The sequence below is a fragment of the Paenibacillus sp. P13VS genome (assembly GCF_015143645.1).
GTDB lineage: Bacteria > Bacillota > Bacilli > Paenibacillales > Paenibacillaceae > Paenibacillus > Paenibacillus xylanilyticus_A.
Genome location: NZ_WYEV01000006.1, coordinates 1 through 113,224, shown reverse-complemented (window position 1 = coordinate 113,224; position 113,224 = coordinate 1). Strand labels below are relative to the sequence as shown.

The following is a 113,224-nucleotide window of genomic DNA, read 5'->3' as shown; positions in this document are numbered from 1 at the left end:
GAGATTATTCCTAATCCTACGCCTTCGTTCCCGGATCAGATCCGATTGTATACCAAATCACAGTTTGAAGTGATTACCACGATCTCCAAGCTGCCAGATAAGGTGGAGTACCTGAATCAGGTTATTGAGACGGAACGGCCAGGGAAAATCACGATGCTTGAGGCAGACACGTACGTGCCTTTTATCGCGGATGACCCTGAAGATGGTGAAGAGCCAGGTGCAACGCCCTGATCCTCTTGCCAATCACGTATGACAGTTAATGAAAAGTCCAAGCAGGGTCGGGGTTTGACCCTGTTTCATCCGTGAAAGTTGTTCTTTCTGAGACGGAGAAAAAATGATACACTTGAACTTATGGCACATAAGTTGTCTCCTTCTTTTTTCTTCAAGGTTTTATGTCTCGCAACCAGATCTTGGCACCCAAAAAAATTGTAGAAAAAAGAGGGAAAGCCTAACGTGTGTTGAATATGTTTTAAGAGTGTTTAAACCCGAACGTATTTTACTATTGGAGTCAGGAGGTGCCACAGACTTGAGCAACAATGACATCATTGTTAGTTTGGACATCGGTACATCCAAAATTCGCGCTATTATTGGGGAAATTAATAATGGAACCTTTAATATTATTGGAGTTGGATCTGCCGACTCGGAGGGAATTCGCAAAGGTGTAATCGTAGATATCGATCAGACGGTGCAGTCGATCCGCAATGCAGTGGATCATGCTGAACGTATGGTAGGTATTCAAATATCCGAAGTATATGTTGGAATCTCAGGAAATCATATCGGACTGATGAGCAGTCACGGCGTCGTGGCAGTGTCTAACGAGGATCGTGAAATCGGAGAAGAAGACATGGAACGGGTGTTGAAAGCAGCCGAGGTGATTGCGGTTCCGCCGGAACGGGAAATTATTGATGTTGTCGCCAAGCAGTACGTTGTAGACGGCTTGGAGGGCATACAGGATCCCCGGGGTATGATTGGAGTTCGACTGGAAGTTGAGGCAACAATCATAACGGGTGCAAAAACCGCGATACATAATCTTTTGCGCTGCGTGGAAAAAGCGGGTCTGAAGGTAAGCGATCTGGTGCTCATGTCACTTGGAGCAGGCCAGCTTGCTTTATCTAAGGACGAAAAAACGATGGGATCTGTTCTTGTTGATATCGGAGCAGGTGCAACAACCATCGCTGTCTTTGAAGAAGACAGTCTTGTTGCAACGTCAACCCTGCCAATCGGTGGAGAATTTGTTACCAACGATATTGCGTATGGATTGCGTACCTTAACAGATCAAGCCGAAAAGGTGAAGCTGAAATATGGCTGCGCATGGCTTGATGATGCTGCGGCTGACGTCATGTTCAAAGTCACGCGAATCGGCAGCAATGTGGACAAGGAATTCTCGCAGGAGGACCTTGCTGCGATTATCGAACCGCGTGTTCAGGAAATATTCCAGATGATTTCCCAAGAAGTGAAGCGCCTCGGTTACACGGAGCTTCCCGGAGGTTATATACTAACGGGAGGAACCGTCTCGATGCCAGGGGTTCTGCAAGTAGCTCAGCATGAGCTTGCTGCATCGGTACGAATTGCGGTTCCGGATTACATCGGTGTTCGCGACCCGGGCTACACAAGCGGGGTTGGCATTTTGCACAGTGTAATTCGCAGTTTGCGCATTCGTCCATCGGTAAGCAGCGGCGGTGGCAGCAACAATAATAATAACAACAACAAGAAACCGACCAACCGTGTTAAGCCGAGTGCGTCTCCGGAATCGGAGCAAAAACCGGGTTTGTTCGAACGGCTGAAAAATATGTTCAGCGAATTTATATAACAGGTTGAATCTATTTCATACTTCTAGAAGCCGTCTGAATGCGCTGGTATTAATATATACGCCTTCGTTCGTCGATATATGAAATTGATTCGGTTCAATCAAAAATTGGACGGGCCATCCATGCACATTGAGGGGGAGATGGAATAATATGTTGGAATTTGATTTCGAGATGGAGAGCTTGGCTCAAATAAAAGTCATCGGTGTAGGCGGCGGCGGAAGCAATGCAGTCAACCGTATGATCGAAAATGGTGTACAAGGTGTAGAATTTATAACGGTGAACACGGATGCTCAAGCATTGCATCTGGCGAAATCCGAACATAAATTGCAAATCGGTGATAAACTGACCCGTGGTCTTGGTGCAGGTGCCAACCCGGATGTAGGTAAAAAAGCAGCCGAAGAATCCCGCGACTTGATCATGAACACATTGAAAGGTGCGGACATGGTATTTGTAACTGCTGGTATGGGCGGTGGTACAGGTACAGGTGCAGCTCCAGTCATCGCTGAGATTGCCAAAGAGTGCGGTGCGCTCACCGTGGGTGTGGTTACACGTCCATTTACCTTCGAAGGACGCAAACGTTCCAGCCATGCAGAGCAAGGGATTGAAGCTCTCAAGGAAAAAGTGGATACGCTGATTGTCATTCCGAACGACCGCTTGCTTGAAATCGTTGATAAAAAGACGCCGATGCTTGAAGCGTTCCGCCAAGCAGATAACGTACTGCGTCAAGCGGTACAAGGCATCTCGGATCTGATCGCTGTACCGGGTCTAATCAACCTTGACTTTGCAGACGTAAAAACCATTATGACTGAACGCGGATCTGCTTTGATGGGAATCGGAGAAGCAACAGGTGAAAATCGTGCGGCTGAGGCTGCTCGCAAAGCGATTATGAGCCCATTGCTGGAAACATCCATCGAAGGTGCTCGCGGGGTTATCATGAACATCACAGGTGGCATCAACCTGTCACTTTATGAAGTGAATGAAGCAGCCGAGATTGTTACATCTGCATCCGATCCGGAAGTGAACATGATCTTCGGTGCCATCATTGATGAAAATCTGAAAGAAGAGATCAAGGTTACGGTTATTGCTACTGGTTTTGAAGACAAGCCTGTCTCACCACCACCAGGACGCAAACCGACACCAGCGAGTGAGCCCGCTGAGAATCGCTCGCCTAATCTTCGCCCGTTCGGAAACCAGCCGAGCAGTGATCAGCTGGATATTCCGACATTTTTGCGCAATCGCTCACGCAATAACAATAACGATTAAGCAGCACTCCTATTTAATTTCAAACCCGGTTCTCCTTATGGAGAAACCGGGTTTTTCTGTTTTCTATTTACAGCATATCAAACAGAAATGAACAAATTCTGAACAAGAGTCACGAGGAAATACGACAAAAAAAGTTGAGACGACACCCCCATGATTAGACAGACTTTGAACAGGAAGCTCCTTATACTTGTGTGTATGCTCATAGAATATCGGAACAACGCTACACCGATATTTGGTACGAGGCAGGTGAAGAGTTGGTCGTTTATGTTGATCTTATTTTTTTGACAAACCTGTGTATTGACGGTGCACTCATCGGACTCACAGCCTGGATGCGTAAAACGAAGCTGGTTTGGTGGAGATGGTTACTGTCTTCCATTGTGGGCGCCCTCTATGTCGTTATGATGTTTGTGCCGGAGTTTGATTTTATGTTTACCTTTTTGATCAAGTTTGGTTTGTCACTCGTGATGTTGTTTATCGCTTTTGGTTTTAAGGGCCTCCAGGTGTTTATGAGGAATCTGGGTACCTTCTATGTCATTAACTTCGTCGCTGCCGGAGGCATTTTAGGTATACACTACATGCTTCAGAGTTCGGGCGAGCTGTTTAACGGAATTTGGTATACAGCTTCGGGCGGAATGTCCTTTGATCTGAAGATCGCCTTCTGGTTTACTTTTATCGTATTCTTTGCAGTGCTGTTTTTATTCAAAGCCGTGCAAAGTTCCAAGCGAAAATCAGACCGTATGACAACCTATCTTGGAGAAGTGCAGGTTTATATCGATGATGTAACTATTTCTTGTACAGGCCTTGTCGATACCGGCAATCAACTCACGGACCCTCTTTCCCGTCTGCCGGTAATGGTGATGGAGGTTTCACTGTGGCAAGACATGCTGCCAGCTTCCTGGAAAGGCCGGTTGAAGGATGAAGCACCGGACAACCTCATTATGGAGCTGGACCAGGAGGATTTTCGCTGGCAGGGTCGACTAAGACTGGTACCCTATCGTGGTATCAACAAAGGGACGGCATTTATGCTGGCAATCAAGCCTGATCTGGTGAGAGTGACATTGGATCAAACGAGTTATGAGACAACTAAAGTACTAATCGGGCTGGATGGCGGAGTGTTGTCGTCAGAAGGAAAGTACCGCGCGGTCATTCACCCTGAGCTTGTGCAAGACGCTGCCTCTGCGCAGTCTACGGCTCTCTCTGCGGGAGCAACAGAAAAGCCGCTGAATGTGGTATAGGAGGAACGTACATGCTTGTGAAATGGAAACTGGTGGCGCAGCTGCAGTATTACCGTCTGTTATTTTTGCTTGGTTTGAAAAGTGAGGAGATCTATTATATTGGAGGCAGTGAAGCCCTGCCGCCTCCACTGACGCGGGAAGAAGAGGAATTTTTGCTGCAAAAGCTCTCTTCCGGGGATGCTGCAATTCGCGCCATGCTGATTGAACGAAACCTTCGCCTGGTCGTGTACATCGCTCGCAAGTTCGAAAACACAGGTATTAACATTGAGGATCTGGTTTCCATTGGAGCCATCGGGCTCATCAAGGCTGTCAATACGTTTGATCCGGAAAAGAAAATCAAGCTGGCAACCTATGCCTCGCGATGCATTGAAAATGAAATATTGATGTACCTGCGGCGTAACAGCAAAATTCGGACAGAAGTTTCTTTTGATGAGCCACTCAACATTGATTGGGATGGAAATGAGCTATTATTATCGGATGTTCTGGGTACCGAGAACGATACAATCTATCGAAATATTGAAGAGCAGGTAGATCGGAAGCTTCTGCACAAGGCCTTGGAAAAATTGACTGAACGTGAGCGGATGATTATGGAGCTTCGCTTTGGCCTGACGGACGGGGAGGAAAAGACACAGAAAGATGTTGCAGATTTGCTTGGAATCTCCCAATCCTACATCTCTCGTCTGGAAAAAAGAATCATTAAAAGACTCCGCAAGGAGTTTAATAAGATGGTCTGATCCTGTGCTTTTAATATAATGGGTATTAATGGCAAGGATGCCAGGGACGAATAAAAAAGCCTGCCCCGGAGATAATGTACATTAATGTTTCTCCTTGGGAGGTAAATCACGATGACCCGAAACAAAGTCGAGATTTGTGGCGTGGACACCGCAAAATTGCCTGTCCTCACCAACACAGAAATGCGGGAATTGTTCCATTCCCTACAGCAGCACCATGATCGCTCAGCAAGAGAGAAATTAGTGAATGGCAACCTGCGGCTTGTACTCAGTGTCATTCAGCGCTTTAACAATCGGGGGGAGTTTGTCGATGATCTGTTCCAGGTTGGTTGTATCGGCCTGATGAAAGCCATTGATAATTTTGATTTATCCCAGAATGTCAAATTTTCAACGTACGCAGTACCGATGATTATCGGTGAGATCCGTCGTTATCTGCGTGACAATAACCCGATCCGGGTATCCCGATCATTACGGGACATCGCATATAAGGCGCTGCAGGTTCGCGACAGTTTGACCAACAAAAATTCTCGTGAACCGACCATATTTGAAATTTCCGAAGCATTGAACGTGCCCAAGGAAGATGTAGTTTTTGCACTGGATGCCATTCAAGATCCGGTATCACTATTCGAACCCATCTATCATGACGGTGGAGATCCCATCTATGTGATGGATCAGATCAGTGATGACAAAAACAAGGATGTGTCGTGGATTGAGGAAATTGCACTGCGCGAGGCTATGCATCGTCTCGGACAGCGGGAGAAAATGATTCTGTCCATGCGGTTTTTTGAAGGCAAAACACAGATGGAAGTTGCCGACGAGATTGGAATTTCCCAAGCTCAGGTATCCCGTCTGGAAAAATCGGCTATTCAGCAGATGCAGAAACATGTGAAGACGTAGCATTACTTCATTCACAAGGACGATCTAACGGTTGTAATCCGTTGGTCGTCTTTTTCTATTTTTAAAGACATACGATTTGGTCTGGAGAGAACTGAGATCGAATGAGCGGCTTTAAAGAGAATGCCCAGTTACGGATCAAGCTGTACTAATTTCAGGAAAACAGGACATTTTTCGCCTATAAAACATATATTGTATAGAAGCGTTGAACGGTATAAGCGGACTAGGCGGGGGGCGAGCGACAGATGAAAGTAAGCGCAAGTGAGTCGGCACAAAGAGGGATGAAGATCTCGGATTTTCAGACAAAGGATGTCATTAACATCACGGATGGCAAACGTCTGGGGCAGATTAGTGATCTGGAACTGGATCTCAAGCAGGGACGAATCGAAGCCATCGTGGTACCCGGTTACAGCCGGTTCATGGGATTGTTCGGGGGTGGAACGGATCTGGTTATTCCCTGGAGGAACATTGTTAAGATCGGTTCGGACGTTATTTTGGTTAAACTGGATGAAGTCAGGGAAACGAGCTACGATGAGCGAGATCGCGAAGCAAAGATGTACGATGAACAGCAAAGCAGCCGTATGGAGCGGGTTGAACGCCTGGAACGATTGGACCGAAGCCAGCGTCGAACGATATAATCAAGACAGAACGTGGCTCATTTGGTACACTGGAAGCTGTGAGGTGATAAGATGGAACCCTTTGTTCTGAATAAACAACTTTTCGAACGGACTGAAGATCAAGTGGTGAATGGAAGCCCAGATCCGTTGTTATTATATGTGGAGCCGTGGAGAGAACAGTTCAGCCGAATGACGGCAGGTTTTACCACAAGACAGGGCGGAGTGGGCAGTAAACCCTATGCCACTCTAAACTGCGCTTATCATGTTGGCGATGATCCTTCAGACGTTTTGAAGAATCGTCGTCTGGTGGCCGAAAAGCTTGGTTTCTCGGTGAGCGCCTGGACGTGTGGTGAACAGGTCCATGGCAAACAAGTGGCTGTTGTAAAAGCTGAGGATCGAGGCAGAGGTCTGATGGATCGACAGTCAGCGCTGCAGGACACGGATGGTTTGGTCACCAATGTACCTGGTGTGCTGCTTACTTCCTTTTATGCGGATTGTGTTCCGCTGTATTTCTACGACCCGGTGCAACAAGCCGTGGGGCTTGCTCATGCGGGGTGGAAAGGGACTGTTGCCGGCATTGCCCAGTCAATGGTTGAAACGATGGAACGGGAATATGGAAGCCGGGCACAGGATATCCGGACAGCTATAGGCCCTTCCATTGGGGATTGCTGTTATGAAGTGGATGAGGCAGTTATGCAGCATGTACGGGTTTGGTTTGAATCTGCTCCGGGTAATGATGAATACAACAACTCTGTGCAGGGCCGAGCATATCACTCGTCTGGAAATGGAAAGACGATGTTAAACTTGAAAGAATGTAATCGACACATTATGATGAAAGCAGGAATATTGCCGGATCATATCGAATGTACAACGTGGTGTACAAGCTGCCACCCGGAACTGTTTTTCTCGTATCGCAAGGAAAATGGAACGACCGGAAGAATGGCGAGCTGGATTGGGCTGGAAGAGAGGTGACCCTCTGTGTCATTGGAGGAGCGAATTCAACAGGTAAATCAGAAGATCGAAGCTGCATGCCAGCGCAGTGGCCGTCAGCGCGAAGACGTAAATGTGATTGCGGTCACGAAGTACGTCTCCCTTGAAACGACAGGCGCTGTGATGGAAAGTGGCCTTGAGCATATTGGAGAGAACCGCTGGCAGGATGCACAAGCCAAGTGGGAAGCATTTGGTCAGCAAGGAACATGGCATTTTATCGGTCACTTGCAGACCAACAAAGTGAAAGACGTCATAGGCAAATTCCGCTACATACATTCACTGGATCGTTTGTCTCTGGCCAAGGAGCTGGACAAAAAGGCAGCTGCTCTGGGGACACAAGTGGAAACATTTTTGCAGGTGAATATTTCGGGTGAAGAGAGCAAATACGGATTGCAGCCTGAACAGGCGAGTTCATTTTTGCGTGAGATCAGCAGCTTCAGCAACCTGAAGGTCGTCGGTCTGATGACCATGGCTCCCCATGAGGAGGATCCGCAGCTTACGCGTCCCGTATTTCGTGGACTGCGTGAGCTCAGAGACCATTTGAATGGACAAGCCCTGACATCGGAACCATTGACTCAGCTATCGATGGGAATGTCCAATGATTTTGAAGTGGCGATTGAAGAAGGGGCAACATGGGTACGGCTGGGATCAATTCTCGTAGGAAAAGAGGAGGGTTCACGATGGGCGTAATGAATAAATTCATGAATTTCCTTGGTCTTCAAGAAGAGGAAGAGATTGTGGAACGCGAACGTTTGGCTGCACAAGAGGAGGCTGAATCTGAACAGCAGGAAGCTGAAACCTCCAGTCTAGATAAACGTAGAAACCAAAGGGGGAATAATGTTGTGAGCATTCATTCCCAGAAAAATGTTAAAGTTGTCCTTTATGAACCACGTTCCTATGACGAAGCTCAAGAAATTGCCGACCACCTACGTTCACATCGTACCGTGGTTGTGAACCTGCAGCGGGTGCGCCAAGATCAGGCACTGCGCGTCATTGATTTTTTGAGTGGGACCGTTTACGCACTGGGCGGGGGCATTTCTAAAATTGGCGGCAACATTTTTCTCTGTACGCCGGATACCGTTGAAATTCAAGGCGCAATTACGGAAATACTGGCTGACAGCGAGCAAGATTACAACAGAATGAGGTGAGCCGCTTTTGTATCAACTTCAAGTCGTCGTGTTTTACCTGTTTGAGATTTATTTCTACATGATTATTGGATATGTATTGATGTCGTGGCTTCCGAACGCGCGGGAGAGCGTCATTGGTGAGTGGCTTGCCAAATTGGTGGAACCCTATCTGAGCCCTTTCAGACGTTTCATTCCGCCTTTGTTCGGCATGCTGGACATCTCACCAATCGTTGCGTTAATTACTCTTCAACTGGCGAGATCAGGTTTGCTCTCGATCATCAGCTACTTCTGATAGGGTAGGGTGAACATAGATGAGTGGTGAAATTTACGAACATTTTAGCCATGATGAGCGTGACTTCGTGGATAAAGCCTCGGATTGGGTGGAACGCGCTGGCAAGCTTCATGATATGAAGCTAACGGACTTTCTTGACCCAAGACAGGCCTTTATATTGCAAACGCTTGTCAATCGTCGCAATGACGTCCAGATTCGTCTGGACGGAGGCTACGAGGCAGCTGAACGCAAACGTGCGCTGATTGCACCAGATTATCGGTATCTCGCTGATGAAGATATGGGTATGCAGGTGCTTAGCATTACGTCAGATGATCAGAAAATTACAGAGCTGGAGCACGGGGACTACATGGGAGCCTTGCTCGGGCTTGGACTGAAACGCGGCAAGATCGGAGATATCCAAGTGCTGGATGACGGATGCCACACCGTGGTGGCAGCGGAGACCGGCGCTTTTTTATCGCTTCAATTGAACCAGGTTCATCGGGTTCATGTGTTTACAGAGCTGCTTCCTCTGCATGAGATGAAGTGGTCGGAGAGCAAACTGGATACGATGGATATCACTGTTGCATCCTTGCGTCTGGACGGAATTTGTGCGGATGTGTACCGACTGAGTCGCAGTAAAGTTCTAGTTCCCATCAAAGCGGGCCGATGCCGGGTAAATTGGAAAGTCGAGGAAGATCCGTCCAAAGCTCTGAAAGCCGGGGACGTGGTCTCCATTCAAGGTTTTGGCCGTTTCAAGGTGCTGGAACAGGATGGGATGACCAAAAAGGGACGTTGTCGTGTAAAAATCGGCAAATTTGCTTAGCGGCATTGCAGGAAAACCCGTTTTCTTGTCGAAATGTTTAAGATAAAGGTGTAAAAAACATTCGCTGTTTCCGATATACATTGAAGTGCAAAGTCGATATAACTGTATTGGAATCAGAACGTCGATTCTGCAAGTGCAAGTCGTTCATGCTGTTATATGACTTCTTGCATACGACCCTTTGGGTGATACCCATGTGCTGCAAACCTTCTCGGAACGGGAAGGAACTTTAACAGGAGGTGGACAGCATGCCATTAACGCCGCTGGACATACATAACAAGGAATTTTCCCGACGCTTGCGCGGGTATGACGAGGATGAAGTCAATGAATTCCTGGATCAAGTCATCAAAGATTACGAAGGCGTCATTCGCGAGAACAAAGAGCTGAGCAATCAGTTGCTGTCCGTTCAGGAGAAACTGGATCATTTTGCCACAATTGAAGAAACGCTCAGCAAAACGATTATCATAGCGCAGGAAGCAGCCGACGATGTGAAGAACAATGCGAAGAAGGAAGCACAGCTCATTGTGAAGGAAGCAGAGAAAAATGCTGACCGGATCGTGAACGAGTCCTTGGCGAAATCCCGCAAGATTGCTTTGGAAGTGGAGGAACTGAAGAAGCAGGCTTCGATCTACCGGGCCCGTTTCCGTACGCTTGTTGAAGCACAGCTCGAACTGCTGTCTCAGGATGGATGGGAAGCATTGGAGAGTCGCGAACAGGAAGTCCGTGATCGTGAACGGGAAATGAAGGAAATTTATTAGTCTGCCTGCCCGGTTGACTTTTGACTCTAAAGAGGCTATAACTATATTCATAATGAATAATGATTCCATGACGGGTTCAAGTACGTTATGATCTCATCCCTCAGAGAGTTGGCGTTTGGTGCAAGCCAATGGATGAGTTATAGCCGAATATCTCCCCGGAGAAGTGACGCTGAAGCGGTGATGCATGGCCGTGCGTAAGCGAAACCGTAAGCCGAACGTTATATCGGCACCCTGCTGTAGTGAAGCGGGGCACAAGTGCTGTTAATGACAAAGCATACCCATTGGATTGGATATGGTTTGTGATGAACAGAATTAGGGTGGTAACGCGAGCACAACCTCGTCCCTTTCCAGGGATGGGGTTTTTTTGTGTCCAAAAATGTGAATTGTGGACGGCCCACAATCCAATTATTGAAAGGAAGATCATGATGCAAAGAGTGGATGTCAAAGAAAAAGCACGCGCTAGAGAACTACGCATGCTAAACAAGTGGAAAACTGAGAATACGTTTAAGAAATCAATCGAGAACCGCGAAGGCAAACCGAATTTCGTGTTTTACGAAGGACCACCGACGGCAAACGGTAAGCCGCATATCGGTCACGTGCTGGGACGCGTTATTAAGGACTTTGTAGGACGTTACAATACGATGAAAGGTTACCGTGTCGTTCGTAAAGCTGGCTGGGATACCCATGGATTGCCTGTTGAGCTTGGTGTACAGAAGAAGCTCGGCATTTCCCATAAGTGGGAGATCGAAGATTACGGCGTGGAAAAATTCATCAACGAATGTAAAGCGAGCGTGTTTGAATATGAACAGCAATGGCGTGATCTGACAGAAGGTATTGCGTACTGGACAGATATGGATAACCCGTACATCACGCTGGACAACAATTACATTGAGAGTGTATGGAATATCCTTGCTACGATTCATGAAAAAGGACTTCTCTACCGCGGGCATCGTGTGAGTCCGTACTGTCCATCTTGTCAGACTACCCTGAGTTCCCATGAAGTTGCCCAAGGGTACAAGGATGTCAAAGACCTTAGTGCCACTGCTAAATTTAAGCTGGATGACAGCGGCGAATTTGTGCTTGCCTGGACGACTACACCTTGGACACTGCCTTCACACGTTGCACTCGCGGTTAATCCGGACATGGATTATTCTCGTGTACGCCAAGGCGAAGAAGTGTATATCATGGCAACCAATCTCGTGGAAAAAGTCATGAAAGACTCGAAAGGCGAGTATGAAGTTATCGGTGCACTGAAAGGCTCGGATTTAGTTGGTAAAACGTATGATCCGCCATTCAACTTCGTGCAGGCTGAAAAAACGAACGTTATTCTGGGTGCGAGCTTTGTAACGGATGCAAGTGGTACAGGGATTGTACACATGGCTCCGGCACATGGTGAGGACGATTACCGCGTATGCCGTGAGCATGGCATCAGCTTTGTTAACATGGTGGACCTTGAAGGTAAATTTGTGGCACAGGTTACGGATTTTGCGGGACGCTTCGTTAAGGATTGCGATATTGACATCGTGAGAAGTCTGTCCGAGAAAGGCCGCCTGTTCAGCAAAGAGAAATATGAGCACAGCTACCCATTCTGCTGGCGTTGTGATACACCGCTTCTCTACTATGCAATGGACAGCTGGTTTATCCAAACCACAGCGATCAAGGATCAACTGATTGCAAACAACAGTGAAGTGGAGTGGTACCCAGGCCACGTTCGTGAAGGACGTTTCGGAAAATTCCTGGAGGATCTGGTGGATTGGAACATCAGCCGTGATCGCTACTGGGGAACACCGCTGAACATCTGGGTATGTGAAGAAACTGGCGAACAGTTCGCTCCGCACAGCATCGCTGAGCTGCGTGCACGTGCCGTCGGAGATGTACCAGAGAACCTGGAACTGCATAAACCATACGTAGACGAAGTCAAAGTACTCAGCTCCTGTGGCAAATATGAAATGAAACGTACTCCGGAAGTGATTGATGTCTGGTTTGACAGTGGTTCCATGCCATTTGCCCAGCAGCACTATCCGTTTGAAAATAAAGAAACGTTTGAACAGCAATACCCTGCGGATATGATCTGCGAAGGGATTGACCAAACACGTGGCTGGTTCTACAGCTTGCTGGCTGTATCTACTCTTTTGACTGGCAAAGCACCTTACAAGGCGGTTATGGCAACAGGCCACGTATTGGATGAGAACGGACAGAAGATGTCGAAATCCAAAGGCAATGTTATTGATCCATGGGAAGTCATTGAAGAATATGGTACAGATGCGTTCCGTTGGGCCCTGTTGTCTGACAGTGCACCGTGGAACAGCAAACGTTTCTCCAAAGGCATTGTGGGCGAAGCAAAATCCAAAATGGTGGATACATTGGTTAACACGCATGCCTTCCTGACGTTGTATGCGACGATTGATGGTTTTGATCCACAGGAACATCCGTTTAAACCTTCAGCGCATAAGCTGGATCGCTGGATCCTGTCCAGACTGAACAGTCTGATCATCGTTGTGGAGAAGGCGCTGTCCGTCAATGACTATCTGAATTCTTCCAAAGCGATTGAAGCCTTCGTCGATGAGCTGAGCAACTGGTACATCCGTCGTTCCCGTGACCGTTTCTGGGGAAGTGGCTTGACCGAAGATAAACTGGATGCATATCGCACACTTACCGAGGTGCTTGTGACCACAGCCAAGCTGGTTGCGCCATTCACACCGATGCTTGCGGAAGATATCTATCTGAACCTGACTGCAGGTGAAAGTGTTCATATGGAAGACTACCCGGCAGCAAATGAAGCGTTAATCGATCTGGATCTGGAACAGGATATGGAGACAGCTCGCCGAGTGGTCGAACTCGCTCGTAACGTGCGTAACGAAACAGGTATCAAGAATCGCCAGCCGCTGTCCGAGTTAATCGTTTCGCTTGATAAAGGATTTGATCTGGCGAGCTATGAAGAGATCATCAAGGATGAGATCAATGTCAAAGGTATCCGTACGGAGCATAACGATGCCGAATTCGTTGATTTCACATTGAAACTCAATCTGAAAGTAGCGGGTAAAAAATACGGCAAGAACGTAGGCTTCCTGCAAAACTTCTTCAAAGGCATGTCAGCAGAGGAGACACGCAAAGTAGTGACAGAGGGTGTGCTGAATGTGGTTTCTCCAGAAGGAGAAGAGCTGCAAGTGACAAGTGAGGAACTGCTGGTAGAGAAACAAGCCAAGTCCGGTTTTGCTTCGGCATCCGGGTACGGGTTGACGGTAGCGCTCAACACCGAAATCACAACTGCTTTGGAACAGGAAGGCTGGGTACGTGAAGTTGTACGTTCCGTACAAGACACACGTAAAAAATTGGATCTGCCGATTGAGAAAAGAGTACGCCTGACACTGGATGTTGATCCTGAGCTCCAGGCGGCAATCGAGGCATTTGATGAGGTCCTGCGTGAGAATGTACTCGTTACTGAAGTCACATTTGGTACCCATGAAGGTATGGAACGCATTGAAGCTGGCGGTAAAGCAATGGGCGTTTATATCGAGGTGTAACACCATTCTTTTTCGATACAGATGAATCGATTGAACTTAAGTTACAAATGGATCCTAAATGAAGTAGAGTATCTCTATTCCATTTAGGAAAGGATATAGAGTATAGACAAACGAGCCTTAGACTCAGGGAACAATCCCTGTATCTTGGCTCGTTTGGTTTTTATGCAAATGGGCAATGATTTCTATTGTGCAGTTACTCTATGATACCAAAGGAACTGAGCGAACACATGAATGAAGACAAGCAGGCATCGTCCGCTTCACCATCCAATCCACCACGCAGCGATAATGACAAAATTGAGGAACTCCATACCCTGACGAACCGACTCGCTAACGAGCTTGAGCGTTCACGTATTGCACAATATACGGAATTGTTGAATCGGCCGTGGAAACTGATTGGGCTCAACCTGTTATCAGGCGCAGCACGGGGTGTAGGGATCGCCATTGGTTTTACTTTTTTTGCGGCCACCATCATTTATGTGTTACAGGTGCTGGGAGCCCTCAATCTGCCAATCGTAGGAGATTATATTGCAGATATCGTCCGTATCGTACAGCGTCAGCTTGAATTGAACACCTATTAGAGGTGCAGCATGTCTAGTACATGTCATATGGATCAGAATCGTTGTCAATCTCGAGCAAGCCTTCACCCTCACGATTCTCCAAATACTGCCGGTACTGTCTGTTGCGAACAATGGATACGTCATGACCATAAATATCGGTTGCAACGAAGCTCTCATAGGCTTCTACGCAGCCCTCAACCTCATCTGTAGCTTCAATGGCCATCACATCGTAACTGTCAATATCGCGACCTTCAGCCATGGCTGGTGAGTTCGAGGTGCCCCAACTTTCAACGATCTGCCATGCATCTTCACCATCGAAGCCGTTCTGATCATCGCGCTCATCGAGACTCGTGCGACCAAAAGCCGGAGCGAGGAACTCTTCTTCCACTGGGCGGTTATCGGATACTACAGTTTCAGGCTGATGTTTTTTGCAATACTTGGTGTAAGGAACGGCTTGCATACGCTCGTAAGGGATGGGCTGCTGACAAACTGCACAAGTGCCGTAATGGCCTTCTTCGATGGAATGCAGGGCAGAATCGATACGTTCTAATTGGAATTCGTCATGCTCCAAAAAGGAAATATCTTTCTCCCGGTCATACATTTCGGTAGCTACATCACCGGGATGATTATCGATAGGAGATAATTCACCCGTTTGAAATCTCATGGACCCGCTGAGGCCGTAATGGTCATTTTGCTCAAGCCGATGTTCAATACCACGTTTTTCAGCCATCAATTGGGAACGCAAGGATTGGATTTGTTCTGAAGTAAGATGTGCCATCGTTTTCCCCTTTCTGTTCGTCTGGAATCCGAATTTGGTCTCTGGTCTAGGATGTGCCAATCTGCCCTTGATTACAGAAGGGAAATGTTATCGATTTTGCCATTAACAAAGCGAAAACGCCCGTCGTGGACGACTTCCAAACAGCTGTGCTACAATGAACAAGTCTGGCGTAAAGCCTGGTATGGTTTGGAAAAGACAAGAACGGAGTGACGAACAAACGTGGTGTATTATATCCTCGCTTTTATCGTATTTTTGGTGGATCAGGGAACAAAGTATTTAATTGCGACTCAAATGGAGCTTCGGGAAGAAATTCCGGTTATAGGCAATTTCTTTATTATCACTTCACATCGCAACTCAGGCGCAGCTTTTGGTATTTTGCAGGACCAACGCTGGTTCTTTATCGTTGTTACCGTGATCGTGGTGATTGCTTTGGTCTGGTACTTGCAAAAAGTGAAAAACTCCCCGCATAAATTGCTGCCAGTAGCACTTAGTCTGGTGCTTGGTGGAGCTATCGGGAATTTCCTGGATCGCGCTTTGACGGGTGAAGTCGTGGATTTCGTGCAGCTTAATTTTGGCAGTTATACGTTTCCGATTTTCAATATCGCCGATTCAGCCATCTGTATCGGGGTTGCACTGATTATTGTGGAGACGTTTCTTGAGGGGCGGCGCGAGAAGGCAGCCGCGAAGATTGAAGGGAATGAACATCATGAGTAAAATGCACAATGAAGAACAAACTACTGGGGATACGTCTGTACAAGACGATGACCTGATGACCAATGAACGATTGGAATGGACTGTTTCTGCTGAACATAAGAAGGAACGCGTTGACAAATATATTACTGAAGCAATGGATAATGTCTCCCGCTCTCAGGTCCAACTATGGATCGGAGATGGTCTGGTTACCGTAAACGGAGCTGGTGTAAAGTCTAATGCCAAATTGGCTGAGGGTGATCGAATTGAACTTCAGATTCCTGAACCGACAGCTGTAGAGATCATTGCCGAAGATATTCCACTTGAAGTGGTATATGAGGACAGCGATGTGATCGTCATTAACAAACCACGTGGTCTTGTAGTGCATCCGGCACCGGGACATACATCAGGTACACTTGTGAATGCGCTCATGTATCATTGTAAAGATCTTTCAGGCATTAACGGAGAGCTGCGTCCTGGAATCGTGCACCGGATTGATAAGGATACGTCAGGCCTGCTGATGGCTGCCAAAAACGATCGTGCTCACGCCTCACTGGCTGCCCAGTTGAAGGATCACAGTGTAAACCGCCGGTATATCGCACTTGTTCATGGTCATTTGAGTCATGATCAGGGGACGATCGATGCGCCTATTGGGCGCGATACGAATGATCGTAAAATGTATACCGTGACCGAACGTAACAGCAAACATGCTGTCACGCATTTTAATGTTACGGAGAGAATTAACGATTATACGCTGCTTGAACTGAAACTGGAGACAGGTCGAACGCATCAGATCCGTGTGCATATGAAGTTTATTGGTCATCCTCTTGTGGGAGATCCAATCTATGGACGTAACAAGGGGATCAAAATGAATGGACAGGCATTGCATGCCGCGGTTCTTGGTTTTGTTCATCCGGCAACAGGCGAGTACATGGAATTCTCAGCTCCGCTTCCACAAGACATGGAAGATGTCCTTGCTTCACTGCGCAGCCGCTGACCCCTCGGGAAAGTACAAATGTTCGGATACTTTGTCCATGGCTAAACATGGGCAAATGCTTCATATTAGATTGTAGAAATTTGCGTCAAATGAGGAGATGAACATGAGTATGAGTATCGATAAATATCAAGAAACATACATTCAAACCAATTTTGCCGACCGTATTGGCGGCTCCAACTATGGTAAAGACACCAACATCTATAAATTCGAGAAAATCAAACGCGCCAAAGCTTCGGCAAAGAAAGATTTTCCCAATGTTGAACTGATCGACCTTGGTGTAGGTGAACCGGATGAGATGGCTGATGCAGGCATCGTAGCTGCACTCGCGCAAGAAGCTTCCAAACCGGAGAACCGTGGTTATGCCGACAACGGGATCCCTGAATTCAAGGAAGCGGCAGCCGCTTACCTGAAAAATGTATTCAATGTTGAAGGCATTGATCCGGCAACGGAAATTGTGCACTCCATTGGGTCCAAGCCAGCTCTGGCAATGATGCCTTCGTGCTTCATTAATCCAGGTGATGTAACGATTATGACGGTTCCTGGTTATCCGGTTATGGGTACACATACCAAATACCTGGGCGGAGAAGTCTACAACATCCAGCTGACGAAGGAAAACAATTTCCTGCCTGATCTGGCAACCATCCCTGAGGATATTGCAAAACGTGCAAAATTGCTGTATTTGAACTATCCAAACAACCCGACAGGTGCTGGCGCTACGGTTGAATTCTTCACGAAAGTGATTGAATGGGCGAAAAAGTACAGCGTAGTTGTTGTTCACGATGCTCCATATGCTGCACTGACGTATGACGGCAATAAACCATTCAGCTTCCTGTCCGTACCTGGAGCGAAGGATGTAGGCGTTGAGCTGCACTCCTTGTCTAAGTCTTACAACATGACAGGATGGAGAATTGGCTTTGTTGCAGGGAATCCGCTCGTGGTTAAAGCTTTCAGTGATGTGAAGGACAACAATGATTCGGGTCAATTCATCGCGATTCAGAAGGCTGCTGCCTACGGTCTGAACCATCCGGAAATTACGGAGAAAATCGCAGAGAAATATTCCCGTCGTCATGACCTGCTGGTTGCTGCGCTGAACGAACTGGGCTTCCAGGCGGAGAAACCGAAAGGTTCCTTCTTCCTGTATGTTGAAGCTCCAAAAGGTGTAGTAGGCGGACGTCGTTTCGAGTCCGGGGAAGACTTCTCCCAATTCCTGATTCGTGAAAAGTTGATTTCTTCTGTACCTTGGGATGATGCAGGTAACTTTGTTCGTTTCTCCGTTACCTTTGAAGCTAAAGGGGAAGATGAAGAGAAACGCGTTATTGCTGAAATCAAACGTCGTCTGAGTGACGTACAATTCGAATTCTAATGGAATTCACCAATACAAGTGAATGAAATAAATTGAGAGACCGGAGACGGTCTCTTTTTTTTATGTCCGTAATTTTATAATAAATTCCGTTTTATCCCTTTACAAAATTACCCAACAAACTTATGATTAAGTCTTTACGTTATTTTTATATACATAAGTAGGTTTGGAAGGGAGTTATGGAAATTGTTGTCTTCAAGAACAAATACGGTGTCCTCACATACAGCAGGAACGGGTAATACCATGACAGGGTTGTTCAAGCTGCTGCGACCGAAACAGTGGACCAAAAATTTGTTGTTATTTGCTGCGTTATTGTTTTCCTTTGAGGAAATTCGCACAGAGACTATTTTAACGACACTGCTAGGTTTTATTTTGTTTAGCCTTGTTGCAGGCTGTGTGTATATTTTAAATGATTACGTGGATCGGGACAGAGATCGACAGCATCCGGTGAAGCAGTTCCGGCCAATTGCCTCTGGACAGGTTCAACCTGTCTATGCTCTGCTGTTTGGCATAATCCTGTTGATTCTTTCTATAGGCATTGCTTTTGTGATAAACCCGCTTTTTGGTGGACTATGCATCGTTTATTTCCTGTTGAACGTATCCTACTCCTTTGTGCTTAAACATCTCGTTATTGTGGACATGATGACCATTGCTGCCGGATTCGTTCTTCGTGCCATAGCGGGCGGTGTATTGATTCACGTACCTTTTACACCCTGGTTCCTGATCTGCACCATGCTGCTGTCCCTATTTCTGGCGATTGGCAAACGGAGAAATGAGCTTACTCTGCTTGAGGGAAATACCGGTTCACATCGTAAGGTGCTGGATAACTACTCTGTCACACTGCTGGATCAATTTAATACCATCGTGACGACAGCAACGATTATTAGCTATTCTTTGTTCACCTTCACCTCTGACCGTACAATTCACCTGATGTGGACTATTCCGCTTGTGATCTACGGCATGTTCCGATATCTGTATCTCATTCATATGAAAAACCAGGGGGGCTCACCGGATCGTGTTTTGTTTGAGGACAAGCCCATTTTGATTACCGTCATTCTGTACGTGGTTAGTGTTGTGGTCATCTTTGCAATTTTTGAATGAGGAACATATCGATTAGAAAGTTTGAGGGGGATCTGGGTGAGAAGCAGTAAAATTGCCATTTTTGATATTGATAAAACGATTATACGCCGGGATTCGATGTTTCAGTTTGTGCATTACGGCGTTCGCCGTTACCCTGGGCAGGTATGGAGGCTTCCGCTTATTGCCTTTCATACCGCGATGTTCAAGGCAGGGCTAATGAGTGTGGAACAAGTCAAGCGTTCGTACTTTAAGAGTATTGAGCGCATGACGGAACAGGATCTGGAGCATTTTTTTGAAACCCGATTGCGTACGGCCATCTTTGCAGAGGCCAGTGTAGAAATGCAGCATCGCAAGGAAGCGGGTTATCATGTGTTGCTGGTGACTGCATCTCCACATGCGTATATGAAATATTTTAAAAACTTCCCTTGGGTCGACCATGTCATTGGAACCGAACTCGTTCGCCATGAGAAGGGCTATACCTGTACGATCGAGGGCGTTAATTGCAAAGGAGAAGAGAAGGTACGCCGAATACAAGCTTACCTGCGTGAGAAAAACATGGTTATTGATTACGAACAGTCCTGCTCTTACTCTGATTCGCTGTCCGACCTGCCGGTGATGCAGCTTGTGGCACAGCGCTATTTTATTAACAGAAGGGTTCCGGATATGGAGGCATTATCGTGGGGGAAATGAAGGGACGTCATACGGGCAAGGGGTTAATGCTTGTCTCCGCTTTCCTCACGGCCACCGGACAGTTGTTCTGGAAATGGGGGCTGACGGAGTGGATCTACCTAGGCATCGGATTTGTGTGCTATGGGCTGGGAGCCATCTTGATGATTAAGGCTTTTGCTCTGGAAAAGTTGTCTGTGGCTTATCCGTTGATGTGTGCAAGCTATGTTTTTGCGCTCATTTATGGTCACTTTCTGCTGGGAGAAGAGCTCACGATACAGAAGTTTGCAGCCGTTGTACTGCTCGGAATCGGGGTGACATTAACCAGTGTTGATCGATAGCTGGATGGTAGTTGTACTGATTGTAATGACATTATGCGGTGCAATGGGTGGTGCTGGTTTGAAAGCCTATGCCACAAGTCGCAAAAAGCTGTATGTCCTCATGGGCCTCGGTTTTTATGGTATGGGCGCGCTTCTGAACATTGTGCTGCTGAAGTACCTTCCCTTAACCGTGGTCCTGCCTGCCAATGCGCTGACGTATGTCTGGACCCTTTTCATTGCTAAGTTTGCATTCAAGGAGAAGGTGGGCCCGCTTCGCTGGCTGGGTGTGGTTTGTATTATGGGCGGTTTGTGTTTCTTGGTTTGGTAATACGGATAGGAAGTGTACAGCGAATTTTGAAAAATGACATATTGGATGTGAATGCATGAAATTTCTGGACTACATATGGTATGATCGCAAAACGAATTGGACGGCACTATGCCTGTTCGCGGGATTTGCTCTTTTTTACGCTCTGATGAACGTGCCTTATGTTCTGTACATGGCGGATCAGTCACAGGTACTTGTAGCATATACCCCGTTTAATACACAACATTTTCCACTGAATTTATTTAACTTTGATCCGTCCATGTACTATGGGGCCAACAGTTCTTCGGTTATTCATCCGTTAATATCATTTCTTGTCGTCACGCTTGGTGCAGTATCGCAGTTGCTGGGAGGGAATTGGTTCTTCCTCATTCTGCAATCCCTGATCAATGCCGGATCTGTAGTGCTGGTCTTTATTTTTCTCAACCAAAAGGATAGACAGATCGCAGTACCACTGCTCTTCGCGGTGCTGTTCGGATTCAGTTCATATTTGATGTTTACAGCACTTATTCCGGATTCTTATCCGTATGTGCAGTTCTTTATCCTGTGGTCCGTTCTTTATTTGCAATATACACGTGAACGGGATGAAGTGCGCTATGTACCAAATGCCCTGATTGCAACGATTAATTTTGGACTGACCTCAACGAACATTGTTCCTTTGGCTGCTGCTATGTTTTTCAATTGGCGTACCTGGCGTAAGGCTTCCTCGTGGAAAAAGTATATTGGAATCATGGCACTGGCGGTCGCCTTCATTATCGTATTGACAGGTATTCAGTATATCGCATTTGGGGGAAGAAGCTGGGTTAGCAATTGGCTGCTCGGAATTCAGAATGGAGGTACCAGCTATGCTACGCCTTTCCAGTTTGCAGCGCATTGGAAGGCACTGACTCTGCTGACGATTAATCCGATGCTTTCTCCCAAAGTTCATTTGCTGGATCCGGGGCTGGTCGCTTTTGTAACGGATTTGTCCCGCTCCAACCCGATTCATGTTCAGCTTGTCGGTATCTTGATTTTGCTGCTGGCGCTGATTGGGTTCATCAAGGGAATTCGTGAACGGGAAGTGTGGACTCTTGCACCCTATATTTTGTTTGCATTTCTGCTGCATATCGTAGTTGGATTCGGGCTGGCTGTGTTCCAATATGATATGTACCTGTATGCTGGTCACTATCTGTTTGCTTTTTTCCTGCTCGGTGGAGGGTGGGTGATTGGTCTTCGTCCAGGGATCGGCAAAAAAATAGTGCTCGGATTACTTTTAATTAGCGTACTGGTGATGGCATCGAATAATATCTACCGTCATGTAGAAACACTGACCACGATCAAACAGTCATACGAACAATTGCAGCAGGCTCAGACTGCGAATTGATGCGAATAGTAAAAGAGAGGCAAGCAATATGGATATGATATCCACTCGGCTTGTCTCTCTTTCTTTGAATTCAATGTGTAATTCAATGGGTGAATCCTGGGCAAAGCAAAAACCGTCTGCAGCACGATGCAGGGGGTTCTTTCAGTTGAATCAGGCGATGATTTTGGTCTTCTTTGCATTCTCGGCTGAACGCTTGGTGAGACTGCTAAGCGGACGTTTCAGCACCAGTGCCAGAATAAGACTAAGTGCTATAAATATACACAGCCATAGAATATCCATTAGAGCAGTCTGCCACAAAATGCCACCCACGGATTCACGAAGTAGGCTGATCGCATACGTGAAGGGCATAAACGGGTTCAATGCCTGGAAGAAGGGAGACGTCATGCTGATTGGGAAGGTTCCTCCCGAGCTTGAGAACTGAAACACCATGAATATAATCGCAATTCCTTTTCCAATGTTTCCGAAGACGGACAACAGGGTGTAAGTAATGGTGACAAACACGGCGCTTACCAACATGGCAAACAGGACAAACCATATTTTATCTGCCACATATGTTCCGAGAATCAGCATATCTCCCACCGTTACGCACACCGCCTGAAGCAACCCTATAGTCAGGAACGTACCCAAACGTCCAAGGTACAATTGGTACCCTCGGAACTTGCCTTCCGGATTTTCTGCCTCAGCCCGAAGCAGGGAAATCAGGAGCGTGGAGCCGACCCACAGGGACAGTACGCCGTAGAATGGCGACATGGCCGATCCGTAGTTAGGAATCGGGTACAATTGATTTTCCTTGATCTGAACGGGACTCGCAAGAAAGGCACTCTCTTCCTCAATATCCCCGCGCAGCAGTTTGGCAAGTTCGGCAAATTGATTATTGCCTTCGACCTCTCTGAGTTTATCTGCCGCCTTGCTGATGGCACTTTCCAGGTCCGGCAGGTCCTCTCGCACAAGTGTGGCAACGCGGTGCACGCCTTTTTCAACCTCTGGCAATTGATGTTGTACAAAGTCGGATGCTCTGCCAATCTGCTTTTCCGCCTGAGGCAGATCGTTGCGGACAAAATCGGCTGCTTCGTTCAGCTTTGACCCGACTTTGGGCAGGTCATTCTGAATGAAAGGCGCTACGGTGTTCAGTGCCTGAATGAAAGCTTCACTTTTACTTTGCAATGTCTGGGCGATTTCATGAATCTTGTTCTGTATTTGGGGCAGATCGCTTTGGATTTTTCTTAATTCCGTCTGTCCAAAAGTAATTCCTTCCTTGGTAGCTGACAGGATGTCCGCTACATCCGGTAATTTGTCTTGGGCACCTTGTAATGTATCTGCTGATGCCGAGAGAATAGATCTTAGTTTATCTGCTCCGGTAGTAAGAGCAGGCTCAATTTCAGCATCATACGCTCCAAGGATTTGGTTCACACCGCTGTTGATCTCCTCTGATAACGTGCTCAGCTGAGCAACAATATCAGCTGGTGGAGTGGTATTGCGACGTAATGCATCGCTGATGATACCAGCAAGCTTCATTTGCAGCTGTAACTTGTCTGATAGGGTATTCAATCTGGTGATTTTATCGGCTAACGGATGGTTTGGAAGAAGATTGTCCATCTTGCCCAATAGGTCCGCCATACCGTCAACCAATTTTACGGCAACGGCAAGCCGAACAGCTATGCGGTCCAGTTCGTCTGCTGTAGGGAGTGCGCTAAGGTCCGTACCTTGAAGTCGATCAAACAGTTCTCCGCCAGCACTTGCAATCTGCTGCACCAGCAATAGATTTTGCCGGATCACGGGTCCGATGGTCTGAAATGCTTCTTCACTGGCATCCACGAAACGATTCATGCCTTCAGTGAGTTCTACTCCTTTTTCGGTGATGCCTGAGACAGTGACGAGTTTATCTTGAGCAGCGGTTACGATAGTAAGAGCCTTATCCGTTTTGGTTAAAGCTGTATCAATGACACCGGATACTTCACCAAAATGTTCGTCCACTTCTTGGATACGTTCGACTGCTTTTCGAATATCCGGAATTCGCTCCTGTATGGCTAGCACCTCAGCAGAAGCATTCATAATCTGTGGCCAGTATTGTTGAACCTTAAGGATATACTGTGCCGCTTCATTAATTTCAGGCAATCGTTTCTCGACTTCAACAATCTTTTGGGCTTCTTTGACGATTTCCGGCATTGCCTTTTCGACTTCCAGCACTTTTTGTCCCGCAGACTGTATGGCAGGCAGATTCTTTTCCAAGGTAAAGATTCCATTTTCCATCTTGCGCAGGGTAGGTAGCTGTGCATCGATCTCCACACCAGCTTCTTTTAATTTGGTTAATACGGCCTCGCTGACCGCTTCGGTAAAACTTTCATTAATTTGCGTTGTAATAGAAGAGACGCCTGATCCCGTGATTTTGGGAGCGATGGCATTGACTTTCTCATTCACGGTATAGACGACTTCAGGACGTTCCAGTTTCCCATCGACAATACCGGTGATTTTGGATGAAAAGTCACTTGGGATAAGCAGACTTGCATAATACTCACCCGTCTGCACACCACGGCTGGCCTTCGTCTGATCCACAAATGTCCAACCCAGCTTATGATTCTGCTTCAGGCTGGTCACTAATTCGTCTCCTATATTAACCGTCGTTCCAGCGACGGTTGCTCCCTGATCCTCCGTGGTCACCGCGATTTTGATTCCTTGAGTGTTACTGTACGGGTCCCACACCGATTTAACGTTGACCCAGTCATACACCCCGGGCAGTAAAATAATGGCTACAATTAAGAATATGCCGGTGGGTACTTTTAAAATGTGAAGCCAGTCCGTTTTGTAAATTTGCCATATGTTACGCATGATGTCCTCCTAATTCAAATCGAATTCCAGGTTTTATATCATTCCCATCTCAGGAAGATACAAATCTTTATGTATATCGGTTCCTATGTACGGAATGTGAAGGGGCTTGCATTAAAGTTGTTTACCCCGTTTTTGCGTAAATAATCGATATTTCCTGTAATATAAGCAGCTATAAAACAGAAGGGTTATATTGGATCGATTCAAGTTTGCAAATACCTATGGATAAATATACAGAAATATTGTATAATTATGAGTAATGAATGAAATGTGATGTGCATGGATGTTTTTCAGCCGACCTGTTGATTCTAAAGGGAATACAGCAGGGGAGTTCGCCTGCTAAGGTGAGGTGTTGACAGGGGGTTGTCTTTCTGTCATAATTCATGAAGATAAACGAGCATATTGATCAATAGCGCCCTGTGAGGCACTTCAGTATGTTCGACATGAATAGCACCTTTAAATCAGTCCCGTGAGACTGGCAAGGTAACGTGAACGATACATCGTTTTTTGCTGCGGCAATATAACGGTGCATCCCGAGAGTAAACTTTCTTCAGAGCGGTCTGAAGTTCGGAGACTCCTTGCCAATAAACACGGCAAGGAGTCTTTTTTGTTCTCCTGTCACGGGGCCATGATCTGGAGGGAAATCCTGAGGAGGCTGAACGCATGAGCACAGAAACACATGTCATTATGGATGAAACGGCGATCCGCCGCGCATTAACACGGATTGCCCATGAGATTTTGGAAAAAAACAAAGGAATCGACGGTTGTGTGCTGGTCGGTATCCGTACGCGGGGCGTTTATCTCGCAGAACGGATCGCCGCGAAGATTGAAGAAATCGAAGGCGCCAAAGTCCCCTGGGGAGAACTGGATGTAACTCCTTATCGCGATGACCGCTTGGACGAGAACAAAGCGAATCGCAAGGAACTGTTGACGATGACACCTGAATCACTTTCGATTCATGACAAGAAAGTGATTTTGTTCGATGATGTGCTTTATACCGGTCGTACCATTCGTGCAGCGATGGATGCCCTGATGGACTGTGGAAGACCGCAGAACATTCAGCTGGCCGTACTCGCGGATCGCGGACACCGGGAACTTCCGATCAGACCTGATTTTATCGGCAAAAACGTGCCGACTTCCAAATCAGAGGAGATTGAAGTGGCACTGATGGAAACGGACGGACAGGACGAAGTCAAAATCATTCAGAACCGGGGGGAGCAAGCATGATGATTACACAGACAGCATTGAAGGACCGGAGCTTGCTTGGACTGAAAGAACTTAGTCGCAGTGAGATTGAAGCGATTCTGAACAGAGCAGCCCACTGGGAAGCTCAGAAGGATAAATTGGTACCTGTACTTGAATCACGCTTTGTAGCCAACATGTTCTTCGAGAACAGTACGCGTACTCGCTTCTCATTCGAGATGGCTGAGAAACGACTGGGTGCACAAGTACTGAACTTCACCGCAGCAGCTTCAAGTGTAGAGAAGGGCGAGTCCATCTATGATACAGTACGAACACTTGAATCCATGGGCATTGATGCAGGAGTCATTCGGCTGAAACCAGCAGGTGTTCTGCAGCAGCTGGCACAGAAGGTGAATGTTCCACTGGTCAATGCGGGAGATGGAAATAACGAACATCCTACCCAGGCATTGCTGGACCTGTACACTATGCGAAAAGCCTTTGGTGAGCTGAAAGGCTTGCGTGTATCGATCATTGGTGACATCATGCACAGCCGGGTTGCACGCTCGAACCTGTGGGCGCTGCAAAAGTTCGGAGCAGATGTACGCTTCTGTGCTCCGCAAACGATGCAAGCACCGGAACTGGCAGAGCACGCTCCTTATGTAGGTCTGGATGAAGCACTGAATGCGGATGTAGTCATGATGCTGCGGGTTCAACTGGAACGCCACAAGCATGGTCTCATTACCTCGGCAGAGGATTATCGGGAACACTACGGATTGACGGAAGAACGGGCGGCACGCCTGAATCCAAACACCATTATCATGCACCCGGCTCCTGTTAACCGGAACGTTGAAATTGACGACGCGGTTGTAGAGAGTACAGCATCGCGAATTTTCCCGCAGATGGCGAACGGAGTTCCGATTCGCATGGCGGTCATGGAACGCGCATTAAAGCTGTAACAGGGTCTGGCTATGGGTCATAGGCTGACAGGGCGGATCTTCTATAGAACGGTAAAGTAAACGATTAATCCAAATCATTCGGATCCTCTTGGAATCCGGGTGAGAACCGAAGCGGAGGGCAATTATGCTACAGATTATTAAAAATGCGAATGTTTTGAATGCTCAAGGGGAACTCGAACGGAAAACGATCATGATAAATGAAGGCAAGATCCAAAAGATCGTCGGTGTGGAAGACGAAGCGGTCCTGCAAGCAGAACAATCTGCGCACAGCGTTACGGATGCTTCAGGCAAATTGGTAATTCCGGGCTTGATCGACATGCACGTGCATTTACGTGAACCTGGTTTCGAACACAAAGAGACCATCGAGACAGGTGCCAAGTCAGCGGCCCAAGGTGGTTTTACAACAATCGCCTGCATGCCAAACACAAGACCCGTAACCGATAGTCCGGATGTAGTAAAGCTGGTTCTGAATAAAGCCAAGGAAGCTGATTTGGTAAAAGTTCTGCCGTATGCGGCCATTACCAAAAACGAGCTTGGTCGCGAACTGACTGATTTTGCGGCTTTGAAAGAAGCAGGCGCCATCGGATTCACGGATGACGGCGTAGGCGTGCAGAATGCGCAGATGATGAAAGACGCCATGAGCCTCGCGGCAAGCATGGATATGCCAGTCATCGCTCACTGCGAAGACGACTCTCTGGTTGTAGGTGGATACGTGACTGAAGGAGAATTCTCCAAGCGCCATGGTATCAAAGGCATTCCGAATGAATCCGAAGCGATTCACGTTGGCCGTGATATCCTTCTTGCGGAAGCAACAGGGGTGCACTACCATGTCTGCCACGTAAGTACGGAACAATCCGTTCGCCTGATTCGTCTGGCCAAATCGATCGGCATCAAGGTTACGGCTGAGGTGTGTCCGCATCATCTGGTTCTGTCCGACGAGGACATCCCGGGCATGGATGCCAACTGGAAAATGAACCCGCCACTTCGCTCACCGCGTGATGTGCAGGCTTGCATTGAAGGCTTGCAGGACGGAACGCTGGATATGATCGTAACGGATCATGCGCCGCATAGTGAAGAGGAGAAAGCCAAAGGCATGGAACTGGCACCATTCGGAATCGTTGGATTCGAAACAGCTTTCCCGCTGCTGTACACCAAGTTTGTAGAAACAGGAATTTGGAGCCTGGACTTCCTGGTTAAACGCATGACATCCGATCCGGCACGGGTATTCCGACTGGATACAGGCAGGATGGAAGAGGGAGCACCTGCAGACTTGACCATGATTGATTTGAATCAGGAACAGGCAGTTGACCCTGCGACGTTTGCTACCAAAGGAAGAAACACACCGTTTACAGGCTGGAAGCTGAAAGGCTGGCCGGTACAGACGTGGGTGGATGGCAAGAGCGTATGGGATAACACGGTACAACAGTAAATCAGTAAACAGATGAATGATTAACTCTTTATTTTAACAAATCTTACAACGAACTTGAGGCTGCTTATGCCGAAAGTGTAAACATACGAAACAAGCAACATTGAATGTCATGCTTTTGAACTTGGGAGCCACAGTAGCACACGCAGTGGACAGAAAAGACCCGAAGAAGCGAAGCGTTCGCCTTTATCCCCGGATTACATCCATTTAAAAAATGGATAAAGAGTAATCTGGGGATAACAGCGATCGAAGGGCTTTCTGTCCACGAAGTCACCGCTACCGTGACGTGCACCCCACGTTCAACGAAATGCATTCAACGTTGATAAACACAGAGGAGTGAAATGGGATGCAGGCACAGGCAAGATTATTGTTGGAAGACGGCACACTGTTCACCGGGAAAGCGTTCGGTGCTGAAGGTGAAACAACAGGTGAGGTCGTTTTTAATACGGGAATTACAGGCTATCAAGAGGTGCTTTCGGATCCTTCTTATTGCGGTCAAATCGTAACCATGACGTATCCGCTGATCGGTAACTACGGCATTACACGTGACGACTTCGAGTCCATCCGTCCATTCGTACATGGTTTCGTAGTTCGCCGTCATGAGACTGTACCGAGCAACTGGCGCGCTGAATACAGCCTGGATGATCTGCTGAAAGAGTACGGCATCGTTGGCATCAGCGAAATTGATACACGCATGTTGACTCGCCGGATTCGTCATCACGGCACAATGAAGGGAATTCTCACAACAGGATCGAAGCCTGTGGAAGAGCTGCTGGAGATGATGGGAGACACAAGCATCGCCGAGCTGCGCAACCAGGTACCTCTGACGTCTACGCAGCATGTGTACAACAGCCCGGGAACGGCTGAGCGTATCGTTCTTGTAGACTACGGTGCAAAAACAGGAATTCTGCGTGAACTGAGCAAGCGCAACTGTGACGTTGTTGTCGTGCCGCATGATGTAACTGCCGAAGAGATTCGCCGTCTTAACCCGGACGGAATTCAGCTGTCCAACGGTCCTGGGGATCCAAAAGATGTACCGCATGCCGTTAAAATGATCAGTGAACTGCTTGGCGAGTATCCGATCTTCGGTATTTGCCTCGGTCATCAACTCTTTGCACTGGCAGCGGGCGCGGATACAGAGAAGCTTAAGTTCGGACACCGCGGTGGTAATCACCCAGTCAAAGAACTGGAGAGCGGACGCTGCTTCATCACATCCCAGAATCACGGTTACACGGTTAACGAAGAGTCAGTGAAAAACACTGAATTGGAAGTTACACACATCAATAATAATGACAAGACCATTGAAGGTCTGAAACATAAAACATTCCCAGCGTTTTCGGTACAATACCACCCGGAAGCAGCGCCAGGTCCTTATGATAACAGCTATCTGTTCGACCGTTTCATCGAAATGATTCGTGAGCACAAAATCACTAACCCGCAAAAGCCGCGTCAAGCCGTATTGGCAGCCGCAGTGAAAGGAGCGCAATAACATGCCGATTAACAAAGACCTCAAAAAAATCCTGGTGATTGGTTCCGGTCCAATCGTCATCGGTCAAGCGGCCGAGTTCGACTATGCCGGTACACAGGCTTGCCAGGCACTGAAAGAAGAAGGCGTGGAAGTTGTACTCATTAACAGCAACCCGGCAACCATCATGACCGATACCAACATGGCTGACAAAGTCTACATCGAGCCAATTACACTTGATTTCGTCACTCAAATCATTCGTCAGGAACGCCCAGACGGATTGCTGCCTACGCTTGGCGGTCAAACCGGTTTGAACATGGCCGTGGAACTGGCTCGTGCCGGTGTCCTGGAACGTGAAAATGTGAAATTGCTCGGAACACAGCTGACATCCATCGAGAAAGCGGAAGATCGTGACCTGTTCCGTGATCTGATGCGTGAACTGGAACAGCCTGTACCAGAAAGTGTTATCGTAACGACACTTGAAGAATCCCTTGAGTTTGCAGGAGAGATTGGTTATCCGATTATCGTACGTCCAGCTTATACGCTCGGCGGAACAGGCGGCGGGATCTGTGCGAATGAAGAAGAACTGCGCGAGACCGTCGCAGCGGGACTTCGCTACAGCCCGATTGGGCAATGTCTGGTCGAGAAGAGTATTGCAGGCATGAAAGAAGTCGAGTACGAAGTTATGCGTGACAAAAACGATAACTGTATCGTAGTCTGCAACATGGAAAACTTCGATCCGGTCGGCGTTCACACAGGTGACAGTATCGTTGTGGCCCCAAGCCAGACGCTGTCTGACCGTGAATATCAGATGCTGCGTTCAGCATCCCTGAAAATCATTCGCGCCCTTAACATTGAAGGTGGATGTAACGTACAGTTCGCCCTGGATCCGCACAGCTTCCAGTACTATGTTATCGAAGTGAATCCGCGGGTAAGCCGCTCCTCGGCGCTGGCTTCCAAAGCAACCGGTTATCCGATTGCAAAAATGGCTGCCAAAATCGCCATGGGTTATACGCTTGATGAGATTGTCAACCCGGTAACAGGCCAAACCTATGCTTGCTTTGAGCCAACACTGGATTATATCGTGAGCAAAATCCCTCGCTGGCCGTTCGACAAGTTCACTTCCGCGAACCGCAAGCTGGGTACACAAATGAAAGCAACCGGCGAGGTTATGGCTATCGGCCGTACCTTTGAAGAGTCGATTCACAAGGCAGTTCGCTCACTCGAGATCGGTGTGCACCGTCTGTACTTGAAAGATGCAGAAACTCTGGACGAAGCTACGCTTAACGAACGTCTGGTCAAAGCCGATGATGAGCGCATGTTCCTGGTGGCTGAAGCATTCCGCAGAGGTTATACATTACAACAACTGCAGGATCTGACGAAGATTGACTGGTGGTTCCTGGACAAAATTGAAGGTCTGGTCGGCTTCGAGGATCGTATCCGCGAGGAATCCGAGCTGTCTTCCGAAACGCTGTATCAAGCGAAGCGTCTTGGATTCACGGACCGTGCAATTGCTGAACTGCGTGCTCAAGGTCAACCTGGAAGCACACTGACAACGGAAGCAGAGGTTAGAGCGCGTCGTGACCAGGAGAACCTTCGCCCGGTTTACAAAATGGTTGATACATGTGCAGCAGAGTTTGAAGCAACAACACCATACTACTACTCGACGTACGAAACGGAGAATGAAGTTATCCCTTCGGACAAGAAAAAAGTCGTAGTGCTGGGTTCGGGTCCAATTCGGATCGGTCAAGGGATTGAGTTCGACTACTCCACAGTACACGCAGTATGGGCTTTGCAAAAGGCTGGCTATGAAGCGGTTATTATCAACAATAACCCTGAAACAGTATCCACAGACTTCAATACATCCGATCGTCTGTACTTCGAGCCACTGTTCTTCGAGGATGTCATGAACGTGATTGAGCAGGAACAGCCGGTAGGGGTTATCGTACAATTCGGTGGTCAAACAGCCATCAACTTGGCAGCACCACTGCGTAATGCAGGTGTAACGATACTCGGAACGGATCTGGAGAGCATTGATGAGGCAGAGGATCGCAAGAAATTTGAACGCCTTCTGTCCCGTTTGGAAATTGCACAGCCGAAAGGTAAAACAGTTACATCCGTGGATGATGCGGTAGAGACGGCACAAAGCCTGGGTTACCCTGTGCTGGTTCGTCCTTCCTATGTACTCGGCGGTCGTGCCATGGAGATTGTATACTCCGATGCGGAATTGCTGACATATATGGAACAGGCGGTTAAAATCAATCCGGAGCACCCGGTACTGATCGACCGTTACATGCTGGGTAAAGAGGTTGAGGTAGACGCCATCTGTGATGGTGAAACGGTACTGGTTCCAGGTATTATGGAACATATCGAACGCGCAGGGGTGCACTCCGGTGACTCCATCGCGGTATATCCGCCACAGCACCTGTCCCAGGATTTGAAAGAAAAAATCGTCGAGATCACAATCAAAATTGCAAAAGAACTCAAAACAGTTGGTCTCGTCAACATCCAGTTCGTTATCCATGATGGCCAAGTGTATGTCATCGAGGTGAACCCGCGTTCATCCCGTACAGTACCTTTCCTGAGCAAAGTAACGAACATTCCAATGGCAAATCTGGCAACACAGGCAATCCTGGGTGTGAAGCTGAAAGACCTGGGGTATGTGGACGGTTTGTGGCCTGAGACGGATCATGTTTCGGTTAAAGTACCGGTATTCTCCTTCGCGAAGCTGCGCCGTGTAGAGCCGACCCTTGGACCAGAGATGAAATCGACAGGCGAAGTTATGGGACGTGACCCGAATTACGCCAAAGCATTGTTCAAAGGTCTCATCGGAGCAGGCATGAAAATTCCGGCTACAGGAGCGATCGTGGTTACAGTTGCCGATAAAGACAAAGAAGAAGCGGTACCATTGCTTGAAGGATTCTACCGACTCGGTTACAAAATCATGGCTACCGGAGGTACGGCAGCTGCACTTGAGGCAGCAAACATTCCGGTAACGACGGTGAAAAAACTGAGCGAAGGTTCGCCGAACATCCTCGATATGATCCGCAGCGGAGAAGCGAACTTCGTGTTCAACACACTAACCAAAGGTAAAACACCGCAGCGTGACGGGTTCCGGATTCGTCGTGAAGCGGTAGAGAACGGCATTGTATGTATGACTTCACTGGATACGATTCGTGCCCTGCTGAGAATGCTGGAAACGATCAATTTCTCCTCCGAAGCCATGCCGGCCTTTGTTGAATAAGTAATCTCTGATGAAGGACATCAGTCAGCCCTTGGGCTGACGGGATGTCCTTTATATCGGGCAAAAACGGAAAAAACAAGCATGTGGAAGGAGCGAACTGGATGAATCACCCTGATTTCAACGAAATGGCTGGCCGTTTAATGGTCGCACTCGATTATCCTGATGCAGAACAAGCGCAGGCACTGGTACAGGCGCTTGAAGGCATTCCATGTTATCTGAAGGTAGGAATGCAGCTGTTCTACGCAGCAGGTCCGGACTTTATCCGGGAGCTGAAAGCGAAAGGGTATTCGGTGTTCCTCGATGTGAAGATGCATGATATTCCCAATACTGTTCGCGGTGGTGCCGAGAGTATCACCCGCCTCGGTGTAGACATGTTCAACGTACACGCAGCAGGCGGTACAAGCATGATGCGTGCTGCACGCGAAGGAGCGGAAGCAGCGCTGGCTGCAGATTCTTCTCTGAACAGGCCGGAAATCATCGCAGTTACCCAGCTCACGAGCACCAGTCAGGAAACAATGAACAGCGAGATTGGCATTGAGGGAAGTGTGGAAGCGGCAGTGGTTCGTTATGCTGGACTGGCTCATGAAGCAGGCCTGGATGGCGTTGTGGCTTCTCCACTTGAGGTGCCGGCAATCCGGGCAGCATGCGGCAGTGATTTTCACACCGTTACTCCGGGAATTCGCCCGGCTGGCAGTGGTCTTGGTGACCAGACACGTGTCCTCACGCCAGGGGAAGCCATCGCCAGAGGCAGCCACTACATTGTTGTAGGCAGACCGATTACAGGTGCGCCCAATCCACGAGAAGCAGCAGAAACCATTTTGAAGGAGATGTTGAACGCATGATCGCACTGAACGAAATTCCTAACCATATTGCTTCCCAACTTCTAAAGATTAACGCCGTGGCACTGCGCCCGCAGCAGCCTTTTACCTGGACGTCGGGAATCAAGTCCCCAATCTATTGTGACAACCGTCTGACGATGTCCTATCCAGAGATCCGCAATGACATTGCCGAAGCCTTCGCTGCCATTATTCGTGAGCAGTACCCGGATGCAGAAGTCATTGCAGGAACAGCAACCGCAGGTATTCCGCATGCAGCATGGGTAGCTCAGAAGCTGAATCTGCCAATGGCCTACATTCGTGACAAGGCGAAAGGACATGGTAAGGAAAACCTGATTGAAGGCATCATTACCGAAGGCCAAAAGGTGGTTGTTATTGAGGATCTGATTTCTACAGGAGGCAGCTCAATCAAAGCTGCAGAAGCAGTGCGTGCAGCAGGGGCAACACCGCTCGCCGTGCTGGCGATTTTCAGCTATCAGCTGGATAAAGGGGTAAAAGCATTTGAAGAAGCCGGCATTCAGCTGCAAACTCTCTCCAACTATACGGCCCTAATGGATGTGGCATTGGCTCAGGGAACCATCCAGGAGAGTGATTTCGAGCTGCTCAAATCCTGGCGTGAAGATCCTTCTTCATTTGGTAAATAATATCATCTGTGCATCTTGTGCTGTTTGACTTATGAACAGTATCAAAATTGTAATGATTGGCGCTATAGAGGCAAATTCATAGATTTGGCAAGAAGCATCCCACACTCTGGGGTGCTTTTTTCGTTTGTTCATCAAAATATTAACTTTTTCCCGGCTACGTTGTAAAAAGCTTGTAACTTTTAGTTGGGAGCGGTCGTTTATAATGCAGTGTAGTATGGAATAGATTTCTAATTTTAGTACCCTTAATGAAATGATTGGGATGATGTTAAGAAAGGATGAGCGTGATTGCTGGCATGAAGAAATTATTATCCAGGATGAAATCTGCCAAAAGCCAGTCAGGCGGGAAGCATGCAAAAGGGCACACCGAGCAGCAGAATACCGCCGGGCAGGAAGCCTCGGCATACATAAGTGACCCCGACAGTCCGTCCGCCGACTCGCAATCCATAGGTGATGGAATGATCCAGGATGAGGTAGCCGTTGCCGCTGCTGAACCGGAAGCGAAGTCCAAGCCCAAGGCAAAAGCCAGCTTGCTGCCTCCGTACGACGGACCTGTGCTGGAAGTTCGTAATGTACATCGCAGCTTTCAGACGGGCAGCCGGATTATCCATGTACTCAAGGGCATCGATATGGAAGTCAACCCGCAGCAGCTGGTGATGCTGAAAGGCCGATCAGGCTCGGGTAAAACGACACTGCTCAATATGCTGGGCGGACTGGATCAGCCTTCCAGTGGGGACATACTGTTTTCTGGACAGCCTTTGCAGGATTGGGGTGACCGGAAGCGGACCTCTCTGCGGCGCAAGGAAATCGGTTTTATTTTTCAGGCCTATGCACTGATGCCCTTGCTGTCAGCATGGGAAAATGTAGAGCTGTCATTGCGAATGGCAGATGTGCCTCGCTCGGAATGGAAGGATCGGGTTGGCCATTGTCTGGATCTGGTCGGACTGTCCAAGCGGGTGAAGCACCGGCCGTTCGAGATGTCCGGGGGGGAGCAGCAGCGGGTGGCGATCGCCAAGGCCATTGCGCATAGACCCAGACTGCTGCTTGCGGATGAGCCGACAGCTGAGCTGGATTCCAAGATGGGAGCACAGGTTATGTCCGTATTTCGCAATATTATTGAAGTAGAACAAGTAACCATATGTATGACTACACACGATCCTACGATTTTGGAGGTTGCGGACCATGTTTATGAAATGGCGGACGGCAGATTTATCAAGTAAAGAGGCCGCTCCGAAAAGGGGGAAACGTGCAGCGCTGATTGTAATTGGTGCAATCATGGCTGTAACGATGTCAGGCTGCTCTTTGCTGCCGGCAGAAACAGAGGAAGAAGTGCTTCCACCGATCACGCCGCCTACGATTTCCAAAAAGCCGGAATATGAAGTCCGGACAGAAACGCTGGAAAAAAAGGTTAGCGGCAGCGGTAAAATGATGAGTCAGCGGGAAGAGAAGGTGTATTTCACACTGGACGGTATGCACATCAAGGAACTGAACGTGAAACCGGGGGATAAAGTGAAGAAAGGCCAGCTCCTCGCAGAGCTCGACGTGGAGAGTGTAGAAAAGGAAATTCGGGCCAAAAAGCTGCAGATTCGCAAATCGGAAGTACAAATGAAAGAAACACTTCGTAAACGAGATGAGATGGATCCGGTGGAGTTCGAAGAGGCAACCATTGCATTTGAAGAATTGCGCCAGGAACTGGCTGATCTGGAGGAGCAGTTAGGTAAAGCAACGCTGACCGCTCCGTTCGGCGGAACGATTATTGCGGTTCAGGTGGAGAAAGGTGCAGCAGTCAAAGCCTATGATCCGATTGCAACGATCGCGGATACGTCAAATCTGGTTGTCGCAGCTACATTTGCCAAGGAAGATCTGGAGAAATTCTCGGCTGGCATGAAGGCGGATGTCGACATCAATGGAGCGGGCAAGGTATCCGGCAGAGTTAAAGTGATGCCTGTTGCTGAGGCTGCTGGAAGTGGAAGTGGAAACGGTGGAGGTTCTAGCGAAGGTGGCACCCCGCCAGTCAAAGAAACCCTCGACCAGTATGTTATCGTCTCCCTGACGAAAATGCCCAAGGGTGTGGAACGCGGAACCCCTCTGACAGTATCCATTGTGACCCAGCGTACGGAGGATGCCATAGTCATTCCTGTATCGGCGCTGCGCTCCATCGGTTCAAGAACATACGTGCAGGTCGTTGAAAGTGATGGCAGCAAGCGCGAAGTGGACGTTGAAGTGGGGCAGCAGACATCCACGGATGTTGAAATTCTGAAGGGTCTGACGGTTGGACAGAAAGTGGTGGGCCGCTAATGGGGCTGCCATTGCTCAGACTGTTGTTCCGGAAAATGTGGAACACCCGCTGGATGACATTCAGTACACTGATCGGACTGATTGTGGCGGTAGCATTTACTGTCAGTATACCGATGTATGCCGACGGTGCACTGAAACGGGTGGTGGCACAGACCCTGCAGGATAACAGTGAGGGGCTGCCTGCAGGTTCGTTGCTTATGAGTTATCAGGCTCCAGGCGGGGTTAAGACAGACACGCGCGGATTAGAAGAAGTGGATCGCTATATTCGGGAGGATGTGCCTCGCGATATTGGTTTTCCATTTCATACGTATGTAAATTCCAGATCTATTCGGAGCACCGAGGTGAATCCGGAGGATCCCACCAAGGTGGATGCCAGCCGGGTACGGAGCATGACGCTCGGAACGATGAGCGGGCTGGATGCACAGGTGAATTATTCGGCTGGCGTGAAGCCAGGCAATCAAGTGAAGGACGACATTATTGAAGCGGTTATGCTGGAGGAAGGCATGTACCGGAACGACCTGCACGTCGGTGATATTCTGGAATACCCCGTGTACAGCGGGCTTGATATCACCTTACGTGTCAAAATCACAGGTTCCTTCAAGGCAGATGATCTGAATAGTCCGTACTGGGTTCAGGGATTCGATGGCATGATGAATGGGCTGTATGTGGATGAGTCCGTGTTCAATGATGTGCTGCTGAAGGAAAAAGGAATTCCGCTTCAGAATTCGCGTTGGTATTATGCGTTTGATCTGAAGGAAATTCAAACCAGTCAGCTGCCGGGTCTGACATCCATGCTGGAACGTTTGGATATCGATCTGTACCAGCGGCTCAAGGATACGAAGGTGGATATCACCTTTGGTGATCTGTTGAAGCAGTTCCGCACTCAGAGTCTGCAGCTGCAGACAATGCTGTTTACACTGGCAGCACCGATGATTGCGATGGTATTTTATTTTATTGCAATGAATGCCAGACAGTCCCTGCAGAAGCAGGAAAGTGACATTGCGGTACTGCGAAGTCGCGGAGCTTCAGCACGGCAGATTTTCTCCCTGTACCTGCTGGAGGGTATCTTTCTGGGGGCAATCGCGCTCGTGATTGGTCCAATGCTTGGCTGGTTTATGGCCAAAAGCATCGGATCAGCCAGTGGGTTCCTGTCGTTCGTGGATCGCAAGTCGATTCCAATCGGTGTGTCCAAAGAAGCCATCCTGCTGGGCCTTGTTGCCGTACTCGTAGCCATTATTGCTTCACTTATTCCGGCAATAACCTATGCACGAGCGACGATTGTTTCGGCCAAGCGACGTCAGGCACGCACGGATCGTGCTCCCGTATGGCAGCGTTGGTTCCTCGATATTCTGCTGCTGGGTCTTGCGGGATATGGATACTACCTGTTCTATGAACGTCAGATGCTGACGTTCCAGACGGGGATGACGACAGATCAGCTGCAGGTTCAGCCGTTTCTATTCTTTGTACCTGCGCTTGCGATCTTTGCCTTGGGTCTGTTCTTCCTGCGGTTGTTCCCATGGATTCTGAAGCTCATTCAGTGGATTGGGCGCAAATTCCTGCCGGTTCCACTCTACTTGACCCTGACACAGCTATCGCGGTCATCATCGTCGTATTACCCGTTGATGATCCTGCTGGTTTTGACACTCGGGCTTGGTGTGTACAACTCGGCTGCAGCTCGGACCATTGATCTCAACTCCACTGAGCGTACGTTGTACCGATATGGTTCTGACGTCATTATGCAAACGGTATGGGAAGGAACACCTGAGGTTAAGCCTGGTGGTTCCGGTCAGAACAGCGGTTCAGGCGGAGGACAGCAAGGTGGTGGAAACGGTGGCGGAAATTCTGGTGGCGGTGGTGCTGCCGGAGGCGGCAATGGCGGTGGAGGTGCTCCAGGTGGGGGCGGTGGAAACTCACAACCATCCAAAGTCATTTACTCCGAACCTCCATTTGAAGTATTTCGCAGACTGGACGGTGTGGAACATGCAGCGAGAGTGCTGCAGACGAAAGGAAATATCATTGTATCCGGCAAATCGGGCGGCCAAGGCATGCTGGTCGGGATTGATAATGTGGACTTTGCTAAGGTGGCATGGTTCCGAAACGACCTGTTCCCGGCACATCCATATAAGTATCTTGATTTGTTAGGCAAGTATGAAGGGGCTGTGTTAATCTCATCCAAATTTGCGGATAAGTTCAAGCTCAAAACTGGAGATTTGCTCTCTATTGGCGTTCAGGGCCAGGCTATTGAATTCGTGGTTTTCGGCATTATCCCATACTGGCCTGCACAGTATCCGGACCAGACGCCATTCTTCGTGGCCAATCTGGACTATATCTATGATCAGGTACCGCTGATTCCGTACGAGGTCTGGCTGAAAATGGAACCTGATGCCAAGGTGGCTCCATTAATGGAGAAGCTTGCAGCAGAGGGCATTGAGCTATCCTCCGTACGCGATGTACGTACTGAATTGGTATCCCAGGGCAAACATCCGTCGCGTGGCGGTGTGTTCGGCATCCTGAGTCTGGGCTTCCTGGTCTCGGTCATCATATCCCTGATTGGGTACATCCTGTATTGGTTCTTTAACCTGTCAGGTCGTGTTGTCCAGTTCGGTGTATTAAGAGCCATGGGATTATCACGGGCACAGCTGAGCGGAATGCTGCTCCTGGAACAAGTATTCACAGCAGGTCTTTCCATTTTGCTTGGGATCGGAATCGGTCAGGTATCCAGTCGTCTGTTCCTGCCATTCCTGCAAACGACAGATAATGTATCTGCACAGGTACCCCCGTTCCGCATCGTATTTGAGCAACAAGATATGCTGCAGCTGTACGGTGTAACGGTGGTCATGCTGATTGTGGGAGCAACGATGCTGCTGTGGCAGATTCGCAGATTGCGGGTTCACCAAGCGGTCAAAATGGGAGAGGAGAGGTAAACGTGATCCAATGCGAAGGACTCGTGAAAATTTTTAAATCCAGCGATGTGGAAGTCGTTGCCCTTCAAGGTCTCAACCTGACTGTCAATCAAGGTGAAATGATGGCGATCATCGGCAACAGCGGTAGCGGTAAATCCACATTGCTCAACATTCTGGGAGGACTGGACCGTCCAACGGCTGGTACTGCGGTTGTTGGAGACTGGGATTTGCTGAAAATGACAGACGCCCAGCTAGTAGAGTACAAACGTCATACCGTAGGCTTTATCTGGCAAAATAACGGGCGTAACCTGCTGCCTTATCTAACGGCACTGGAGAATGTGGAAACACCCATGATTCTTGGCGGCAAACGTGATCGCGCATACGCGATGCAGCTGCTGGAATGGGTTGGGCTGAAGGATCGGATGCACAACAAGCTGCATCAATTATCCGGAGGGGAGCAGCAGCGGGTGGCTATAGCCATCTCGCTCTCCAATCGTCCCAAGATTCTGCTTGCTGATGAGCCAACAGGCTCGGTCGATTCCGAGACTTGTGATACGATCATGAACATTTTTCGCAAAATGAACAAGGAACTGGGCGTCACGATCGTTATTGTTACCCATGATCTGACGCTTGCCGGCAAAGTGGACCGTATTGTAGCAATACGTGATGGCTTGACGAGCACCGAGTTTGTGAAACGGAATCCGAACCTGGATGACGAACATGGATTATCTGAAGCGGGAGCACCGGATATCCATGAGGCCTTTGTCATCATTGACCGGGCGGGACGCCTTCAGGTACCCAAAGAGTATTTGGAGGCCTTGGCTATTGACAACAGGGCAACATTGGAATTTGACGGTGAGCGTATTGTGATTACACCGCCAAGATAAATTTGAGGGGGAATTGGGAGATGAAGAACAGGTTTTGGGGAAAACGTGTGCTTGCTGTGCTGGCTACAGCCAGTCTGGCATTGCCGCTGATTGCAGGCTGTACAGCTAGTGAGGCCAAGGATACAGAGCAGCGTGTATTGCGTGTGGCTACATTGTGGGGAAGCCAGGATGACAGCTATTTCCGTCAGCAGTTTACAGATGCATTTGAATTGACACACCCGAATATAACGATTGAAGTGGTGGCTGCAGTAGATCAGGGCAGCATGTATGGCTATGGAACTCAGGAAGAACAACAGGAAATGCCGGATAGTCTGGAAAACATGAAGAAAATCATGACTGGCGATAATCCTGTGGATGTCGTTGTGGCTGACACGGCTACGCTTAAATCGCTCATCCAGGAGAATATGGTGAAACAGCTGGACCCACTGATTCAGGAGGATAAATTCGATACCAGCGATATTGTGCCAAGTGTTATTGAAGGCATCAAGGATCTGGGAGATCAGAGCATCTATGCGCTGACACCGACCTTCTCCTCGTCAGCACTGTTCTATAACAAGGCAATGTTCCAAAAAGCAGGCGTAGAGCCACCTACAGATAACATGACGTGGGATGATATTTTCAACCTGGCAACACGTCTGACCAAAGGTGAAGGAAAAGATCACGAATTCGGGTTCTCATTCTCCACGTACCAGGGTGGTTCGCCTTACTACACCATGCAGCAATATTACAGCGCTCTGCAATTGAAGATCTTTGATGACAAAGCAGAGAAAATGACCGTAGATTCGCCGCAATGGGAGAAAGTATGGAGTACCATCAGCAAGCTTGCTATCGATAAAGTGATCCCTAAAGGAGACGAACCTCAGGATCAGGATCCGAACGGACGTTATAATCCGCTTCAAGGTGATCTGTTCCTGAGCAGCAAGGCTGCTATGGTTATTGGGGATTACAGCTACATCAACCAATTAATTGACGCAAACAAAAATGCAGATAAAATGGAAGGCTTCACCAAGGTGGACTGGGACGTGGTAACCCCTCCAGTACATCCGGAAGCGCCTGAAATTGGTGGTAATATCTATCTCAGCAGCCTGATGGCGATCAATAGTTCCGCTCAAAATCCGGATGATGCCTGGGAATTGATCAAATATATGAACAGTGAAGATTGGGCTAAGATTAAGGCACGCAGCAGCTATGAGATGGTATCCCGCAAAAGCTTCATTAAACCGAAGGACGGTTTGGATTACAATATCCAGGCGTTCTATACGTTGAAGCCTGTGCCTCCTACCAATACCAATCTGGATAATCTGTATCAAAAAATGCCTAGCCTCTGGCAAGTGAGCGAGAAAGGCATGGAATACTTCACTCAGGTGCTTGAGAACAAGAAGACGCCAAAAGAAGCACTTGGTGAGTGGGCAGCCAAAGGGAATGAAATGTTAGAGAAGTTAAAGAAAGATCCCAAGGCCACGTTTTAAGCCTTAACAAGGAAGTAGGCAGTTCCGATATTGGCATAGACCAAATAGTCGCTGGAGTTTTTAACCTCTGGCGGCTATTTTTTTGGGAAATGGGGTATTCTACAATCAGCAGAGATGAATCATAACTCCGGAAAGGAAGAGAAGGATGCGCTGGGTATATTTCAGCAAGCTATATGCAACTAAATTTCAAGCAGGGTGTCTTGCCAAACGTATGGAGCAGGACGGGTGGATTTACGGTCATAATGAGCCAGCAGAAGTGGAAGTATATCGTTCAAAAAGAGGAAGATATGGCGTTCGTTTTATTCCCTGACATTACCCCTTGACTTATTAGGTTGGGATAGTGTATATTAATTAAGTCGCTGTTTTAATATTTTACTGACGCGGGGTGGAGCAGCCCGGTAGCTCGTCGGGCTCATAACCCGAAGGCCGCAGGTTCAAATCCTGCCCCCGCAATTTAGTTTTACTTGGATGATTCACAGCCATCATCTGCACGTTATACATTATGTCTAGGGCCCTTAGCTCAGTTGGTTAGAGCGGTCGGCTCATAACCGATTGGTCGGGGGTTCGAGTCCCTCAGGGCCCATTCTCTTAAAACCCTTGCGCAGCAAGGGTTTTTTTCTGTCCTATTTTGCAAGTATTGTTTTTCATGTGGCGATTAACTTATAGAAAAGGGTGGCTATTGCTAGTCAACTTCCTTCAACAGTTCTTCCGAATTGTTTTTGACATTCCCCACATCTCTGGACACCTTATAGGCCCTCATTTCGGAAGCCTTATACGGTTTCAGAAGCGCGAGCAGGGAAGGAACGTCGTTATGATTTCGGTTGAGCCATTCTTCTTCATCCTGTGGGTGCAGAATAACAGGCATCCGATTGTGTATGTCTGCCATCAGTTCGTTTGGTTCAGTAGTAATAATGGTGCATGTGCTCAATTTGTTGCCTTCGGAATCTTCCCAAGTGTCGTATAATCCAGCGAGCGAGAAGATCTGTTCGTCCTTCATCAGAATACGGAGAGGCTGATTATGCGTCCCTTCCTTCTTCCACTCATAAAAGCCATTCGTGGGAATAATGCAGCGTCTGGAGCTGATGAGGCGTTTAAATGAAGGCTTCGTGTCCAATGTCTCTGCCCGTGCGTTGATCATTTTATTTCCGATCTTGTCGTCTTTGGCCCACGTAGGGACGAGGCCCCAGCGGAGGGAGCCCAGACGGTTTCCTTGTTTGCTTCCAATGATGGCTGGGATATACTGCATGGGTGCAGCATTATAATTGGGTTGATATTCGTAGTCATCACTTATGGATGCCATATACCTGTCCATTAATTCCTCTAAAGGGTCCGTTATGGTAAATCTGCCGCACATAAGAGTCACCTCCTAAACTGTCATTATCATATTTAATCATACTATCGAGGGATTAAACACGGTAAAAATTAGATGAGCCGGACGGCTGTCTGGTCTTCGCTCAAAACGATCATGGACATCCTCCTGAACCGTTTCAAATGTGGGTCTGATCAAGGTGGAAGCAGTACATGATGAGGTGCCTTTTTTTTCAGAAATCCTTGTCTGTCCATGCCATTTCTATCATCTCGCATATACTATCCTATTCCAACCATAGGAGGTAGATTTCATGAGTCAATTTATTGATGCGAGAACCTCGCAGAATGCCAGCTTGGCTAACTCCATAGCTGTTCCTATTCTTGTGGTAAATACGCCGCAATTGTTTGGACAGATTGGTTTGGTGACGACAGCCGGCATGGGAGCGAATCCGCGTGTGCAGATGAAAGGTACGGTATCCGTGCAGCTTCCCTTGGCACTCGTTGGAATCACAATTACGGTAGTGCGTGGTACCGCACCAACGGATCCGATTGTTTACTCCGCAACGTCCACGTTCAACTTGAGCGTTCTGGCACCTCAGGTTATTACGTTCTCCGCGGATGATTACAACCCGCCAGTTCTTCCGCAACTGACGTACACCGCTTTTATCAGCTCGAACTTGCTGGGTACCATTCGTGTAGGTCCAGAGAACTTTGATGGAGCATTGTACTCCGACTAATCGTGTACCTGCTTGCTGAAGTTCAATAGAGCTTTTAAATGATGACCGAGACTGAAGAAGTTTGGGGTCATCACTGCCTGCCTGATAAGGTAGGCTTTTTTTATAAATGGGCAAGTACTGAATTTCTCGGGTTGTGTCAGGCTTATGATATAATGAAAACTAATGAATTTATGGACAGAAAGCGGGTTTTAGATGACATGATTGAAAATGATGGACAGCGCTTCCGTTTCAGTGAGGCTCCGGTATGGGAATGGCAGCGAGCGTATTATGAGCAGCAAGGGCTGCAGGCCTGGACGGATAATCAGGTTCCGCAATACATTACAAGCAACCCCATGATTGCGACTGCATATGCGGAAATGATCTTTGGTTTCCTTCAAGACTTGGCTGCCAAGGGACAGACATCAGAGACGGTAACCATTCTTGAGCTAGGTGCTGGCGTAGGACGCTTGGCTTTTCAAATTGTGACCAGACTATGCGAGCTCAGGGACTATGCTGCAACAACGCTGCCATCCTTTCGTTATGTAATGACGGATCTTGCTGCTGACAATGTTACGGGGTGGAGGAATCATCTGTCCATGCAACCACTGATCGAGCAGGGATTGCTTGATTTTGCACAATTTGATGCCATGCAGGACACGGAATTAAATTTGACGGTAGCGGGTACGGTTATTCGCCAGGGTGAGCTGGGTCAGCCCATACTGATTATTGCCAACTACTTCTTTGATAGTATTCCTCAAGAATTGATATATGTTGGTGAAGGGCAGATCTTCGAATGTGATGTTATGATATCGAATGCCGGCGTTTCAACAAATCTTCAGCCTGATGAAATGTTGAAAAACATGGAGCTGAGTTATGCGTATCGTCCGGCACCAGAGTACAGTAAACCAGACTTTCCGTATCGAGATGTCATATCGCTATATCAGGAAGAACTGGAAGACTCCCATATTTTGTTCCCGGCCGCGGGACTTGCTTGCCTGGAACGGCTGGAGACATTATCCCAATCCGGGTTTGTACTAATTACAGCTGATAAAGGGGATCATCGACTGGATCATTGGAAGTTTGCGGAGCCGCCTGAATTTGTTCTTCATGGCAGCTTCTCGTTGACGGCGAACTATCATGCCATTCAACATGTTTTTGAGCAGCGCGGAGCACATGTTCGTTTTACATCACATCATTACAAAGATCTGAATATCGGATGTATGTTGATGGTAGAAGAGCCAATGAGCTACGTAAATATAAGACTGGCCTATCTGCGAGAGGTTGAGCGTTTTGGACCAGACGACTTTTTCAGTATAAAAGAATGGTTCGACCATCAGCTAAGCAGAATGGAACTCAAGCAGCTGTTGCCCTTTTGGCGTTTGGGCAGGTATGATGCCGAATTTTTGATACATAGTGCCCAGAGAATCTCTGATCTTCTTCCTGAGGCAAGTGATGAGGAGATGTTGGATATCCAGCAAGGAATTCAGATCATGTGGTCCTCCTATTACACAATGGACCATATGGGGGACATTGCATTTCTAGCAGGGCAATTGCTGAATGAAATGGGAATGTATGAAGACGCGAAACATTTTCTTGAGCTTGCTCTGGAAGCAGATGGAGTGAAGGGCAGTTCGGCAGTATTATACGATTTGGCCGTGTGCTGTTATGAGCTGGAGCTCGAAAACGAAGCCCTGAACTACACCCGAGAAGTACTTGTGATGGAGCCTGATCATGAAGAAGCACGTTCGCTGCTTCAAAGTTTGGAAAGCTGATCGTTATTCTTTTATTCATGAATGGGGGACACGTGAAATGAAAATCCTGATTGGACAACCGAAACTGGAGCCAGCCCTTGACCAATTGGAAAGGGAACTTAGATCCAATCCTGATGTGGATATTGTGCTGTATCCAGAGGGTTATCTGAATCAGAATGTGGAAGAAGCCTGTAGGTTGGCTGCAACGTATGAAACGATGATTGTGTCCGGACACCGCAGATTGGATGAGAAACCCAAGGATCGAGCCATCATTATGAATAAGGCAGGAGACATCGTGCTTGAAAAGGCTAAATACACACCTGCCACTACGGTTGAGGAGGATGGCTGGGTTATCGGTACTCTGTTGTGTGACGAATTGGTGCGGCAGGGTTTTCGTAAGGAGTCTGATGGGCAGATTCATCTGATCATGCATTCCATCGGTGTTGGGATGTTCAGTGAGGAGCAATATGCGGAATGGCTGGAGGAGGCGCGGCAGATTGCGATCGCAGAGAAGTGCGTGATCATGGGGACAAGCCATGCTGATGGAGCTTATCGGGACTCGGACATCAGTATTCCAATAGCCTACTGCATCGCTCCGAGTGGCGATATTTTGATCGAATCGAGAGACGATACTCGGACCCGAATTGTTGACCTGAAGTCAGTGAGGACGGGGCAGGACTGGATGGCAGCTGACTTGAATATCAGTGTATTTTGCCTGGAATAGTTAATTCGGATTGGGCGCAGCGGATTGGGGATATGCCCGGTCAATCGTGCTGAATTGGCATATGTTATGGCATACCTTGAAATTCAAAGGAGGCCAATCAAATGAGTCAAGTTGGATACGGTTGTAACAATGTTGGTGGAGTAGGATACGGTATGTGTACTTCTACTGCTGCAATTCTGGTACTCTTCATTCTGCTCGTCATCATCACGAAATCGTTCTGGTGTTAATTCGTACCTTGTAACAGAATGGAAGGATCATTCAAGGCCCTGCTGAGATCTCAGCGGGGCCTTTCCTAAGTATATAAGAGAAGTCAGCAGTATCAGCGAGCCATGCATTTGACAAGCGAAAACAATGTGCTTAAAATCACATAAGAGACTAAATTTAGAGATTGAAGGGATCGTAATGCCGTTTATTCGCTTTAGAGGATTCACAGGTCATCAATTGGAGGAAACTGTCCCCCGGATTACGGAGCAGATGGCTCTCATTTGTAATATTCCCCGAGAAAGATTGAAGGCAGAGCGTTATGATGTACAAGCTCTCACCCCATCTCCAGCCTCGATTGAGATCCTGATGTTCCAGCGTGATCAGGAAATTCACAATCGCATTGCATCTTCCATCCATGGTATTCTGGCAGACGAAGGCCTTTCTGATGCTCATATTTTCTTCAACATCCTGTCCCCGACTTTATATTACAAGCAAGGCAAGCCGCTCACCGATTACCCGTTAGATTAGATAATGAACCGACCAGTGCATATGGTTAAAAAGTAGGCTGTTCCGCCAATGTTCGGAACAGCCTGGGACGAGCAGAGATCTGCTCGTCTTTTAATTTATTCCCAAATGCTTACGCTCGGATCGAGCGGCGCTGCTGGCGTGCTTGAATTACTCCGGAAGAAAATATAAATGAAAGAACTAGCACGGCTCCTCCGATGAGATAGACCAGCCAGATTCCCGACTCATCCGCAACCCATTCAAACAAGAGGGCAGACACGCCGAAGGCTCCAGTCAATAACAGACCATCCCGGAGGACATTTCGTTTAGGACGTTCAAGATGTCTGAGGTCTTCCTTTTTAGCAGTGTCGTCCAATAGTAAACCGATGGCGACCATAAGCGTCAAGCTGCCCCATGACATGGCTGCAGCCGTCCAGAATGTCGTTAAAGCTCCCCAGTGACTGACAACCAAACCGGCTATCGCATATCCAACAATGGCTGCAGTTTGGCAGGAGAAGGATATCAGGCGTTTCGTTTTTACGAGCTCTTCGTCTAGTACAACAAGGCGAGGGGTAATGGTATCAAGCACCAGAGACTCCCAGCCCTCCAGTAAGGAAAGAACGGCGATAACGGCCAGTAAGACCGGGATATGTAAAGTCAGGTAAGTAAGTGATATGGCAATGCCGGTGAATATTAGCGTCTTTGCTGCAGGAATGCCAATAAGCAGTTTGGTCACCGCGAAACGTCCCACAAGCCAGGGAGAGCTTAAGGCGGATGCAATTCGTGCCATCATCTGAATGAAAGGAAATAGTGCAGCATAGAGCACAGATCCAGTCTGTCCATAGACCAGTAATGTGATCACCATGATATATAATACATCAATAAAGGATAGGAATGTCTTTGCAGCCCAGTATGGGTAGAATATGATGTTCATGCATAGATGCCCTTTCTAGGTTCATATATATTCAGTACTTGGCTGAATAACAATACTAATAGTAAAGGGATGGAGGGCAATGCACCACAAATAAAATTATCATTTTTTGTTCATTGATAGCCCAAAAAGCAGTGATCCAGATGGACAACTGCTTCATAAGTATATGCTCTTCAAGCTGATGCGAGTGTAAAAGCAATAATCAGCATAACCAAACTAGTCAAGCGGGTGAACGTCATATAAGGCTTACTGGGTTCGGACTCTCCTCTGGAAATCCATCCATAACGGAGATACCATCCGAATTTGGGAAAACAGAGATTGATAATGCAAAGTGTCATGAAAATAAAAAAGAGGGTTCTCATGCCCGATCTTCCTTCCTTGTTTGCATGACCCGGATTGAAATTAACGACGTCTGCGTCTAGTGAAGAAATATAATACCAGAATAACAATAATAACAATCAACAGAAATTTCATGATGTGTTCCTCCTGACGGATTGGTGTGAGTTAAGCGTATTTTACCCACAAACCACATCATTTGAATAATGTGTTACAATTAAATATATTGATTTCGATTGATCCAAGACCCATTTGTTATCATTCTAATTATATATTTATTTGATGCAACGGACCACAAGAAAACAGGAGGGGAAGCATGAGCATCCAAAATAAGCACTCCATACCCATTCAGTGGGAGTTTTTAATATCCAAGCTTAAATCTTCCGTAACTGTGGTCGATGCAACTTCATCAGAGCAGCCATTGATATATGTCAATGAACAGTTCACTGCTCTGACAGGATATACCTTTGAAGAAGTCGTTGGACAGAACTGCCGATTCCTTCAGGGCAGGGACACGGATCCCGAAACTGTAAGCCAAATTCGTAAGGCGCTTAATCGGCAGGAGTCCATTAAAGTTGATATTTTGAACTATACCAAAAGTGGTCAACCATTCTGGAACGAATTGAACATTGATCCTATATTTGATGATGAGGGACAGTGTCTCTTCTTTGTTGGCATCCAATATGACATCTCTGAACGGAAATATGCCGAAGAGCAGCTTCGCAGGGCGGCCAGGATGGCGGAGATGAACAGCAGGGGACACCTGGAGTTTATCGGAAAATTAAATCATGAACTGCGCACACCGCTCAATGGAATTATGGGCATGATCGAGTTAACGAGCATGGGTGAAATCAGTGAGGAGCAGGAAGAATACTTGGACCTTGCCCGTCAGTCTGGTGAAGCCCTGCTCAATATTGTGAATAACAGTCTCGACATGGCGAAGCTCGGGCGCGGCAAGATGCAAGTTGAACAGATCGAATTTCAGCCCCTCAAGCTCATTCAACAGATCGTTAGAACGCACGAGCCTGCGGCTGAACAGAAGAAGGTTCAATTGCGCTGTCAGGCCGATATGCAGGTACCGGATGTTTTGGTCGGGGATCCGCTGCGTCTGCGTCAGGTACTGGATAACCTGTTGAGCAATGCGATCAAGTTCACAGAGCAAGGTGAAGTGTTACTGCAGCTTGATGTGAAGGAGCAGCACGGCGACTCCATTACCTTGTTATTTACCGTAAGTGATACGGGAATCGGGATTCCTGAGGAGAAGTTACATCAATTATTTGAGGCATTCACCCAGACAGATGTGTCTCATGCCCGCAGATTTGGTGGCAGTGGACTGGGATTGGCCATCTGTAAGGAACTGCTTGAATTGATGCAGGGGGACATTGCTGTAGAGAGTGTACCAGGGCAGGGAACGCATTTCCATGTGACACTACCCCTGTTAAGGCAGCAGGTTATCCCGCATGTGGGATAACAAGCGGTTCATAAGAATAAACGGGAAGAAGACAGTTCGTGGTATTACGGACTGTCTTTTTGGTATTGTTTCACGAACGAACGTTCTGGTATAATGCAAGAGGGAACGGGGGAGACAGCATGAAGAGGAAGCGCACAAGGAAGAAGAAAAACAAAGGCTGGAGCAATCTGAAGAAATCGTTTATTACGCTGGTAACGCTGGTGGTTCTGGCTGTCTTTGCCTGGTATGAGGGAGAATTGCCGCTGGATCTGCCATCCCCGTTTAAAGGGAGCAGTCAGGGTGTGGATCACACCATCACCTTTCCCTCTGATCGGTATCCGGAGACGGCGAAGCATATCAAGGACGCCATCAAGGCAGGACACTCGGATGTATGCACGATTGATCGTGAGGGCGCAGAAGCCAATCGTGACCTGTCACTCAAGGGTGTACCCGTGAAGAAAGGGAAGGATCGGGATGAGTGGCCCATGGCCATGTGTGCTGAAGGCGGGTCAAATGCAGATATCGAGTACATTACGCCCAAGGACAACCGCGGAGCGGGTTCATGGGTTGGCAATCAGCTGAGTACATATCCGGATGGAACACGGGTAAAGTTTGTTGTGAAGTAGCTTAAAAATTTAGACCCATAGAACAAACCAAAAACCAGACCCGAGAGGGTCTGGTTTTTGGTTTTAATCAGCGATAGAGCTATAGATCTGCAATACTCAACTGCAGGCCCTTCATATGATGGGAACGGATACTCAGTAGGCGGGTAACCTGCTCAACCTCATCAAAAGGAATCCAAAGGTTTCCCTGGACCGTACGCAGGGTAAGAATGGATGAGTCAGCAGAACGCTCGGGAAATCCGGTCACCGTCTGACCGCTGTTATTGCGAACAACAATTTGTTGATTACGACGAATGGCAATTTCTACCTCTTTTTTCATAAGACATTGCTCCTGGTTATGAGATGGTTGCTTAATATGTCAATAATTTCAATGGTTAATTTGGCTTCTTTATCTAGTCTATCAGAACTAGGTATGGATTTCCAGAAAAGAAATAAATCTTTCAGGTTTAGGTGAATTGACTTATGAAATAGATAGTTTGATTAAAGCCTTGATGCCAAGACGGATTAACGTTTTGGGTTATAACATGTCCTAATAGGGAGGGAACGGAATGACACAATTATTGGTTGGACTGGTTCAAACGGAGAACGAAGCGATTATCATGCTTAATAAGCTCAAGGAAGCAGGGTTAGAAGCGGAAGCGATGGGGGTTGTGGCGAAGGAGCATTTGGATCTTGATTTGATCAGCGAAAAGGCAGGTCTGGACAAACCGTTGAAGGGTGCTGGTACAAATGGTGCATTCGGCGTCTTCAAGGGTGTACTCGCAGCATTGGGAAAACGCATGGATCAGACGATCTCTGCAGGCAAAGCGGTTCGCCGACTGGCTGGTAATGAAATTGGAGGAGAAACGGATGATCTCGTTCTTACTCTGGCAGAAGCCGGCATTGCTGAAGAGGATGCTCAGTATTATGAGCAGTGGCTTCTTGAGGATCACTTCCTTATCGTGGTGGAATGCAGTGAGGAGGATGCTGCCCGCATTGCACCGATTGTGAAGGGGGAAGATGCGTAGAACAAGGTTCTTGCAACTTTTTAGTTTAATTTAAGCCTGATTTTAGGTTTCTTTAATGTTGGGGCGGTATTATGATCTCACACCTCCCTTAATATAGATGGTTTATAGAAAGTCCGGGACCGCAACTCGGACTTTCTAGGCACTGCCAGCTGACGCTGGTAGTGCCTTTTCACTTTTTTTATGGTCGTATTAAAAAAAATAAATTATATGTTGCATAATGTTCAATCCTATGATAAGATATTTCTTGTCGCCTCAAGTGATGAAGTAATACATACATATGCCGGGGTGGCGGAATTGGCAGACGCACAGGACTTAAAATCCTGCGGTAGGTGACTACCGTACCGGTTCGATCCCGGTCCTCGGCATTATACAAACCCTGAAAATCCCTTACTGCATAAGGGGTTTTTCTTTTTTTATAGTTAAAAAAAGGGCTGCCTAAATTAGAGTGAACGAGTGGATTTTTCCTCTCTGGGGACGGATTGGGGACGAACTTTTGGATCGAATACGTCTAGGTGTGCCGTTGTTTTTCGGCTTAACTTCTTGGTGACATGGGCATATGTGTCTGTAGTTACCTGTGATGTAGAGTGTCGCAACCGATGCTGGATCTCCTTTATGGATGCTCCCTGACCGAGTAAGTAGGTTGCATTTGTATGACGCAGCCCATGTAGGGACACATTCCGGAATCCATTGCGTTCACACCAAATTTTCCATTGCTGGGATGGCGATGTATGGTAATAAGGTTTTCCCGAACCTGAGTGGAATACGAAGTTCCGATCGCCGCCTTTCCATTTTCCTTGTGCCTTTGCTTCAAATCGTAATTTGCGCATTGCCTTAATATGGGCTGCTAGCTGCTCCATATACCATTGGGGCATGTCTACATAATCGTCAGATGCTTCATTTTTGGTGTCTGTGATGTCGGCCTGTCCATTTTGCGTATGTGAAATACTTTCGTCGATACGCAATCGGTTATTTACAAAATCACAGTCATCTTCATCCAGCGCGATTAATTCCCCTCGTCTGAAGCCTCCAATTATGGCTCCTAGAAAGTAAAGCTTCCAGTGAGAATCGCTTTTGATTAATGTGTCGATAACCTCTGTAGCTTCTTCTTCTTCGAAAAAGTTCTTTCTATCCTTTCGAGCTTTCTTATCCTCCTTGCTGATCTGAGGGCGCTGAATACCGTCTAATGGATTCTCATTTAGAACTTTCCATTCAACAGCACGTTTGAAGATACTCATGGTCACATCATAAATATATTGAATTGTACGAGAGCTGATTGTCTCTTTACCGCCCCTTTTGTCAATTCGGGCACCAGGCTTCCGTAAATCGTTAAAAAGCGTTACAAGCCTCATTGTGGTGATCTCATCAAGCCTCAAATGCCCAATGACCGGTAATACATGATTATCAATCTTAGAACAGTGTGATAAGAACGTCGTCCGCTTTAATCGTGGTTCGGCGTCTTTGGGCTTCCATTCATTTTCGTAAAATTCTTTAAACGTGAGTTTGGAGGGAGCGATGTAACTGCCGCTAAGAACTTCCTGCTTAAACTTGGCCAGCTCATCATCTAAAAAATCTTTAAGCTTTTTTGTCGTCTTCAGCAGCGCCTTATCTTCGACAGTTATAGTTTTCCGTGGGCGGTTACGACTACCGTCATTGTTTAACCCCAAGTCTACTGTGAGTCGCCACTTGTTTTCCCCTCGTTTTTCTATACTTCCTTTTGCCACTTCTTTTCCTCCGTTCCGAACATCAGTTCTATTTTTATGTATGGTAAACAGCCTTGCGGCTGGAAAGCGCAAAGTTACATTTCGAGATGATGCAGTTGCCTCGGTACTCCACAACGTAATAGGTAGGCTTCTTGGGTTTCCCCAGGAATTCGTTCTGTGGAGTGGGTTAAAAGTTTAACGGCAAAAAGATTTGCCTGTCTTTCATATTTGCCCATGTTGAAAAATGTATGTTCATCTATCCAGAATTGGCTTAAACCTGAATGAAGTCGATCATGCCCAAGCTCATGGGCGCATACTACACGCTGCCACTCTTCAGACAATCCATTGTGAATGACAATAAATCTCCTTCGTAACCGCCTATAGTAAAACCCCCTAGTTCCAGGATCCAACTCCGCGTGACGAATTAATATGTTCAGACCTTTGGCTATTTCAAAAGGATCGTTTGTTTTGAATCTACGAACAAGCTTCTGAATGATGTCATCCAATGGGTTCACCTACTCTTTGTCTTTAGGGTTTGCCTTTTTTTTACGTCCGTAAGTTTCTTTGTTCAGTTCTTTGGCTTCCCAGAGTAGACCAGTAAGGATATCCATGGCTCTTTGTCGTTTTTCGTCTGTGATCGGCACTCCATCAAACAAGACGGGTTGATCTTCTTCAAGAATTTTCTTAATGTCTGCTAGATCTTTGGGAGTAGCCCAATCAGGAGACGGCTTTTCTTCTTCCTGATCCATAAAGTAATCGAGTGGTTTACTGAAAAAATTTGCAATTGCCTGAAGCGAATCAACTTGAGGGTGCTTTGTTTGTCCAGAAAGAATCTTAGTAAGACCTGTATAGGAGACACCAGTTTCTTTAGAGAGTCGGTATTTAGTGATACCTTGTTCATCCATTAGTTCTAATATCTTTTCTGCTAAATCCACCTAAATGGCCTCCTATATATGACTCTAATGTGTTATAACTCTATGAAGTTATAATAAAACAGAAAAGAGAGATAAGTCAAGCGAATCAAAGTAAACGGGAGATAATGTCGGATTTTGTAACTCTTTTGGGTTATAACGCTTATTGTATATAACACCATAGAGTTATAATATGTGTTCAGGAGGTGATCACATGGGGTTGGAAATCGAAGCAAATATTAAAAGGTTGATTGATAAGAAGGAATGGACAATTTACCGCCTATCCAAAGAAAGCGGAGTTGCCGTATCAGCCCTTTACAGCATCGGAAAGAAAAAACAAGGTCCATACGCGGAGACTTTAGTAAAACTGTCTAATGCTCTTGGATGTACCGTTGATGATCTGGTAAGAGGCCATATCTAAAGTGCATTATAGCACAGTTGGAAAGGAGAATTGGTATGGATAAAATGTTAACCGCTCTTGAAGATGCGATCAGGTCTATCGTGAATGAGCAAGTGGCCATAGTTGAGAAAAGGCTTAAAGCAGAGTTTTCTGGGCTAATAGACAAAACGCTTGACGTGATTGAAGCAGCAAAGCACATAGGTGTTTCAGAAAAACTGATTTACCGTATGTGCCAGGAAGGAAGAATCCCCCATGAACGATACGGGGCAACCGGTTCAAGAAGACCAACAATAAAGTTCCGTCTTGCTGATTTGGAAGCTTGGAGAGCTGAACAGAGAGCGGCGAATTACTACAGGAAAGAAGAAAGAGCCCAATAGCAGCATAAGAAACGATGTATTGTGCCGGTAACAATGTGTTGGAACGCGTATGAACTGAAGAAAGGGGTCTACTGAATGGAATCGATTAATTGGTTCGCCTGGGTTCATCTACAAAGTCTTGTAAAGTTTCGGCAAAGTAGAGACCTGAGTTCGAAAAGTATTGCATGGCTTGATAAGGAAATTGCTGAATTGAAGCAGGATCTCGGAATACAGGAGAGTGGACAACATGCCAATACATCAGCAGTTGCAGCAGCGTATTAAAATCCTTCAGCAGATGCAATTTGATTATCCAGAAACAGCGAATTGGTTTGATGAATCTCTTGAGTACCTAATTAACGAGGATTGCAACAAAGAGACTGAATAAGGGGGAGATAGTAGTCGCCCTGAAGTCGTATCAAGACAGAACCCCCCGGGCTAAGTATAAATCAGGTTCTGCCTAACAGGTAATCTCCAGAAACATCAAGAGCGTCGGCTAATCGGGCCAAGTTCTTGTGTCTGGGTTCGAATTTTCCGTTCAGCCAGCGTTTTACCGTGTGGGGTGACACGTTGGCAGTCATAGCTAAGGCGACATGGTCAAAATCACGTTCTTCCATAGCGGCCGTTAACCGTATGGAGAAATCAGAGTTGTTAAAGAAGAAAAAGAAGAAGACACATCACGCTCAATTCGCCCGGAGGGTTCTGCCTTGATACGACGACGATAGGACACCAACATTTTAGCATATTTCAGGAAATGAAATTCAAAGCAACGGGGTACTGGAAAGCGTAACGAAGTGATGGAACAGAGGAATGTAGAACTTGGATATAGGGAGGTAAAGAGTTGAAGGACAAACGTCGAGATTTACGCAACAAGCATAATGAGCTTTGCAGAAACATTCTGGATGCAACAGACGAAAAGCTCTTTAAACAGCTTCATGCAGACAGGAAGAAGATTGAAGAGGAAATTCGAAAAACAGAAGTCGGTCCAGTTGTATCAAACACCAAGAAGAAACCCAAAAGTCATATTGGAAACTGTCCTTTATGCTTTCGTCGCATTGAGTATGGAGAATGTTACGTCCAAGCAGGAAAGCTGACATTTTGTAACGAGCGTCATCGTAAAGAGTACATTGCCCTTATCAACGAAAAAATGACCACGCCTGATCCGCGTAGTCATTAAGTAACTCACTTTTTAAAAAAATTCTACGGCAATCATATCAAAATTCAATTAACAACACAAGGAGGTAATGCGGTGGGCATAAACGATTATCTCCGTGAATTGAACACGTCGAGAACCAAAGCAGATGAAATCGATGAATATGTAAGGCAGATTAAGCGGCTACGGAAACAGGCTGATCAGTACGACGAAGACTCTCCAGGCGGAATGATTGAGAAGGTCCGTCTTCTAACTGATGCCCATATGCTCATGGGACGTGTATCGGCACAGAAAACCGGGGATCACGCAAAGATTCACGTACTAAGGGACAATTTGGATGCTGAGGCCAGAGCAAGAGCCAAGCGCGGTGAGAAAGAAGTGGCTGCAGCACAGGCCACAGCGGAACTACGCATGATTGAGGCAGACGCTTTGGAACAAAAGATGTATTGGAAGAACGAACTTGACTCGGTAAAAGAGAAGATATACGAGCTGCGCCTTCGGGTACGGGTCGAGATGCATATAACAGGAGGCGGAGTACATGGCTGAGTTCGAATTTCTCCCTACGCCTAAACCCAACCACAGGCGATTCAAGTCAACTCAGAGACAACACACTTCAATAAGCAAGAAGGTTGATACGGAGGCTTATAGACGAGCTGGCGAGGCGGGCTACACGCGTTGTGAACGTTGCGGGTGCAGTAGACCCAAACACTGGTTCGAACGTTGCCATATGACCAATGCAAGTCAGTATGGGTCTGGTAAATCCCCTTGGAATATTGTTATTTTGTGCGGCCCTAGGACAGCAACAGGAACATGCCACAACTGGGCAGATGAAACGAGAGAAGGCCGAGCTTGGAAAGTGGATAAGCAAGCGAAGCTTTACATTTACTACATAGTCGGAGAGGGTCAAGAACATTGGAAATAGGGCGCACCTTGTCCCTTGGATGTCCCTAGGATGTCCCCGGGGACAAGCAGGGGACAGTGTGGGGACGTATCTGGGATGTCGCATGTCTGTCCTGAGTGAGTCCATTTGCAGGAGGCGGTGAACAGCATAGATGTTATGGATTAAGAGTTATCAGGCAACTGATAGGGACCCCCAGACAAAGAAATTCTGTCGTTTGACAGGGTTGGATATACCCCGGGCAGTGGGGTCACTACACATGATTTGGTGGTGGGCAATGGATTGGGCCCCCGATGGGAACATAAGCAATTTTGAGCCAATTGATTTGGCAGACGCTGCTCATTTTGAAGGTGATCCCGAAGTGTTTTTTAATGCACTTGTCGAGGCTAACTATATAGGGAAAACCCTTGATGGGTATGAGGTTTTGAATTGGCATAACATTGGCGGACAGGTACTTGAAAGCCGGAAAAAGGCTGCTGCTAAAAAGGCAAAACAGCGTGAAATGGCTGCTGCTAAAAAGGCAGCTGAAGCAGCGGGAAAGACTGATGTCCCCGGGGACATACCTAGGGACATCCCGGGGACAGACGAAGGACGTCCACCCCCTGTCCCGGTATATAAAGAATTAGATAAAGAGTTAGATAAAGAATTAATTAAAGAAGATATACCCCAAGACCAACAACAAAACCAAAATCAAGATCAAAACCCGAAATCCGAACCGAACGCCGAAAATCCAGCCAAGCCGAAAGATTCAGGCCAAAAAACGGGGAAAAATGTAAAAGGGAAAACCGGGAAAAAAGGGTCTCGAAAAAAGCCGGAATACGACGAAAACAGCCCGTTTCTAAAAATGGCGAATTACCTGAAAGGAAAAATTGATGGATTCGCGCAAGCTGAAGGAATCGCGCATTTGACGAAACGGTCGAACATGCAGACATGGGCGGATGATTTCCGGCTGCTGGTCGAAGTTGACGGGCAGCAGGATAAGAATCTCATTCGTGATGTGATGGATTGGCTACCAACAAGCGTGTTTTGGAGGAAAAATGTGCTTTCTGGCGGAAAGTTCAGGGAAAAATTCGGTACTTTGGTTTTAGAGATGCGTTCGGATAAGGCAAAACGCGGAAAGGGTTCCGGCGGCGGGGGCGGAAAAACTGAAATCCCGATTGTTCAAAATGATACAAACCCTGATTCTGGTCCAAGTGATGAAGAGTTTGCAGAAATGATGCGTAATGCCGCAGCTACGCAGGCGGCAAAGGCGGGTGAACGCTAATGAATCCACTACACCGATGGTTGAACAAGCAAGAAGTGGCGAATCGCGGTATACCGATATTCGTTCCCCGGCAGGTAGAAGTCAACGGTGAATGGGTTCCGGGCGGGCGCTGGCATATGGAACGGCCCATAGGTGACATTTTATTGGGGCTTAAACGCTGCGGGGAGCTGGGGGCTAGTGTGGCGGACGATGAACCTCCTGCCGGATACGTTTATTCAGCCAAGGTGAAGGATCAATTCCGATACGTCCCCTTGTTCTCGCGTGCTGTTGAACAACTTGATGCGGACAAGCTCACCCAATTGGAACGAATGGCCATTGAGGTACGCCAATCATACGCCGGTTATGGGATGAGAGCACGCATAGATAGGGCCGTTGCTTCACTGGTAAATCAAGGGTACAAGTTGGATCGGTTAAAGCTGGTCATCTCTCCCTTGGATCCGGTAGCAGCAGATACGGAAGTTCGAACAGATTACGGCATGTTAGCTGTGGCACCAGATAGGATGGTTCCAGAAGGCGTGTCTTATGTGATACAAGATTCGGGCAGTGAACGTGCGTTTGCCTGGGTCAAAAAGAAAAATTGAACGGAGGTTGAAGCATGGAAGCTGCAATAACAAAGCTGAAAGCTGAAATGGACGGTAAAGGGACGAACACATATATCAAGCTGATTGGGGAATTTCTGATTAAACACATTCAGGCGAATCCTGGTTCTGTTGATCAGATCCTGTCCGCTGACAAGACGATTGCGAAGAGCTTGCTTGCTATGCAGGCAGAGGCTAAGAAAAAAGCTGTTGGCGGGATGGCTATGCTGACCGATGAGGAAGGATTTGCGATTGTGCTGAATTACTTTGGACTGAGCGGGGGAGTAACGTCAGCACCCCCCGCACCTGAAGAGCAAAAGACCGTGCGCTTTGATGTCAAGCTAGATGATTTCTTGTAGGGGGAGGGGTAAAGCATGTTGCGTGTAGAGTTTGAAAAACATTTTCCTGAGAAAATTTCCACAGCACTTGTCAAGTACGTTACTGATACGGTTCTACTGAAAAGCCGCTATTTATTTTACAAGACGGCCGGAGGTATCCAAGTCGCATATTGCACTCATTGCCAAAAGCAACACTGCCCTGAAGCCAAGCTGAAACACAAACAGAAAGAACTTGCTACTTGCCCAAAATGTGGGTCTGAATGTGAAGTTCGTTCTCATGGAATGAGTCGGAAATATCTATTCGATTCTGCTGTATTGATCTGGTATGAGAAGTCAATTATCAACAAAGAAGCAATCACAGCAAGAGTAATTACAGTAAGCAGAGATTACAGTGGGGATTACACAAAGGTTGAGACACATTACAACGTTGTTCATATGTATTTGTTTGAACCCCGAAAATCAACTGCTTATGTGTATGGAAAGGAAAAAAGCAAGGTTAAATCTCCTTTTGAGAAGCATTATGGTTATGGATCGTGGAGGAAATTTCGTGATCTTGATAATATCCGAAAAGCTGTCAAAGATACTCCTTTTCAGTATTCAACATGGGAAAAGTACACGGACTCCGGTGGTTATTACAGCATAAATGACATGGTGGAATTTTTCGACCATTATACCCGCTATCCCTGCATTGAATATCTGACCAAGGCTGGATTTAGTAATCTTGTACGGGCAAAACTTTCTGGAAGTGGCACTTATGGTGCTGTCCACTGGCGAGGAAAAACCTTACCCGCCGTGCTAAGGCTGACAAAAAGTGAGCTAAGAGAGATCAAAAATGCAGGGATTGGGATAGAACCTAAAGCACTTCGTTACTACCAGAAGTTAAAATCACGGGGCGAAAAGATGAACATACTGGATGCTTTATTCTTGGGAGAAATAGAGGACACATTTTATCAGACCTATTACAGAGAGGTATTATCGTTAGCTCCTGAAGAAACTGTGAAAAAATACATCTTAAAGCAAAATAAGAAACCGCAATACGCCAAACGATCAGCTGGAAGTATATTGTCTGATTGGCGAGATTATCGTAATCAATGCAAGGAACTTGGAATGAGTCTGGAAGAGGAACGTTATTTGTTTCCAAACGATCTCCACGAAGCACACATGAAATTAACGGAACGTATCAAAATCAAAAAAGACAAGGCAGTGAACAAGAGGATTAAAGCACGCCTTCCTGAACTTGAACATTATTATTTTGAAGCAAACGGCTATCTAATAAGAGCAGCCCAATCATCATTTGAGTTGTTCAGAGAAGGAAAGAGTCTCAGTCATTGTGTTGGGGGTTATTCCGCTCAATATGGATCTGGACAATGTGACATTCTGTTCATTCGCAAGATTGAACAACCTGACGAACCACTTTGCACGGTGGAAATCAGATCAGGTTTCATTGCTCAAGTCAGAGGATTTAAAAATTATGATCCTGATCCAGCCATCTTGGAGTTTGTGGAGAAGTTCAAGAGAGCTAGATTAGGCAAGAAACCAAAGAAAACTAACACTAAGAAACCACAGGGGGTAGCCGTATGAGCCAGTTAGCCATTCGTACCATTGAGACAATCGCAATCGAAATCAACAGCATCAAGGATCAAACGAAAAAGATTATGCTTCACGGATCAATTGAGATCGGACGCCGATTAACCGAAGCAAAAGAGATGATGCAGCATGGGGACTGGATGAACTGGCTGGCTGACTCTGTTGATTACTCTCAAAGCACTGCTAATAACTTGATGAAGTTGTTTAAGGAATACGGATCTGATCAACTCACACTGTTTGGAGATAACGCCGATTCCCAAGCGCTTGGAAGTTTAAGCTATACGCAGGCAGTGGCCTTACTTGGGATCCCGGCTGAGGAAAGAGAAGCCTTCGTACAGGAAAATGATGTGGATAGTATGTCCACTCGTGAGCTACAGGAGGCTGTCAAGGCCCGTAAGGATGCAGAAAAGGCCCTTAAAGCTGCACAGGCGGAGGCTGAGAAGGCCAAGAAGGCTATGGAGAAGGAGCAGAAGCTTCGAGAGAAACTGGAAGCACAGCAGGCAGACCATGCTTTGATTGTTGAACGGTTAGAAGCCCAAGCAGAGGAAGCAGCAGCTGCAGCAGCTAAAGCCGAATCGGGTGAAGACGATGGGCAAGCCGCTGCGCTTCAGGAAGAACTTGAGAAGGCTAAACGGGAACACGCTGAGTCTTTGGCACAGATAAAGAAGCTTGAACAGGAACTGAAAGCGAAGCCTATCGATGTTCCTGCGATTGTGGAGAAGGTTCCGGCAGAGATTGAGGCCGAGTTGGCGGAACTCCGGAAGAAGGTTGCACAGGGGACAGGTGAAGAAGCGGCCATATTCAAAGCGCATTTTAAAAACCTGAATGATGCCTTCGCTAATCTACTTAGTGCATTGGAGATTGTCGGTAAAACCGATGAAGAATTGCACGCTAAGTATAAGACCGCCACAAACGGCCTGATTGAACGAATGAAAGCCGAGTTGTGATGAAACATGGCCTTCCTGTTCTTCTACTTTGAAGAATTTAAGCCTGGGATGGTGTGCCGACTAAAAAGCGGAATAGATAAAGGGAAAATGGTTGTTGTCCAACAAATCCAGGATGACATGCTTTGGTGCTATGATAACCGGCCTGTAAAATACCGTACAAATCGCAAAGGTGAAAATGTTATAGATTTTGACCCTGCATGTGTGACGGCGCCATATCCCCCCAGTAGCTTGGAGATAACAAACGAGATCCCATTACAAGAGGGTGGATGGGGTGCTTCATACCGACAGGCACGGATGTTTTGAATAGGGGACACCATGATGGATATTGATTATGAATTGGGGGATACAGTAGAATGCCCGGTTTGTCTCCGGGTATTCGAAATCACCCGCATTGATGATGAAGAGTTGGATGATTCGGATTTGTATTTTGAACATATAACATTGTGCAATGGAGGGGAGAAACATGGTAAGGACAAGATATTTTAAAAGTGAGCTGAACGGTGAGGTAGTGGAATTGTTCGAAAGCAGCCATCCAGCGAGGGCAATTGCTGAGATATCGGAGAAGAAGCGCATCCGGCCGACTGCGATTATTACTCAAATCCCCGAGGATGTGTATAGAGAGCTTCAACAAGGTCAGGCGGTGGCAAAATGACCCAACCGACATTGGAAGCCGCACAAGCCAAAATAGACGGTCTGGCAAGGCAATGTTTTAGTGAATCTGACTATGAACTATTTTGTGCGGTACTCCTGCAGCTTGATAAGTACAGGGCGCTGGCAGATAGCAACAGAGAGTCTATGTACAATCAAGATAAGGAATTTGCTGAGCACATGAAAATTCAACAGACTGAAATTGACTCTCTCACAGAATCTGTAGCGTACTGGCAGAAACAAGCCACATTGCTTTTCGTGGAAAATAAGAGGCTAACTGAACAATCAGGAAAGGGTGCAGTGCATGGGGGCGGTGATCCAAATGGAGTTATTTCCAAAAGCGGACAAGACGGACTTTGAATCTGCACGAAGCATGTTGAAACGTTACTTGCGTATGCGGCAAACTTCTGAAGCTCTCAGTAATCGCGTTCTACTCACTGAAAAAGAACAACAAGTCAAAGTAGAGTATCAACAGAAGGCGGACGCCATAGAAATGGCTGTGAAACTTATTCAAGATGATGATGTCCGCAGGGTAATGGAGTTTCGTTTTGTTCGGGGTAACACTCGGTGGGGAACTGTCAAAAGATTCGGTAGCATAACAGATAGATCAGTAGACAGGAGAATTGTTCGAGGTGTAGAGTCTGTTGCAGAAACCTTGAAGCTGATTGGACAAATAGAGTGAAAACCACGTCTGTAGTACGTCTGTAGTGAGTCGGCACAACGTCTGTGGTTCAAATTTATAGTTAGGCACATAGGGAAGGAAAATTCTTCCCCGGTGTGCCTAGCACCGTTATCCCGTGGGCAACTCGGCTGTGCTGTGGGATGGGATATCCTTAGACGTGGATCGTCAAGGGTGCGGTGTGGGAATGGGGTTAGACTCCCCACAGCCGCTCCATCCGGGCGGGATAGAAATACGGATACTATTATGGCCTACAGGCAGAGGCTGGCGTTCGAGTCCCGGCAAGGCCGATGAAATTTTCTTCATATCCTTTTTTTGAGTCATCCAACATCGGGTGGCTTATTTTTTTATGTAATCCCAATCGCTTGGAATTATGAAGGGAGGTTTTGAAAATGTATGAAGGTGGTGGAACAATCAATGATTAGAAGCCCGAGATTCATAGCAATTAAGGAGCCGCCTATACCCTACATAACGAAGTTACAACCTTTACAATGCAGGGGTTGCGTCTGGGGTGAGTGGGCGGGATCAGTACAGATGTGTAAGATTCCAAGATGTCAGAAGGAGGATAGATATAAACGTGGAACCTAGGTCGTATGGAATAACTATATTTATAACAAGACTTAGGCCATTGAATTTTCAGTAATCAAAAACCACCTAAATTCGATTAAGTGGTTTTTTGTTGCTCATTTCTCAATATGCTTGATAAATCACTGAGAGATGCATCAACACCACCGATTTTCAATGCGAGTTGAGCTTTTACTACTGATTTTAGTATCGGATCATCAATAGTTTCAATTAGTTTAATTGCTTCCTCTCTCTCTTTGTCTAGGCGTAACCTATCGTACAACTCAGTTGCTCTCTGCCGCGTTTGTTCAGCTTGTTTAAAGAAAAGCGCAGCTATTAGATCAATTGTAACACCTGGGAGAGTCCCGATGATTTTCTCATATACAGTTGCTGACTCGCTTAGGAACAAACTTATAATTATAAAACCAAGACCAATTATTGCCGCAACTGCACTGAACCAGAATTGAATGCTCGCTTGTCGCAAGGCTTGTTTGTGATAGTTTTCTATCAATCCTTCGACTAAGCTCCATGTGTTCTTATTGTTTCTGATTTCAAATTTTAAAACTTCTAATTCATTTTGAAGCATATGTATAGCCTCAGTGTGATTGTCTGTAAGTTTGGTTTGATTTGTGAATTCTTTGAGCTCATCTTTATGGGTAGTACCTGAAACCAAACCAGCAATTTTTTCTATTTGACGATCTAGTATCTCCTTATCTTTTTTGCCTCTATTTTTTATGTAATTAGTAAAAAAAAAGTAAGACAATATTAAAAGAGCGGAAAGAAAAAAAGGAGTGCTTTCACGAGCATCTGAAAGAGCTTTTAAGAATTCATCTTTGAACATAATACGAGGCTCCTTAAAGTTAGTAGCTTTAATATAGCATTTGCAATTATGAGAGTGATAGTAAAAGTTTTATCCCCAAACCACAGTAGGTGTTTATGTGATCACATGGATGACAAGGAAGGTAGCACCATACCGACTTCTTCGAAATTAGCCTTTGCATAAGGGGCGAAAGGGCAGGGATTAAACAAGCATGAAAGAACCAAGATGCTGTAAGGAGGATGCAGAATGTACATTGGGAAGTTTTGGAGCCGTAAAGACGTGGAAGCTGTGATGGATGCTTTAGACGTTTTGGGAAAGACATACAGGATAACCAAGTTCAAAGTGACGCCTGTTCCGTACCGTGGAGACACAGAATGGATTATTGAAGAGCTTTCAGAAGATGTTGAGTAAGATGCCACTTAAACGATTCTGCGGTAAGCAGGGATGTAAGGAGACCATCACAGAGGGAAGATACTGTGAGGATCATAAAGACCAAGTACACATCTATGATCAGCATAGAGGGACAGCATCTGAGCGCGGGTATGATAGCCGATGGCGCAAAGCCAGGGACGGATTTCTAAAGAAGCATCCGCTGTGTGTCACTCATTGGAAGCAGGGCTATGTTCAGGCGGCTACGGTAGTGGATCATATACAGCCACACAAGGGAGACAAGGCGCTGTTCTGGGACCGCAACAATTGGCAGGCACTATGCAAGCAATGTCACGATATCAAGACCGCTAAAGAGGATGGTGGCTTTGGTAACAATAGATAGCCACTAAACAATGGAGGAATGAACATGATTAAGACAGGAGTAACACTAACTGTGTATGCATCTAAAGCAGAGCTGGGCAACGCCAAGGATGGGCTGTCCACATTGATAGCATCCAAGACTAAGACCAAGGAAGCAGAGTATCAGCTCAATGTATCATTGGATGCCTGTGACATCTTGGATGATGAGGTAAGTGTTAACCTCTCCGTGATACGTGCTAACCTTGAAGACATGGGACAAGAGATAGGATCTGCTATGGCTGCTGAGATCCAGAAAGTATTCAATCAACTGGAATAGCCATGAGGGGTAGGGGGGTCAAATCTCTAAAAACCTTTCGGCTGATAGACCGCGTCGGACTTATTTCGCGTAAAAACTCGTTTTATTAATTTTTCAGTGACTCAGGCAGGTGAACCCAATGGGAAGGAACGCAAAACCAGTTTCTCTGCACCTCGCTGCGGGGAATCCGAATCGATTGTCAAAAGAGCAAATTAAGGCACGTCAGGAAGGGGAGATTAAACTTGGAAAAACTGAACTGGACAAGCTGAAACCTCCGGCATTCGTGAAGAATGATCCGATTGCCTTCACTCATTGGAAACAATGTATGAAAGAATACAAAGCCGCAGCTGCACAAAATATTGAACTGTTAAGCAGTTCAGATGTGGGGCTTTTAGCCATGTATTGTAAGACGTTTTCTGAGTATGAAAGACTTCAAAAATCGTACCAAACGATTGATAAAGTGGCCTATGATTCTGAAGATTTGGACGAATATATTGAAGAATCCGAAGAATTTAACATGAAAGTCAAGAAACAATTACGAAGCATGATTGCGGTTGATGGGTTACTTCGGATTGAGACGGCGATTAACAAGAAAATGGACATGCTCCTGAAAATGCAGGACCGTTTGTTCCTGAACCCGTTGTCCAAAGTGAAGAACGTACCAAAACCGAAGGCGAAGGAAGAGAAGCCAAGCAGGTTTGGAAAGTTTGGAAACCGAAGTGGCTAATCCTCAGATTTACCCTTACAACACGGTTGGTGAGGTAGACCGGGTAACGGCGTATGCCCTTGAAGTCACATCCGGCAGGATTACAGCTGGACAGGCTCAGCGGCAGGCTTGTGAACGGCACCTACGGGATCTGGATCGGCAGGGTACGGAAGACTTCCCTTACGTATTTGATCCAGACAAGGCCCAAGAGATTATCGAGTTTGCCGAATCTCTTACACTGGCTGAGGGCGAAGAACCACGACCGCTGGAATTATGGGGCTTTCAGGACTTCATCTTCGGGAGCTGGAACGGCTGGCTGAAGATGGACGGTTATCGGCGCTTCCGAACATCGTACATCCAAGTAGCCCGGCAAAACGGTAAGTCGTTGGGTAACGCTGTGCCGTCCCTATTTTACGGGAACTTTGACGGATACACTTATCCGCAAGTGTACGTGACAGCGACCAAAGAAGCGCAGGCAAGAATTGTACTGAAAGAGTGCATCAAGTTTATCGATGCGGATCCAGAGTTGGCCGGAGATGAATACGAATCCGGTCTTTTTGACGTGAAGGATTATAAAAGTACGATCCTTTGCACCGTTTCGAAAGGTGAAATCAGGGCGCTTGGCCGGGATACAAAAACCATAGACGGTTTCCGGCCTTACTTTGCCAGTGTGGACGAATACCACTTGCACAAGGATAACCAGATGTACAAGCTGCTGGCGGACGGCACCAAGAAGCTGAAGCAGTGTCTTATTTCCGTTATTACAACAGCAGGGTTTAACATCAACGGCCCATGTTACGAGCTGTACAAATATTGCAAGATGGTTTTGTCCGGCGCTCATGCTGATGAAACGCAGTTCATTTTCATTTGTGAGCTGGACAAGGATGACGATGTTTGGGACGAATCCAACTGGCCGAAGGCAAATCCTCTCTGGACTCCGGAGACGTTGGACAGCTTGCGTGCTGAAGCAATCAAAGCCAAGGTTCAACAGGGCGAAGAGCTTCGCAACTTCCTCACCAAGTCACTGAACAGATGGGTGCAATTCTCAGATACTCAGTACATGAACATGGAACACTGGGTGGATTGTGAGTCTGACACGACCATTGAAGACATGGCAGGCAAGGAATGTTACTTGGGGCTGGACTTGTCTTCAGGTGGTGACCTTACGAGTGGTGCACTGGAATTTCCGTTGGATATCGACGGGCAGCGTAAGTATTACATCCATTCACATAGCTGGATTCCTGCAGCAAGGGTAGACGAGCATGTGAAGAGTGACTTTGCACCGTATGACATGTGGATTATGGAAGGGCTGCTTACTCCGACAGAGACCATGGGCGGCGTGAAGACGGATTACAAATACATCCTGTCTTATTACCGGGACCTGATCAAAAAACATAACCTCAAGCTACTGGGCATTGCGTATGATCCACACAACGCAGATGCCTTTTTATCTGACCTTGAGGAATTTGGCGTGGATCTGGTTGAGATCGTTCAGAGTGCCAAGAGCTTGAATGACGCTACGGTGGATTTCAGGTTGGAAACTGAAGCCAAGAACGTGATTTATGACCGGAAGAATAAGCTGCTGACATGGAGCATGGCGAACGCCAAGACGGTCAGCAATAGTTTTGGAGAAATCAAGATAGACAAGGACCCTTCTTCTAAAACGAAGAGGATTGACCCGGTGGACGCTGTTATTGATGCCCACAAACTGACGCTTTCCAATTCGGCTAAACCGAAAAGATCCGTTTACGAAGATCGAGGCGTTAGAGCGATTTAATGAAAGGGGGTGTACACACTGCGGATACCATTTGTTTCAAAGTTTTTGGAGAAGCGAAGCGAATCAAGCGATTTGAAAAATCCCAAACGTTGGCTCTATAACGCTTTGGGTATTCCGATTGGGCGGGGAATTGCTGTTACAGAATCAACGGCTATGCGTTCAACGGCCGTGTTAACTTGCGTCAGGATTCTTTCTGAGACAGTGGCTTCTCTACCCTTGCCTGTATACAAAAGATTAAATCCAAGAGGGAAGGCACGGACCAAGCATAAGGTTTCGGAGCTTCTGCAGAATCGACCCAATCCAAGAATGACGGCATTCACGTTCAGGGAAACCATGATGGCTCACATATTGTTGTGGGGGAACTGTTATGCGGAAATTGAATATGACACAGCCGGGGAACTCGTTGCTCTTTGGCCGATCCCACCTCACAGGGTTGAACACATGGAAACAGCCGAAGGAGATCCGTTCTTCAGAGTCACGACCAAAGACGGAAAACAACATAATGTACCGTTCTATGCCATGTTCCATATACCGGGCCTTGGATTTGATGGAACCAAGGGCGTATCTGTTATTCACTGGGCACGGCAGGCTGTTGAATTAGCACTGGCTACGGAACAATTCGGAGCGGATTTCTTTGAGAATGGAACAAACGTGGGTGCAGTCGCAACGCTTCCTGGTACATTGTCCGATGCAGCATTTGAAAGGCTTCAAAAGTCGCTTCGGGAGAAATACGAAGGGCTTGGAAAGGCTCACCGTCTGATGCTGCTTGAAGAAGGAATGACATTTTCTAAAAACACGATTCCACCGAACGATGCTCAATTTTTGGAGACGAGGAAATTCCAGATACTTGAGATTGCGCGGGTATTTCGTGTTCCTCCACACATGATGGCGGACCTTGAACGGGCTTCCTTTTCCAACATTGAGCAACAGTCCATTGATTTTGTCATTCATACCATACGGCCTTGGCTGATCAGGTGGGAACAGACCATCAACTGGAAGTTGTTTTCACTGAATGAGCAAAAGCGCTTCTTCGCTGAACATCTCGTTGAAGGATTGCTTCGCGGGGATTCAACTGCGCGGGCAGCCTTTTACAAGGAAATGTTCATGATCGGTGTCTACTCACAAAATGACATTCGGGAGAAAGAAAACGACAACCCAATTGAAGGTGGAGACAGATATTTTGTTCCGCTCAATATGTTGCCATTAGATATGTTGGACGAGTATTACAAAAATCAGAATAAACCTGATCCTATTCCACCGGAAGGAGGTGATAACGAAGATGGGGAACAAGACGAAAGAACAACGGGAACTGATTCTACCGGAGAGTCGGCCGGAGGTTCGGAAAGTTGATGGAGAACCGACAAAAATCATTGGTTACGCCGTGAGGTGGGACCAGTTATCACATCCGATTTTTGGCATGTTCCAAGAACGTTTTAAGCGAGGAGCATTTGCGGCCAGTTTGATTAACCCGGATGTCTATGCATCGTGGCAACATGACGCACGTGAGATTTTAGGACGCACACCGGGAACGTTGCTTGTAACTGAGGATGATATTGGACTGAGATATGAAATCACGCCTCCGAGTTGGGCGGAAAAATATGTGGAGACGATCGAGCGCGGAGACGTGCGGGGGTCGTCTTTTATTTTTCGCCCAACCAAGGAAGAGTGGGACGAAACAAACCCAGATATGCCGATTCGGTCTGTTATTGAAGCTGAATTATTCGAAGTTAGCCCGGTAACGACTCCGGCCTATCCTCAGTCCTCTGTGGGTATTCGCTCAGCTGAGGAAGTATTCCAAGAAAGAACGGGCGACGATGACACATTGCTGGGCTACACCGACGAAGAGTTAGACATGATCATGCTTGAACATGACATGAGAATGAGAAAATTGAACCTATAAGGGAGATGGATTGCTTGAAAAATCTTATCGAATTGAGAAAAAAACTGGCTGCAAAGAAAGAGGAAATGCGTTCACTGATCGTATTGGCTCAGACGGAAAAGCGCGGCTTTACTGATGATGAAGAAACAAACTTTACTACCATGGAAGCAGAGGCCCGTTCTTTGGAAGATGAAATCAAACTGGAAGAACGCGCCCAACAGTTTGCCATGGGTGGCAGCGGCTCAAAACATACACCTGAAGATCCAGCTCATGAAAGTGAGTTCCGCAGCTTGGGAGAGTTGATTTCTTGCTACCGTTCGGACCCGTATGACCCACGTTTGAAAGAGTATCGGGAAATGGCTGCAGGAACAAAAGCTTCAGGCGGGGTTTTCGTGCCTCCTAAGTTCTCGGCGCAATTGTTTGAAATCACGCCAGAAGAAGCAGTGGTTCGTCCACGTGCATTGGTTATTCCGGCTGATGAAAATGCTCCTGACTCCAGCACTACATTCCCTGCACTTGATCAGGGTGCCGGTTCCAACATGTATGGCGGCGTAGAGGTAAACTGGATCGGTGAAGGTGACGAAAAACCTGAGACAAGCGCTAAATTCAGAGACCTGACTTTGACGCCTCATGAGGTTGCAGCTCATATCGTTGTTACAGACAAGCTTTTGCGAAACGCTCCGGCAGTAAACACCATCATCACAAAGTTGTTCAGAGGTGCAATTGCTGCAGCTGAAGACGATGCGTTCTTGTACGGTAGCGGAACTGGTAAGCCAAGCGGCGCGATGGTGTCACCAGCTGCCATTACAGTGGCACGTAAAACAGCGAACCTGATCACCTATGCTGATATTGTTGCCATGATTGCTCAGGCCAAGCTTGGCGGTGCATTGATCTGGGCTGCATCCCAATCTATCTTGCCACAACTCCTGACAATGAAGGATGAAGCGGGGAATCTGATCTTCCAACCGAACGTTGCTGATAAGATGACAGGTACTCTTCTGGGTTACCCAATCCGATTCAAAGAGAATGCACCAATTCTTGGTGAAGAAGGCGACCTGGTACTTGCAGACATGGGTTACTACCTGATCAAGGATGGTTCCGGTATCTTTATCCAAGCTTCCGAACATCCATTGTTCAAACAAAATAAAACAATTATCAAAGCCTTCTGGAACGTGGATGGTAAGCCATGGGTTAACGGTCCTTTCGAGATGAAAAACGGTTATCAGGTTTCGCCGTTCATCAAATTGGGCATCCCAACGCCTTAATTAACATAATCATGTGGCCCGGTCTACCGGGCCTAACAGGAGGGAAACTTGCATGGCTGCTAAAAGTGAAGAACTGAATTACACGGTTATTGCTGCTTTTAACGATCAGAAAACCGATACCGTTATTAAACCGGGCGAACTATATTCTGCAGATCAGAAGCGTGCCAATAAACTGAAGGCTGAGGGCGTCATTGCTGAGGATGACGAAGGACAAGCTTTGCCAAAACAAACAAAGGCAGCTGCTTCAGATAAAACAAAAGCTGATGACGATACGGCAGGCGGTGCTTCTGATGCTGACGACACTGCAAAGAGCTAAAAGAATGTTGTCCATTCCGCTGGACGACACTTCACAGGATCTTTATTTACTGTCTGCATTGGCTGCAGCCTCTGAATGGATTGAACGGGAGTGTAATCGGAGCTTTGAATACAAGACATACCAACAAACGTTGGACGGTCCTGGAACCCAGTTCCTCCGGCTTCGAAACTTCCCGATTCATTCGGTATCCAAACTGAGCATTCACGACAACGAACAGCGGATCGATTCTTTCAAGATCGAATCAGAAAACGGCATGCTGTTTAAGCGTTCTGGCTGGCCTTGTGGGGCACGTCTTATCGAAGTGGAATATTTAGCTGGATATATCCTTCCAAGCGACGAGACGGGCGCTCCGGAGTCTACACTGCCACAGAAATATGAATTGGCCTGTGTCCTGCTTGCCCAAACGCTAATGAGGGAACAAGGCGTAACCAGTGAGCGGGTTGGAAATATATCCGTAACCTACAAGGATGAGGGCCGAAGCCTGCCGGGTGCAGTCAAGGCTCTTATTCAGTTGTGAGGTGAGATCATGGCAAGAAGACGGCGAAGCGTGCGGCGTGCGAACGTGTCTTACACCGGGGATATGGATTTATCCGTTCTCGTGGAGCGGGTCCGGCCACTCGTGGACCAAGAGGTGGTTATTGGGGTTCAGGGAGATGCAGAACTGGCTATGATTGCAGGCGTTCACGAGTTTGGATCGGCCAAGATGAACATTCCGGCCCGGTCTTTTATTGGCACAGGTAAAAAGAAAGCACAGGCAGCCATTGCCAAGCTTGTGCGGCAGGGAGTCAATGAAATCGCCTTGGGTGAACGTTCCGTTGATTCACTGTTGCAGGAGATTGGAGAATTGGGTCAGCAACGTGTGGTCAAGAACTTTGACCGGATCAAGCAGCCGGGGCTTTCTGCGATCTATGCCAGATACAAAAAGGGCAAAAAACTGTTGATTGCGGACATGGACTTACGAGATTCTATCGTGTTCAAGGTTCGCCGGAAGGGCGGATAAGCATGAGGTTTAGATTTCGCGGAACGCTACGCAAATATGAGCGTCCATATACGCTTATTCGTGAAATTGACGGCTATTATGATTCAGTTGGTGTATATCAACCGCCTGAAGCCCAGAATACGCCGCTGAGAGGTTCTATCCAGCCGTTAGGGGATAAGTTAACCCAATCGGACGGAGGGCGCTATACAGAGGATGACAGGCTGTTATTGACAACGTTCCGTCATCAATCCGGGGATGTTGTAGAACATGAGGGAAAACAGTACACCGTTGAAACCGATTCGGATTGGAATCAGTACAGCGATGTCAACGAATACAAGTTAAAGCGGGTGAGTACACATGATCCCGTTTGAGGATATCCGGAAAGTCATGATTGAGGGCTTGTCTGCCGCGATGAGCGTCCCAGTTATAGAGATCGATGGCACGGGAAAGGTTCCTAAATATCCGTTCCTCACCTATGACTTTACCGATGAGGGAAGTCCACGCGGACATATGGCCGTAACCGTGGAAGACAACAAAACAATCCATACCGGAACCGTGGTGCTGAGCGCGACGTTTCAAAGCTATGCCAAAACACGGCTTGATAGCGTCAATTTGGCGAACCGGGCAAGGGATTGGTTTGAAACTGCAGGCCATAGGCTGCTGAAGGATAACGTCAATGTGGTTGTCGTGGATGTTGGAGCAACAACCAATACAGATGTCCAGCTGGGCACGGAATGGGAACGCCGGAACGGATTCGAAGTTGATTTCCGGACCGTTAACATAATCGAAGAAGAATATACACCGATTGAATCGGTGAATGTGAGGGGTTGAGACCATTGGCAAAAGACGTAAATGTCATTATTGAAATTGAAACACCTACGCCGCGCCTTGGGTTTGGTAAGCCATTGATCCTGGGTTCAGCTGCTACGGCTAAGCCGTACAAAACATACACGGATCTGGCAAGCGTCAAACTGGATTACACCGAAACCACCGAAGAATACAAGGCAGCATATGCGCTTTTGAATCAGGGGGATAATTCTCCTGCAGAGATTGCTATTGCTAGGCAGAAAACTGGCACGGAGCCAGAGACAATTGACGATGTGCTGGGGCGTTTGTGGAAAGAAGATTGGTATTTCCTGATTACCACAACCACACAACAAGCGGATGTGGATGCTTTTGCGGCGGCGATTGAACAGAACAACTCAAGGCAGTATTTTACGCGTTCTTCCACGGCTGCGGATGTCGCCTTATTGTTGGCGAAAAATTATAGCCGGACTACGGCTTTCTATCATACGGATATTTCGAATTATCCAGAAGCTGCATGGGTTGGCCGGGCTGGTTCTGCTCCTGTTGGATCTGTGACATGGAAATTCAAGTATCTGCAGGGCATTGCGCCACTTGATATTACAGACACGGAGCTGCGTGAGATCCATGCTGCAGGTGCTAATACGTATGTGACCAAAGCCGGACAGAATCAAACATCTGAAGGTAAAACCTTGTCCGGTGAATGGATCGATGTCATTCACTCCAAGGATTACATCCGATTCAACATCGAATATGCCATTCAAAGGCTGTTTGCCAATACCGATAAAGTGAGCTTTACAGATACGGGGATTGCACAATTGGAGAGTGCAACACGGACCGTGCTTCAGCAAGGCTTCAATCAAGGCATCATTGCTGAGGATGAAGACGGACAGCCAATGTATGGGACAACATTCCAAACCCGTGCCCAAACTGATCCAGCTGACCGAGCAAAACGGAATTACAACGGCGGGACATTTTGGTTCGACTTGGCAGGGGCAATTCATGAAACTACTATTCGCGGCGTAATCCGCAAATAAGGAGGATTATCAACTATGGCAGCAACAACATACGATTCCAAGGCCGTCAGCGTTATCGTTGGCGGTGTTTATCTTACCGGATTTTCGGAGGATATGGTTGAGGTAGAGAAGGATGAAGATAACTTCGAGGTGAAGGTAGGCGCTCAAGGCGATACCGTCCGGACGAAAGTCAATAATCCACTCGGCACAGCTACCGTTACGTTACAGCAGACAAGCCCACAGGTGGCCTATCTGGATGGACTAGCGAATAGCGGAAAACTGGTTCCGGTCACGATCATCAATGCTGGACCACCGAAGGAGACCATCACCGTTACAGAAGCATTCATCAAAAAGCCTGCTTCTCGGACTTATGGCAATGAAGCTGAGGACCGAGAGTATGAGTTTGTGTTGATGGATATGTTGTTCAGCTAATTAAAAATCAAAATAGAAAAGGATGATATCTCATGTCAAACTTCGCACAAAAACAATTTACTACTAAAGCAGGCAATGTGTTTACATTCCAGTTCCCAGGTGTTCGACAAGTCGCCAAGATTGGAGACCGCATTAAGAACAAACATGGTGTCGCTCAGGATGAACGATTGATTGAAGAAATGCTTGCGCATGTGGTCGTTGAACCCAAGCAAAAAGTGGATGATTTCAAGGGTCCGACAGGATATAAGGAACTTGTGGAAGTCGTAAGCTCTGCCTACGCTTTTATTACAGGTAACGATGAGACGGACGATTCCGAGGAAGAGTCCAATGAAACTGAGTAAATCCCAAGCGCGAGAGCGTGCCACACAAAACTGGGCGCTCTGGCGATTGCTGCTGTCTGACATGTCGATCACGTACAGTGACCTGGACAACATGGACCCGGATGATATTGCCGAAGCCAATGCAGCACTTGATATTCATATCGAACAACAAAAGAAGAATGAGAAACGGAAATAGGCGTCCATTGCGGGCGTCTTTTCTGTTTTAAGGGGGCGGTTTGAGGTGGCAGGCGGTATCATTGGCAACCTCATGTTTGCCGTTGGATTTAAGCTAAACACCAAGGGTTTGGACGAAGGAAACAAGAAAATTTCCACTCTGACCAAAGGTGTTGTGGGCTTGGGTGCTGCTGGTGTCGCTGCGATGGCCGGGTTAGGCATTGCGGGTATTGCTGCAGCAACAGAGTTTGAGAGATCCATGTCTGACATTCAGAGTGCCACGGGAATGGCAGCGGATCAGATGGAGGCAACCAGAGACGTTGCCAAGAATTTGTACAGCCAGAACTTTGGTGAAGATTGGGCGGATCTGGGCGGGGCCATTTCCACGGTTCAGCAAGTCACCGGGCAGACAGGCGATCAGTTGGAGGACACCACGCGAAGTGCGTTATTGCTCAGAGATGCGTTTGGGTTCGAAATCAATGAATCTGTGAAATCAGTGGATACCATGATGAAACAGTTTGGTATCACTTCCGAACAGGCCTATGATTTGCTTGCACAAGGTGCCCAGAAGGGATTAAACAAGTCAGATGAGCTGATGGATAGTGCGAACGAATACGCAAACCAGTTTAAGTCGCTAGGATTCAGTGCTGACGAGATGTTTGACGTATTTGCAGCCGGTTCGGCTGAAGGTGTTTTCCAACTGGACAAAGTCGGGGATGCGGTCAAGGAATTTAACATCCGGGCCAAGGATGGAAGCAAGACATCCATTGAAGCGTTCGAGATGCTAGGCCTTAATGCAGATACGATGATGCACACGTTCGCCAAAGGTGGACCACAGGCCAAAGCGGCGTTCTCACAAATTCTGCAGATGATTTCTGATGTGGAAGACCCTGTTCTAAAAAATCAGATTGGTGTATCGCTCTTGGGTACGCAGTTTGAAGATTTAGAGGCCACGGTTGTTGAGGGAATGGGCAGAGCAACAAGTCAGTTCAGTTCAACGGGTGATGCACTGGCGGAGTTAAACAAGATTAAGTTTGAGAAACCCGGTGAAGCCTTCCAGATGTTTGGCAGGCAGATTGAAACCAGCATTTTGATACCGATTGGCGAAAAACTCCTGCCTTACTTTAATCAGTTTGGTCAGTGGATGGCTGATCATCAACCACAGATTGAGGCGGTTGGTAATGCCATTGGTGACGGCATAGGTGCTGCACTGGATTGGACTGGCGACGCAGTAAAATTCGTCTATGACAAATTTAATGAGCTGGTTCCGAAGATCATTGAGTTCAAAGATAATGCGGTTTCCACGTTCCAAGATTTCAAGAAAACATTAGAGGATAACCAAGGCACGATTGGGGCAGTGGTCGGAATTGTTACAACATTACTGCTTCCAGCACTAGTCCAAACAGGTATTCAAGCCATGATAACAGGTGCGAGAATGACAGGGGCGTTTTTGTTGTCCAAGGCACAAATGATAGCTAATGCTGCTGTAATGACTGGGCAAATGGTCCTTTCAATGGTTCGATATGTTATCCAAGGTTGGGCTGTTGTGGCATCGATTACAGCGACCATTGTCGCTTGGACTGCTCAAAAGGCCGTTATGGTTATTTCTACCGCTGCGTCTTGGGCTATGACGGCAGCTCAGTGGGCCATGAATGCGGCATTCCTTGCCAACCCAATCACATGGGTTGTTCTGGCTATCATAGCGGTGATTGTTATAGCTATTGCTGTATTCAAGAACTGGGGAGCTATTAAAGATTGGTTAGTTTCCAAGTGGCAAGCACTCAAATCCGGAACCGTCTCAATATTCCAATCGATTGGGAATTTCATCAAGAACATGTTCACAGGCTTGGTCAACGCTGTTAAGACGAAAGCCACGGCCATGTGGGATGGAATCAAGTCGATTTGGGACCGGATCACTGGATTCCTTTCAGGGATTAACCTCTTTGATATCGGCCGTAACATCATTGAAGGTATGGTGAACGGGATCAGCAGCATGGCAAACGCTGTGGTTGATAAGGTGAAGGACATCGGTAACAGCATCACGGATAAGATCAAGGGCATTTTGGGCATTCACTCACCGTCACGTGTCATGATGGAAGTTGGTTTCTTTACAGGTGAAGGTTTGGCACGAGGGATTGAAAACACTCAAGGACGTGTATCTGCTGCATCGGCTGATGTGACGGAAGAGATCGTTCCAGATGTAAATGGTCCATCGGCTTTAGCTCCTGCCAAATCTCTCGCTCCTGCACGCTATCCTGAAGCCGCGGCATCACAGAACGCAGCATTTAAGTTTGATGTCAATATCGATATCAAGGCAGATGGCGCTTCAGCTTCTGTGGCTTCCGATGTTGCATCTGAGGTAAAACGTCAGGTTCAGGCCATCATTGATGAGGCATTCCGGCGTATGGGGCTACCATCACCGGAATTGGAGGGAATCTAATGGCTAAAGTAGATGGACATTACATTTTGGTTGAGCAAGAAAGCCCAACCTTTGATGTGGACATTACCACGCAGCCTGTAGAAAAAGATATCGACATGACGGACCATGTTCAGCGGAAAGCTAGGACGATGGGCATTACAGGCGTGGTGGCCGGGTCAGGTGCTTCCAAGATACTCGCGTATCTTAAAAAGGCATCTGATTCCGGACAGATTGTTAAATATGTTGGCCGTATGGCCTTTACAGGGATCATTTCCGGACTGGCAACCGGACATACAAATCAGATTGCTGATGGTTATACGATATCTTTCACATTGACGGAGGTACGTATTGCCAAGTCATCGTACTCGGCTAAGCTGCCCACGCCTGTTAAAGCCCAAACAGTCAAAATAGTCAATTCGGGCACCAAGCAGACGAAGGACAAGACATCCAGTTCCAAGGATAAGACCAAGGACAAGACGAAAGACAAAACCAAGGATAAATCCAAGTCTTCTAAAACGAAAAAGGCCAAAGAACCCGTAAAGAAAGTGAAGTTTAAACCTGATAGCCCTTGGGCATAGGGAGGCATTATGGAATACATCGATATCGAAAAGGATCTGATACCCTACCGATTTGATATATCGCTTGAGGATGAGATTTTCACATTTGAGGTGCATTATAATCAGCAGTTCGATTATTTTACAGTGGATCTTGAAAAAGATGGGGAAACGTTGGTCACTGGCGAAAAGCTGGTCTACGGGACGACCCTATTTTATGACGTCATGGACAACCGGTTCCCAAAGGTGCCGATTGTTCCTTACGATCAGTCCGAAACGGAAAACACAGTGAACTGGCGGACGCTCTCCGAGAGCGTCTTTTTATATTTGATCGAAGGTGATGAGGATGAAGAATAACTTTGGCCGTGTAGTTGAAGTCATGACTGAGGGCATGAAATTTTCGATGGACAGTTACAACATTGAAGGTTCTATTCCCTTTGATAATGATCCTCTACCGAATGAGGCTGAAATTAAAATTTGGAACCTCTCTGATACAACCCTAAACAACATCAAGCGGGGCAAGGTTTTGATAGTCAATGCCGGATACAAGGGAGACATCGGAGTAATCTTGCATGGCTATATATCCGATGTCCTCACGGCATGGTCAGGCGTGGACAAGATTACAACAATCCGTGTGCTTGACGGTGTGGATCTGTCCAAGCGTCAGGTAAAGGAAATAGCCTATGCTAAAAACACTTTAGGAAGTGCAATTATCAAGCAAATGGCCAATTACATTGGTTTGCCTATCGCTCAAATGGAACTGAATCAGGACTACAGATACCAGGACGGATACAGCGCCAAGGGTGCGGTAACTGAAATTATATCCAAGGTGTGCAAAGACTGCGGGACAAGCTGCTATATCAACAAAGGAAAGCTATATATCCGAAGCCTACGCCGGGGAGCTGACGAATTGTTCAAGCTCAATTCGGATACAGGATTGATCGGGACGCCTGCAGCATTTGAGCAGAGCGGGGCCAAGGGTTACAACCTTTCATCTCAGCTACAATACCGGATTACTACGGCTTCAGCCATTGATCTGAAAAGCCGGGCTTTCTCGGGCAGGCTCCATGTCCGGAGTGGTTCCCACACGTTTAGCCGTACCGGAGATTTCAAGACAGATATGGAGGCGATCATTTGAGCAAAGTGGATCCGGCTGCGGCCATGGCTAAGCTGCTTCAGTCGCTGATTGATAAAGCTATGTCTGATATCCATTGTGGTACACCTTGTAAAGTCATCAAGTTTGACGAGGCAACTTGTACGGCTGACGTGCAGCCCTTGATTCGGACGACATCGGATGATCCAGCTATGATTCTGAATGCTCAGGCATTGGGGCACAGATACAAGGTGGATGGCGTAGAGAAGGAGTACAAGCCATCTCTGCATCCCGGGGATGTCGTCATGGTGCAATTTGCAGATAACGAGATCCGAAACGCCTTAACAGGCGCTGTGGCTTCTCCGGATACAGACCGGGCACATGATCGGAACGACGCTGTTATTGTGGGGGTGTTTGGATGCAGTCTCTCAAGTTAGAAAATGGAGATATTCAGTTTGACGATACAGGCGAGCTGCTGTTGGTGGAAGAAACCGAAGAGCTCGCCCAGTGCTGTGAAATTGGACTCGGTACCCGAACGGGGGAATGGTTCCTAAACCCGGATTTAGGGATTGATTTTGATCTGTTCAGAGGCAAGGATGTCAACGAGGAAGAAATGCGCGACGAGCTGAACCGGGCGCTATTGGAAGATGAACGTATCGAGAGTGTGGAGGAAATCACCTTCAGCATTGACCGGAGGGCTAGGGTAATGACAGTTGCTTTTGTAGCTACTGGCACCAATGGTGAGATTGTGGAGCAAGAGGGGGTGGAAATCGGTGTTGGATGAAACAGGATTTAAACGGAAACGGTTTGCTGATCTGTTCGAGGAAATGGAGGACAAGGCCAAGGAAGCATGGGGCGACAAAGTGAACACAGGTGAGAAATCGCCTCTTGGTATCATTTTGCGGCTTGTCGCTTGGTTTTTAGCAATCCTTCATGAGCTGGCAGAGAAAGTTTACTTCAGCGGTTTTGTAAACACAGCTGAGGGGAGAAGTTTGGACCGACTCGGCCCATATGTGGGGGCAACCCGTGTGCTGGACCAATACGCGGTGGGTACAGCAACGCTTACGGGAACGCCGGGGTACACACAAGCTGAGGGCTTCCTAATTGCCACAGAGGGAGACGTACAATTCGAGACACTAGAACCAGCGGTGTTCGATGCTGCAGGCAAGGCTACAGTGCCTATAGAGGCCATGGAGTCAGGCACAAGCGGCAACGTAGCTGCAGGGCTTATCACAGTCATTGTGAATCCCAATCCTGATGTTACTGCGGTGACCAATGCTGCAGCTACGTCAGGCGGTCGGGCCAAGCAGACGGACCCGGAATTTAGGGAGCTATTCGCGCTTTCTGTAGCGGGTGGTGGTTCAGCTACTGGGGATAGTATTCGGGGTTCCGTCCTTCGCGTGACAGGGGTTCGGGCTGCTGCAGTCATTGAAAATAAAACAAAGGATACAGACTCTGCTGGACGGCCTCCGAAGTCCTATCAGGTGTATGTACTTGGTGGTGAGGACCACGACATAGCTGAGGCTATATTTGCTGTGGGTTCGGCTGGAATTGAATCCTATGGAGATACAACCGTAGTTTTAAAGGATCTGAGCGGTAACGAACAGCCTGTATCCTTTTCCCGTGCAGAGGTGGTGCCGATTCATATCAAAGCCCATGTATTTAAAACGGCAGCTTATCCGGCAGACGGGGATAGACAAGTGGTTTCAGCACTCGCACAGTTTATTGGGGGTACCGATGCGGACGGCACAGTCTATGCGGGGCTGAGTATGAACGATGACGTTATCCTAATGCGTCTGGTATCAGCCATATACAAGATTGCAGGGGTCGAGGATGTATCCTTGGAGCTGTCGCAGGACGGGCAGACATACACGGCTGGAAATATCCCAATCGAGGTATTCCAAGTTGCTCAGACGGCAGCTGATTGGATCGAGGTGGTAACCAATGATTTCAGCAGCTGATTTAATCCGGAAATTAACGGATGTCTTTACCAAGAATCCAGACAGTAACATTGGAAAGCTGCTTCGAATCGTCAGCGAACCCATGAATGAGTTAAAACAGGATTTTGAAAAAATTGAGACGTGGCGGGACATTGATGAGGCCAAGGGAACAACGCTGGATCTGATCGGCGGAAATGTGGGCCAGAAACGCGGCGCTGCTTCTGACGATGTGTATCGCATCATGATCAAGTCCAAGATTGCCCGGAACCTGAGTAAAGGGGACGTGAACACGATTATCCGGGTTATTGCATTGGCCGTGGGTGCCAATTACTCGGATATCAAGATTCAGCAGAAATTTCATGACCCAGTAGATCCGGAACCGGCTGGCATTTCCTTGATGCAGCTTCCTCTCGAGCGATTGGCTTCATCTGGAATTGAACTGAATCAGTTTGTACAAATCATTTCTAAGACCGTGGCAGGCGGCGTTAGTGTGCAAAGCATTGAGCTGCAGGGGACATTCGAATTTGGAGGACTTCCAGAAACTTACGATCCAGCAACGGGGTTTGGTGACGTTGACGACGATTCCATTGGTGGCAGTCTTGGCGCTGTATATCAAGCTGGAACGGAAACAGATTTACCGATTTAGAAAGGGGGCCATAACGTGGCATTTACACAAAAACTTCCTGAATGGAACGCACCTGGTGTGGAGCCTTCAGAATCGCAGAAACAGACGGGATTTCAACCAGGCATGAAGCCACCAGCTCAGTGGTTCAACTGGCATCTGAATTGGAGTTACTTGGCGTTGAAGGAGCTGCAGGAGAAGGCAGTAGAAAAAAGCTATGTGGATGCAGAACTTGGAACGATCCAATCGGACATTCAGCAGCTTCAAGAGGATGTCCAAAACGCTGACATACCGGATGCGTCCCTTACAGTAAAAGGTAAGGTGAGATTATCCAATAAGACGGATGGAACGTCACAAACGGATGCAGCAACTGAAAAGGCGGTCAACGATGCAAGGTTGGCGGCGGCCACAGATGCGACAACAAAGGCGAACGCAGCGGAGACGAACGCAAAGAACTATGCAAACACCAATTTCCGTAAACCATCTGAACTACTCAGGGCGAATCTTGTTAAAAACTCATCAGCAACACTAGGGATGCAGTATTGGACGTCCAACGGAGTACGTGCGTGGACCCCTTATATGAACCAAACCGTGGAAGGATTTTTCGGAGTAGATACGCGTACACCTATAACTTCTAGCGAATACGCCACGTTGAGTAGCGAGTCTATAGGTGTTAGCCCCGGATCGTATTATCGTCTACAAGCTATGTTCCATACAATAGACTCCGATACTGACTCGGCTATCTACATTGAAGTAGTTAACGCAGCGTCTCCGAATAATGTTCTCGGACAATTGGTTGCAGATGTGCGCACATGGTGGCATAGAAAGAGTTTAGCGGTATTAATACCATCAGGAGTAACTGCGGTATTTGTAAGGCTTGTTGCGCACAAGATACCCGCCAGCATGACTGTAGGTTTTGCTAGGATAGCACTCATCGAAGGTTCTGAAGATCTTCCTTATTCACAGGAACGTGATATCAGAGCGCTTTACGAGCAAAACGAACTGGTAAAGCAATCTGGCGTTGATGCGAAGAACGGCATTGTGGGTGCCATTAACGCCAAGGGTGGTAGTGCATCCACATCTGATCCATGGGCAACGTTGTCAACAAAGATTGGCCAGATTCAAACACCGAAATATGCCACGGGAACTCTCAGAACAACTAATGTCAACTCATACCCTTTTATAGCTTTGAACGGCAACAGTGTATATGGTGGTGAATTCGTCGTTACCGGGTTAACCTTCAAACCCAAGGTGATAATTATTTATAGGGAACCAATAACAAGTGCTGACGGTGATAATCTTGTTACCAGTTACACAGATAAAGCTTCTTTCGGCGGCTTTACGTTCGTTTACACCTACAGAACTAATTATAGAATTGACGGGACTTATGCTTATGTTACAGCAAACGGATTTAGGTTTCCTAATTACAGCGGCGGCGTAGATATGACTTGGCACGCATGGGGGTAATTGAAAGATGACCACATACAGATTTCTGAGGAGGTTTTTTAGTTGCATATAGGGATGAAAATTTATTACGACTTGCATACCGGAAATGTAATATTGAACACCGGGGAACGTAGCGGGGACGTTGTGCAAACAACACGGGAGCAAGATTTTGAAGTGTATTCCTCTTTAGCGGAACGTATTCCCGAAACAGTGGGAATGTTGGAATTGGATTATGGAGCTTATGCTGCTGATCGAGCAGAAGGCGGCATGATTACCCGTATAGATCTAGAAACAATGGAACCGCTCTTTACGTATCCAGATCCCGTTGACCCAGAGGCACCACAGGAACCACGTCCAGCACTCAGCAAACAGGTAGAGGCTTTGGAACAGGAAACGTTGCTCCTGAAGGCACAGAGTGGGGCATTGTCTGAGCGTGCTGATTTTGTAGAGGATGTCATTGCTGAAATGGCCGTTCAGGTTTACGAATGATCCGGCGGTTCATCACATGGTTATTCCTGAAAGGAGGTGACACAGACATGATGGCTATGTTTTTTGCACAGCGTGTAATCTTGGGTAAAACCGAGTACAAAGCGGTACCCACTACACTGAAACCAGACGTTAAAGAGATCCTTACTGACAGCGGACTTGAATTTCTAATCACTGAGTAACAAGCGTTCCGATAATCGGAGCGCTATTTTTATGCCCACTGGAGTGGTCAGGGGGCTTTTCTATTTCATAGAGAGAAGAGGAAGCGGGATGAACGAGGGGATATCTAATGTCATTAAAATGGTATCGGCAGCTGTAGGGGCTGGCACCGGATACTTATTTGGAGGTTGGAACATGTTGATACATTTACTTTTAATTTTGGTTGTTGTGGACTGGTTGACAGGATGGGCAGCTGCTTGGATCAAGCACGAGCTGCGCAGCCGGGTGGGTTTTGAAGGTATCGCAAGAAAGGCGGCTATCTTCCTTATTGTGACGATTTCCCACTATATTGACTTAGCTTGGGGTAATACTGGATATATTCAGGATGCCGTGGTCTTTTTCTATATCGCTAATGAGTTATTATCAGTAATTGAAAATGCTGGACGTATGGGCTTACCTATGCCGGACGCACTCCGGAATGCGGTGAAGATATTTGAATCCAAATCTTCTGTACCGACAAATCCGAACCTACCAGATCCGCCACAAGATGATACGACTCAAAAGCCAGCAGTCTAATTAATGAATGGAGTGTAATAGATAATGCGGAAAATATCAAATGCAGGCATTAAATTAATCAAATCATTTGAAGGCTGCAAACTCACGGCATATAAACCCGTTACCACTGAACAATATTGGACAATTGGGTGGGGGCATTACGGAGCGGATGTAAAACAAGGTATGACCATCACACAGGCCCAGGCTGACGCTATGCTTTTGTCTGACCTGGCTAAATACGAAGCTTATGTAAATAATCCTTCTTATGTCCCAGTTGCGGACAAGCTCACTCAGAATCAATTTGATGCACTTACAAGCTTTTGTTACAATACAGGACCCGCGAACCTGAAAAAGCTATGTAACGACCGCACAATATCCCAAATTGCTGCAAGTATTACCAAGTACAATAAGGCAGGGGGGAAGGTTCTAAATGGTCTGGTGCGGCGTAGACAGGCCGAGCTTGACCTGTTTAACACTCCTGATACGAAAGAAGCAGAAGACAAAGTAACAGCTATCGTCAATGGTAATCAGATTGAGGGTGCAATTTTAGTCGATGGCACAGTACTTATTCCATTACGTGCTGCAGGCGATAATATTCCCGGTTCCAAGATCAGTTGGGATCAGAAGACGAAAACAGCAACATTGGTTACGCCGTAATCCCAAGCGCTTGGAAATACAAAAGCCCTATCAGCACGCAGCTGGCAGGGCTTTATTTTTATTTGAACAGCTTCTTGATGACAGAGAAGATATCGAACGTTGTTTTTCTGTAGACCTTGTTATATACAGCCTTCTTTGGATCCCGTAGCCAACCATAACCACGAGGCATTTTGAGTCCGGACCGATGTATGATTTGACGCTTGATACTGGATCGGGCCGATATTCTCTTTTTCAGGCTGGGCTTCCGGAATCCGAATTTCATTCAATGCACCGCCGATCTGTTATTTTAAATTGGCTACTGCGTATTTAGCTTCTTCCTTGGTGAACTTCTCGCCGTAGTCAGATATCAGTTGATCGTAAATGGCGGAATCAGACATATTCATTGATTCAGCGTAAGATTGAGCTTTCTTTAAAGCTGCTTGCTTCCAATCAAAATCAATGTTATCAATGGCATATTGTGCAGCTTCCTTTGGAAAGTTTTCGCCATATTCAGAGGTCAATTGGTCGTAAACACCGGCTTTGGACATGTTCATAACTTCCGCATAAGTGATTGCTTTTTCTAGTGCAGCCTTGTGCTCTCTTGGCACACTATTTGCTTCAGCTTCCTTTTTAGCTAATTCTGCAGCAGCGGCATCATCTTTTGCTTTCTGTTCTTCTTCAGCTTTCTTCTCAGCTTCAGCTTTCTCTTTATCAGCAGCCGTTAGTTCTGTCGATGTTTTTTCTGTTTTAGGCTGTGCTGTGGCTTGGGATGAAGGCTCAGTGGCTTTGGTTTCTTTTTCTCCGAGATTACCAATTGCCCCAATAACAAAGATAATAGCGAGCCAGAACCACCACTTCTTATAAATCGGTTTCTTGTTCAAGGTACTTCCTCCTATGTAATAGATAAAGATAGTCTATCAGACCTAGGTAAATGTTTCTAGATATTTTGGAACAATTTACAATATGGGCGAAATGAGTTATTATGTATTTATAATCCGAAAGCATCGGTAAAGCCTCTGCAGTGTGTTCTGCGGAGGCTTTTTTGATGATGAGAATATATAAATTTTTCTCTAAGGGGAAATGGAATGCCTAATTATGTGAAATTTAAGAGGGAAAAGGTTGATAGCTGTAATATTTGTCTACAGAAGAGGCAACTGACCTGGGATCATATTCCTCCAAAAGGTGGAATTGAATTCACTGAGGTTGAACAATGGAATATTATGCAGCACATGGTTGAAAAAAACACAAAACACATTCCGTCTCAAAACGGAGTGAAGTACAGGACCTTGTGTCAAGAGTGTAATAACAGCCTTTTAGGTGCTCAATATGATCCTGTTATTAACTCTTTTGCCGAGGATGTTGGTCAATATCTAAAAAGTTCACTAATAATTCCCGAAGTAATCAGATTCAAGACTAAGCCAATCAAGATTGTTAAAGCTGTTTTAGGTCATTTACTTGCCGCAAAGGGAGAGCTTTCTTTTTCAAACCAAGACGTTGCCTTTAGGGAGTACTTGCTAGATCCTGAAATGAAAGTACCTCAAGGATATAAGGTTTTCTATTGGATTTATCCTTTTAATAATATAAGAATTATGCAAAATTTTAGTATGATGAAAGTTTATGGACCTGAGAGCGGAAGACATGGTATGTTCAGTATGTTGAAATACTTACCCATAGCTTATTTAGTTACGGATCTTGAGTATTACGAAGGTCTAGACGAGCTTACTCAATATTGTGTAGATGTTCCCGATACTGAGATAGAAATACCTATTAGGTTAAATGACCTGAAAAATCAAGTTTGGCCTGAAGTAAATGACGATAATGTACTTCTTACTGGGGATGACATAGGGGTTTTTGCTAAACCTAAAATCAGAATGATTAAACGACGTTAAATAAATAAGAAGGTTCTGTTGGCTTGAGTAGTTGCGTGAAAAATCCAGACCATACGAATACCTTAGTCGGTCGGGCAGTGAGCCTTGGCGGACATTCTTATTAATATATCTAAACATAATATTATAACTAACTTGGAGTAGGAGGAAAAAGCCTCGCTACTCCTCTTGTATATCAAATGTAAAAACTCTTAGCTATTGAACTAACGTTTCCCGTTAGCTTAATCAGCCTTTTTTTGGTTCTTAAGAAGGTACCGAATTCCCTTTCCTGCCATTACTTCATCGGCATACCGCGGAATTACATGTAAATGAGAGTGGAAAATATGTTGTCCACCCACATGACCACAGTTCCAACCAACATTGTAGCCTTCTGGTTTATAATTCTTATCCAAATATAGCTTAACTTCTTGAAGTAAATGATATGTTGCATCCCATTCATCTTGAGTTAAATCAAATACGGTTTCCCTATGTGCTTTAGGTACAATAATGCCAGCGCCTTTTATTTCTTGCTCTTTGAGCAAAGTATATAAGCATTTTTCATTGCTAATGATTACTTCATGACTAAGGTCATCAATAATATTGCAATAAGGACAGTTAATCAAACGTGCACCTCCAGATTAGAAAAATGATGTACTTTCATTATTCTTCTAAGCAATATTTTTTCCTCTTTTTTCATTAACCTGCCCGTTAGCTTAATGACCAAGTCATTAAGTGCAGAAAATACCTAGTCGCTTGACTGGGTATTTTTTCTGTTGAATAAAGAACTAATGTTCGTATATACTGATAAAGCAAACAAGTGTTCTGTTATTTGGAGGGATGAACATGCCAGTAAAATACCTGGGTTGGTTGGTCGAAATCATATATGAGGATCAAAGCGGGAAGATTACAAAAAGGCGGATACAAGTCAAAAGCATTCGATCCGGTCTCATTAAGGCAGATGATCTATTGTCTGGTGAGCCACGGACATTCAAGGAATCGGGATTACTGGCGTGTCATCCGCTTAAGACGACAGCATAGGGGGTAGGTCAGATGCTAAATGACTATGAGCGGAAAGTTCTGAGGATTTTATATAACTATAAAGGAATACGGCGACGATTTCCCACGATTCATGAGCTGATGATAAAGACTGGAAGAGGAAAAGCAGACATAGTGTCTGCTCTGAACGGTCTGGTTGCTGCGAATTACATAACGTGGGAAAGCAAATCCGATACCAATAATATTGTTATTCTGGAGGGTTGGGAGCGGGAATCTGATCAGCCTAAAATCCCTCAAGCTGCGCCAGCCCGACCAAATGATCTGAGTTATTGGACTGAATATTAAAATGATGAGCAAAACTGATCGGTAACGGATTAAATGAATGAATCATCCAGAATGAATGGCGTGTTAAGCCAATTAGGGATCAATAGCAAAACCCTTGCGCAGATTTTGACTTCTGCACAAGGGTTAGACAAGCTCTCAAAGTTGTTTTGCCATCCTCAATTTTGCTTGAGTAAACTAGGGGGATAGCTGGGGACAAATTGGGGACAGACTGTAGGTCAAGCTATAGAAATCAGTCCAAATTAGTCCAATAAGCTAATGACATGAATCCTTGATATGACTGCATTTTATCCTTTCATTCCATTCTATATCAATCGAAGCATATGTCTTAAAATCCTGCGGTAGGTGACTACCGTACCGGTTCGATCCCGGTCCTCGGCATCCTTATGAAGAAGATCGCATGACGCTTGTTGAACAAGCTGTCGATGCGATCTTTTTTTATACACATTTTTAGCATATTGAATAGAAATCCCCTGCCTTTCGGGTTCATAAACTGAAATTGTACATAATACATATCAGGAGATGTCTAGTTGCCTCTGGCTATAAGTTAGGAAGACATGAAACGATGGTGTATACTATCCATAGGCATAAATTACCTTTATCTTGCGGAACTCAAGGAAGCAAAATAAATTTCTTTTGATGGAGGATCAGCATATGTTGAAACAACTTCAGCCTTACCAGGTTTTACAGGAACGCAGGATGGAGGAACTGAAATCAGATGGTTACCTGCTTGAACACAAAAAGTCAGGTGCCAGAATTGTGGTTTTATCCAACGAGGATGACAACAAAGTATTCAGTATCGGGTTTAGAACACCTCCGAGTGACAATACAGGTGTACCTCATATTTTGGAGCATTCCGTACTGTGCGGCTCCAAGAAGTTCCCGGCAAAGGACTCCTTCGTGGAGCTGTTGAAGGGTTCACTGAATACCTTCCTGAATGCAATGACGTACCCGGACAAAACGATCTACCCGATCGCCAGCCGCAATGATCATGACTTCCACAACTTGATGGATATTTATCTGGATGCGGTACTGAACACCAATATTTACGAGAACGAGAAAATATTCCTGCAAGAGGGCTGGAACTACAATCTGTCCTCGCCAGAGGATGAATTGACATATAACGGTGTGGTGTATAACGAGATGAAAGGGGCATTTTCCTCACCGGAGCGTGTTGTACGCAGAGCCGTCCTGAATTCTCTTTTCCCGGATACCACCTATTCCTGCGAGTCTGGAGGCATTCCGGATGAGATCACGGATCTGACCTACCAGGGCTTGCTCGATTTCCACACGAAATACTATCATCCTTCGAACAGCTACATATACCTGTACGGCGATATGGATATGGAAGAGAAGTTGAAATGGCTGGATGAAACCTATCTGAACCAGTACGATCGGATCGAGACTGACTCGGAGATTGGGGTACAGGAAGCCTTCAGCGAGCGGGTGGATGTGGTCAAAACCTATTCCGCGGGAAGTACCGAGTCGGAAGTGGATAACAGCTTTTTGACGTATAATGCCGTCATTGGAACCACGCTTGATCAGGAATTGAACATTGCATTTCAAATATTGCAGTATGCCCTTCTGAGTGCGCCAGGAGCTGTTCTGAAGCAGGCACTGCTGGATAAGGGAATTGCCAAAGAAGTCTATGGCTCGTATGACGACAGCTTGTATCAGCCGGTACTGACCATCGGTTTGAAGAAGAGTAACCTGGAGAGCAAGCAGGTATTTTTGGATACAGTGCAGGAAGTGCTTCAGCGTGTGGTGAAGGAAGGAATCGATCCCAAGGCACTGCTTGCGGGCATTAACTCCTATGAATTCAACCATCGTGAAGCTGACTTTGGAAGAATGCCGAAAGGGCTCATCTATGGCTTCTACACGCTTCAGAGCTGGCTCTATGATGATCAGGCGCCATTTGCGCACCTGGAGGCCAATGACGTATTTGCAACGCTGCGAACCAAAATGAATGAAGGATACTTCGAGCAGTTGATTGAGCAGTATTTGCTGCAAAATACACATACCTCATTTGTTGCCGTGACTCCGGATAAAGGGCTGAATCAGCGGAAGGAAGAGGCGCTGCGTACCCGGTTGAAATCCTATCAGTCCAGTCTGAATGAGGCCGAAATCGCAGAATTGGTACAAAAAACGAAAGAGCTTGCGGATTATCAAAATGAGCCTTCGACCAAAGAACAACAGCAGGTTATCCCGACCTTGTCGAATGAAGATATCGAACCCAAGGCATCCACCCTGTACCAAACCCTGAAGACGGTAGAGGGCACAACGATCCTGCATCACAATCTATACACCAACGGAATTGGTTATCTGAAGCTATTATTTGATGTCAAAGAGATACCGCAGCATCTGCTGCCTTATGCCGGTCTGCTGAAAAGTGTACTCGGTTATGTGGATACGAAGAATTTCTCGTTCAACGAGTTATCCAATGAAATCCATATCCACTCTGGCGGAATCAGTGCAAGCGTAGGTGCGAGTGCTGATGCGAAACAGTATAACGCGTACCGGGCTCACTTTGAATTCGGGGCGAAGGTTTTGTACAGCAAGCTGGGATTTGCGTTTGACATGATCAAAGAGATCATTCTGACTTCCCGCTTCGACGACTCGAAGCGCTTGTATGAGATCATTTCCCAACTGAAGGGGCAATTGCAGCGCAGCTTGATCAACAGTGGACATTCTGCGGCCATGGGCAGATCCTCTGCCAAACATTCAGCGGTGGCTGCCTTCCGGGAAGCTGTGAGTGGAATCGCCTTTTATCAATGGCTTGAAGAGCTCCAGGCGAACTATGATGAGAGAAAAGAAGAGCTTGCCGCTCGTCTTCAAGAATTGACAGGCATGATCTTCAGACCTGAACTGCTGCTTGTCAGCTATACCGCAGATGAGAAAGGGTATGAAGGATTGGAGCAGCAGGTGTCTGACCTGAAATCCAAGCTGTATACACATGATGTGGCGAAGGAGCAAGCTGAATTCCAAGAGGTTCATCATAATGAGGGCTTCAAGTCCCCTTCGGAAGTGCAATATGTCGTTCAGACAGGCAATTTCCTTACCAAGGGCTTCCAGTATACAGGCTCGCTGCGGGTTCTTCAGGGAATCCTGTCTCTTGATTATCTGTGGACGAATATCCGGGCCAAGGGTGGTGCCTACGGCTGCATGAGTGGTTTTAGACGCAATGGAGACAGCTATCTGGCCTCATACAGAGACCCTAACCTGGAGAAAACGTACAAAGTGTATGAAGACATTCCGCAGTATTTGCAAAATTTCAAAGCGGATGAACGTGAAATGACGCGGTATATTATCGGTGCCATCCAGGATCTGGACACCCCGAGAACACCATATTCGGAAGGGAACTTCTCACTGGAATGCTATTTGTCCAACGTTACCGAAGCAGATCTGCAGCAGGAGCGTGATGAAGTGCTGAGCACAACGGAAGCCCATATCGTTGATTCGGCTGCCCTCGTAGCTGCAATTCTGGAACAAGGCAATCGCTGCGTTGTCGGCAATGAAAGCAAGATCGAAGAGCAAGGCTTCCTATTCGACGAAACGCTGGATCTGATCAAGTACTAAGCCAAAGTAGTACATGAGTTTACGCAAATTGGAAGCATGAACATAAAACGGGTCCCCGGTTGGTATAGCCATCTGGGGGCTCGTTTTTTAGTTTATAGCTCATGAAAATGGCTTATAGAATAATCAGAGGATACCAGTCAGAATCTGAGCAGACATGACCCTACAGCACATTTCTGGCCTGCCGCCCGGAGGTATGTTAAAATGATGGATAGTTTGTGAGCCTTGAATCAGGCTCGGCACAAGGGCAGCCAGAGCTTTCTGGCGGCACGGGTATGTTTTCATCAGGGAAAGGAGCCCATACATATGTTTGGAAACGATTGGGACACAGTGCTTAGAGAAGAGATTGAATCGGAGTATTTTAACGATATACGTTATGCTTTAGCAGGAGAATACAAGACACAAACGGTATATCCGTCCAAAGAAAATCTGTTCTCCGCGCTCAAACTGACCCCTTATCATCAGGTCAAAGCGGTCATTCTGGGTCAGGATCCATATCACGGAGCTGGACAGGCCCACGGACTGAGCTTTTCGGTTATGCCAGGTGTACGCATTCCACCTTCACTGCTAAATATATATAAGGAACTTCATGCAGATCTGGGATTGCCAATTCCGAAACACGGGTACTTGGTTCACTGGGCGGAACAAGGTGTATTGCTGCTAAACAATGTACTTACGGTACGCGAGGGCCAGCCGAATTCTCATCAGGGGCTGGGTTGGCAGAAGTTCACTGATGCAGTGATTCGTGCATTGAATGAACGCTCGGAACCGATGGTGTTCATGCTGTGGGGCAGTCATGCGCAGAAAAAAGGTGCTTTTATTAACCGGGACAAACATCTGGTGCTGGAATCAACACATCCCAGTCCACTTGCCGCCCATCGTGGTTTTCTGGGTAGTCGGCCATTCTCCAAAGCCAACGATTTCCTGACCTCCAAAGGTATTCAACCGATTGATTGGACTATACCGGAAAACTAGATAAGCGGAGGTGAGGACATTGCGGCATTGGGTTGGACGAAAAGTAGCAGTATATCGGGCAACGGGAATACGGGAGCCACTGAAGGGGACCCTGGTAGAGTGGGATGAAGAAGCGGATTGTGTACGAATCGGACCGAAACGGATCAAGGTGTCGTTCGACAATATCGCAATGATTAGACCTCTCCCTGAAGAGAGCCTTCCTCTGAAGAAAGCACGTTCTGAGGTGCATAAGGTCGGATATGTGATGAAAAAGGCCATTCAATTTGACAATGCCATCTATTTCAAATCACAGGTCATGATATGGCGGCGGGCCAAAATTGTAGCCCTGTCCACAACGATTCTTCGTCATGATGAAGATCAGGTCGAGCTTGCAGATGGGCGGTTGCTTCGCAAGGACAAGCATATGTTTGTAGTGCGTTCCAGACGGGGCATACGCTAAGTTGACTTGTATATTTAATATTCATTTCATGTAAAGATCATATAGATTTAATCTTCGGCCTTTATATTAAATGTAACAACCCCTTCTAAATGATGTGTAATAACATGGGAACCCGGCCGGCTGCAAACGGTCGGGTTTTTTTTGTCTCCAGACCATATGAAGGGGTAACATAGCAATGACATTCTTGTTATATACTAATGAGATAGACAACAAGAAGGAGTGAAGCCCTTTGAAACGTATATGTGTTTTTGCAGGTTCGAACCCCGGGAATCATCCGGACTATACACAGCAGGCAATTAACTTGGGCAAACAAATTGCAGATAACGGATTCTCCCTCGTATATGGCGGGTCGTGCATGGGATTAATGGGTGCGGTGGCTGATGCAGCACTGGAGAATGGCGGAGAGGTCATTGGCGTTATGCCAACCGGATTGTTTCGTGGAGAAATTGTGCATGGAGGCCTTACACAGCTGATTGAAGTGGGGACAATGCACGAGCGTAAAGCAACGATGGCGGAACTGTCGGATGGATTTATTGCCCTTCCTGGTGGCATGGGAACCTTTGAGGAATTGTTCGAGGTGCTGTGCTGGGCTCAAATCGGTATTCATCGTAAACCAGTTGGTTTATTGAATGTAAACGGTTATTACGAACCTTTGATGAAACTGGTGGAGCATAGTGTCCATGAAGGATTTTCGAATACTTCTCATCTCAGCCTGTGGAGTCTTGAATCCGAACCGGCCGAACTGCTTGCGAAGATGTCGGCTTACGTTCCCGCACAGTTGACTCAGAAATGGACTCAGCTTAATGAACAGAAGTAAATCAGGATAGGGGTTGACCACCGGCATCTGCGGAAAAGTTTCCGTTCTGCCCAGGCAAATTGCGGCCCGAGACATAGTCTATAGTGTACTTTCTTAAGAGGGGAGTGTCACTCATGAGCGAAATCAAAGGCACAGGTTACGGGTATGGATACGGAGGCTTCGGCGGCGGAGCATGGACATCTACAGGCGCGATTCTGGTACTGTTCATTCTGCTGGTTATCATCTCCCGCACCTTCATTCTGTAATGCGGTCAGCCATTCCCGGATGGGAAGGCTCTATTGAAGCGCATCGAATGAGGAATAAGCCTTTCCAAAGAGACGCCGGCAGCTGTCGGCGTTTCAGGGGAACGGTTTTTTTGTTTGCAAAAAAGAAAAACCCTGTTTCCCGGATAACGGTATACAGAGTTGTGAAGGGTTAAACGGCAACAACCGTATTGCTATCGCCAGGAATAAGTAGTGTTTTCCAGGCAATGTATACACCAATCACAGCGGCGATCAGAGCGAGGATCGCTGCTATTAAAGCTAACTGATCAAGTCCACGCTGTGCGTCATCCGTTGAAAATTGACTACTCGTTTTGTCAGGTACAGCCAGCCCTCGAATATATGCATGACCTGTTCGACGTTTATGCCCTGTAGTGGTTCGGTTTTTGCGACCGGGAGCATGTGAATGAGGGTGTATTACCGGTTTATGGGAAGTTATGCGCTTCAATAGTCAACCTCCTTATGGCGGAGTACGGAACTTCTATCGCTCATACTATGTTATGTCGATTTGCAGATTGAGTTCGCAAAAATGAGTGAATCCCCAATCTGAATGGACATCTCCCCCAAGCCATCTACGTCCAATATGGAATCGAACACGCATTAAACGTTCTGTTAATACGGTTATGACAAACCGGTCGTATAGTGGAATTGCTAGAGTTGATGTGCGAATTCAGGAGGTGCTGAGGAATGGCGATTGAAATTATTGCGCATAGAGGAGCTTCTGCCGTCTTCCCAGAGAATACAATGGCTGCGTTTGAACATGGTCTGCAGCTTGGAGCCACGGGTATTGAGACAGATGTTCAGATGTCCAGTGATGGCAGATTGGTTTTGATTCATGATGAGACACTGAACCGGACTGCAGGTGCATCCGGCTGGGTTAAGGATACAACATACGAGCAATTGCGCACACTTGACGCAGGTAGCTGGTTCCATGCCGATTTTGCCCAAGAGCGCATCCCTTCACTGGAAGAACTGTTTGATCTCGTGCAGGGAAAAAGGATTTTGCTTAATCTGGAACTGAAAAATGGAATTGTTGGTTACAAGGGCATGGAGGAAAAGATTGTGCAAGCCATTCGAAATTGGGATTTGGAACAGCAAGTGATCCTTTCGAGTTTCAATCATGCATCCTTGGTGAAGTGCAAACGGATTGCTCCCGACATTCGGACGGCACTTCTTTACATGGAAAAACTCTATCGTCCATACGACTATGCAGCCAAACTGGAAGCCTCGGCACTGCATCCATATAAGCTGGCTGTAACACAGGAGGAAGTAGCTGCTGCGCAGGCTCAGGGAATCTCGACACATCCGTTTACCGTAAACGATCCTGCAGAGATGCAATTATTGATCCAGATGGGTGTGGAAGCGATCATTACGGATGTTCCCGATGTACTGGCCGCACTGATTGGAGTACATAGCCGTTAACATCAAAAGAACAAGCTGCACCTGAGCCCTTATGCTCAGTGCAGCTTTTTTTGGATCTAAAACATGTTTAATGCAATAAACTTGTCCCATTTGTCCATTGCCAGCGAGAGATTGATGACATACAATGATGTATGGGAATGAGAATCAATATCATTAAAAGAACGGCAATAACAGAGAGGTGATTGTTATGTACATAGGATTGGTCTACTCCACTCATAACAAGGGTGGGCACATATGAGTTCGAAGGCTTCATCGACAAGTCATCATACGGAATCTCCGACAGCCAAAATACATACTCGTCCATGGGCTGCTACCTTGATCCTGACGGGTGGTCTCGTACTTCTCGCCCTGGGTATGGCTTTGTCCATTTCTTTTGGTGCCGCAGATATTAAACTCGGTGTAGTCTGGCAAGCCATCTTTAACTTCAACCCGGATCTTACCCCGCATCAGATCATCTGGGAAATTCGATTGCCGCGTATTCTAGGTGGAGCGATGGTTGGTGCCTGCTTCGCTGTAGCTGGTGCAATCATGCAGGGGATGACACGCAATCCACTCGCGGATTCAGGCTTGCTTGGGCTCAATTCCGGGGCAGGATTTGCCCTGGCGGTGTGCTTCGCTTTTTTCCCTGGCATGCCGTACATGTATATCATTATGTATTCCTTTATCGGGGCAGGGCTTGGCGTACTGCTTGTATACGGATTCGGCGCAGCGTCCAGATCGGGCCTTACGCCTCTTAGGCTGGTGTTGGCGGGAGCAGCGGTATCCGCCATGTTGTCCGCACTGAGTGAAGGGATCGCCTTGTATTTCAAAATTGGACAGGATCTGGCCTTCTGGACAGCGGGCGGTGTTGCCGGTACAAAATGGTCTCAACTGGAGGTCATGTTCCCCTGGGTCCTGGCTGCACTCATTGTAGGCCTGATTATATCTCGTTCTATCACACTTCTTAGTCTCGGCGAAGAGATTGCCGTCGGACTGGGACAGCGTACCGGCGTGATTAAGCTGGTTGGTCTTATCGTTGTGCTTATTCTTGCGGGTACGGCCGTATCCGTGGTTGGTGCTGTAGGTTTCGTTGGGCTTATCATCCCCCACCTTACGCGTAAAATCGTCGGGGTTGATTATCGCTGGATCATTCCATGTTCCGCGGTCATGGGAAGCTTGCTGCTGGTGTTCGCCGATCTGGCTGCACGCATGATTAATCCGCCATACGAGACACCAATCGGTGCTCTGGTTGCCTTGATCGGGGTACCGTTCTTCCTCTATCTGGCCCGTAAAGAAAGGAGGTCTCTGTAATTATGGGATCCTCAACTCTCACTGGTGCTGAGCGCAAAAAGAGAACGAAAAGCACCATGGTCATGATTGTACTTGGTGCATTGATTATTGCAGCATTTATGATCAGCATGAACACGGGGTTCACCAAGCTGAGCCCTTTTGAAGTGCTGCGTACGTTATTCGGTGGGGGAACACCGAAGCAGGAGTTAATCCTGTTTGAGTTCCGTTTGCCTCGGATTGTAATTTCAATATTGGTAGGTGCAGGGCTTGCCTTGTCCGGATGTATTTTGCAAGGTGTGTCCCGTAACCCGCTGGCTGACCCGGGGATTCTCGGGATCAATGCAGGTGCAGGGCTCGTCGTAATGCTATTTGTATCCTTTTTCCCAACAACAACCGCGGCCCCTGTATTTCTGCTGCCGATTCTTGCCTTGCTTGGATCCAGTTTTGCCGCCTTTCTCATCTATGTGCTTTCGTATAAAAAGGGAGAGGGCATCATGCCTACCCGCATGCTTCTTACAGGAATTGGGGTAGCGGCCGGAATCAGCTCTGCTATGATTGTGCTTACACTTCGGCTCAGTCCGGAGAAGTATCAGTTTGTGGCGACATGGATGGCAGGCAGCATCTGGGGATCAAACTGGAAGTTCGTAACGGCATTGCTTCCATTTCTAATTATTCTTATTCCGGTCGTTCTATATAAAGCGCGTGTGCTGAATGTCCTGAACCTTGGGGACCAGACCGCCAGTGGACTGGGTGCATCGGTTAATCGTGAGAGACTCATTCTGCTTGCTGCTGCCGTAGGACTAGCCGGGTCCTGCGTATCTGTCAGTGGCGGAATTGGTTTTGTAGGTTTGATCGGACCGCATCTGGCCAGACGCCTTGTGGGTCCGAAACATCAGTTTCTTTTGCCTGCATCCGCTTTGGTCGGATCGCTTCTGGTTCTCATTGCGGACACGCTGGGCCGTGTCATTCTGCAGTCTTCCGAGATTCCGGCAGGAGTTCTGGTTGCGATCCTCGGTGCGCCATACTTCCTCTATCTCTTGAGCAGAACCAGATAGAGCAATTCACATGGTAACAGAACGTCTTCATTGGGCTCGCCTAGGGCCGGGTGAAGGCGTTTTTGTTTTAATTGATATGGATGTGATTAATGTACCGGAGAAGGGCGAAATATAATGGATAAGCAGGGAATGATTTTTTAACATGATAAGTTGCGATTATATTCGAAGGAGGCGGTCAAGATGGCACAAATTCTTGGCACGTGGCTGATATTCATTTTGCTTCTGTTCATCCTGTATCGGGGTATTAAGAAACTGTCGCAATCGCATCAAAAGCCGGTGTTCAGACGCTGGGGCGGTTTGATGGCCGTATTATTTATCGTAGGGGCGGTGCCCTTGGGCTTTGCTTTTTATACCGAATTAACCGATGAACGGCTGGATGCCAATATCGGACTGGGAATCGCCATGCTATTTGCCTGGGGCTACTGTGTTCTGTTATGTTGTGCGGGGTTGATCATTTGGGGAAGGTATGCGTACAAAAGATCCCAAAAAATTAAGCGATAATCTTGCCCCTCTTTTGCAACTTCGGGTCATGGAAAGCCGTCTATTGGAAGAGAAATAGGCTGCACTACATGTTGCCTATAGAGGGGGAATGAAAGTGGCCAGTCGTATGCTCGTTCTTATGCTGCTTATCATATTAATTCTTACAGGGTGTTCGGTACAGGTTCAGAAGGAAGGGGCACAACCGCCGCGAACAGATGCTCCAAAAGAGAAAGGGTTTACCGGCTATGTGGTGGATCGCAAAGAGAATTCAATCCTTGTTGTGAATCCTGAACATGAGGACATCGGAACGAATGGAGAAACCAGTAAGTATTATCCGGCAAAATGGTTTTCCAATGTACCTGATTCTCAGATTGGTACGTATGTAGAAGTCTGGACGGATGGAAGTCCTGAAGTTGAGCCTTATCCAGGTCGTGCAAGAGCAGAGTCCATTGCGGAGTATGCTGCGGCAACTCCCGAAGGCGCGAAGATCAGTGAGGCGGACGCCATTCGCGGCGGAATCTATTTATCCGATGGTAAGGAGATAAGTTTGCCGGTCATTGAACACGTTGAGTTTCACGCCGACACAGGAATCTGGACGGTTCGCATGCGGGATGCCATGTCAGCGGATAATAATCAGGCCCAGATTGAACTCGAAGTTCCGGATGTGGAGCCGGTGGAATCGGTGGTGCAGGAACCAAAAAGTGAATGAAGCATAAAAAAACAAAAGCCCTCAGATCTGCTTATCTAGCAAACGAGGGCTTTATATGTTATGGCATGATTATGATCATGCTGTATCAATCCGTAATATTTCCCGCCATTTTCAGACGACGTGCAATTTCTGCGAAGTCCTCATGTGAAATGCCTGGGGCGAATTCTTCTTCCACCGCTGGGGCTTCCGGAATCGGAAAGCCTTCGGGAACACCTTGAATGACTTCAAGTGGTTGTCCATCTTCAGGGTGTGTTCCTTTCCAGATTTGGCTGATGGCATTAAAGTCTTTATCGCTATACGTGTACAGCTTGGTGTGTACGCCTTTTTCTTCATATTTTCGGGTCTCGGTGAACGCCTTGTTGTCCAATGAAGGAATAGGAACCAGTTTGGTCACGTTCACGCCTGTTGCAATTTCCAGCGCTTTGGCGTAGGCCACGACGTGTACGCCGCCGCGTACTAGCAGGAACCCAACCACTTCCCGGGCAGCAGGGTGATCCGTCATTTCGTATACTTTCATTTTATGTGTACGTGCGCCGCATTCGAGGAAAAAGTTATGCAGCAGATCCTCGACCAGATTACCACTGTTGAACACATTTGCACCGGTCCACGGGTTGCCCATAGAATCAAAAGGCATGGCACCTTGGGCACCAGCGAGGTAATGATAGGATAGACGTGCATCCTTCACGGAACCAAGTGGTGTATCATCGGGTTCCTTGTAGGCGGTTGAACCTCTGAGACATTGGTTTATCCCGTGAGACACCAGCTCCACGTGACCCAATTCTTCGGCTGTAATACTCATGACGAGGTCGTAGAAGGGCTTCAATTTTTCCTTGGAGCGAAAATTAAACGACTGATAGAGGTAATTGTTCAACGTTGACATCTCTCCGAATTTGCCGCCTAGTAGTTCCTGTATGGAGGCAGCTGCATTGGGATCGGGCTTCTCGACATTGGGAATTTCAATCAAGATTTCATCCATTCGTTTGAACATTTACATATAACCTCCTCGAAATGGGTGTTCAGATCATCCTTCAGTCTATCAAGGCCTATTACACATAGAATGGGAGAATCAAACGGCATATATCATATTTGGGGCTAAAGACGTATATATCCGATTCAGGATCTCGTTTCCAATGGGGATGTATTTGAGTTACAATCAGAGTCATGGGGATTTTGGCTAAGGGCAATAGAAAAGGAGGACAAGTTTTGCTTAAACGTTGGCTTATCGCAGTATTTACTATAGGTATACTTTTACTTCTTCATGTGGAGCATGTCTCTGCTTATGTACATCATCAAGTCGAAGTGGATCAAGAAACGAGGGAAGCCTTGAAGAAAAAGTATGGGCTGGATGCACCGTCCAATCCGGACCCAACGAATCATGTATTGTCAGGTGACTGGGGGATAAGCTTCAATCCTCCTCTGGATCGGCATCAAACGATTCTTCAGATTGTTCGCTGGGTTCAGCAACCTGTAACATTAATCATTCGACTGATCGTGTAAAATAATCCTCCCATGGGCAGGCTAACGGAAACAAGCCCCAAGGAGTGATTGATATGAGATTACTTATCGTTACACTGATGACGATTATGCTGAGTTTGTCGGGACTAGCCACCAGTTCAGCGGCTCCCATTCCGGATTATGCGAAGTGGGGAATCATTGCCGTAAAAGAAACGCAGACCAAGTATAATGTGGACATACTCGATTACAAGCATATTGGACGTACATCGCTGACAGCTAACCAATCCCGGGAGCAGTTTAAGTTATGGGTGCGGGGCAAGGATGGCAAAGAGTTTGCTGTGTATGTCAATGTAGATTTTAATCCGTCTACGCAGCAGTTAAAAAAGGTGCAGTTCAGTGAATCGGATCGACACTAAAAAATAAAAAAAGCCAGGCATCTCTGATGAATGGGACAAGCCTGGTTTTTTGCTGTATAAAAATCCTTTTTTTAGTTATTGAATAAAGAACTTATGTTCGCATATAATAAAGTATACAAACAAACGTTCTTATTGGAGGGATGATTATGCTGGGAAAATATATCGGCCAGATGGTGGAACTCGTGTACATGGATCGTGCAGGACATATTACGCAGCGTCAGATTCGTATTAACAGTGTGCGAGGTGGGAGAATCCGAGCATCCGCAGGAGCAGATGGATTACCCCGGACATTCCTGGAGCAAGGTATTCTGGCATGGCGTCCTATCCTTCATAAGGACGGGGAGGCGGGCATATGTTAAACGATTTTGAACGGAAGATTTTGCGAATTATCGTTAATTATGCCGGGCAGCGACGACGTATGCCCCGAATGGAGGAGCTGGAGAACAAGACAGGGCGAAGCCGGGAGCTCATTCGCGAATCATTGCTTGAACTGGAGCGCAGACAGCATATTAACTGGGACAATAAATCCACGCTGGAAGGAATACAGATCTTGCAGGCATGGGAACAGGAACCGCAGCCGATTCGTAAGAGTCAGCCTGCCGGAGATGCTGTTAAATATTTTTTGGAATACTAGGGAAACTTTATTGCGAAATAAAAACGCCAATCCGGGATGCCGGACTGGCGCTTGCTTCGTTATTACACATCGTATATTCAGAACGTGGGGAGTTGATCCAAATTGTTGGTCGGGTCGCCGTCCGCATCACCGCGAATGTACATTTCCCCGTCCTTGCCTTTAAACACATTCACACCCGCTATGGCTCCTGCCTGTACTTCTGCCAGCGCTTGTTGATAATCCAGTATGCGTCCAGATGAGGTTTGAAAGCCAGTCAGATCACCGTCACCATTTTTTTGTACTGCTGTGAAGCTCTCACGTGTCGTCTGATTCATCATGTCACACTCCTTATCTGAGGAAATGAGAATTTGAGTTCCCCTTTAGCCTGTCCGAATCGAAAAAAAGTATGCATGACATCGCAGAACACTTGTAGACACGTTGATTCACCGAAGGATAGGGCTTTACAGACTCTTTCTCATGCGTACGTGCAGAATGTCGGCATCATAAAAAGGTTCTTCCGAAATCACTTCATATCCGAGCTTCTCATAAAATTTCTGAGCCTGACATTGCGCATCCAGTACAGAGTAAGTCAAGCCAAGCTCCCGTGCCCGTTCTTCCATGGCCAGCAGGAGTACACGTCCATAACCGAATGAACGATGGGATTGAAGCACAGCAATTCGCTGCATTTTGGCTGTATCCTTGCTGTAATAGATAAGTCGTCCTGTAGCTACAGCCTGTCCGTCCGTACTTAATAAAACATGATGTACATCAGGACTGATGACATCAAATTGATCGATTTCAATCTCGGCAGGCACCTGCTGCTCGATGACAAAAACGTCATGGCGGATGCCCAATGCTTGCTGGAGCTGTTCATCTGTCGTTACATAAATAATTTCGGCTGCCAATTCCATTCCTTCTTTCTGCTCTTGAGCGACATATCAGACTGCATTATACAAAAAAACGCTTTTCCTGTATAGTTGAGTCTGGAACATATTGGGAAAGGGGCGAAGAGAATGGGCATGGCAGGAATTATGACCATTACACTCTTGATGTCTGCCGGAATGATCGCTTTATTATATTACGTAACCAAAAAGGCCTACTCCAGGAAGTGGGATGAGGACGAGTGATGACATGCAAGAGTGTCAGGGCAAAAGCTCACTGTTTCCCTGAGGCGAATACACCTCTTCATGGACAGATTTTGAGTAGACATCAAGCCAAACTGGCAGATCATCCGTTACATTCGGTTGCTGTAGCTGTTGGAATTGCACGGTATGTTCATCCCGTTCCAGACTGCAGCCGGAGATCACGAGAATAAGTACGGTAAGGGAAAGAATGAAGCCCCATTTTTTGCGATGGGTCCGGGATTTATGGGAGTTTGCGTGTGGCATCGAAGTCACCTCTTTAATGAAATGGTAATCATTCCTTAGTGTGCTCCAATCTCCACAAAATATAACCAATAAACCATTGACATTGTACGCGTTTACTTGGTATGATACTGTTACTTCATTCGAACAGAATAAGTTATCATGATCTGTTAGCTCAGCTGGGAGAGCACTATCTTGACAGGGTAGGGGTCAGTGGTTCGAGCCCACTACAGATCATAACGAAAAGTCCTTGCATAGCAAGGGCTTTTTTCTTGTTTGTTTTGAAGATTCGCTAAAAACTTGGATCAAGCTCCAAGGTAATAAAATAAGAAAACAAAGGGTAGAAGTCGCCAAAAGGGCGGCTTCTTTTTTATAATAAAATAATTGTTTACAAACGCAATTCAATTGTATACAATCAAATTGTAAACAATAATTAATTGAGATTAACTTATCATATAAAATTCAATGATGAAGAGGAGAAATGACAATGAAAACTCTATATGAAACGACAGTAATCAATACAGGTGGACGTCAAGGGATCGTGCAATCACCAGATAACGTATTTATGCTGGATGTAGCTGCACCGCCGGAACTTGGTGGTAAAGTGACTACGGCTACGAATCCGGAGCAGCTGTTTGCAGCAGGATACAGTGCATGTTTTAACTCTGCTTTGGAATTTCAATTGAAGAAACACAATGTGGAGATTGAGCGTAGCACCGTATCTGCAACGGTGATGCTTGTTACAGATCCTTCGGACAACGGAGTAAAGCTGGAAGTTGAGCTGGAAGTGAAAATCGAGGGTTTGGATGAAGAGACTGCACAGAAATTTGTCAAACTTGCTCATGACTATTGCCCGTACTCCAAAGGAATCAAAGGCAATGTAAATGTAACTCTGGAGATGGCGTAACAATCAATACGAATTAAGAACACCTTCAAATGTCTGTCCCATGGCCCATTGCAAAAAGGGGATAGGACAGAGCTGAAGGTGTTTTTTTTATTATGGGGGTCTAAGGGTAAAGCTTGGAGGTTGAAGGTTGAAGGTTGAAATATACCCACATGGGGTATATTATAGGTATCTAGATTCGTATTTCAAAGGAGAGTTGACATGAAAAAGTACGTAATGATGATGGTATCTCTACTGATCGCAGGAAGTCTAATACTAAGTGGTTGTGGTAAAAATACGGAACAGAAAAGCAGCAATGACAGCGGTGACAGCAATAACAGTCATACAGCCACTACAGGAGAAATGCATCATTCGGATTCAGGAGAGCTGCCACAAGGGCTTATGGAGAAGGTGGATCCTACATATCCGATTGGCAGTCAGGTTATCATGAGTGCCGACCATATGTCCGGTATGAAAGGGGCAACCGCCACGATTGTTGGAGCCTATGAAACGACCGTTTATGCAGTTACGTATATACCGACAACGGGGGGAGAGCCTGTGAAGAACCATAAGTGGGTGATCCAAGAGGAAATAAAGGATCATAATAAAGCCCCCTATAAAGTTGGTGCAGAGGTTGTATTGGACGCGGACCACATGACCGGTATGAAAGGGGCAGCAGCTACCATTGATTCCGCTGAACAGACGACAGTGTATATGGTGGATTACACGCCGACAACTGGAGGAGATCCGGTGAAAAATCACAAGTGGGTTACAGAGGATGAGTTATCCGCTGAATAGATGACACGATCCACGAAGAGAGAATCATTCATCCTTTAACGCAATTCTGGGTTATAATGGAACTTGAAGGCCGGAAATTCTGCTGGAAAGGGGAATGTATATGATGGATTTTAGCAAACCACCGCATGCCTCAGAGACAGAAACACACAGCCAGCGTCACCAAGAGCGTGAACAAGAACTTATATCTGGTGGAGGTAAAGGCATTTGGTGGGAAATCAGCAACTGGCTGATTCTTGGAGGGATTCTGGTTGTCCTATTCTTACTGTTCAAGTATGTTTTCTGAATAAATAATAGAGGATGAGATAAAGAGTCCGTTGCGTGGGCTCTTTTTTGCTGTGTGAAAAAAGTATATATCATCAGAGTGACAAATGACAAAAATCAATATTTGTCATTTGTTAAAATCTGTGTTAATCTACATTTACGATGGAGGTGAGCAGTGGGTGGTTCGTTTTTAACCATCTTAATGATATGAGCAAAGATAAAATTTCCGAATTTTTAACCAAAGAGCAGATTATTACAGCCACTCAGGAAACCATCAGGCGGTTTGGTGCTGCCAAAACCTCCGTTACAGATGTAGCCAAATTGCTTGGAGTCAGCCATGGTACCATTTACAGGCATTATGCCAGCAAGAAGGAATTACTCGAAGGTGTAACGGCACAGTGGTTGGAAGATGAGATTATCGCTCCACTTGCGAAGGTCGTAAGCGTACAGACCGAAGCTGGAGAAGGAATACAACATCTCAAAAAATATATCAAAACCTTAAATCACCTTAAACGGCACTATGCAGAATCAGACACAGAGTTATTTGATATGTATGCCAAGGTTACACAGGAATCGGCAGAACTCATTTACAGACATGTGGAGCAGTTAACACAGCATCTCGCCGAGATTATACAGCAGGACCAGCAGCTTCGTTTCCCGAAACCGAACAAGGTTGCTGCAGGAATTTTACACGCAACAGCTCGCTTCCATCATCCCGCACATGCATACGAATGGCATTGTGAGACCATTGATGAGGAATTCGAACAGGTTTGGTTGCTGATTGAGCAAGGTGTATTTCATCTGAATTCAGGGAGGAAGTAATCTCATGACCAATTTATCAGGTAAAGTTGCCATCGTCACGGGTTCATCACGCGGAATTGGACGGGCAATAGCCCTACAGCTCGCCGATCTGGGCGCAGATGTCGTCATCAACTATGCAAGCAGTCCAGACAAGGCAGAAGAAGTGGCAGAACTGGCTCGGCAAAAGGGTGTCCGGGCGATCACGATCCACGCAGATCTGGCACAAAAGAATCATGTGGAGCACTTATTCGCAGAAACGGTGAAGCAGCTGGGCAAAGTGGATATTCTGATCAACAACGCAGGGGTGATGAAAACAACACCTTTGGCGGACGTTACCGAGGAGGAGTTTGACCAGCAATTTGCAATTAATGTGAAGGGAACGTTCTTTGCCTGTTAGCAAGCCCTGAAAACCATGGAGAACGCCGGACGAATCGTGAACTTTTCCACCTCCGTAGTTGGCCAGATGTTTCCTGGATATAGCGTGTACGCAGGTACCAAGGGTGCAGTGGAGCAATTTACCCGTCAACTCGCGAAGGAATTCGGCTCCAAACAGATTACGATTAATGCAGTGGCACCTGGTCCGGTGAATACGGAACTGTTTGCCGCGGGCAAGACAGAACAGCAGCTGGATGGGCTGCGCAAGATGAATGCATTTGGTCGCTTGGGCGAACCGGAAGACATCGCAAGTGTTATCTCTTTTCTTGTTAGCCCTGAATCGCAGTGGGTCACCGGACAGACACTGCGTGTAAACGGTGGTTTTATCTAACGAACGATTTCGCAAGAATAATCATTCGGCATTGACACCAAACCGGGCGAATCCCCATATGATGCACTACATTAGTAAGCACTTGCGGAAATGGGGAATCCGGGATGGCAAAGGCAAAAGGTAAAAAAGCACCAGCGTTGAAGAGTGACAAACTCCGTGTGTCCATGAAATTGGTCACTTCAGATGTGTGCGAGCGATGCAAGACACCCTGTACACGAGGCATGGAATACGCTGCACGTATGCGGACGGCAGGAGCCGTAGGGAAAGGCGTACCTTGCATCCTGACTCGGCACACGACTTCCTAGTCTCTTTTCAGGCTGAAGTTTCCCAGAAATAATTCGTATAAGCTCGCATTTACAATAATCATACTACAGAGGCGTTCTCGAAGGAGAAGGGCCTCTTTTTGATTGTTCCAAGGGATGGGAAATTTTCTGGATAAAAAATGAAAAATGATGAAAAACAGCGCAACTTTGTTGTTGAACCTGCAGTATAAATGTACAACAGCTTGCAGCAGGGGAGGGAATATTGACGGAATGAAATGGAAAAGAATATTGCTGTGTGTCACGGTATTCTCCTTGCTCGGCGGGTCTTTATTGTTTGCGGATTCCGTAAACGAAAAGATTCGGGTGCTCATCAACGGCAAGGAAGCAGCTGACGGAGGTTACCTGATCGATGGAACGACCTATGTACCTGTGAGAGAAGCAGGGGGGATCGCCAGATGGGATAACAGCAACAAGCGAGTAACGGTGATTAAGCCGAATGTACATATTTTTCTGTTCAAGGGAGACACCGTATTTGGCAACGTGAACGTTGGCAAATTGAAATTCAATGTGTTTTCTCAAGTGGACAGCTTAACAACGGATGTGGCTGCAGTGAAGGTGACAATTACCAATCCGAGTGGCCAGGTGAAGGATATTCAATCCCAGGAGCTCAAAACCCAGAAGGATAATTTCTGGTTCCGGACTTACGATTTTACGTATGATTTCAGTCGTGCTGGCAAATACCAGGTTGGTTTTCATATTAAAGAAAATGCAAACAGCAACTACGTTCTGGTGGCAGAGAAAATCATTACCGCACTAAACGAATGAGGCGGAAAATAACGTTGCTGAGTAAATTGACCTAGCCTTGCGAACATGTTACGATATGCAAGGTTACACAATTTCTATTTACAAAGCGAGGTATATCAATGAGCGATCACACACATGAACACGGCGATGCCTGCGGCTGCGGTCACGACCATGACCACGACCACGAGCATGAAGAAGTTCTTCTGACTCTGACAGACGAGAACGGAAATGACGTGGAGATGGTTTTGGTGGAGACGTTTGACGTGGAAAACCATGTTTATGCGCTCCTGCTGGAACGTAACAATCCTGAAGCTGACGGCATCATTCTGCGTATGGAAGAAGAAGACGAGGAAATGGTGCTCTACAATATTGAAGACGAAGCCGAGTGGAACCGCGTTGAAGCGGCTTACAACGAGCTCGTCGCAGGACAAGAGTAATTTTTCTTATGCACTAGAACAACGGGGCTCCTTGATCTCAAGGGGTCTTTTGTTTGTTTTCATGCTCTAAAAAGCAACAAAAAAGGGCCAAGCCGGAGCTTGGTCCTTCGATATCATTACCCATTGAGAAGATAGAGTAATCCCTTAGAAAATCGCATCTGCTTCAACAATGACTTTGACATTGGTAACACTGCGGTCTTCGGGGCCTTTTACAGGCAATCCAACCTCAACATGGTCGATAATGTAATCAATATTTTCTTGCGTAATAACCTCACCCGGCAGCAGAATCGGAATTCCAGGCGGGTATACGTAGATGAATTCAGAGATAATACGTCCTGCAGATTCTTTAAAAGGAATGACCTCCGTATCCCCGTAGAATGCATCACGCGGCGTGAGCATCAATTGTGGAACGTCAGGAACCTTAACCACAAGTTCATGTGCAGGGTTAACCTGATAATACGTACGGGACAGATCTTGGAGTGCGTTCAGCAAGATGTCCACCGATTCATCCGTATCGCCAGGAGTGATCAGGCACAGAATATTATACATATCACTGAGCTCGACCTCAATATTGTAATGTTCACGCAGCCAGTTCTCGGTCTCATAGCCTGTGATGCCAAGATGACGGACATGAATGGTTACTTTCGTTGGATCATAGTTAAAGGTTGCCTCCGTACCGAGCAGCTCTTTGCCGAAGCAGTACAAACCGTCAATATCGTTAATGGTACGTCTCGCGAATTGAGCCAGATCAATGGCCTTCTGTGCCATTTCGTGACCGTGCAGCGCCAGATTGCGTCTTGACGTATCAAGTGAAGCAAGCAAGATATACGAAGTAGACGTAGAAGTCAGCATACTGAGAATGGTCTGTACACGCTGCGGATTCACGAATCCGTTTTTGGTGTTCAGATTCAGCACGGAACTCTGTGTCATGGAACCGCCAAGTTTGTGTACACTTGTTGCAGCCATATCCGCTCCGGCAGCCATTGCAGACAACGGCAGTTCCTCATGGAAATGAATGAGTACGCCATGTGCTTCATCCACAAGTACAGGCACCTGGTAGCTATGGGCGAGTTCAACAATCTCTTTTAGGTCTGTACATACACCGAAGTACGTTGGATTAATAACCAGCAATGCCTTGGCGTCCGGATGACGCTCAAGCGCACGTCGTACAGCACCTGTAGTCACGCCGTGATCGATACCGAGGTTGGCATCCTGTGCGGGAGATACGAATACAGGCTTCGCTCCTGAGAAAATAATGGCAGACATGACCGATTTATGAACGTTGCGGGGCACAATAATTTTGTCACCCGGTTCGCATACCGACAGAATCATAGTCATGATTGCACTGCTTGTGCCTTGCACACTAAAATAGGTATGATCGGCTCCGAATGCATCGGCTGCCAGAATCTGCGCTTCCTCAATGACACCGGTTGGCTGATGAAGATCATCCAGCGGAGCGATGTTGATCAAATCTATGGAGAGGGCATTATCGCCGATAAATTCACGAAATTCGGTATCCGTTCCCAATCCTTTTTTATGTCCCGGGATATGAAATTGCACCGGATTGAGTGCCGCGTGGTTTTTTAAAGCGGTAAACAGCGGCGTACGGCGGTGATCCATCAGTGCTGTCACAACCTTTCCTGATAAAATGTCAAACAAAGATGAGTATAGCAAATTAGGAACCGAATGCAAGCGGTAGGCTTGACAAATTTTCAAATTGCTAAGATTTGGGCGTATCCCTGACGGTTACAGTATGGATAGGAGATGGGCCGGTGAACACCGAAAGGGGAATAAGAAATGCAGACAGACATCAAACCAGTCAAAATTTTGCGATCACCATTTTTCATCGCGATGTGGCTAACACTTTTCTTGGTTGAAGTGATTAAAGGAGCACTGCTGGTGGCCGTCCTGCCAGTGTATATGGATAATATTTTGGGCTTGTCCGCAGGGGTGATTGGTGTAGCCTTTGCCCTTCAATACCTGGGTGATAATCTGTTCAGGGCACCATCGGGCTGGGCGGCAGAACGCATCGGTTTTCGTGCAACGATGGTGACGGCCCTGATATGTACATTGATTGCGGTACTTATGATTATCTTTTTTAAAAGTGCATTTGGACTGGCTCTGGCCTGCCTGATTCTTGGTGTGGGAACATCACCGCTCTGGCCCTGTGCCATGACGGGGGTGACTGCACTGTCAGGACCTCAAAACAAAAACGGAACAGCGATGGGGGCGCTGGAAATGGCTGCTCTGGGTGGAACGGGACTTGGACCGATCGGCATGAACTGGCTGCTTGAGCGTACCGACCATGATTATCGTACCGTATTTCTTGTCCTGCTTGGCTGTGCCGTTCTCGTTATTTTGGTCGCCATGATACTACCAGGACGGGTGGTGTTGGAAGAGCAACAGCATACAGGAGGGGAAACGACCAAAAAAGCGGTCAAATACCCACCGAAGCCTCATCTGCTTACACCGTTAATCAGGCTCAAAAACAGTGTACAGGGGACCCTGCAGAGGGTGCGCAGCACGCTTAATGTCAATCCGCTGGTATATCCTGCCCTGTTTATGCAGTCCTTTGTTATAGGCCTTCTCAGTCCGGTTATTACGTTGTATACCCGAACTGACCTTCATATTTCACCAAACCTGTATAGTCTGCTGTTAATCGCAGGCGGCGGAATAACAGTGATTGCCCTGCTTCCAGTGGGTAAAATGGTGGATCGATTCGGGACATCGATATTTCTCCATATGGGCTTTTTACTCGCCTCTGCAAGTCTGTTTGCCTTTGCGTCCATTACATCCATTCCGGTTGTTTTTGGCATCGTCATGTTGGTAGGGGTTAGTTATGCCATGATTTTACCTGCCTGGAATACCTTCGTGGCTACTCTTATACCGAAGGGGGAGCGAGGGGCTATCTGGGGATTTTTCCTCACCCTTCAAGGGTCCGGCATGGTTGTGGGTCCCATCGTTTCGGGGTTGTTATGGGATCACATCAGTCACCCGGCTCCATTTATCGGAAGTGCTGTTGTTATGGCCGGGCTCGCGGTTGTTCATTTTGTGTTATCGCGAAGACCGTATCGCACAGCCCCTGCCAAATGAACATAAAAAGGAGTTCCTATACCGGGTTGAATCCGGTGTTGGAACTCCTTTTTCTATATGCAGGCGACAACATTTCGCGTCCAGTATAACATGAAATTCGGGGGCTTGCCCCTGTGCATCCGCGGAAACATCGATTCCACTGTAGGATTCGATGAAAAATAGTCAAATAACCAAGTACCCTTACATAAAATGAAGTATAAAATAGGGTAAGCCGATACGGAAGTAGCAATGAAATAAGCAATGGAAGAAGAGGACCGGTAACACATCCGGTACAAATGGAGGGGAGTGCCGTGAATAAGAGTTATGAAGTTGAATATTGCAATCTGGAGCTGCGGTTCAACCGTCGGCATATCCAAAATTTGATCAAAGACCTTATTCGTGAAGGGTATTCACTATATTGGAGCGAGGATGAATCCTATTTTATTCTGTCTGTCCGCACCGGACGCAAGCTGGTAAAGCTCCGTTTTCAACAGACACGCAGCGGGAACTACAAGATGACAGGTGACTACATCATTAAGGACGCCAAGCTGGCAGAATGGCTCGAGAAGCTGATAGGGGATACACGCGGGCATGCTGTCGTTAAACGTTTCAAGGATCAGCAGATGACGGTAGAGAACATTTTGTTTGGTGAGGTTATACGTCTTGTGGAAGTTTCCGGATTCAAACAGCGTGTCATTTTTCAAAAGGAACCCGCGCCGACGGCGGAGGAGATGGAAGAGATGTTTCTATCGCGAGAAGGAGAGGAGCGGCTCATGCTCCTGCGGATGGAAATTGATGATGAACTGGAGCGTCTGTACGCTGCCATTCAGATGGATAATACAGAGAAGGCAGACATCTGCCGAGAGACATTAAAGCGTCTGTCCGGACACATGCTGATGCTCGAAGGTTGAGCCCGAAGACCGTATTTATGAAAATACGATGAACACCTCAGATATTTGGGGTGTTTTCTCGTTGAGCAGCAGGGTTGCGGGGTTCACTTCCATGAGTAAAACCGTTAAAATGGGGATATTGTTGAGAGTCAATTTCAATAAAATTAATTGGAGCAAAGGATGAGGACCCAGATGGCAAAACAACAGATCGGTGTCATTGGACTTGCAGTAATGGGCAAAAATTTGGCCCTTAACATTGAAAGCAGAGGCTTCACGGTGTCGGTATTTAACCGTTCCCCGGAGAAAACCAATGATCTTCTGAAAGAAGCTGAAGGCAAAAACCTCACAGGCACGTTCTCTATTGAAGAGTTCGTGGCATCCCTGGAATCCCCGCGCAAAATTCTGATCATGGTACAAGCCGGTAAAGCGACGGATGCAACCATTGAACAATTACTGCCTCACCTGGATGAGGGCGACATCATTATTGACGGAGGGAACGCCTACTTCCCTGATACCCAGCGCCGCAGCAAAGAGCTGGAGGAAAAAGGCATTCGCTTCATTGGTACCGGTGTATCCGGCGGTGAAGAAGGCGCATTGAAAGGCCCTTCCATTATGCCGGGCGGACAGGAAAGTGCGTACAAGCTGGTAGAACCGATTCTGACTGCCATCTCCGCAAAGGTTGGTGACGATCCTTGTTGTACATATATCGGACCGGATGGTGCCGGACACTACGTTAAAATGGTACACAACGGTATTGAATACGGAGATATGCAGCTGATTGGTGAAGCCTACCACCTGCTCAAATCCGTTCTGAATGTTTCCGTTGAGGAGCTGCACGAAATCTTCACAGAGTGGAACCAAGGCGAACTGGACAGCTATCT

135 protein-coding genes, 4 tRNA genes, 1 pseudogene and 1 other annotated feature (1 of these 141 cut by a window edge) are annotated in these 113,224 nt (G+C 46.9%); of the genes and pseudogenes, 120 read left to right on the top strand and 20 right to left on the bottom strand.

Annotated elements, in window-relative coordinates; translation table 11 throughout:
* The 15 genes from GUA98_RS16745 to GUA98_RS16675 all read left to right on the top strand — a co-directional run.
* On the top strand, positions 1–231 hold the 3' portion of the coding sequence (locus GUA98_RS16745; protein WP_193723825.1) for a cell division protein FtsQ/DivIB. The gene continues 537 nt to the left of window position 1, outside the view; only the last 231 of its 768 coding nucleotides appear in the window; the start codon falls outside the window, past its left edge; the stop codon is at positions 229–231.
* A 295-nt stretch (positions 232–526) separates the two neighbouring features.
* Positions 527–1,810 carry a cell division protein FtsA gene (gene ftsA, locus GUA98_RS16740; protein WP_095289980.1) on the top strand — a complete coding sequence of 428 codons (1,284 nt, stop codon included), beginning with the start codon at positions 527–529 and terminating at the stop codon, positions 1,808–1,810.
* Positions 1,811–1,958: 148 nt separating this feature from the next.
* A complete protein-coding gene (gene ftsZ / locus GUA98_RS16735) occupies positions 1,959–3,071 on the top strand; it encodes a cell division protein FtsZ (RefSeq protein WP_153979418.1) in 1,113 nt (370 codons plus the stop codon).
* Between the two features lie 254 nt (positions 3,072–3,325).
* Positions 3,326–4,306 carry a sigma-E processing peptidase SpoIIGA gene (gene spoIIGA, locus GUA98_RS16730; protein WP_193724015.1) on the top strand — a complete coding sequence of 327 codons (981 nt, stop codon included), beginning with the start codon at positions 3,326–3,328 and terminating at the stop codon, positions 4,304–4,306.
* Between the two features lie 11 nt (positions 4,307–4,317).
* The gene (gene sigE / locus GUA98_RS16725; RefSeq protein WP_095289983.1) at positions 4,318–5,040 is read left to right on the top strand and encodes an RNA polymerase sporulation sigma factor SigE; all 723 of its coding nucleotides are present in this window, start codon (positions 4,318–4,320) and stop codon (positions 5,038–5,040) included.
* Between the two features lie 111 nt (positions 5,041–5,151).
* On the top strand, positions 5,152–5,934 hold the full coding sequence (gene sigG / locus GUA98_RS16720; protein ID WP_095289985.1) for an RNA polymerase sporulation sigma factor SigG: 783 nt from the start codon (positions 5,152–5,154) through the stop codon (positions 5,932–5,934).
* Between the two features lie 242 nt (positions 5,935–6,176).
* Positions 6,177–6,569 carry a YlmC/YmxH family sporulation protein gene (locus tag GUA98_RS16715; protein ID WP_167301703.1) on the top strand — a complete coding sequence of 131 codons (393 nt, stop codon included), beginning with the start codon at positions 6,177–6,179 and terminating at the stop codon, positions 6,567–6,569.
* Between the two features lie 51 nt (positions 6,570–6,620).
* Entirely contained in the window at positions 6,621–7,520 is a 900-nt protein-coding gene (gene pgeF, locus GUA98_RS16710) for a peptidoglycan editing factor PgeF (RefSeq protein WP_193723824.1), read from the top strand.
* Positions 7,521–7,526: 6 nt separating this feature from the next.
* Positions 7,527–8,228, top strand: a complete 702-nt coding sequence (locus GUA98_RS16705) for a YggS family pyridoxal phosphate-dependent enzyme (RefSeq protein WP_193723823.1) — start codon at positions 7,527–7,529, stop codon at positions 8,226–8,228.
* Positions 8,219–8,686: a cell division protein SepF gene (locus GUA98_RS16700; RefSeq protein ID WP_095289991.1), complete on the top strand. Its 468-nt coding sequence runs from the start codon at positions 8,219–8,221 to the stop codon at positions 8,684–8,686. The genes GUA98_RS16705 and GUA98_RS16700 overlap by 10 nt, the downstream gene beginning before the upstream one ends.
* Before the next feature lie 7 nt (positions 8,687–8,693).
* Positions 8,694–8,957 carry a YggT family protein gene (locus GUA98_RS16695; RefSeq protein ID WP_227779725.1) on the top strand — a complete coding sequence of 88 codons (264 nt, stop codon included), beginning with the start codon at positions 8,694–8,696 and terminating at the stop codon, positions 8,955–8,957.
* 19 nt (positions 8,958–8,976) lie between these two features.
* Positions 8,977–9,759, top strand: coding sequence for an RNA-binding protein (locus tag GUA98_RS16690; RefSeq protein ID WP_153979415.1), 783 nt, complete (start codon positions 8,977–8,979; stop codon positions 9,757–9,759).
* A 245-nt stretch (positions 9,760–10,004) separates the two neighbouring features.
* Positions 10,005–10,514: a DivIVA domain-containing protein gene (locus GUA98_RS16685; protein WP_056696170.1), complete on the top strand. Its 510-nt coding sequence runs from the start codon at positions 10,005–10,007 to the stop codon at positions 10,512–10,514.
* 58 nt (positions 10,515–10,572) lie between these two features.
* Positions 10,573–10,862: a binding site (T-box leader), on the top strand.
* 77 nt (positions 10,863–10,939) lie between these two features.
* Positions 10,940–14,038, top strand: a complete 3,099-nt coding sequence (gene ileS, locus GUA98_RS16680) for an isoleucine--tRNA ligase (RefSeq protein WP_193723822.1) — start codon at positions 10,940–10,942, stop codon at positions 14,036–14,038.
* A gap of 200 nt (positions 14,039–14,238) precedes the next feature.
* Entirely contained in the window at positions 14,239–14,616 is a 378-nt protein-coding gene (locus GUA98_RS16675) for a DUF5665 domain-containing protein (RefSeq protein ID WP_415753036.1), read from the top strand.
* A 13-nt stretch (positions 14,617–14,629) separates the two neighbouring features.
* Here GUA98_RS16675 and GUA98_RS16670 read toward each other — a convergent pair whose 3' ends face one another.
* Positions 14,630–15,373 carry a TraR/DksA C4-type zinc finger protein gene (locus tag GUA98_RS16670; protein WP_193723820.1) on the bottom strand — a complete coding sequence of 248 codons (744 nt, stop codon included), beginning with the start codon at positions 15,371–15,373 and terminating at the stop codon, positions 14,630–14,632.
* Positions 15,374–15,592: 219 nt separating this feature from the next.
* Between GUA98_RS16670 and lspA the strand changes: the two genes are divergently transcribed.
* The 8 genes from lspA to GUA98_RS16630 all read left to right on the top strand — a co-directional run bounded on the left by lspA (position 15,593) and on the right by GUA98_RS16630 (position 22,171).
* Positions 15,593–16,087, top strand: coding sequence for a signal peptidase II (lspA, locus tag GUA98_RS16665; RefSeq protein WP_193723819.1), 495 nt, complete (start codon positions 15,593–15,595; stop codon positions 16,085–16,087).
* 55 nt (positions 16,088–16,142) lie between these two features.
* On the top strand, positions 16,143–17,060 hold the full coding sequence (locus GUA98_RS16660) for an RluA family pseudouridine synthase (protein ID WP_371859957.1): 918 nt from the start codon (positions 16,143–16,145) through the stop codon (positions 17,058–17,060).
* Between the two features lie 109 nt (positions 17,061–17,169).
* Positions 17,170–18,423 (top strand): LL-diaminopimelate aminotransferase, encoded by a 1,254-nt coding sequence (locus GUA98_RS16655; RefSeq protein WP_193723818.1) that lies wholly within the window; start codon positions 17,170–17,172, stop codon positions 18,421–18,423.
* A gap of 183 nt (positions 18,424–18,606) precedes the next feature.
* Positions 18,607–19,521, top strand: a complete 915-nt coding sequence (locus GUA98_RS16650; protein WP_193723817.1) for a decaprenyl-phosphate phosphoribosyltransferase — start codon at positions 18,607–18,609, stop codon at positions 19,519–19,521.
* A 36-nt stretch (positions 19,522–19,557) separates the two neighbouring features.
* A complete protein-coding gene (locus GUA98_RS16645) occupies positions 19,558–20,190 on the top strand; it encodes an HAD family hydrolase (protein ID WP_193723816.1) in 633 nt (210 codons plus the stop codon).
* The gene (locus GUA98_RS16640; RefSeq protein WP_095359818.1) at positions 20,187–20,507 is read left to right on the top strand and encodes an EamA family transporter; all 321 of its coding nucleotides are present in this window, start codon (positions 20,187–20,189) and stop codon (positions 20,505–20,507) included. Before GUA98_RS16645 ends, GUA98_RS16640 begins: the two co-directional genes overlap by 4 nt.
* A complete protein-coding gene (locus GUA98_RS16635; protein ID WP_321573889.1) occupies positions 20,494–20,814 on the top strand; it encodes an EamA family transporter in 321 nt (106 codons plus the stop codon). Before GUA98_RS16640 ends, GUA98_RS16635 begins: the two co-directional genes overlap by 14 nt.
* A gap of 55 nt (positions 20,815–20,869) precedes the next feature.
* Entirely contained in the window at positions 20,870–22,171 is a 1,302-nt protein-coding gene (locus GUA98_RS16630) for a DUF6080 domain-containing protein (protein WP_193723815.1), read from the top strand.
* 150 nt (positions 22,172–22,321) lie between these two features.
* Here the strand turns inward: GUA98_RS16630 and GUA98_RS16625 are convergent, their stop codons facing one another.
* A complete protein-coding gene (locus GUA98_RS16625; protein WP_193723814.1) occupies positions 22,322–24,997 on the bottom strand; it encodes a YhgE/Pip domain-containing protein in 2,676 nt (891 codons plus the stop codon).
* A gap of 660 nt (positions 24,998–25,657) precedes the next feature.
* On the opposite strand from GUA98_RS16625, the gene pyrR reads away from it, so the two are divergent.
* From pyrR to GUA98_RS16555, 15 genes are all read left to right on the top strand, one after another.
* Positions 25,658–26,221, top strand: a complete 564-nt coding sequence (gene pyrR, locus GUA98_RS16620; protein ID WP_095290017.1) for a bifunctional pyr operon transcriptional regulator/uracil phosphoribosyltransferase PyrR — start codon at positions 25,658–25,660, stop codon at positions 26,219–26,221.
* Positions 26,221–27,132, top strand: a complete 912-nt coding sequence (locus GUA98_RS16615; RefSeq protein ID WP_371859958.1) for an aspartate carbamoyltransferase catalytic subunit — start codon at positions 26,221–26,223, stop codon at positions 27,130–27,132. Before pyrR ends, GUA98_RS16615 begins: the two co-directional genes overlap by 1 nt.
* A 124-nt stretch (positions 27,133–27,256) precedes the next feature.
* The gene (locus GUA98_RS16610) at positions 27,257–28,561 is read left to right on the top strand and encodes a dihydroorotase (RefSeq protein ID WP_193723813.1); all 1,305 of its coding nucleotides are present in this window, start codon (positions 27,257–27,259) and stop codon (positions 28,559–28,561) included.
* A gap of 343 nt (positions 28,562–28,904) precedes the next feature.
* Complete coding sequence (gene carA / locus GUA98_RS16605; RefSeq protein WP_095359436.1) at positions 28,905–30,047, top strand: glutamine-hydrolyzing carbamoyl-phosphate synthase small subunit; 1,143 nt, start codon at positions 28,905–28,907, stop codon at positions 30,045–30,047.
* A 1-nt stretch (position 30,048) separates the two neighbouring features.
* Positions 30,049–33,267, top strand: coding sequence for a carbamoyl-phosphate synthase large subunit (carB, locus tag GUA98_RS16600; RefSeq protein ID WP_193723812.1), 3,219 nt, complete (start codon positions 30,049–30,051; stop codon positions 33,265–33,267).
* 101 nt (positions 33,268–33,368) lie between these two features.
* Entirely contained in the window at positions 33,369–34,109 is a 741-nt protein-coding gene (gene pyrF, locus GUA98_RS16595) for an orotidine-5'-phosphate decarboxylase (protein ID WP_321573893.1), read from the top strand.
* Complete coding sequence (gene pyrE / locus GUA98_RS16590; RefSeq protein WP_110821230.1) at positions 34,106–34,747, top strand: orotate phosphoribosyltransferase; 642 nt, start codon at positions 34,106–34,108, stop codon at positions 34,745–34,747. Before pyrF ends, pyrE begins: the two co-directional genes overlap by 4 nt.
* 314 nt (positions 34,748–35,061) lie before the next feature.
* Entirely contained in the window at positions 35,062–35,964 is a 903-nt protein-coding gene (locus tag GUA98_RS16585) for an ABC transporter ATP-binding protein (protein ID WP_227779724.1), read from the top strand.
* Complete coding sequence (locus GUA98_RS16580) at positions 35,927–37,042, top strand: efflux RND transporter periplasmic adaptor subunit (RefSeq protein WP_193723811.1); 1,116 nt, start codon at positions 35,927–35,929, stop codon at positions 37,040–37,042. Before GUA98_RS16585 ends, GUA98_RS16580 begins: the two co-directional genes overlap by 38 nt.
* Positions 37,042–39,966, top strand: coding sequence for an ABC transporter permease (locus GUA98_RS16575; RefSeq protein WP_193723810.1), 2,925 nt, complete (start codon positions 37,042–37,044; stop codon positions 39,964–39,966). The genes GUA98_RS16580 and GUA98_RS16575 overlap by 1 nt, the downstream gene beginning before the upstream one ends.
* A 2-nt stretch (positions 39,967–39,968) precedes the next feature.
* Positions 39,969–40,832, top strand: a complete 864-nt coding sequence (locus tag GUA98_RS16570; protein WP_127537808.1) for an ABC transporter ATP-binding protein — start codon at positions 39,969–39,971, stop codon at positions 40,830–40,832.
* A 20-nt stretch (positions 40,833–40,852) separates the two neighbouring features.
* Positions 40,853–42,301 carry an ABC transporter substrate-binding protein gene (locus GUA98_RS16565; RefSeq protein WP_153979402.1) on the top strand — a complete coding sequence of 483 codons (1,449 nt, stop codon included), beginning with the start codon at positions 40,853–40,855 and terminating at the stop codon, positions 42,299–42,301.
* A 173-nt stretch (positions 42,302–42,474) separates the two neighbouring features.
* The gene (locus tag GUA98_RS29620) at positions 42,475–42,624 is read left to right on the top strand and encodes a hypothetical protein (RefSeq protein ID WP_227779796.1); all 150 of its coding nucleotides are present in this window, start codon (positions 42,475–42,477) and stop codon (positions 42,622–42,624) included.
* A gap of 56 nt (positions 42,625–42,680) precedes the next feature.
* A tRNA-Met gene (locus tag GUA98_RS16560) sits at positions 42,681–42,754 on the top strand.
* 56 nt (positions 42,755–42,810) lie between these two features.
* Positions 42,811–42,884: transfer RNA gene (locus GUA98_RS16555), tRNA-Ile, on the top strand.
* 99 nt (positions 42,885–42,983) lie between these two features.
* Here GUA98_RS16555 and GUA98_RS16550 read toward each other — a convergent pair.
* Positions 42,984–43,655 (bottom strand): SOS response-associated peptidase, encoded by a 672-nt coding sequence (locus GUA98_RS16550; protein ID WP_193723809.1) that lies wholly within the window; start codon positions 43,653–43,655, stop codon positions 42,984–42,986.
* 265 nt (positions 43,656–43,920) lie between these two features.
* On the opposite strand from GUA98_RS16550, the gene GUA98_RS16545 reads away from it, so the two are divergent.
* The 5 genes from GUA98_RS16545 (at position 43,921) to GUA98_RS16525 (ending at position 47,532) form a co-directional block, all read left to right on the top strand.
* Positions 43,921–44,346, top strand: a complete 426-nt coding sequence (locus tag GUA98_RS16545) for a hypothetical protein (RefSeq protein WP_153979400.1) — start codon at positions 43,921–43,923, stop codon at positions 44,344–44,346.
* A 197-nt stretch (positions 44,347–44,543) separates the two neighbouring features.
* The gene (locus GUA98_RS16540) at positions 44,544–46,097 is read left to right on the top strand and encodes a tetratricopeptide repeat protein (RefSeq protein WP_193723808.1); all 1,554 of its coding nucleotides are present in this window, start codon (positions 44,544–44,546) and stop codon (positions 46,095–46,097) included.
* Complete coding sequence (locus GUA98_RS16535) at positions 46,057–46,800, top strand: hypothetical protein (RefSeq protein ID WP_193723807.1); 744 nt, start codon at positions 46,057–46,059, stop codon at positions 46,798–46,800. Before GUA98_RS16540 ends, GUA98_RS16535 begins: the two co-directional genes overlap by 41 nt.
* A 101-nt stretch (positions 46,801–46,901) precedes the next feature.
* Positions 46,902–47,027, top strand: a complete 126-nt coding sequence (locus tag GUA98_RS16530) for a sporulation protein YjcZ (protein ID WP_095359426.1) — start codon at positions 46,902–46,904, stop codon at positions 47,025–47,027.
* Positions 47,028–47,202: 175 nt separating this feature from the next.
* The gene (locus GUA98_RS16525; protein ID WP_095359425.1) at positions 47,203–47,532 is read left to right on the top strand and encodes a DUF1904 family protein; all 330 of its coding nucleotides are present in this window, start codon (positions 47,203–47,205) and stop codon (positions 47,530–47,532) included.
* A 109-nt stretch (positions 47,533–47,641) separates the two neighbouring features.
* Here GUA98_RS16525 and GUA98_RS16520 read toward each other — a convergent pair whose 3' ends face one another.
* Positions 47,642–48,442 (bottom strand): hypothetical protein, encoded by an 801-nt coding sequence (locus GUA98_RS16520; protein WP_193723806.1) that lies wholly within the window; start codon positions 48,440–48,442, stop codon positions 47,642–47,644.
* A gap of 170 nt (positions 48,443–48,612) precedes the next feature.
* Positions 48,613–48,801 (bottom strand): DUF6199 family natural product biosynthesis protein, encoded by a 189-nt coding sequence (locus GUA98_RS30300; RefSeq protein WP_095290179.1) that lies wholly within the window; start codon positions 48,799–48,801, stop codon positions 48,613–48,615.
* Between the two features lie 290 nt (positions 48,802–49,091).
* Between GUA98_RS30300 and GUA98_RS16515 the strand changes: the two genes are divergently transcribed.
* Both GUA98_RS16515 and GUA98_RS16510 read left to right on the top strand, forming a co-directional pair.
* Positions 49,092–50,246: a sensor histidine kinase gene (locus GUA98_RS16515; RefSeq protein ID WP_193723805.1), complete on the top strand. Its 1,155-nt coding sequence runs from the start codon at positions 49,092–49,094 to the stop codon at positions 50,244–50,246.
* Positions 50,247–50,365: 119 nt separating this feature from the next.
* Positions 50,366–50,851, top strand: a complete 486-nt coding sequence (locus tag GUA98_RS16510) for a NucA/NucB deoxyribonuclease domain-containing protein (protein WP_153979396.1) — start codon at positions 50,366–50,368, stop codon at positions 50,849–50,851.
* Positions 50,852–50,930: 79 nt separating this feature from the next.
* On the opposite strand, the gene GUA98_RS16505 is transcribed toward GUA98_RS16510, so the two are convergent.
* Positions 50,931–51,167, bottom strand: a complete 237-nt coding sequence (locus GUA98_RS16505; RefSeq protein ID WP_153979395.1) for a hypothetical protein — start codon at positions 51,165–51,167, stop codon at positions 50,931–50,933.
* Positions 51,168–51,396: 229 nt separating this feature from the next.
* Between GUA98_RS16505 and GUA98_RS16500 the strand changes: the two genes are divergently transcribed.
* Both GUA98_RS16500 and GUA98_RS16495 read left to right on the top strand, forming a co-directional pair.
* Positions 51,397–51,855 (top strand): general stress protein, encoded by a 459-nt coding sequence (locus tag GUA98_RS16500; protein ID WP_153979394.1) that lies wholly within the window; start codon positions 51,397–51,399, stop codon positions 51,853–51,855.
* Between the two features lie 279 nt (positions 51,856–52,134).
* A tRNA-Leu gene (locus GUA98_RS16495) sits at positions 52,135–52,220 on the top strand.
* A 75-nt stretch (positions 52,221–52,295) separates the two neighbouring features.
* On the opposite strand, the gene GUA98_RS16490 is transcribed toward GUA98_RS16495, so the two are convergent.
* The 3 genes from GUA98_RS16490 to GUA98_RS16480 all read right to left on the bottom strand — a co-directional run bounded on the left by GUA98_RS16490 (position 52,296) and on the right by GUA98_RS16480 (position 54,490).
* On the bottom strand, positions 52,296–53,576 hold the full coding sequence (locus tag GUA98_RS16490; RefSeq protein ID WP_193723804.1) for a tyrosine-type recombinase/integrase: 1,281 nt from the start codon (positions 53,574–53,576) through the stop codon (positions 52,296–52,298).
* A gap of 74 nt (positions 53,577–53,650) precedes the next feature.
* Positions 53,651–54,061: an ImmA/IrrE family metallo-endopeptidase gene (locus tag GUA98_RS16485; RefSeq protein ID WP_193723803.1), complete on the bottom strand. Its 411-nt coding sequence runs from the start codon at positions 54,059–54,061 to the stop codon at positions 53,651–53,653.
* 9 nt (positions 54,062–54,070) lie between these two features.
* Positions 54,071–54,490, bottom strand: coding sequence for a helix-turn-helix domain-containing protein (locus tag GUA98_RS16480; protein ID WP_193723802.1), 420 nt, complete (start codon positions 54,488–54,490; stop codon positions 54,071–54,073).
* Positions 54,491–54,680: 190 nt separating this feature from the next.
* Here GUA98_RS16480 and GUA98_RS16475 point away from each other — a divergent pair, with 190 nt between their 5' ends.
* The 3 genes from GUA98_RS16475 to GUA98_RS16465 all read left to right on the top strand — a co-directional run bounded on the left by GUA98_RS16475 (position 54,681) and on the right by GUA98_RS16465 (position 55,504).
* Positions 54,681–54,887: a helix-turn-helix domain-containing protein gene (locus GUA98_RS16475; RefSeq protein WP_175397639.1), complete on the top strand. Its 207-nt coding sequence runs from the start codon at positions 54,681–54,683 to the stop codon at positions 54,885–54,887.
* A 35-nt stretch (positions 54,888–54,922) separates the two neighbouring features.
* Positions 54,923–55,243, top strand: coding sequence for a helix-turn-helix transcriptional regulator (locus tag GUA98_RS16470; RefSeq protein ID WP_227779723.1), 321 nt, complete (start codon positions 54,923–54,925; stop codon positions 55,241–55,243).
* A gap of 75 nt (positions 55,244–55,318) precedes the next feature.
* Positions 55,319–55,504 (top strand): hypothetical protein, encoded by a 186-nt coding sequence (locus GUA98_RS16465; RefSeq protein ID WP_193723801.1) that lies wholly within the window; start codon positions 55,319–55,321, stop codon positions 55,502–55,504.
* A gap of 164 nt (positions 55,505–55,668) precedes the next feature.
* Here GUA98_RS16465 and GUA98_RS30295 read toward each other — a convergent pair whose 3' ends face one another.
* Entirely contained in the window at positions 55,669–55,854 is a 186-nt protein-coding gene (locus GUA98_RS30295) for a helix-turn-helix domain-containing protein (protein ID WP_400346376.1), read from the bottom strand.
* A 206-nt stretch (positions 55,855–56,060) separates the two neighbouring features.
* On the opposite strand from GUA98_RS30295, the gene GUA98_RS16455 reads away from it, so the two are divergent.
* From GUA98_RS16455 to GUA98_RS16405, 11 genes are all read left to right on the top strand, one after another.
* Positions 56,061–56,396, top strand: a complete 336-nt coding sequence (locus GUA98_RS16455) for a hypothetical protein (protein ID WP_193723799.1) — start codon at positions 56,061–56,063, stop codon at positions 56,394–56,396.
* Positions 56,397–56,468: 72 nt separating this feature from the next.
* The gene (locus GUA98_RS16450) at positions 56,469–56,918 is read left to right on the top strand and encodes a hypothetical protein (RefSeq protein WP_193723798.1); all 450 of its coding nucleotides are present in this window, start codon (positions 56,469–56,471) and stop codon (positions 56,916–56,918) included.
* 611 nt (positions 56,919–57,529) lie between these two features.
* Positions 57,530–58,534 (top strand): hypothetical protein, encoded by a 1,005-nt coding sequence (locus GUA98_RS16445; protein ID WP_193723797.1) that lies wholly within the window; start codon positions 57,530–57,532, stop codon positions 58,532–58,534.
* 20 nt (positions 58,535–58,554) lie between these two features.
* Positions 58,555–59,115: a hypothetical protein gene (locus tag GUA98_RS16440; RefSeq protein ID WP_227779722.1), complete on the top strand. Its 561-nt coding sequence runs from the start codon at positions 58,555–58,557 to the stop codon at positions 59,113–59,115.
* Between the two features lie 14 nt (positions 59,116–59,129).
* Positions 59,130–59,471, top strand: coding sequence for a hypothetical protein (locus GUA98_RS16435; RefSeq protein WP_193723795.1), 342 nt, complete (start codon positions 59,130–59,132; stop codon positions 59,469–59,471).
* Positions 59,472–59,486: 15 nt separating this feature from the next.
* Positions 59,487–61,031, top strand: coding sequence for a PcfJ domain-containing protein (locus tag GUA98_RS16430; protein WP_193723794.1), 1,545 nt, complete (start codon positions 59,487–59,489; stop codon positions 61,029–61,031).
* Complete coding sequence (locus tag GUA98_RS16425; RefSeq protein ID WP_193723793.1) at positions 61,028–61,984, top strand: DUF3102 domain-containing protein; 957 nt, start codon at positions 61,028–61,030, stop codon at positions 61,982–61,984. Before GUA98_RS16430 ends, GUA98_RS16425 begins: the two co-directional genes overlap by 4 nt.
* Positions 61,985–62,302: 318 nt before the next feature.
* A complete protein-coding gene (locus GUA98_RS16420) occupies positions 62,303–62,470 on the top strand; it encodes a hypothetical protein (protein WP_193723792.1) in 168 nt (55 codons plus the stop codon).
* Positions 62,448–62,636 carry a hypothetical protein gene (locus tag GUA98_RS16415; protein ID WP_175397627.1) on the top strand — a complete coding sequence of 63 codons (189 nt, stop codon included), beginning with the start codon at positions 62,448–62,450 and terminating at the stop codon, positions 62,634–62,636. The genes GUA98_RS16420 and GUA98_RS16415 overlap by 23 nt, the downstream gene beginning before the upstream one ends.
* Complete coding sequence (locus GUA98_RS16410) at positions 62,633–62,992, top strand: hypothetical protein (protein WP_193723791.1); 360 nt, start codon at positions 62,633–62,635, stop codon at positions 62,990–62,992. Before GUA98_RS16415 ends, GUA98_RS16410 begins: the two co-directional genes overlap by 4 nt.
* A 13-nt stretch (positions 62,993–63,005) precedes the next feature.
* The gene (locus GUA98_RS16405; RefSeq protein ID WP_227779721.1) at positions 63,006–63,314 is read left to right on the top strand and encodes a hypothetical protein; all 309 of its coding nucleotides are present in this window, start codon (positions 63,006–63,008) and stop codon (positions 63,312–63,314) included.
* Positions 63,315–63,975: 661 nt separating this feature from the next.
* Here the strand turns inward: GUA98_RS16405 and GUA98_RS16400 are convergent.
* Complete coding sequence (locus GUA98_RS16400; RefSeq protein WP_193723789.1) at positions 63,976–64,716, bottom strand: TRADD-N-associated membrane domain-containing protein; 741 nt, start codon at positions 64,714–64,716, stop codon at positions 63,976–63,978.
* Between the two features lie 225 nt (positions 64,717–64,941).
* Between GUA98_RS16400 and GUA98_RS16395 the strand changes: the two genes are divergently transcribed.
* From GUA98_RS16395 to GUA98_RS16250, 30 genes are all read left to right on the top strand, one after another.
* Complete coding sequence (locus GUA98_RS16395; RefSeq protein ID WP_193723788.1) at positions 64,942–65,106, top strand: hypothetical protein; 165 nt, start codon at positions 64,942–64,944, stop codon at positions 65,104–65,106.
* Positions 65,096–65,467: an HNH endonuclease gene (locus tag GUA98_RS16390; protein ID WP_415753035.1), complete on the top strand. Its 372-nt coding sequence runs from the start codon at positions 65,096–65,098 to the stop codon at positions 65,465–65,467. Before GUA98_RS16395 ends, GUA98_RS16390 begins: the two co-directional genes overlap by 11 nt.
* A 24-nt stretch (positions 65,468–65,491) precedes the next feature.
* A complete protein-coding gene (locus GUA98_RS16385) occupies positions 65,492–65,761 on the top strand; it encodes a hypothetical protein (protein WP_193723787.1) in 270 nt (89 codons plus the stop codon).
* Between the two features lie 118 nt (positions 65,762–65,879).
* Positions 65,880–66,467, top strand: coding sequence for a P27 family phage terminase small subunit (locus tag GUA98_RS16380; RefSeq protein WP_193723786.1), 588 nt, complete (start codon positions 65,880–65,882; stop codon positions 66,465–66,467).
* Positions 66,460–68,223 (top strand): terminase large subunit, encoded by a 1,764-nt coding sequence (locus tag GUA98_RS16375; RefSeq protein ID WP_193724009.1) that lies wholly within the window; start codon positions 66,460–66,462, stop codon positions 68,221–68,223. The genes GUA98_RS16380 and GUA98_RS16375 overlap by 8 nt, the downstream gene beginning before the upstream one ends.
* Positions 68,224–68,268: 45 nt before the next feature.
* Entirely contained in the window at positions 68,269–69,573 is a 1,305-nt protein-coding gene (locus tag GUA98_RS16370) for a phage portal protein (protein ID WP_227779720.1), read from the top strand.
* On the top strand, positions 69,503–70,123 hold the full coding sequence (locus GUA98_RS16365) for an HK97 family phage prohead protease (protein ID WP_193723784.1): 621 nt from the start codon (positions 69,503–69,505) through the stop codon (positions 70,121–70,123). The genes GUA98_RS16370 and GUA98_RS16365 overlap by 71 nt, the downstream gene beginning before the upstream one ends.
* A gap of 14 nt (positions 70,124–70,137) precedes the next feature.
* Complete coding sequence (locus GUA98_RS16360; protein WP_193723783.1) at positions 70,138–71,367, top strand: phage major capsid protein; 1,230 nt, start codon at positions 70,138–70,140, stop codon at positions 71,365–71,367.
* A gap of 52 nt (positions 71,368–71,419) precedes the next feature.
* Positions 71,420–71,683 carry a hypothetical protein gene (locus tag GUA98_RS16355; RefSeq protein ID WP_193723782.1) on the top strand — a complete coding sequence of 88 codons (264 nt, stop codon included), beginning with the start codon at positions 71,420–71,422 and terminating at the stop codon, positions 71,681–71,683.
* Positions 71,631–72,200 carry a phage head-tail connector protein gene (locus GUA98_RS16350; RefSeq protein WP_227779719.1) on the top strand — a complete coding sequence of 190 codons (570 nt, stop codon included), beginning with the start codon at positions 71,631–71,633 and terminating at the stop codon, positions 72,198–72,200. Before GUA98_RS16355 ends, GUA98_RS16350 begins: the two co-directional genes overlap by 53 nt.
* Before the next feature lie 9 nt (positions 72,201–72,209).
* Positions 72,210–72,683 (top strand): hypothetical protein, encoded by a 474-nt coding sequence (locus tag GUA98_RS16345; RefSeq protein ID WP_193723780.1) that lies wholly within the window; start codon positions 72,210–72,212, stop codon positions 72,681–72,683.
* 2 nt (positions 72,684–72,685) lie between these two features.
* The gene (locus GUA98_RS16340) at positions 72,686–73,033 is read left to right on the top strand and encodes a hypothetical protein (protein WP_193723779.1); all 348 of its coding nucleotides are present in this window, start codon (positions 72,686–72,688) and stop codon (positions 73,031–73,033) included.
* On the top strand, positions 73,020–73,493 hold the full coding sequence (locus GUA98_RS16335; protein ID WP_193723778.1) for an LIC_12616 family protein: 474 nt from the start codon (positions 73,020–73,022) through the stop codon (positions 73,491–73,493). Before GUA98_RS16340 ends, GUA98_RS16335 begins: the two co-directional genes overlap by 14 nt.
* Positions 73,494–73,498: 5 nt before the next feature.
* Complete coding sequence (locus GUA98_RS16330; RefSeq protein WP_193723777.1) at positions 73,499–74,503, top strand: DUF3383 family protein; 1,005 nt, start codon at positions 73,499–73,501, stop codon at positions 74,501–74,503.
* A 15-nt stretch (positions 74,504–74,518) separates the two neighbouring features.
* On the top strand, positions 74,519–74,914 hold the full coding sequence (locus GUA98_RS16325; protein WP_193723776.1) for a phage structural protein: 396 nt from the start codon (positions 74,519–74,521) through the stop codon (positions 74,912–74,914).
* Between the two features lie 32 nt (positions 74,915–74,946).
* Positions 74,947–75,255 carry a hypothetical protein gene (locus GUA98_RS16320; protein WP_193723775.1) on the top strand — a complete coding sequence of 103 codons (309 nt, stop codon included), beginning with the start codon at positions 74,947–74,949 and terminating at the stop codon, positions 75,253–75,255.
* Positions 75,242–75,430: a hypothetical protein gene (locus GUA98_RS16315; protein WP_193723774.1), complete on the top strand. Its 189-nt coding sequence runs from the start codon at positions 75,242–75,244 to the stop codon at positions 75,428–75,430. Before GUA98_RS16320 ends, GUA98_RS16315 begins: the two co-directional genes overlap by 14 nt.
* Positions 75,431–75,475: 45 nt before the next feature.
* Positions 75,476–77,848: a phage tail tape measure protein gene (locus GUA98_RS16310; RefSeq protein WP_193723773.1), complete on the top strand. Its 2,373-nt coding sequence runs from the start codon at positions 75,476–75,478 to the stop codon at positions 77,846–77,848.
* Complete coding sequence (locus GUA98_RS16305; RefSeq protein ID WP_193723772.1) at positions 77,848–78,405, top strand: phage baseplate protein; 558 nt, start codon at positions 77,848–77,850, stop codon at positions 78,403–78,405. The genes GUA98_RS16310 and GUA98_RS16305 overlap by 1 nt, the downstream gene beginning before the upstream one ends.
* Before the next feature lie 9 nt (positions 78,406–78,414).
* The gene (locus GUA98_RS16300) at positions 78,415–78,738 is read left to right on the top strand and encodes a phage baseplate plug family protein (RefSeq protein WP_193723771.1); all 324 of its coding nucleotides are present in this window, start codon (positions 78,415–78,417) and stop codon (positions 78,736–78,738) included.
* Positions 78,728–79,519 carry a phage protein gene (locus GUA98_RS16295; RefSeq protein WP_193723770.1) on the top strand — a complete coding sequence of 264 codons (792 nt, stop codon included), beginning with the start codon at positions 78,728–78,730 and terminating at the stop codon, positions 79,517–79,519. The genes GUA98_RS16300 and GUA98_RS16295 overlap by 11 nt, the downstream gene beginning before the upstream one ends.
* Before the next feature lie 5 nt (positions 79,520–79,524).
* The gene (locus GUA98_RS16290; RefSeq protein WP_321573892.1) at positions 79,525–79,911 is read left to right on the top strand and encodes a Gp138 family membrane-puncturing spike protein; all 387 of its coding nucleotides are present in this window, start codon (positions 79,525–79,527) and stop codon (positions 79,909–79,911) included.
* Positions 79,893–80,258 (top strand): DUF2634 domain-containing protein, encoded by a 366-nt coding sequence (locus GUA98_RS16285; protein ID WP_193723768.1) that lies wholly within the window; start codon positions 79,893–79,895, stop codon positions 80,256–80,258. Before GUA98_RS16290 ends, GUA98_RS16285 begins: the two co-directional genes overlap by 19 nt.
* A complete protein-coding gene (locus GUA98_RS16280; protein WP_193723767.1) occupies positions 80,248–81,435 on the top strand; it encodes a baseplate J/gp47 family protein in 1,188 nt (395 codons plus the stop codon). The genes GUA98_RS16285 and GUA98_RS16280 overlap by 11 nt, the downstream gene beginning before the upstream one ends.
* Entirely contained in the window at positions 81,419–82,060 is a 642-nt protein-coding gene (locus GUA98_RS16275; protein ID WP_193723766.1) for a hypothetical protein, read from the top strand. The genes GUA98_RS16280 and GUA98_RS16275 overlap by 17 nt, the downstream gene beginning before the upstream one ends.
* A gap of 15 nt (positions 82,061–82,075) precedes the next feature.
* A complete protein-coding gene (locus tag GUA98_RS29615) occupies positions 82,076–83,503 on the top strand; it encodes a tail fiber protein (RefSeq protein ID WP_321573888.1) in 1,428 nt (475 codons plus the stop codon).
* 42 nt (positions 83,504–83,545) lie between these two features.
* Entirely contained in the window at positions 83,546–83,971 is a 426-nt protein-coding gene (locus GUA98_RS16265) for a hypothetical protein (RefSeq protein WP_193723765.1), read from the top strand.
* A gap of 47 nt (positions 83,972–84,018) precedes the next feature.
* Positions 84,019–84,150, top strand: coding sequence for a hypothetical protein (locus GUA98_RS29990; RefSeq protein WP_265333611.1), 132 nt, complete (start codon positions 84,019–84,021; stop codon positions 84,148–84,150).
* Between the two features lie 88 nt (positions 84,151–84,238).
* Positions 84,239–84,703 (top strand): holin family protein, encoded by a 465-nt coding sequence (locus tag GUA98_RS16255; RefSeq protein WP_193723763.1) that lies wholly within the window; start codon positions 84,239–84,241, stop codon positions 84,701–84,703.
* A 24-nt stretch (positions 84,704–84,727) separates the two neighbouring features.
* Complete coding sequence (locus GUA98_RS16250) at positions 84,728–85,339, top strand: glycoside hydrolase family protein (protein ID WP_193723762.1); 612 nt, start codon at positions 84,728–84,730, stop codon at positions 85,337–85,339.
* Between the two features lie 58 nt (positions 85,340–85,397).
* On the opposite strand, the gene GUA98_RS29610 is transcribed toward GUA98_RS16250, so the two are convergent.
* Together GUA98_RS29610 and GUA98_RS16245 are read right to left on the bottom strand one after the other, a co-directional pair.
* Positions 85,398–85,601, bottom strand: coding sequence for a hypothetical protein (locus GUA98_RS29610; RefSeq protein ID WP_227779718.1), 204 nt, complete (start codon positions 85,599–85,601; stop codon positions 85,398–85,400).
* A 19-nt stretch (positions 85,602–85,620) separates the two neighbouring features.
* Positions 85,621–86,199 carry an Ltp family lipoprotein gene (locus tag GUA98_RS16245; protein ID WP_227779717.1) on the bottom strand — a complete coding sequence of 193 codons (579 nt, stop codon included), beginning with the start codon at positions 86,197–86,199 and terminating at the stop codon, positions 85,621–85,623.
* 204 nt (positions 86,200–86,403) lie between these two features.
* On the opposite strand from GUA98_RS16245, the gene GUA98_RS16240 reads away from it, so the two are divergent.
* Complete coding sequence (locus GUA98_RS16240; protein WP_193723761.1) at positions 86,404–87,207, top strand: hypothetical protein; 804 nt, start codon at positions 86,404–86,406, stop codon at positions 87,205–87,207.
* Positions 87,208–87,425: 218 nt separating this feature from the next.
* Here GUA98_RS16240 and GUA98_RS16235 read toward each other — a convergent pair whose 3' ends face one another.
* Positions 87,426–87,806: an HIT family protein gene (locus GUA98_RS16235; RefSeq protein ID WP_193723760.1), complete on the bottom strand. Its 381-nt coding sequence runs from the start codon at positions 87,804–87,806 to the stop codon at positions 87,426–87,428.
* A gap of 220 nt (positions 87,807–88,026) precedes the next feature.
* On the opposite strand from GUA98_RS16235, the gene GUA98_RS16230 reads away from it, so the two are divergent.
* The 7 genes from GUA98_RS16230 to GUA98_RS29605 all read left to right on the top strand — a co-directional run bounded on the left by GUA98_RS16230 (position 88,027) and on the right by GUA98_RS29605 (position 94,570).
* The gene (locus GUA98_RS16230) at positions 88,027–88,221 is read left to right on the top strand and encodes a hypothetical protein (protein ID WP_193723759.1); all 195 of its coding nucleotides are present in this window, start codon (positions 88,027–88,029) and stop codon (positions 88,219–88,221) included.
* A 99-nt stretch (positions 88,222–88,320) separates the two neighbouring features.
* Complete coding sequence (locus GUA98_RS16225) at positions 88,321–88,524, top strand: hypothetical protein (protein ID WP_227779716.1); 204 nt, start codon at positions 88,321–88,323, stop codon at positions 88,522–88,524.
* Positions 88,525–89,175: 651 nt separating this feature from the next.
* The gene (locus GUA98_RS16220) at positions 89,176–92,097 is read left to right on the top strand and encodes an insulinase family protein (RefSeq protein WP_193723757.1); all 2,922 of its coding nucleotides are present in this window, start codon (positions 89,176–89,178) and stop codon (positions 92,095–92,097) included.
* Positions 92,098–92,400: 303 nt separating this feature from the next.
* Positions 92,401–93,069 (top strand): uracil-DNA glycosylase, encoded by a 669-nt coding sequence (gene ung, locus GUA98_RS16215; protein ID WP_095290055.1) that lies wholly within the window; start codon positions 92,401–92,403, stop codon positions 93,067–93,069.
* Between the two features lie 19 nt (positions 93,070–93,088).
* Positions 93,089–93,508 carry a hypothetical protein gene (locus tag GUA98_RS16210; protein ID WP_095290057.1) on the top strand — a complete coding sequence of 140 codons (420 nt, stop codon included), beginning with the start codon at positions 93,089–93,091 and terminating at the stop codon, positions 93,506–93,508.
* 229 nt (positions 93,509–93,737) lie between these two features.
* Positions 93,738–94,325, top strand: coding sequence for a TIGR00730 family Rossman fold protein (locus tag GUA98_RS16205; RefSeq protein WP_127537821.1), 588 nt, complete (start codon positions 93,738–93,740; stop codon positions 94,323–94,325).
* Between the two features lie 113 nt (positions 94,326–94,438).
* Positions 94,439–94,570: a YjcZ family sporulation protein gene (locus GUA98_RS29605; RefSeq protein WP_217506391.1), complete on the top strand. Its 132-nt coding sequence runs from the start codon at positions 94,439–94,441 to the stop codon at positions 94,568–94,570.
* 169 nt (positions 94,571–94,739) lie between these two features.
* Here GUA98_RS29605 and GUA98_RS16200 read toward each other — a convergent pair whose 3' ends face one another.
* Positions 94,740–95,033, bottom strand: a complete 294-nt coding sequence (locus GUA98_RS16200) for a hypothetical protein (protein WP_193723756.1) — start codon at positions 95,031–95,033, stop codon at positions 94,740–94,742.
* A gap of 239 nt (positions 95,034–95,272) precedes the next feature.
* Here GUA98_RS16200 and GUA98_RS16195 point away from each other — a divergent pair, with 239 nt between their 5' ends.
* The 5 genes from GUA98_RS16195 (at position 95,273) to GUA98_RS16175 (ending at position 99,520) form a co-directional block, all read left to right on the top strand.
* Complete coding sequence (locus GUA98_RS16195; RefSeq protein WP_193723755.1) at positions 95,273–96,007, top strand: glycerophosphodiester phosphodiesterase; 735 nt, start codon at positions 95,273–95,275, stop codon at positions 96,005–96,007.
* 234 nt (positions 96,008–96,241) lie between these two features.
* Positions 96,242–97,297, top strand: coding sequence for a FecCD family ABC transporter permease (locus GUA98_RS16190; protein WP_153979389.1), 1,056 nt, complete (start codon positions 96,242–96,244; stop codon positions 97,295–97,297).
* A gap of 2 nt (positions 97,298–97,299) precedes the next feature.
* Complete coding sequence (locus GUA98_RS16185) at positions 97,300–98,331, top strand: FecCD family ABC transporter permease (protein ID WP_193723754.1); 1,032 nt, start codon at positions 97,300–97,302, stop codon at positions 98,329–98,331.
* Positions 98,332–98,511: 180 nt separating this feature from the next.
* Entirely contained in the window at positions 98,512–98,832 is a 321-nt protein-coding gene (locus tag GUA98_RS16180; RefSeq protein ID WP_193723753.1) for a hypothetical protein, read from the top strand.
* 94 nt (positions 98,833–98,926) lie between these two features.
* Positions 98,927–99,520 carry a DUF3221 domain-containing protein gene (locus tag GUA98_RS16175; RefSeq protein ID WP_193723752.1) on the top strand — a complete coding sequence of 198 codons (594 nt, stop codon included), beginning with the start codon at positions 98,927–98,929 and terminating at the stop codon, positions 99,518–99,520.
* 85 nt (positions 99,521–99,605) lie between these two features.
* Here the strand turns inward: GUA98_RS16175 and GUA98_RS16170 are convergent, their stop codons facing one another.
* On the bottom strand, positions 99,606–100,508 hold the full coding sequence (locus tag GUA98_RS16170; RefSeq protein ID WP_193723751.1) for a manganese catalase family protein: 903 nt from the start codon (positions 100,506–100,508) through the stop codon (positions 99,606–99,608).
* Between the two features lie 215 nt (positions 100,509–100,723).
* On the opposite strand from GUA98_RS16170, the gene GUA98_RS16165 reads away from it, so the two are divergent.
* From GUA98_RS16165 to GUA98_RS16150, 4 genes are all read left to right on the top strand, one after another.
* A complete protein-coding gene (locus GUA98_RS16165) occupies positions 100,724–101,017 on the top strand; it encodes a hypothetical protein (protein ID WP_193723750.1) in 294 nt (97 codons plus the stop codon).
* 53 nt (positions 101,018–101,070) lie between these two features.
* Entirely contained in the window at positions 101,071–101,391 is a 321-nt protein-coding gene (locus GUA98_RS16160) for a DUF3889 domain-containing protein (protein WP_095359409.1), read from the top strand.
* Between the two features lie 146 nt (positions 101,392–101,537).
* On the top strand, positions 101,538–101,750 hold the full coding sequence (locus GUA98_RS16155) for a hypothetical protein (RefSeq protein ID WP_193723749.1): 213 nt from the start codon (positions 101,538–101,540) through the stop codon (positions 101,748–101,750).
* Positions 101,744–102,025, top strand: a complete 282-nt coding sequence (locus GUA98_RS16150) for a hypothetical protein (RefSeq protein ID WP_193723748.1) — start codon at positions 101,744–101,746, stop codon at positions 102,023–102,025. The genes GUA98_RS16155 and GUA98_RS16150 overlap by 7 nt, the downstream gene beginning before the upstream one ends.
* Before the next feature lie 77 nt (positions 102,026–102,102).
* Here the strand turns inward: GUA98_RS16150 and GUA98_RS16145 are convergent, their stop codons facing one another.
* The 3 genes from GUA98_RS16145 to GUA98_RS16135 form a co-directional block, all read right to left on the bottom strand.
* The gene (locus GUA98_RS16145; RefSeq protein ID WP_095359408.1) at positions 102,103–102,339 is read right to left on the bottom strand and encodes a DUF3892 domain-containing protein; all 237 of its coding nucleotides are present in this window, start codon (positions 102,337–102,339) and stop codon (positions 102,103–102,105) included.
* 126 nt (positions 102,340–102,465) lie between these two features.
* Positions 102,466–102,909, bottom strand: coding sequence for a GNAT family N-acetyltransferase (locus GUA98_RS16140; RefSeq protein ID WP_193724007.1), 444 nt, complete (start codon positions 102,907–102,909; stop codon positions 102,466–102,468).
* Between the two features lie 237 nt (positions 102,910–103,146).
* On the bottom strand, positions 103,147–103,392 hold the full coding sequence (locus GUA98_RS16135) for a hypothetical protein (protein WP_193723747.1): 246 nt from the start codon (positions 103,390–103,392) through the stop codon (positions 103,147–103,149).
* A gap of 140 nt (positions 103,393–103,532) precedes the next feature.
* On the opposite strand from GUA98_RS16135, the gene GUA98_RS16130 reads away from it, so the two are divergent.
* From GUA98_RS16130 to GUA98_RS16090, 9 genes and pseudogenes are all read left to right on the top strand, one after another.
* A tRNA-Val gene (locus tag GUA98_RS16130) sits at positions 103,533–103,605 on the top strand.
* 250 nt (positions 103,606–103,855) lie between these two features.
* Entirely contained in the window at positions 103,856–104,275 is a 420-nt protein-coding gene (locus GUA98_RS16125; protein WP_153979380.1) for an organic hydroperoxide resistance protein, read from the top strand.
* Between the two features lie 198 nt (positions 104,276–104,473).
* Entirely contained in the window at positions 104,474–105,049 is a 576-nt protein-coding gene (locus tag GUA98_RS16120) for a YdhK family protein (protein WP_193723746.1), read from the top strand.
* A gap of 103 nt (positions 105,050–105,152) precedes the next feature.
* Positions 105,153–105,332 carry a hypothetical protein gene (locus tag GUA98_RS16115; RefSeq protein WP_193723745.1) on the top strand — a complete coding sequence of 60 codons (180 nt, stop codon included), beginning with the start codon at positions 105,153–105,155 and terminating at the stop codon, positions 105,330–105,332.
* Between the two features lie 185 nt (positions 105,333–105,517).
* Complete coding sequence (locus GUA98_RS16110) at positions 105,518–106,132, top strand: TetR/AcrR family transcriptional regulator (RefSeq protein ID WP_193723744.1); 615 nt, start codon at positions 105,518–105,520, stop codon at positions 106,130–106,132.
* A 4-nt stretch (positions 106,133–106,136) separates the two neighbouring features.
* Positions 106,137–106,877 (top strand): annotated as a pseudogene (locus GUA98_RS16105) (SDR family oxidoreductase).
* Positions 106,878–106,981: 104 nt separating this feature from the next.
* Positions 106,982–107,182 carry a hypothetical protein gene (locus GUA98_RS16100; RefSeq protein ID WP_095359404.1) on the top strand — a complete coding sequence of 67 codons (201 nt, stop codon included), beginning with the start codon at positions 106,982–106,984 and terminating at the stop codon, positions 107,180–107,182.
* A 228-nt stretch (positions 107,183–107,410) separates the two neighbouring features.
* Positions 107,411–107,965 carry a copper amine oxidase gene (locus tag GUA98_RS16095; protein WP_153979376.1) on the top strand — a complete coding sequence of 185 codons (555 nt, stop codon included), beginning with the start codon at positions 107,411–107,413 and terminating at the stop codon, positions 107,963–107,965.
* Between the two features lie 98 nt (positions 107,966–108,063).
* Positions 108,064–108,381: a DUF1292 domain-containing protein gene (locus GUA98_RS16090; RefSeq protein WP_095290091.1), complete on the top strand. Its 318-nt coding sequence runs from the start codon at positions 108,064–108,066 to the stop codon at positions 108,379–108,381.
* A 144-nt stretch (positions 108,382–108,525) separates the two neighbouring features.
* Here GUA98_RS16090 and GUA98_RS16085 read toward each other — a convergent pair whose 3' ends face one another.
* Complete coding sequence (locus GUA98_RS16085) at positions 108,526–110,001, bottom strand: aminotransferase class I/II-fold pyridoxal phosphate-dependent enzyme (RefSeq protein WP_095290184.1); 1,476 nt, start codon at positions 109,999–110,001, stop codon at positions 108,526–108,528.
* A gap of 177 nt (positions 110,002–110,178) precedes the next feature.
* On the opposite strand from GUA98_RS16085, the gene GUA98_RS16080 reads away from it, so the two are divergent.
* From GUA98_RS16080 to GUA98_RS16070, 3 genes are all read left to right on the top strand, one after another.
* Positions 110,179–111,474 (top strand): MFS transporter, encoded by a 1,296-nt coding sequence (locus tag GUA98_RS16080; RefSeq protein WP_193723743.1) that lies wholly within the window; start codon positions 110,179–110,181, stop codon positions 111,472–111,474.
* A 290-nt stretch (positions 111,475–111,764) separates the two neighbouring features.
* Complete coding sequence (locus GUA98_RS16075; protein WP_095359401.1) at positions 111,765–112,364, top strand: hypothetical protein; 600 nt, start codon at positions 111,765–111,767, stop codon at positions 112,362–112,364.
* A gap of 171 nt (positions 112,365–112,535) precedes the next feature.
* Positions 112,536–113,224: NAD(P)-binding domain-containing protein (locus GUA98_RS16070; RefSeq protein ID WP_193723742.1), on the top strand; the 689-nt coding region annotated here is incomplete at its 3' end.

Excerpts from the sequence above, each read along its gene's own strand:
- ftsZ (WP_153979418.1), top strand. The coding sequence starts at position 1,959 with ATGTTGGAATTTGATTTCGAGATGGAGAGCTTGGCTCAAATAAAAGTC.
- sigE (WP_095289983.1), top strand. The coding sequence starts at position 4,318 with ATGCTTGTGAAATGGAAACTGGTGGCGCAGCTGCAGTATTACCGTCTG.
- sigG (WP_095289985.1), top strand. The coding sequence starts at position 5,152 with ATGACCCGAAACAAAGTCGAGATTTGTGGCGTGGACACCGCAAAATTG.
- GUA98_RS16715 (WP_167301703.1), top strand. The coding sequence starts at position 6,177 with ATGAAAGTAAGCGCAAGTGAGTCGGCACAAAGAGGGATGAAGATCTCG.
- pgeF (WP_193723824.1), top strand. The coding sequence starts at position 6,621 with ATGGAACCCTTTGTTCTGAATAAACAACTTTTCGAACGGACTGAAGAT.
- GUA98_RS16700 (WP_095289991.1), top strand. The coding sequence starts at position 8,219 with ATGGGCGTAATGAATAAATTCATGAATTTCCTTGGTCTTCAAGAAGAG.
- GUA98_RS16690 (WP_153979415.1), top strand. The coding sequence starts at position 8,977 with ATGAGTGGTGAAATTTACGAACATTTTAGCCATGATGAGCGTGACTTC.
- GUA98_RS16685 (WP_056696170.1), top strand. The coding sequence starts at position 10,005 with ATGCCATTAACGCCGCTGGACATACATAACAAGGAATTTTCCCGACGC.
- ileS (WP_193723822.1), top strand. The coding sequence starts at position 10,940 with ATGCAAAGAGTGGATGTCAAAGAAAAAGCACGCGCTAGAGAACTACGC.
- GUA98_RS16675 (WP_415753036.1), top strand. The coding sequence starts at position 14,239 with ATGATACCAAAGGAACTGAGCGAACACATGAATGAAGACAAGCAGGCA.
- GUA98_RS16670 (WP_193723820.1), bottom strand. The coding sequence starts at position 15,373 with ATGGCACATCTTACTTCAGAACAAATCCAATCCTTGCGTTCCCAATTG.
- GUA98_RS16660 (WP_371859957.1), top strand. The coding sequence starts at position 16,143 with ATGACCAATGAACGATTGGAATGGACTGTTTCTGCTGAACATAAGAAG.
- GUA98_RS16655 (WP_193723818.1), top strand. The coding sequence starts at position 17,170 with ATGAGTATCGATAAATATCAAGAAACATACATTCAAACCAATTTTGCC.
- GUA98_RS16640 (WP_095359818.1), top strand. The coding sequence starts at position 20,187 with ATGAAGGGACGTCATACGGGCAAGGGGTTAATGCTTGTCTCCGCTTTC.
- GUA98_RS16630 (WP_193723815.1), top strand. The coding sequence starts at position 20,870 with ATGAAATTTCTGGACTACATATGGTATGATCGCAAAACGAATTGGACG.
- GUA98_RS16625 (WP_193723814.1), bottom strand. The coding sequence starts at position 24,997 with ATGCGTAACATATGGCAAATTTACAAAACGGACTGGCTTCACATTTTA.
- pyrR (WP_095290017.1), top strand. The coding sequence starts at position 25,658 with ATGAGCACAGAAACACATGTCATTATGGATGAAACGGCGATCCGCCGC.
- GUA98_RS16615 (WP_371859958.1), top strand. The coding sequence starts at position 26,221 with ATGATTACACAGACAGCATTGAAGGACCGGAGCTTGCTTGGACTGAAA.
- GUA98_RS16610 (WP_193723813.1), top strand. The coding sequence starts at position 27,257 with ATGCTACAGATTATTAAAAATGCGAATGTTTTGAATGCTCAAGGGGAA.
- carA (WP_095359436.1), top strand. The coding sequence starts at position 28,905 with ATGCAGGCACAGGCAAGATTATTGTTGGAAGACGGCACACTGTTCACC.
- carB (WP_193723812.1), top strand. The coding sequence starts at position 30,049 with ATGCCGATTAACAAAGACCTCAAAAAAATCCTGGTGATTGGTTCCGGT.
- pyrF (WP_321573893.1), top strand. The coding sequence starts at position 33,369 with ATGAATCACCCTGATTTCAACGAAATGGCTGGCCGTTTAATGGTCGCA.
- pyrE (WP_110821230.1), top strand. The coding sequence starts at position 34,106 with ATGATCGCACTGAACGAAATTCCTAACCATATTGCTTCCCAACTTCTA.
- GUA98_RS16585 (WP_227779724.1), top strand. The coding sequence starts at position 35,062 with ATGAAATCTGCCAAAAGCCAGTCAGGCGGGAAGCATGCAAAAGGGCAC.
- GUA98_RS16580 (WP_193723811.1), top strand. The coding sequence starts at position 35,927 with ATGTTTATGAAATGGCGGACGGCAGATTTATCAAGTAAAGAGGCCGCT.
- GUA98_RS16575 (WP_193723810.1), top strand. The coding sequence starts at position 37,042 with ATGGGGCTGCCATTGCTCAGACTGTTGTTCCGGAAAATGTGGAACACC.
- GUA98_RS16565 (WP_153979402.1), top strand. The coding sequence starts at position 40,853 with ATGAAGAACAGGTTTTGGGGAAAACGTGTGCTTGCTGTGCTGGCTACA.
- GUA98_RS29620 (WP_227779796.1), top strand. The coding sequence starts at position 42,475 with ATGCAACTAAATTTCAAGCAGGGTGTCTTGCCAAACGTATGGAGCAGG.
- GUA98_RS16550 (WP_193723809.1), bottom strand. The coding sequence starts at position 43,655 with ATGTGCGGCAGATTTACCATAACGGACCCTTTAGAGGAATTAATGGAC.
- GUA98_RS16545 (WP_153979400.1), top strand. The coding sequence starts at position 43,921 with ATGAGTCAATTTATTGATGCGAGAACCTCGCAGAATGCCAGCTTGGCT.
- GUA98_RS16540 (WP_193723808.1), top strand. The coding sequence starts at position 44,544 with ATGATTGAAAATGATGGACAGCGCTTCCGTTTCAGTGAGGCTCCGGTA.
- GUA98_RS16535 (WP_193723807.1), top strand. The coding sequence starts at position 46,057 with ATGAAGAAGCACGTTCGCTGCTTCAAAGTTTGGAAAGCTGATCGTTAT.
- GUA98_RS16530 (WP_095359426.1), top strand. The coding sequence starts at position 46,902 with ATGAGTCAAGTTGGATACGGTTGTAACAATGTTGGTGGAGTAGGATAC.
- GUA98_RS16525 (WP_095359425.1), top strand. The coding sequence starts at position 47,203 with ATGCCGTTTATTCGCTTTAGAGGATTCACAGGTCATCAATTGGAGGAA.
- GUA98_RS16520 (WP_193723806.1), bottom strand. The coding sequence starts at position 48,442 with ATGAACATCATATTCTACCCATACTGGGCTGCAAAGACATTCCTATCC.
- GUA98_RS30300 (WP_095290179.1), bottom strand. The coding sequence starts at position 48,801 with ATGAGAACCCTCTTTTTTATTTTCATGACACTTTGCATTATCAATCTC.
- GUA98_RS16515 (WP_193723805.1), top strand. The coding sequence starts at position 49,092 with ATGAGCATCCAAAATAAGCACTCCATACCCATTCAGTGGGAGTTTTTA.
- GUA98_RS16510 (WP_153979396.1), top strand. The coding sequence starts at position 50,366 with ATGAAGAGGAAGCGCACAAGGAAGAAGAAAAACAAAGGCTGGAGCAAT.
- GUA98_RS16505 (WP_153979395.1), bottom strand. The coding sequence starts at position 51,167 with ATGAAAAAAGAGGTAGAAATTGCCATTCGTCGTAATCAACAAATTGTT.
- GUA98_RS16500 (WP_153979394.1), top strand. The coding sequence starts at position 51,397 with ATGACACAATTATTGGTTGGACTGGTTCAAACGGAGAACGAAGCGATT.
- GUA98_RS16475 (WP_175397639.1), top strand. The coding sequence starts at position 54,681 with ATGGGGTTGGAAATCGAAGCAAATATTAAAAGGTTGATTGATAAGAAG.
- GUA98_RS16470 (WP_227779723.1), top strand. The coding sequence starts at position 54,923 with ATGGATAAAATGTTAACCGCTCTTGAAGATGCGATCAGGTCTATCGTG.
- GUA98_RS16465 (WP_193723801.1), top strand. The coding sequence starts at position 55,319 with ATGGAATCGATTAATTGGTTCGCCTGGGTTCATCTACAAAGTCTTGTA.
- GUA98_RS16445 (WP_193723797.1), top strand. The coding sequence starts at position 57,530 with ATGATTTGGTGGTGGGCAATGGATTGGGCCCCCGATGGGAACATAAGC.
- GUA98_RS16435 (WP_193723795.1), top strand. The coding sequence starts at position 59,130 with ATGGAAGCTGCAATAACAAAGCTGAAAGCTGAAATGGACGGTAAAGGG.
- GUA98_RS16430 (WP_193723794.1), top strand. The coding sequence starts at position 59,487 with ATGTTGCGTGTAGAGTTTGAAAAACATTTTCCTGAGAAAATTTCCACA.
- GUA98_RS16425 (WP_193723793.1), top strand. The coding sequence starts at position 61,028 with ATGAGCCAGTTAGCCATTCGTACCATTGAGACAATCGCAATCGAAATC.
- GUA98_RS16420 (WP_193723792.1), top strand. The coding sequence starts at position 62,303 with ATGGATATTGATTATGAATTGGGGGATACAGTAGAATGCCCGGTTTGT.
- GUA98_RS16415 (WP_175397627.1), top strand. The coding sequence starts at position 62,448 with ATGGTAAGGACAAGATATTTTAAAAGTGAGCTGAACGGTGAGGTAGTG.
- GUA98_RS16410 (WP_193723791.1), top strand. The coding sequence starts at position 62,633 with ATGACCCAACCGACATTGGAAGCCGCACAAGCCAAAATAGACGGTCTG.
- GUA98_RS16405 (WP_227779721.1), top strand. The coding sequence starts at position 63,006 with ATGTTGAAACGTTACTTGCGTATGCGGCAAACTTCTGAAGCTCTCAGT.
- GUA98_RS16400 (WP_193723789.1), bottom strand. The coding sequence starts at position 64,716 with ATGTTCAAAGATGAATTCTTAAAAGCTCTTTCAGATGCTCGTGAAAGC.
- GUA98_RS16395 (WP_193723788.1), top strand. The coding sequence starts at position 64,942 with ATGTACATTGGGAAGTTTTGGAGCCGTAAAGACGTGGAAGCTGTGATG.
- GUA98_RS16390 (WP_415753035.1), top strand. The coding sequence starts at position 65,096 with ATGTTGAGTAAGATGCCACTTAAACGATTCTGCGGTAAGCAGGGATGT.
- GUA98_RS16385 (WP_193723787.1), top strand. The coding sequence starts at position 65,492 with ATGATTAAGACAGGAGTAACACTAACTGTGTATGCATCTAAAGCAGAG.
- GUA98_RS16380 (WP_193723786.1), top strand. The coding sequence starts at position 65,880 with ATGGGAAGGAACGCAAAACCAGTTTCTCTGCACCTCGCTGCGGGGAAT.
- GUA98_RS16365 (WP_193723784.1), top strand. The coding sequence starts at position 69,503 with ATGGGGAACAAGACGAAAGAACAACGGGAACTGATTCTACCGGAGAGT.
- GUA98_RS16355 (WP_193723782.1), top strand. The coding sequence starts at position 71,420 with ATGGCTGCTAAAAGTGAAGAACTGAATTACACGGTTATTGCTGCTTTT.
- GUA98_RS16350 (WP_227779719.1), top strand. The coding sequence starts at position 71,631 with ATGACGATACGGCAGGCGGTGCTTCTGATGCTGACGACACTGCAAAGA.
- GUA98_RS16345 (WP_193723780.1), top strand. The coding sequence starts at position 72,210 with ATGGCAAGAAGACGGCGAAGCGTGCGGCGTGCGAACGTGTCTTACACC.
- GUA98_RS16340 (WP_193723779.1), top strand. The coding sequence starts at position 72,686 with ATGAGGTTTAGATTTCGCGGAACGCTACGCAAATATGAGCGTCCATAT.
- GUA98_RS16335 (WP_193723778.1), top strand. The coding sequence starts at position 73,020 with ATGATCCCGTTTGAGGATATCCGGAAAGTCATGATTGAGGGCTTGTCT.
- GUA98_RS16325 (WP_193723776.1), top strand. The coding sequence starts at position 74,519 with ATGGCAGCAACAACATACGATTCCAAGGCCGTCAGCGTTATCGTTGGC.
- GUA98_RS16320 (WP_193723775.1), top strand. The coding sequence starts at position 74,947 with ATGTCAAACTTCGCACAAAAACAATTTACTACTAAAGCAGGCAATGTG.
- GUA98_RS16315 (WP_193723774.1), top strand. The coding sequence starts at position 75,242 with ATGAAACTGAGTAAATCCCAAGCGCGAGAGCGTGCCACACAAAACTGG.
- GUA98_RS16305 (WP_193723772.1), top strand. The coding sequence starts at position 77,848 with ATGGCTAAAGTAGATGGACATTACATTTTGGTTGAGCAAGAAAGCCCA.
- GUA98_RS16300 (WP_193723771.1), top strand. The coding sequence starts at position 78,415 with ATGGAATACATCGATATCGAAAAGGATCTGATACCCTACCGATTTGAT.
- GUA98_RS16295 (WP_193723770.1), top strand. The coding sequence starts at position 78,728 with ATGAAGAATAACTTTGGCCGTGTAGTTGAAGTCATGACTGAGGGCATG.
- GUA98_RS16285 (WP_193723768.1), top strand. The coding sequence starts at position 79,893 with ATGCAGTCTCTCAAGTTAGAAAATGGAGATATTCAGTTTGACGATACA.
- GUA98_RS16275 (WP_193723766.1), top strand. The coding sequence starts at position 81,419 with ATGATTTCAGCAGCTGATTTAATCCGGAAATTAACGGATGTCTTTACC.
- GUA98_RS29990 (WP_265333611.1), top strand. The coding sequence starts at position 84,019 with ATGATGGCTATGTTTTTTGCACAGCGTGTAATCTTGGGTAAAACCGAG.
- GUA98_RS16255 (WP_193723763.1), top strand. The coding sequence starts at position 84,239 with ATGAACGAGGGGATATCTAATGTCATTAAAATGGTATCGGCAGCTGTA.
- GUA98_RS16250 (WP_193723762.1), top strand. The coding sequence starts at position 84,728 with ATGCGGAAAATATCAAATGCAGGCATTAAATTAATCAAATCATTTGAA.
- GUA98_RS29610 (WP_227779718.1), bottom strand. The coding sequence starts at position 85,601 with ATGAAATTCGGATTCCGGAAGCCCAGCCTGAAAAAGAGAATATCGGCC.
- GUA98_RS16240 (WP_193723761.1), top strand. The coding sequence starts at position 86,404 with ATGCCTAATTATGTGAAATTTAAGAGGGAAAAGGTTGATAGCTGTAAT.
- GUA98_RS16230 (WP_193723759.1), top strand. The coding sequence starts at position 88,027 with ATGCCAGTAAAATACCTGGGTTGGTTGGTCGAAATCATATATGAGGAT.
- GUA98_RS16225 (WP_227779716.1), top strand. The coding sequence starts at position 88,321 with ATGATAAAGACTGGAAGAGGAAAAGCAGACATAGTGTCTGCTCTGAAC.
- GUA98_RS16220 (WP_193723757.1), top strand. The coding sequence starts at position 89,176 with ATGTTGAAACAACTTCAGCCTTACCAGGTTTTACAGGAACGCAGGATG.
- ung (WP_095290055.1), top strand. The coding sequence starts at position 92,401 with ATGTTTGGAAACGATTGGGACACAGTGCTTAGAGAAGAGATTGAATCG.
- GUA98_RS29605 (WP_217506391.1), top strand. The coding sequence starts at position 94,439 with ATGAGCGAAATCAAAGGCACAGGTTACGGGTATGGATACGGAGGCTTC.
- GUA98_RS16195 (WP_193723755.1), top strand. The coding sequence starts at position 95,273 with ATGGCGATTGAAATTATTGCGCATAGAGGAGCTTCTGCCGTCTTCCCA.
- GUA98_RS16190 (WP_153979389.1), top strand. The coding sequence starts at position 96,242 with ATGAGTTCGAAGGCTTCATCGACAAGTCATCATACGGAATCTCCGACA.
- GUA98_RS16185 (WP_193723754.1), top strand. The coding sequence starts at position 97,300 with ATGGGATCCTCAACTCTCACTGGTGCTGAGCGCAAAAAGAGAACGAAA.
- GUA98_RS16180 (WP_193723753.1), top strand. The coding sequence starts at position 98,512 with ATGGCACAAATTCTTGGCACGTGGCTGATATTCATTTTGCTTCTGTTC.
- GUA98_RS16170 (WP_193723751.1), bottom strand. The coding sequence starts at position 100,508 with ATGTTCAAACGAATGGATGAAATCTTGATTGAAATTCCCAATGTCGAG.
- GUA98_RS16160 (WP_095359409.1), top strand. The coding sequence starts at position 101,071 with ATGAGATTACTTATCGTTACACTGATGACGATTATGCTGAGTTTGTCG.
- GUA98_RS16155 (WP_193723749.1), top strand. The coding sequence starts at position 101,538 with ATGCTGGGAAAATATATCGGCCAGATGGTGGAACTCGTGTACATGGAT.
- GUA98_RS16150 (WP_193723748.1), top strand. The coding sequence starts at position 101,744 with ATGTTAAACGATTTTGAACGGAAGATTTTGCGAATTATCGTTAATTAT.
- GUA98_RS16145 (WP_095359408.1), bottom strand. The coding sequence starts at position 102,339 with ATGAATCAGACGACACGTGAGAGCTTCACAGCAGTACAAAAAAATGGT.
- GUA98_RS16135 (WP_193723747.1), bottom strand. The coding sequence starts at position 103,392 with ATGCCACACGCAAACTCCCATAAATCCCGGACCCATCGCAAAAAATGG.
- GUA98_RS16125 (WP_153979380.1), top strand. The coding sequence starts at position 103,856 with ATGAAAACTCTATATGAAACGACAGTAATCAATACAGGTGGACGTCAA.
- GUA98_RS16120 (WP_193723746.1), top strand. The coding sequence starts at position 104,474 with ATGAAAAAGTACGTAATGATGATGGTATCTCTACTGATCGCAGGAAGT.
- GUA98_RS16115 (WP_193723745.1), top strand. The coding sequence starts at position 105,153 with ATGGATTTTAGCAAACCACCGCATGCCTCAGAGACAGAAACACACAGC.
- GUA98_RS16110 (WP_193723744.1), top strand. The coding sequence starts at position 105,518 with ATGAGCAAAGATAAAATTTCCGAATTTTTAACCAAAGAGCAGATTATT.
- GUA98_RS16100 (WP_095359404.1), top strand. The coding sequence starts at position 106,982 with ATGGCAAAGGCAAAAGGTAAAAAAGCACCAGCGTTGAAGAGTGACAAA.
- GUA98_RS16095 (WP_153979376.1), top strand. The coding sequence starts at position 107,411 with ATGAAATGGAAAAGAATATTGCTGTGTGTCACGGTATTCTCCTTGCTC.
- GUA98_RS16090 (WP_095290091.1), top strand. The coding sequence starts at position 108,064 with ATGAGCGATCACACACATGAACACGGCGATGCCTGCGGCTGCGGTCAC.
- GUA98_RS16085 (WP_095290184.1), bottom strand. The coding sequence starts at position 110,001 with ATGGATCACCGCCGTACGCCGCTGTTTACCGCTTTAAAAAACCACGCG.
- GUA98_RS16080 (WP_193723743.1), top strand. The coding sequence starts at position 110,179 with ATGCAGACAGACATCAAACCAGTCAAAATTTTGCGATCACCATTTTTC.